Genomic DNA, 115,343 nt, shown 5'->3' with positions numbered 1-115,343 from the left:
ATTGTTGTTCGGCAAATAATAGAATAGAATTGACTGAAATGTGAGGAGGTGCCATAGAATGAACAACAATGAACTTTACGTCAGTCTAGACATCGGTACGTCCAATATAAAAGTGATCGTCGGTGAAATGTCAGATGAATCGCTTAACATTATCGGAGTCGGAAATGTTCCCTCAGAGGGGCTGAAAAAAGGATCAATCGTTGATATAGATGAAACGGTTCATTCTATAAAAAAAGCGTTTGAACAAGCTGAAAGAATGATAGGTTTTCCGCTGAGACACGCCATTGTCGGCGTTAACGGCAACTACATCCATATCCAGGATACGAACGGGGTTGTGGCGGTTTCAAGCGAAAACAAGGAGATACACGTTGAAGATGTACGCCGGGTCATGGAGGCGGCCCAAGTCGTTTCCATCCCTCCAGAACAGCTGATTGTCGATGTGATTCCGCGGCAATTTATCGTTGACGGAAGAGGCGACATAACGGATCCGAAGAAGATGCTCGGCGTCCGCCTTGAAGTTGAAGGCTCGCTGATCACCGGTTCAAAAACGATTCTACATAACCTGCTCCGCTGCGTGGAACGGGCGGGAATTGAAATTACGGATATATGCCTGCAGCCGCTGGCTGCCGGATCTGTCGCTTTATCGAAGGACGAAAAAAACCTCGGGGTGGCTTTAATCGATATCGGCGGCGGCTCGACGACGGTTGCCGTATTTGAAAACGGCCATCTGCTCGCAACCCGCGTCGTTCCGCTCGGGGGCGAAAACATTACGAAGGACATTTCGATCGGTCTCCGCACGTCTACGGATGAGGCTGAGAGGGTGAAAAAACAGTTTGGACATGCTTTCTACGAAGAGGCGTCAGACGAGGAAGCATTCGAGGTCGCCGTGATCGGGACAGACCAAAAACAGACGTTTACCCAGCGGGAAGTGGCTGACATCATCGAAGCCAGGCTCGAGGAAATCTTTTTGTTTGTGGCGGAAGAGCTTCGGAGCATGGGGATTAAAGAATTGCCCGGCGGGTTCGTCCTTACGGGCGGACAGGCGGGAATGCCGGGTGTCCTCAGCCTCGCACAGGAAGTTCTTCAAAACAACGTCAGAGTGGCTAGCCCGAATTATATCGGCGTGAGGGAGCCCCAATACATGACAGGGGTCGGGCTCATCCAATTCGCATACCGGAACGCAAAAATCCAAGGCAGAAAAGTAGGCTTTAAAATGCCGGCGGAAGCGGTTCAGGAAGTCGCGGCAACTCACCAGAAAGAAGTGCAGCAGCGTCCGAAGCCAAAATCCAAGCAGCAGGCTCAACCTGAGAAAAAGCAAAGCAAAATGAAGAAAATATTTAACTTCTTTTGGGAATAGAGATTAGTCATTCGACGGATTAGGAGGATATAGCATGTTAGAGTTTGAAACAAATATAGACGGCTTAGCATCGATTAAAGTAATTGGAGTAGGTGGCGGCGGAAACAATGCCGTCAATCGGATGATCGAAAATGACGTTCAGGGAGTCGAGTTTATCGCGGTCAACACCGATGCTCAAGCCCTTAACCTTTCAAAAGCGGAAACGAAAATGCAGATCGGCGCGAAGCTGACGCGCGGCCTCGGCGCCGGTGCCAATCCGGAAGTCGGCAAAAAAGCGGCAGAGGAAAGCAAAGAACAGATCGAAGAAGCGTTAAAAGGCGCTGACATGGTGTTCGTTACAGCCGGAATGGGCGGAGGAACAGGAACAGGAGCCGCACCGGTTATCGCTCAAATCGCCAAAGACCTCGGCGCTCTGACTGTCGGCGTCGTGACAAGACCGTTTACGTTTGAAGGAAGAAAAAGACAGCTTCAAGCTGCAGGCGGCATTTCGGCAATGAAGGAATCTGTCGACACATTGATTGTCATCCCGAATGACAGACTTCTTGAGATCGTTGATAAAAATACACCGATGCTTGAAGCGTTCCGCGAAGCGGATAACGTCCTGCGCCAAGGTGTTCAGGGCATTTCAGACCTGATTGCAACACCGGGACTGATCAACCTTGACTTCGCCGATGTCAAAACGATCATGTCAAACAAGGGATCTGCACTGATGGGTATCGGTATCGCCACAGGCGAAAACCGCGCTGCCGAAGCCGCTAAAAAAGCCGTTTCCAGCCCGCTTCTTGAAACGGCGATTGACGGCGCACAAGGCGTCCTCATGAACATCACGGGCGGAACGAACCTGAGCCTGTATGAAGTGCAGGAAGCAGCTGATATCGTCGCTGCTGCGTCAGATCAGGACGTCAACATGATCTTCGGATCTGTCATCAATGAAAACTTAAAAGACGAGATTGTCGTAACCGTTATTGCGACCGGGTTTATCGAACAGGAGCCGGATTCAGCAAAGCCGCAGAACAGACCTTTAAACCAAGGCTTTAAACAGCATCAGCCAGCTCCGAAGCGCGAACCGAAGCGCGACGAACAGGTCAGCATGCCTCACCGCAGCCAATCCCAGCCTGCTGAGGATACGCTTGACATCCCGACTTTCTTGAGAAACCGCAATAAACGCTAATGAATAAACGAGAGGCTGCTGATCCATTCAGCAGCCTTTTAATTTAAATTGAACCTCCGTTGAATTCCCCCCCGAAACAACCAGAACAAAAGGCTTGCCGCTCAACACTGCCTTTCTGCCTAAAATCACGCGACGCCGGCAAGTACGGCGGACTATACCGTAAAAATGCGGATGCGTAAAAAGTATCAATTTATCGATCAATTGCAGCACGGTGACAAAAACCGACAAAATCTACGAGCTTTTTCTTTTACATTATAGATGCCTTCTTTTTTCTAGACATAGAAATGCAAGAAGCGGCAAATCGCGACTAGATTCGCAATGTAAAAGGAGGATGCCAGTTGAAGAAAAAGCCAATATATCGCACATTGACGTGCGCGGCAATTATCGGTGCACTGCTGGTGCCCGGGGCTGTTCAAGCCGACGGCGGCACAGCGGGGAAAGACGTGAAAGGACATAATAAAATATCAGACTCTCTTTACAAGGACTTTGAATCAAACGAAAAGGTCACATTTTTAATTAAAATGAAAGATCAGGCCAATCCGCAGCATACCGCACGAGTGGCAGAGACGAATGCCAAGGCGAGCATTATGACTAAGAAAAGGGTAAAAGAGCTCAAACGTTCGGCGGTTCTCACCTCTTTAAAGACAAAAGCCGAAAACACGCAAAAAGACTTGAAAACGTATTTGCAGACACAAACGAAAAAAGGTGCCGCATCGCAGGTGGAATCATTTTATATCGTAAATGGAATGGCGGTGACGGCCACAAAAGAAGTGATGGAAAAAATAGCGGCGTTTCCAGAAGTGGAGAAGGTGCTTCCAAATCAAACGATCAAATTGAGCGAAACGGAAAAAGCCGCAATCGATACAACGTCGAAAGCTTCATCTTCCGAGGCAGCGGCAAACATCAAGCAAGTGCATGCACCTGATGTCTGGAAAAAACGGTATAAAGGCAAAGGAACTGTCGTCGCATCGATCGATACCGGCGTTGAATGGGATCATCCGGCATTAAAGAAAAAATACCGCGGATATAATCCTTCAAAGCCGAACAGCCCGAACAACGAATATAACTGGTTTGACGCCACAAGCAATAAAAAAACGCCATACGACGATCTCGGCCACGGCACACACGTGACCGGAACGATGGTCGGATCAGAATCAGGCGGAAAAAACCAGATCGGTGTTGCACCTACTGCGAAATGGATCGCTGTCAAAGCTTTTTCACAAGAGGGCGGAAGTGAAAAAGACCTTTTAGAAGCGGGCGAATGGATTTTGGCGCCGAAAGATGCAAAAGGGAAACCGCACCCTGAAAAAGCTCCGGATGTCGTCAATAATTCCTGGGCCGGCGAACGCGGGCTTAATGAATGGTATCGCGACATGGTGAAGGCTTGGCGTGCGGCGGATATTTTCCCGGTATTTGCAGCTGGGAATGTGAGCGAAACCGAGCCGGGCGGACCTGGATCTGTCGAAAATCCTTCCAACTATCCGGAATCTTTTGCAATCGGAGCGGTTGACAGTACGAATGCTTTAGCCGATTTTTCATTGCAGGGGCCATCTCCATACGATGAAGTCAAACCGGACCTTTCCGCTCCCGGCGTGAGCATCCGCTCAGCTTATCCGGGACACAGATACGCAACGATGGACGGCACATCGATGGCAACTCCGCATGTTTCAGGCGTTGTTGCATTAATGAGGCAAGCCGATCCGAACATCACCGTTGATGAAATCGAGCGCATTTTGCGGAAAACGGCGAAGCCTCTGACGGACAAAACGTTTAAAAGTTCGCCAAACAACGGGTATGGATACGGATTGGTCGATGCGCTAAAAGCGTTCAAAGAGGCCAAGAAATAAATATCTTCTCAAAAAAGACAAAACCTTTTACCGGTTTTGTCTTTTTTTAACTAATTTTAAAAAGCCATGACAAATAACGACAAAAAAATAAACCAATATTTACTATATTTAAATGAACAACCCGGTCAGACAAAACATTACAAACGAGAGGGGGATGTCTGCTTTTACGCATTTTAATTGAAAAAGGGGGATTTCATTTGAAAAGAAAGCTGAAAAAGAAGGCCTTCTGCTCCATGTTAAGCGGGCTTCTGGCCGCATCTATGCTGATGCCCGCCGCTTCTGCCGCAGAATCGGCATCACCGCTCACTTCTTACAAAGAACAAGCAAAACAAAATGCTTCCACCAAGAAAAAAATTTCGTCATCTCTTGTCAAACAATTCAAAAAAGAAGATCAAGTCACGTTTTTGATTAAAATGAAAGATCAAGTCGACACGCAAAAAGTCGCGAAACAGGCGGAAAAGAAAGCAAAATCGAAATCTTTGAGCTCGGTGAAAGCGGAATATCAAAAACGCTCAGCAATTGTTTCGTCATTAAGAATCAAAGCGGATGAGACGCAAAGCCATCTTCAAAGCTATTTAAAAAAGCAAGCGAAAAAAGGCAAAGCAAAAGATATTCGCTCATTTTACATCGTGAACGGAATGGCGGTCAGAGCGACAAAAGACGTGATGGAGCAGGTGGCTTCCTTTCCGGAAGTCGAAAAAGTGCTTCCGAATGAAACGAGGCACCTGATTAAACCGGTCAACAAGTCCGTCAGCAAAAAATCGGTCCAGGCCAGTGACGGTATCGAATGGAACATTGATCAAATCGGCGCTCCGAAAGCATGGGAGGCAGGGTATGACGGAAGTGGAACCGTCGTCGCTTCCATCGATACGGGCGTTCAGTGGGATCACCCGGCGCTTAAAGAAAAGTACCGCGGATACGATCCGGCGCATCCTGACAGTCCAGATCACGAATTCAACTGGTTTGACGCAACAGCCGGAAGATCAGAGCCTTACGACGACCTTGAGCATGGAACGCATGTAACAGGCACAATGGTCGGCTCAGAGCCCGGCGGCAAAAATCAGATCGGAGTTGCGCCTGGAGCCAAATGGATTGCGGTGAAAGCTTTTTCCGAGGATGGCGGAACAGATGAGGATCTCCTCGAGGCGGGGGAATGGATTTTGGCGCCTAAGGACAAAGACGGGAATCCGCACCCTGAAATGGCTCCGGATGTCGTCAATAATTCCTGGGCAGGCAATGCCGGTCTTGATGAATGGTACAGGGACATGGTTAAAGCGTGGAGAGCCGCCGACATTTTCCCTGAATTTTCCGCAGGCAATGTCGATTTCTTTAACCCGGGAGGCCCGGCTTCAATCGCAAACCCGGCAAACTATCCGGAGGCGTTTGCAACGGGTGCGACAGACATCAACAAGAAACTGGGCGACTTTTCTTTGCTTGGTCCGTCCCCTTATGATGAGACAAAACCCGAAATCACCGCCCCCGGCGTAAACATTCGTTCATCGGTTCCGGGAAGCGGATATCAAGACGGCTGGGACGGCACTTCAATGGCCGGGCCGCATGTCTCGGCGGTTGCAGCACTTTTAAAACAAGCAGATTCATCGCTTTCCGTCGATGAAATTGAGCAGATTTTAATGGATACGGCAACACCTTTGACTGACAGCAAATTTACCGAATCACCGAACAACGGGTACGGCCACGGGCTCGTCAATGCGTATGAAGCGGTATCAGCCGTCACGGTAGGACTCGGCAAAGCCGAAGGCAAAGTCGGAAAAGAAGGGGAAGACCAAAAGCCGCCGTCCGTAAGCCATGAAGCGCAAAAAGAGGTATTTGCAGGCGCCGATATTCCGTTTACGGCTGAAGCAGAAGATGACGTCAGCATCATCTCGGTCAAACTGAGCTATAAAACGGATTCTTCCGATTGGAAGACGGTAGATGCGAAGCGAATCAGCGGCGACCATAAAAAAGGTTCGTATGAAGCGGTCATTCCTTCTTTGGAAGGAAAAGTCCTCACCTATAAGTGGATCGTTACGGACTTCGGCGGAAATCAAACGGAATCTGACGTATATGAAGTACCGATATCCCCGGCGGTGTCAACCGGCTATAAACAAGATTTTGAAAAGCCTGCGCTCGGATGGTCAAGCTACGGCGAAAAAAACTCGTGGCAGCAGGGAGTCCCGGAGTCAGGTCCGAAATCAGCCGCCTCAGGCAAGCAGGTATACGCGACAAACTTGACAGGGCCGTATGACGATTCAGCCAATATGAATCTTTTGATGCCTCCGGTCTACGTGCCAAAAAATCAAAAGCTGTTTCTTCATTTTAAGTACTGGCATGAATTTGAAGAGGACTTTGACTACGGCTTCGTTTTCATACAGCCTGAAGGTAAAGAAGAATGGGTGCAGGTCATTCAATTCAATGGCGTGACGCCTGATTGGATGGATGAAGAAATCGATCTGTCACAATACGCGGGGCAGAAGATCAAAATCATGTTTAACCTTCAATCTGACGACAGCATTTCAAAAGACGGCCTTTACATCGATGATGTCGAACTCATCAAGGAACCGAAAGGCGTCGGCAAGAAAAGCCGCTTAGGCGTTGAAAAACGTTCAGCGGGCATGAAGGACAGAAATTCGAAAAAGCAGACGATCGATCCGAAAAAAGCGAAACCTGCTGATGCCATCGTGCGCGGGCAGCAGAACGGAAAAGCGTTACCGGCTGTGCTTCCGCTCAGGGCAAAGGTGAGCGTGCTCGAAACGGGAAAATCGACATACTCAAGCCAAGCTGACGGATCATACAGCATGGCTCATTCGCCGGGAACGTATACGATGAAAGCCGAGGCGTACGGATATGAGTCAAGCGCTCAAACCGTAACCATTGAGGCTGATAAGACGACAGCCGCCGACTTCGTGCTGAAGGAATTGAAAAAAGGCACGATCACGGGGACTGTGAAAAACAAAAAAACCGGAGAACCCGTTCGAAACGCAAAGTTGTACATCCTTGAAGATGCGGCCGTCAAACCGGTGCAAACCGATGAAAACGGCAAGTATTCAATAACGGCCTACGAAAATTCCTACACGGTAAAAGTCGGGGCGAAAGGGTATTACAGCAGCGAATTTACGGTTGACTTAAAAGGCGATGTCACAAAAGACATTGAGCTCGACCCTTATCTCGGCTATCCGGGAGAAATCGGCTATGATGACGGAACCGCAGAAAACGCTTATGCTTTTTATGACAAAGGCAATGCGTTCGCCGTCAAAATGACGCTCGACAAAGGACAGGAAAAAGCGATGCTGAAAGGCGGTAGATTTAAATTTTGGGGAGCCGATTTTCCGGATCCGGGCGGCACCGATTTTGCGGTCGAAGTCTATGATGCGTCAGGCGACAAAGGATCTCCGGGCAAAAAAATCGCCGGCCCGTTCAAGGGTGAAGCGCTGCGGAACGGCGATTGGACCGAGGTTGATCTGAGCGAAGAGGGCATTATCGTCGGGAAGGATTTTTATCTCGTATATGTCCAAACGAACGATATGGATCATTCCCCTGGCCTCGCCACTGACGAAGACGGGGAATACTCTGGACGGAGCTTTCAATTTACGGACGGCGCCTGGTCGAAAACGCCTGCAGAACAAGGCAATTTCATGATCCGTGCCCTCGTCGACTACGAGGTATCAGTCCCGGTTATCACATCGCCGAAAGACGGACTGGTCACCAATCAGAAAAAAGTCGTCATCGAAGGAACGTCTTCTCCGACAACGACCGTGCATCTGTTTAACGGCAAGGAAGAAATCGGAACTGCAGAAACAACAGGAGACGGTACATTTTCAACAGAAATCGAGCTTCAAAAAGGGGAAAACGTCATAACCGCCAAAGCTTCCGCGGCTTCGGGAACGACGGATGCCTCATCTCCGGTGCGGATCATACTTGACCAGACAAAACCGCGGCTTTCCATTGATTCGCCTGAAGACGGATCGAAGCTTAACAAAGAAACCGTAACTGTAAAAGGCACCGTCTCAGACGATAATTTGGATTCGGTGAAAGTGAACGGCAAAAAAGCAACAGTTGAAAACGGCCAATATTCGGCCCGGATTCTCCTGGACAACGGGAAAAACGAAATCAAAGTGACAGCGGCTGACACGGCGGGAAATAAAACGACCAAAAAACGGACGATCGATGTAAACTTTGAAGCGCCGAACATTGCAAATTTAAAGCCGGATGAAGATCGGCAGCTGAAAACGGGAGAAACTGTAAAAATCGAGTTTGAAAGCAGCGCCGATTTGGATGCCGTGTTTGTCATCAGGATGCCGCTGACAAACTTAAAAACAGCCGCGCAAAACGTGACTGAACTTCCGCTGAGAGAAGTGTCGAAGGGCAAGTATGAAGGCTATTGGACCGCCACCTCGGCTTCAAAAGCAAAGGGAGCGGAAATCGAAGTCATCGTCCGCGATGATTACGGGAATGAAGCAAGAAAAACGGCAAAGGGCAAGCTGTATATAAATGAAAAACCTTAAATTAAATGTGAAGCGCTGTCGGATGACGACAGCGCTTCTTCTTTTTGTCATCGACAAATTCGGTATGAATTTCTCAAAAAATGTACCATCTGCGCAACATTAATTGACAGACTTTCCCTTTGGGCTTGATTTATACTTATGAAAACAACTATGCAGGAAAGAGAATACGAACCGAAAGGGGACGGACGTGAAAGTTTATTTGGATGCGATTTGGCTGTTGAACTTTTGTTTTGACTTGCTGCTTTTACTGTTGACCGCATTTATGCTGAAGCGAAGGGTTAAAAAGCGGCGGCTGATCTTAGGGGCGCTTATCGCATCAAGCATCGTTCTGTTCATGTTTACCCCTTTTTCGCCGTATGTCCTTCATCCAGCCGGCAAGCTGTCTTTTTCCATCGTGATCGTTCTTGCGACTTTCGGATTTAAACGGTTTCGCTTTTTTTTGCAGCATTTGTTTTCTTTTTATTTTGTCACTTTTTTAATGGGAGGGGGAATCATCGGGGTTCATTCTTTGCTGGAGACGGATTCGATCTTAGAAAACGGCGTTTTTATGACCAATTGGTCCGGGTTTGGCGACCCTGTCAGCTGGCTGTTTGTCGCTGGGGGATTTCCGGCTGTCTGGCTGTTTTCCAAAAAGCGTTTTGAGGACGTCGAGGCGAAAAAGATCCAATACGACGAACGCGTTTTGCTGGAGGTGGATGTCGAGGGGCATACGCTTCACTTTCATGGACTGATCGATTCCGGCAACCAGCTCTACGACCCGATTACAAAAACACCTGTCATGATTGTCAATATCGGAAAGCTGAAAAGCATGCTGGGCGAAGACGCAAGCGCGGTCATCATGGAAAACAGCCCGCTTGACGCCGTAGGCCTGCTCGATGACCGGTTTCCGCACTTCGGCCGAATCCGCTTGATCCCATACAGAGGCGTCGGCCATCAGCATCAGTTTTTGCTGTGTGTAAAGCCGGATCATGTGCTCATTTATACGAAAAAGGAGGTTCTTGAAGCGCCCAAATGCCTGATCGGCATCAATACGTCGCCGCTTTCGGCCGACGATGAATTCGATGCGATCGTCCACCCGAAAATGATGTCCGGCCATCCTGTCAAACGCGTTTCGTAAAACCTCGGGCCCCGTTACACTATCATACTCCCGGGGACGCTTATTTAGAAGGGGGAGGAAAATGAAAAAACTAAAATTAAGGCTGACCTATTTATGGTATAAACTTTTAATGAAGCTCGGTTTAAAAAGCGATGAAATTTACTATATCGGAGGAAGCGAAGCACTGCCGCCTCCATTATCGAAAGACGAGGAACAGGTGCTTCTCCATAAGCTGCCTGACGGCGATCAGGCGGCGCGGGCAATTTTGATCGAACGCAATTTGCGGCTTGTCGTATATATCGCCAGAAAATTTGAAAATACGGGCATCAACATCGAGGATTTAATTTCGATCGGCACGATCGGCCTCATCAAGGCGGTGAACACGTTTAACCCCGAGAAGAAAATCAAGCTGGCTACATATGCTTCAAGGTGCATAGAAAACGAAATATTAATGTACTTGCGGCGGAACAATAAAATCCGTTCGGAAGTATCATTTGATGAACCGCTGAACATCGACTGGGACGGAAACGAACTTTTGCTTTCGGATGTACTCGGCACGGAAAACGACATCATCACCAAAGATATCGAAGCAAACGTCGACAAAAAGCTGCTGAAAAAAGCGCTCGAGCAGCTGAACGACAGGGAAAAGCAAATCATGGAGCTGCGATTTGGCCTTGTCGGAGGAGAAGAAAAAACGCAAAAAGATGTGGCGGATATGCTCGGTATTTCGCAATCGTATATTTCCCGGCTTGAAAAAAGGATCATCAAAAGATTGAGGAAAGAATTCAACAAAATGGTGTAATTTTTTTAAAAAAATTGAAGCTTTGGCAGCAAAGGGTTTGTCTGATCGCCTGCTTATTTTTGGGAATTCGCGATGCATATTTTTCCCACCCGAGGAGATACTGAACTTTGTACAGCAGCTCCTGTAGGGAGGGAAAAAAGTGTCGAGAAATAAAGTTGAAATCTGCGGGGTTGATACATCAAAACTGCCCGTGCTCAAGAATGAAGAGATGAGAAAGTTATTCAAGCAAATGCAGGAAGAAGGAGACCGCTCAGCAAGAGAAAAGCTTGTTAACGGCAATTTGCGCCTTGTCTTAAGCGTCATTCAAAGGTTTAACAACAGAGGAGAATATGTTGATGACTTATTTCAAGTCGGCTGTATCGGACTAATGAAATCAATTGATAATTTTGATCTGAGCCACAATGTTAAGTTTTCAACATACGCTGTACCGATGATCATTGGAGAAATCCGCAGATATTTGCGCGACAACAATCCGATCCGCGTATCGCGGTCACTCAGGGATATCGCGTACAAAGCGCTTCAGGTCAGGGAGCGTCTCATCAGTGAGACAAGCAGGGAGCCGACAGCCGAAGAAATCGCCAAAGTACTGGAAGTCCCTCACGAAGAAATCGTCTTTGCCCTTGATGCCATTCAGGATCCCGTATCGCTGTTTGAGCCGATCTATAATGATGGAGGAGATCCGATCTATGTAATGGATCAAATCAGCGATGAGCGGAACAAAGATTCGCAATGGATTGAAGAGCTTGCTTTAAAAGAGGGCATGAGACGGCTCAATGAGCGCGAAAAAATGATCCTCAGAAAGCGCTTCTTTCAAGGGAAGACGCAAATGGAAGTCGCCGAGGAGATCGGAATTTCCCAGGCCCAGGTATCACGGCTCGAAAAAGCAGCAATTAAACAAATGAATAAGAATATCCATTAAAGCCGCAGACACCCTGCGGCTTTTACACGTTCACAAGAGGAAAATGATCATTCACATTGCCGTCTTTATAAGCTATAATAAAAGAATTATATTTTCATTTATCAGAATATTTACATAATTAGAGAGGGGCATAACCATGGTTTTACAGCTTGAACAAGCGTCATTAAAGCGAAACGGAAAATGGATACTAAAGGGGGTGGACTGGACCGTAAAGGGTGGAGAGCACTGGGCGCTGTACGGTTTAAACGGCGCCGGCAAAACGGCTTTGCTCAATATGCTGTGCGCATACTATTTTCCTACAGCAGGGAGGGTGAACGTACTCGGGCATGAGTTCGGCAAATCGGAGCTCGGCGAAAAGCTCCGCCGCAAGATCGGGCTTGTCTCAGCAGTATTGCAGCAAAAGCTCTACCCTGAGGACTCAGCCTTTGAAATCGTCCTCAGCGGCGCATTTGCTTCGATCGGACTGTACCAGACACCGACACAGGACATCAGGGAAAAAGCCATTTCCTTTTTGGAAGAATTCGGGTCGATCGATTATGCGGACAGAAGGTATGAAACGCTTTCCCAGGGAGAAAAGCAAAAAGTGCTGATCTCACGGGCGCTAATGTCCGACCCCGAGCTCCTGATTCTTGATGAGCCTGTCACAGGCCTTGATTTCATCGCAAGGGAACAGGTGCTGGAAACGATCGAAAGCATAGCGAAAAAAGAAGGCGCGCCATCGATGCTGTATGTCACTCACCACGCCGAAGAAATTCTTCCGGTTTTCGGCAAAACGCTGCTGCTAAAAAAAGGGGAAGTATTTGCTAAAGGGAAAACGGGAGAAATGATGTGTGACGATGTTTTATCAGCCTTCTTTGAAACGCCTGTAAAAGCCGTCTGGACGGATGGCAGGCCGTATTTATCAAAGAAAAAGCCCGCCAATGTGAACGGATAGATTCAAGGAACGGCGGCTGATGAAAGCGGAAGCCGCCTTCTCTGAGTCTGTATCAAACAAATGCCGCTTTCCAGATCGGCAATGACCTGTTAAGATATAGAAGAACGTCATTAATAAAGGAGTTCACCATCATGATCATCCAATTCATTCGTTACAGATAATGAAAGGTATAGACAAGAGAACGGCACCCACACTGTCGGTTTTTTAACAATCCGATGGAGCGGGTTTATTTGTCTATGTCTTTTTCATTTATCTAACAAACGAATGAATGAGGTGCAGCATGATGAATAAGAAGTTGAAAAGCGCAGCGCTTATGAAGAGGCATGAGATGATGTTTCAATGCCCGCTTTGCGCCGCAGATATGACCGTTATCGATTTAAAAAGTTTAATTTGCAGAAACAGGCATACATTTGACATTGCAAAAGCGGGGTATTTGAATGTCGTGCAGCATTCTTCCGCTGTCAAATATGACAAAGATTTGTTTGAAGCAAGGAGAGCAATAGCCGCCGGCGGCTTTTTTGAACCGCTCGAAAGAATGGTCACAGACCGGATGAAACAAGCAGGCCTGCCGTCCGGCAAAACCGTTACAATCCTTGATGCAGGCTGCGGAGAAGGCTCTCATTTGGCGAGAATTACCGAAAAACTTCAATCGCGCTCAGGGCTGTCCCTTCTTGGCGTCGGAATGGATTTGTCGAAAACGGGGATTTTGGCGGCGGCCAAGCATGAAAGAGAGGCGATTTGGTGTGTCGCCGATCTGGCAAACGCCCCGTTTCGGAACCGTTCAATCGATGTGATCCTCAATATTTTGTCGCCTTCCAATTATGCGGAATTTAAGAGGCTGTTATCAGACGACGGCATCGTCATCAAAGCGATTCCAAAGGGCGGCCATCTGAAGGAATTAAGGGAAGCCTTCTACGATGCCCCGGAAAAGCCGTCCCGGTCCGACCCGGCAGACCGATTCCGCGCGCACTTTGACCTGAAAGACAGGACGGAGCTTATTTACCGCACTGTTTTAGACCGGCAGCAGCTCCTGCCGCTCATCAAAATGACGCCTTTATCCTGGAACGCAGAGAAGGAACGAATCGCATCCTTTGCAAAAAAAGAATCGGCTTCCATTACCGTTCACCTTGATATTTTAATCGGCGGAAAAAAAGCTGAATAAAGTAACCGAAAAGGCAGTCTAAATAAGAGACTGCCTTTCATATAAATAGAAAAGGACAGCTGATGATAAGGGAGGCGCGCTTAAAAAAGATGATGAACATTTCCGAATTCCAGGTGAAGGATGTTGTCAATGTATCAAACGGAAAAAAGCTCGGCAGCATCGGCGACATTGACATCAATGTTACAACAGGGAAAATCCAGGCGATCGTGATCGGGGGAACGGGGAAAGTATTCGGATTTTTCGGAAAAGAAGAGGAGATTGTCATTCCGTGGCGAAATATAGTTAAAATTGGGGAAGACGTCATTTTAGTTCGTTTAAGCTAATCATATTTCAAAAAATACATTTCGTTTAGTTTTTTGAAACGAAACTAAACGAAAGCGGAAAGTTGTGTTAAAATAGGAGCGATATGATGTAAGAATAAGACGTTTGTCGAAAGGCTGATCAGCATGAGTACATATAAACCCTTTCGTCTTGATGCTCCGTCATTGCTTTTGATCGAGGATTGGGATCAGCCGGCGGAAGCCGGCGGAGCGATTACAGCGGGATTTACGACAAAAAACGGCGGGGAAAGTAAGCCGCCTTTTCAATCATTAAATACAGGGCTGCACGTTCAGGATGATGAACGGCATGTCGAAAAGAACCGAAAAAAGATTGCCGGCTTTCTGCAAACAGATCTGCGTAACTGGGTGTTTGCGGACCAGACGCACGAAGACCGCATTCAAAAAGTGACGCGCGAACATGAAGGCAGAGGCGCTTTCCAATATGACACGGCTTTAGAGGCAACAGACGGGCTTTATACAAATGAGAAAAATCTATTTTTAGCGCTCTGTTTTGCAGATTGCGTTCCTGTTTATTTTTACGACCCTGTGCGCTCGCTTGCCGGTGTCGCCCACGCGGGATGGAAAGGAACCGTCAAGGGAATTGCCGGGAAAATGGTTGAAACCTGGGTCACCCGTGAAGGGTCTAATCCAGGGGATATCCAAGCCGTGATCGGCCCTTCGATCGGCGCTTGCTGTTATACGGTGGACGACCGTGTCATCAACAAAGTGAAACAGCTTCCGCTTCAAGAGGTAGACAAAGCTTTTTTGCCGGCTGAAGAAGGGGAGTACAGCCTGGAACTGAAAGAAGTGAACAGGCAGCTTCTTATACATGCGGGAATTCCCGACGCGCAAATTAAAGTCAGTTCGCTGTGCACAAGCTGCGAGCGTTCCCTGTTTTTCTCCCACCGCAGAGACCGGGGAAAGACGGGACGGATGATGTCCTTCATCGGGTTAAAGGAGGTATAGCTAACAGGTGGATGTAAAAAGCAATCTACGACATATACAGGATAGAATAGACGAAGCGTGTAAAAGGGCGGGAAGATCGCCCGGCGAGGTATCCATCATCGCTGTTACCAAATACGTCTCGCCCGAGAGAGCGCGGGAGGCGCTTGATGCAGGGATCAAGCATTTGGGTGAAAACCGGGATTCCGGGCTGCTTCATAAGCATGAGATGCTGAAGGACGACGGTCCGGTATGGCATTTTATCGGAACGCTGCAAACGAGAAAAGTAAAAGCGGTTATCGATCACGTTTCATATATTCATTCTTTGGACAGGCTTTCGCTTGCGGATGAAATCCAAAAAAGGGCGGGAAAACCGGTTGACTGTTTCGTGCAGGTCAATACGTCCCTTGAGCCTTCAAAACACGGCATGGCGAAAGAAGAGGTTCTTCCTTTTGTGAAAAAACTGTCCGCGTATGAAAACATCAGAATCGTCGGGCTGATGACGATGGCGCCGTATACGGACGACGAGGCGGAAATCAGAAACTGTTTTCGCCAGCTGAGAGAGCTGCGCGACGAGGTTCGGAAGCTGGATCAATGGAACGCGCCTTGCAGCGAGCTGTCGATGGGAATGTCGAATGATTTTACAATCGCTGCCGAGGAAGGCGCGACATTCGTCAGAATCGGATCTTCCTTAGTCGGAAATGAAACTGGAGGTGGACAATCATGAGTCTTAAAAACAAGTTCAAAAACTTTTTTTCCTTGGATGATGAGGAATATGAATACGAATATATTGAAACAGACAGGGAGGAAATCCCTGAAGAAGAGGAATCAAAAGACAGAACCGCCTACCAGTCAAAAGCGGCTGGGAAGCAGAATGTCGTAAGTTTGCAAAGCGTGCAAAAATCTTCTAAAGTAGTGTTAAGTGAGCCTCGGGTGTACGCGGAAGCCCAGGAAATAGCAGACCACGTGAAAAACCGCCGCTCCGTCGTCGTCAACTTGCAGCGCATTCAGCACGACCAGGCCAAAAGAATCGTCGATTTCTTAAGCGGAACGGTCTACGCCCTCGGCGGCGATATTCAGCGGATCGGATCTGACATCTTTTTATGCACGCCTGAAAACGTCGATGTATCCGGCACGATTTCCGAGCTCATAGAAGAAGAACATCAGAGGTGGTAAATCGCAGATGATCCTACTTTATAACATTTTAAGCTCGCTTTTGACCGTTTATTCCTTTGCGCTGATCATTTACATCTTTATGTCCTGGGTGCCGAACGCCCGGGAAACATCGATCGGCAGGGTGCTGGCATCTTTATGCGAACCGTATCTTGAGCCGTTCAGAAAAATCATTCCGCCGATCGGCATGATTGACATTTCTCCGATCGTGGCGATTTTCGTCCTGAATTTTGCAAAAACTGGGCTTGCTGCGGTTTTCAGGATGCTTTCTTCGATTTAAGCGCTTGTCCAGTAAGGACTGCGGAATTAAGACTTGCAGCATCTTGAGCGCCGCCATCGGGATGAGCGGGCAAGCTTTGGGCTTGGCCTTTAAAAGCCGGGCCTCTTTACATAGAAAGGGAAGACGATGAGCGATATTTACCAGCATTTCAGAAAAGACGAAGAGCCATTCATCGACCAGGTGCTCGAATGGAAAAGAATCGTGACAGAACAATACCGGATGAAGCTGACCGATTTTCTCGATCCGCGGGAACAGGTGATTGTAACATCCGTCATCGGCCGGTCAGACGAAGTGAAGCTGGCGTTTTGCGGCGGCTATCCCGAAGCAGAGCGGAAACGGGCCGTGCTTTATCCGGAATATATAGAGCCTGACGCGGAAGACTTTCAGCTTCAAGCCTGGGAAGTGGCGTATCCGGAAAAGTTTGCTTCGATCGAACATCGCGAGCTTCTCGGGTCGCTGATGGGGATCGGGCTGAAAAGGCAAAAATTCGGCGACCTCATCTTTTCGGGAGAAACGCGGCAGTTTATTTGTTCAGAGGAAGTTGCCGATTTCGTTTTTTCCCAGCTGACTCATGTCGGGAGGGTGAAGGTGTCTCTTGAAAAAATTCCGCTTTCAAAGATTAAAGTCCCTGAACAAGATGTCGAAATAAGAGATGACACAGTTTCATCCTTGAGGCTTGATGCACTTTGCTCGTCGGTGAGCAGACAATCCCGGCAAAAAGCGCAGACGCTTGTCAAAAACGGTCTTGTGAAAGTGAACTGGAAGGTGGTCGATGATCCTTCTTATTCGCTCGCGGAAGGGGACATGCTGTCTGTCCGCGGATTCGGCCGTTTCACGCTGAAAAGCATTGACGGGAAAACGAAAAAGGGCAAGTGGAGAGTAACGTTTGCAAAACAAAAATAAGCCGTTTTACAGTTTTTTTCTCCGTCCGGTCGAATTTTGCTTTATAATGTTGAATAGGACGTTTGTACATACAGAAAAATAATGGAGGTGGGCAGAATGCCTTTGACGCCAAATGATATTCATAATAAGACATTTACCAAAGCGTTCCGCGGCTATGATGAAGACGAAGTGAACGAATTTCTGAACCAGGTGAGAAAAGACTACGAAATCGTTCTCCGCAAAAAAACTGAGCTTGAAGCAAAGGTAAATGAGCTTGATGAGCGTCTCGGACACTTTTCAACGATTGAAGAGACGTTGAATAAATCGATTCTTGTCGCACAGGAAGCAGCAGAGGACGTAAAGCGCAGCTCTGAAAAAGAAGCGAAGCTCATCGTCCGCGAAGCTGAGAAGAACGCAGACCGGATCATCAATGAAGCATTGTCCAAATCGAGAAAGATCGCCATGGAAATCGAAGAGCTGAAAAAACAGTCAAAAGTATTCAGAACCCGCTTCCAAATGCTGATCGAAGCACAGCTTGACCTTCTGAAAAACGATGATTGGGATCATTTGCTCGAATACGAAGTGGACGCTGTCATGGATGAAAGGGAATAGATTTTCCGTTCAATCTTGACATGTTTGTGCCAATTCGCATATAATACGTTCATAAAATCGAGATGAAAAACGTTTGAGAGGGATCGGCATCAATTCCAATAAAGCAATCGAAGCGACCCGGGGGCGGTGTGAGCCCGGGATTGCCGGAGTTTTTGCGAATCAGCCCTCAAGTTTCCTTTCTGAACCTTGCAGTAGGAAAGGACGTCCCATCACGTTACGATGTTTGAGCGGATAAGCCGAAATCAGGCTTATCTAAAAGGGTGGTACCGCGAGATCAAAGCCTTCTCGTCCCTTATGGGATGAAAAGGCTTTTTTTGTTTTAGAAAAATGGTTTGGAGGAATGGGAATGGATTACAAAGATACGCTCTTGATGCCGAAGACGGATTTTCCAATGAGGGGAAACCTGCCGAAGCGGGAGCCTGAGATTCAGGAAAAATGGGAGGACATGGACATCTACCGCCTCGTTCAGCAACGGACGGAAGGCAGACCGCTGTTTGTCCTGCATGACGGACCTCCGTATGCGAACGGCGACATCCATATGGGGCATGCCCTCAATAAAATCATGAAGGATATCATCGTCCGTTCCAAATCGATGAACGGCTATCATGCGCCATATGTGCCCGGCTGGGACACTCACGGGCTGCCGATTGAAACAGCCCTTACGAAAAACAAAAAAGTAAAGCGCAAAGAAATGTCTGTAGCCGAATTCCGCAAGCTTTGCGAAGAGTATGCGTGGCAGCAGATCGAAGGCCAAAAAGCGCAATTTAAGCGCCTCGGCGTCAGAGGGGATTGGAAAAATCCGTATGTGACGCTAAAACCTGAGTTTGAAGCGCAGCAAATTAAAGTGTTCGGCGAAATGGCGAAAAAAGGCTATATTTACAAAGGCTTAAAGCCTGTTTACTGGTCCCCTTCAAGCGAATCCGCTTTGGCTGAAGCGGAAATCGAATATTACGACAAACGCTCACCGTCGATCTATGTTGCGTTTGACGTAAAAGACGGAAAAGGCGTTTTGACAAACGGCGAAAAATTCATCATCTGGACGACAACGCCTTGGACGATCCCGGCAAACCTTGGAATCGCCGTGCATCCGGATTTGGAATACAGCGTCGTCGCTTCAGGCGGCTCACGCTATGTCATCGCAAGCGCATTGGTCGACAGCACGGCACAAACGCTCGGCTTTGAAAATCCGGAAGTCGTCAAGACGGTAAAAGGAAAAGATTTGGAACACATCACAGCCATCCATCCGTTATACGGCAGAGACTCGCTCGTCATGCTCGGCGAGCACGTGACGACAGACGCCGGTACAGGGTGCGTTCATACCGCTCCCGGACACGGGGAAGACGACTTTATCATCGGCCAGAAATACGGCCTTGACGTTTTGTGCCCTGTCGATGAGAAAGGAAACATGACAAGCGAGGCGCCGGGATTTGAAGGACTGTTTTACGATCAGGCCAACAAGGCGATTACGGAAAAGCTTGAAGAAAACGGCGCTTTGATGAAGCTTGATTTCATCACCCACTCTTATCCGCACGACTGGAGAACGAAAAAACCGACGATTTTCCGCGCGACTGCGCAATGGTTTGCGTCAATCAAAGACTTCAGGGACGAGCTGCTCGAAGCCGTTAAGGAAACAAAATGGATGCCTGAATGGGGCGAAACGCGCCTTTACAATATGATTCGCGATCGCGGCGACTGGTGTATTTCAAGACAGCGCGCATGGGGCGTGCCGATTCCGGTATTCTACGCCGAAAACGGTGAACCGATCATTACCGATGAAACGATCGAACACGTTTCTGAATTGTTCAGGGAGCACGGATCAAACATTTGGTTTGAAAAAGAGGCGAATGAGCTGCTTCCTGAAGGCTTTACACACCCTGGAAGCCCGAATGGCAAGTTCACGAAAGAGCAGGATATCATGGATGTCTGGTTTGATTCCGGTTCATCCCACCAGGCCGTGTTAGTAGAACGGGAAGAACTGGTAAGGCCTGCCGACTTATATCTTGAAGGCTCTGACCAATACCGCGGCTGGTTCAACTCATCGATTTCAACAGCGGTCGCCGTAACCGGAAAAGCGCCGTATAAAGGCGTCCTGTCTCACGGATTTGCGCTCGACGGAGAAGGTCGCAAAATGAGCAAGTCGCTCGGCAATGTCGTCGTTCCGGCTAAAATCATGAACCAGTTCGGCGCCGATATTTTGAGGCTGTGGGTGGCATCTGTAGACTATCAAGCAGACGTCCGCGTATCTGACGCGATTTTGAAGCAAGTCGCTGAAGTGTACCGGAAAATCCGCAACACGTTCCGCTTCCTTCACGGGAACATTGCCGATTTTGATCCGGCAAAAGATGCGGTTCCTGTAAAGGATCTCCGTGAAGTGGATCAGTACATGCTGATCAAGCTGAACAACGTCATCGAAAAAGTCAAAAAAGCGTACGAAGAATACGAATTTGCCGTGATCTACCATACGATCCACAACTTCTGCGCGATCGAGCTCAGCTCGTTCTATATGGATTTCGCTAAAGATGTCGTCTATATTGAGCATGCTGATCAAAAAGACCGCCGCTCAATGCAGACCGTGTTCTACGAAACATTGGTCGCACTCGTTAAGCTCGTTACGCCGATCCTGCCGCATACGGCAGAAGAAATGTGGAGCCACTTCACATTTGTAACGGAAAAAAGCGTGCAGCTTACAGATATGCCGGAAACAAAAGAAATTCCGAATGCGAAAGAGACGGAAGAAAAATTCGACCGTTTCATGAACCTTCGCGACGATGTGTTAAAGGCGCTTGAAACAGCGCGGAACGAAAAGGTGATCGGAAAATCTTCCGTTGCCAGCCTGATCCTGTATCCAACGGAACAGTCAAGGGCGCTGCTTTCTTCGATCAAGGAAGATTTGAAACAGCTCTTTATCGTTTCCGAATTGACCATCGCCGAAACGGAAGTTCCGGAAGATGCGCAAACGTTTGAGACGGGTAAAATCGTCGTTAAACAGGCGGAAGGCGAGACTTGCGAACGGTGCCGCATGGTTTCTAAAGAAATCGGCCATGATCCTGACCATCCTGAGCTTTGCCCTCGCTGTGCAGAGATCGTCAAAACGTATTATTAACATTACCCAAAGCGGTTCGGACATCCGGGCCGCTTTTTTTTGCCGGCAAAACAGCGGCGCTTTCCCAAACCTGACACTGTTTTGAACGTCAGGAAAAATCTTATGGGCTTTGAGATCTGCATTGTCGGTAACACTAAAAGCACAACGATAAAAGCAGGAGTTGATGCAGGAGTGAACGATCAGCTGGCAAACATACAAGACGAACTTCTTCAAATGAAGCAGGAACTTGAATCACGGTTGTTTGAGTATTCATTTTTTCAGCAAGGTTCTCAGGTAAACCGGTCCTATCAGCAGGCGACTCTTATATACCATGTGAAAGAAGAACTCCAGGATGTGCTTTTAGCCCTTTCAAAAATAGAAAACGGAACGTATGGGATTTGCGAAGAAACAGGAAAGGTGATCCCGTATTCAAAGATGGCCGTTTTGCCGACGGCAAGGACGGCGGATGACTTTTTGTACCATATCCAGTTTGAGAAAAAGACGCTTCCTATTTGGGCTGAAACAGATGAAACGTACGATGAGGCGCTTTATTCGTAATGTTGGAAAGAGGGCAGGCGGTCCGCCCTCTTTTAAGGATGTCAATGATTATTCCTTTACTCCTTTTCTTTTTCTTGATAAAATGCTTAAATGAAGAGAAACAGAAACTGGAGGAACGGTTTGTGCCTTATTACATACTTGCATTGTTTATTATCGGCATCGATCAATTAACGAAATGGCTTGTCGTGAGCAACATGGTATACGGGGAAAGCATTCCGGTCATCGGCAGCTTCCTGCAGATCACGTCACATCGGAATACCGGCGCGGCATGGGGAATTCTCGCCGGTCAGATGTGGTTTTTTTACATCATTACAACGGTTGTGATAATCGGCATCATCTACTACATCCAAAAGCATGCAAAAGGGCAAAAACTGCTCGGCATCTCGCTCGGTTTGATGCTCGGCGGTGCAATCGGCAATTTTATCGACCGCGTGTTCAGACAAGAGGTTGTCGATTTTATACATGTAACGATCGTCAACTATCATTATCCGATTTTTAATGTTGCCGATTCGTCTTTATGCATCGGCGTCCTGCTTTTGTTTGTGCAAATGCTGTTAGACGGAAAGAAGAAGAAGGAGCTGTAACATGGAGCAATACGAGATGACCGTTCAAAACGGCCACAAAGGCGAACGGATTGATAAATACTTGACCGCGATGGAATCGGACTGGTCGCGGACACAAGTTCAGCAGTGGATTAAAGAAGACCGCGTTCATGTGAACGAAAAGGCTGTCAAAGCAAACTACAAAGTTCAGCCGGGCGATGTCGTGAAAGTCGATGTCCCTGACCCTGAACCGCTCGACGTTTTGGCTGAACCGATGGATCTCGATATTTATTATGAAGACCAGGATGTCCTTGTCGTCAACAAACCGCGCGGGATGGTCGTCCATCCGGCTCCCGGCCATCTGACGGGAACGCTTGTCAACGGCTTGATGGCGCATTGCGATGATCTGTCAGGCATCAACGGCGTCATGCGTCCGGGGATCGTCCACCGGATTGATAAAGATACGTCAGGGCTTTTGATGGTTGCCAAAAACGATATGGCCCATGAGTCCCTTGTATCCCAGCTTGTCAATAAGACGGTGACAAGAATCTATACGGCGCTCGTTCATGGGGTTATTCCCCATGACCACGGAACGATCGATGCGCCGATCGGAAGAGATAAAAAAGACCGGCAGAGCATGACGGTCACAAGGGAAAACGGAAAGCATGCGGTGACTCATTTTGAAGTGAAAGAGCGGTTTGACGATTTTACCGTGGTTGAATGCCGGCTGGAGACTGGAAGAACCCATCAGATTCGGGTGCATATGAAATACATCGGCTTTCCGCTTGCCGGAGACCCGAAATACGGACCGAAGAAAACGATCGATTTCAACGGACAGGCTCTGCATGCCGGTGTTTTGGGATTTGATCATCCTCGGACAGGGGAATATATCGAATTTAAGGCGCCCCTGCCAGACGATATGAAAAATCTTCTCGACAAACTTCGAAATAATCATTGACAGACGATTTCTTTTTTGAAATAATAAACGAAGTTAGAACAGATTCTTTAACACAGTCCAGAGAGGCTGAGAAGGATATCGGACAAGTGAATGGGTATATTCGCTTTAAAGACCCCTCTCTGCCTGCCAGAAGGGGTTTTTGTTTTATCCTTTTATCAAGAGATGAGGTGCATCTGTCATGGAAGGACAGGAAAAGGCTGTTGTACTTGACGAACAGGCGATCAGAAGGGCGCTGACAAGAATCGCCCACGAAATGATCGAACGAAACAAGGGAATGAACAACTGCATCCTCGTCGGAATCAAGACGAGAGGGATTTATTTGGCAAAGCGCCTTGCCGAACGAATCGAACAAATTGAAGGAAACAAAGTGACCGTCGGAGAACTCGACATTACGCTGTACAGAGACGATCTGTCCAAAAAAACGGCCAATGAGGAACCGCTGGTCAAAGGCGCGGATATTCCGGTTGACATTACCGATCAAAAGGTGATCGTCGTCGATGATGTCCTCTACACGGGACGGACGGTCAGAGCGGCGATGGACGCGCTAGTAGACGTCGGACGGCCTTCTGCAATCCAGCTCGCCGTCCTCGTTGACCGAGGTCATAGGGAGCTGCCGATCAGGGCTGACTTCATCGGAAAAAACATTCCGACTTCAAAATCCGAAAAGGTCATGGTTCAGCTTGAAGAAGTTGACGGCCGCGACCTTGCGGCGATTTATAAAAAATGAATGATTATATCCTTTTTTAAGTGCATTCCAGAGAGTTTGCAAAGAGGGATTAGACGGGACAGTCACTTCATAGCAGTGACGATTTTGGTCTGCCTCTTTGCGCATATGCAAAGAGGCTTTTTTAATGGTCGTTATCTTTACCGGATTTAAGACATCATAGAAAATGAGTCGATCATCAGGAGGAAAAATTATGAGTCAGAAAAACGTTAACTTAGATGTAAGAGAAGTGCCAAAACCGCTGAATTGGCTTTCATTCAGTCTTCAGCATTTGTTCGCCATGTTCGGATCGACCATCCTCGTGCCGAAACTGGTCGGCTTGAGCCCGGGTGTCGCGCTGATTACGAGCGGACTCGGGACACTCGCATACCTGTTGATTACAAAAGGACAGATTCCCGCTTACTTAGGATCATCGTTCGCGTTTATCGCCCCGATCCTTGCGGCTAAAGCTGCCGGCGGCCCTGGAGCAGCCATGATCGGCGCGTTTATGGCCGGGATTGTCTACGGGCTGATCGCCTTATTTATTCAGCGGCTCGGCACGGGCTGGCTGATGAAGCTTCTGCCGCCGATTGTCATCGGACCGGTCATCATCGTCATCGGGCTCGGACTGGCGAGCACGGCGGTTAATATGGCGATGTACGAAAATCCGAATGCCGAAACGCTCGTATACAGCGCAAAACACTTCGGCGTAGCCGGGTTTACGCTTGCCGTGACGATCGTATGCGCAATCTTCCTGCGCGGTTTTTTCAGCCTGATACCGGTACTTATAGGAATCATCTGCGGATACTTGTTCGCCCTCACGCAAGGAATCGTCGACTTTCAAATGGTGGCGGATGCCAAATGGTTCGCGGTTCCGGATTTCATTCTGCCGTTTGTTGATTATACGCCGGCCACCGCAGCTGCCGTCATCGGACTGGCCATGGTGCCCGTCGCGTTCGTAACCATGTCCGAGCATATCGGACACCAGATGGTTCTAAGCAAAGTCGTCGGCCGGGATTTCATTAAGAAGCCCGGGCTCCATCGCTCCATCTTAGGAGACAGCGTCGCGACGATGATCGCTTCTTGCATCGGCGGGCCGCCGACAACGACATACGGAGAAAACATCGGCGTTTTGGCGATCACGAGGGTCTTCAGCGTGTTCGTCATCGGCGGAGCCGCCGTCATTGCACTGTGCTTCGGTTTTGTCGGCAAAATTTCCGCGCTGATCAGCTCGGTTCCTTCAGCCGTCATGGGAGGCGTGTCCTTCCTGCTCTTCGGCATCATCGCATCAAGCGGGCTCCGCATGCTGATTGACAATAAAATCGATTTGGAAAACAAACGAAACTTGATCATTTCATCCGTCATTCTCGTCATCGGGGTCGGCGGCGCATTCATCAAAATCTCCGGATTTGAGCTGTCCAGCATGGCGCTTGCCGCAATCGTCGGCGTGATCTTAAACCTTGTTCTGCCGGAATCAAAAGAAGATCAGGGTGGGACAGAAGCTTAAAAAACGCATACGGAAGACCTTTTAAATGAAGTCCAGAGAGGCTTGAAAGGGTTGTTGAAAGGGAAGTGCATAAGCGCATTCTCTGATTCACTATACCCCAAGCCATACGGCTTGGGGTTTTTTTATAAAAACATTCAATGAAAGCGGAGGGGTAAACATTGAAACATTTGACCGCAATGAACGAGCTGAGTCTTGAGGAGATTTTCGGTCTGATTGAAGAGGCGGAAGCGCTGAAAAAAGGCAAATCTGATCGCGTTCTCTCCGGAAAGTTTGCTGCCAACTTGTTCTTTGAGCCGAGTACACGGACGCGCTTCAGCTTTGAAGTCGCAGAGAAGAAGCTCGGCATGAATGTTTTGAATCTGGACGGTGTATCGACAAGCGTTCAAAAAGGGGAGTCATTGTACGATACGGTACGAACGCTTGAATCCATCGGCGCAGATGTTTGCGTGATCAGGCACTCGGAGGATGATTATTACAAGGAATTGGTCGGGCGTGTCGGCATTCCGGTAATCAATGCCGGAGACGGCTGCGGCCAGCATCCGACGCAATCTCTGCTCGACTTAATGACGATTCACGAGGAATTCGGCAAATTTGACGGACTGACCGTATCGATTCACGGCGACATCAAGCACAGCAGAGTGGCACGCTCGAACGCCGAAGTGCTCTCAAGGCTCGGGGCCGCGGTTCTTTTCTCAGGACCGGACGAGTGGCGGGATGCGGATAATCCGTACGGGACTTATGTGCCGGCGGACGAAGCGGTCGCCAATTCAGACGTCGTGATGCTGCTTCGGATTCAGCACGAGCGCCATCAGACGAAAACGGCCGATCGCGGGTTTTTGCAAACATTCGGATTGTCGCTGGAGCGGGCGAAGCGTTTGAAAAAGGACGCGATCATTATGCACCCGGCCCCGGTCAATCGCGGCGTCGAAATCGACAGCGCGCTTGTGGAATCGGCGCAATCAAGGATTTTTAAACAAATGGAAAACGGGGTCTACATCAGAATGGCGGTTTTAAAAAGAGCGCTTGAGAAACGCGAAAACGAAAAAAGGGGAGATCAGGCTTATGTCTTATTTAATTAAAAACGGCTTCATGCTGGATGAAAACGGCGAAAAAATAAAGCGTGACATCAGGATAGAAGGGGAAGTCATAAGCGAGATCGGCACCCTTGAGGCCGAACCGGGCGAATCGGTCATTGATGCTGAAGGACTGTTCGTCTCTCCCGGACTCATCGACCTTCACGTCCATTTCAGAGAGCCGGGCGGAGAGAAAAAGGAGACGATTGAAACGGGTGCACAAGCAGCGGCAAGAGGCGGTTTCACGACGGTAGCTGCGATGCCGAACACACGACCTGTCCCTGATACGAAAGAACAAATGGATTGGCTGACAAATCGCATTCAGGAAACGGCATCTGTCAGGGTCCTTCCGTACGCCTCGATTACGGTCAGACAGACCGGCAAAGACATGACCGATTTCGACGAATTGTCCGAAGCAGGCGCATTCGCCTTTACAGACGACGGAGTCGGCGTCCAAACTGCCGGAATGATGTTTGAGGCGATGAAAAAGGCGGCCTCGATCAACAAAGCGATCGTCGCCCACTGTGAAGACAATTCGCTGATCTACGGGGGAAGCGTGCACGACGGGGAATTTGCAAAAAAACACGGTCTAAACGGAATTCCTTCGATCTGTGAAGCGGTTCATATTGCAAGAGACGTGCTGCTGGCGGAAGCGGCAGGCTGCCATTATCACGTCTGCCATATCAGCACGAAGGAATCGGTCAGGGCCGTCCGCGACGCTAAAAAGGCCGGAATCCGCGTCACTGCGGAAGTAACGCCGCACCATTTGCTGCTTTGCGACACAGATATACCGGGGCTTGATACGAATTACAAAATGAATCCGCCTCTCAGAAGCAAAGAAGACAGGGAAGCGCTTTTGGAAGGGCTTCTCGATGGAACGATCGATTTTATCGCAACAGACCATGCCCCGCATACGGAAGCGGAAAAACAGCAGACGATGAGCCTCGCCCCGTTTGGAATCGTCGGCTTGGAAACGGCTTTTCCGCTTCTGTACACGCACTTTGTCAAAAACGGTGCCTGGACATTAAAACAGCTTGTCGATTATATGACGGTTAAGCCTTGTGAAGCATTCGGACTGCCATACGGAAGGCTTGAAGCCGGACGACCGGCGGACATCACGCTGATCGATCTTGAAAAAGAAGACAAAATCGATAAAAACCGCTTTCTTTCCAAAGGAAAAAATACGCCGTTTGACGGCATCAACTGCTTCGGCTGGCCTGTATTGACGATGGCTGCCGGAAAAGTCGCTTACAAAGAGGGGAGACTCGTAAAATGAAAAGACGTCTAGTGCTTGAAAACGGAACGATATTTGAAGGGAAGGCCTTCGGCAGCCTGGAGAACACAATGGGGGAAGTCGTGTTCAACACGGGGATGACGGGCTATCAGGAAATTCTCTCAGACCCTTCCTACTGCGGGCAGATTGTCACATTAACCTATCCTCTGATCGGAAACTACGGCATCAACAGAGACGATTTTGAATCGATTACACCTTATGTCAAAGGGTTTATAGTAAAAGAGTTATGTCAACTTCCTTCAAACTGGCGTTCGGCATATACGCTGGATGACTATTTGAAAATGAAGAACATTCCGGGCTTGTCGGGAATCGATACGAGAAAGCTGACGAGAATGATCCGTACGGCAGGGACGCTGAAAGGGATGTTCGCCGGTCCTGATGAGGACGCGGACGCTTTGATCAGAAAAATGAAAGAAACGGAGCTTCCGCGGGATCAGGTCAGTCAAGTGTCAACGAAAACCGCCTATCCGAGCCCTGGAAGAGGCAAGCGGATCGTGCTTGTTGATTTCGGCATGAAACATGGCATCTTAAGGGAATTGAACAAGCGCAAATGCGATTGTATCGTCGTCCCCCACCATGTAACCGCTGAAGAAATCATGCAGCTCAAGCCTGACGGCGTCATGCTGTCAAACGGACCTGGGGATCCGAAGGACGTACCTGAAGCGATTGCCATGATCCAAAACATTCTCGGCAAGGTGCCGCTGTTCGGGATCTGCCTCGGACATCAGCTGTTCGCGCTCGCATGCGGAGCTGAGACCGTCAAGATGAAATTCGGCCACCGCGGCTCCAACCATCCGGTAAAATGCTTGAAAACGGGCAGAGTATCGATCACGGCGCAAAACCACGGCTACACGGTTTCATCTGTTGAAAATACGCCGCTTGAAGTGACGCACGTGGCGATCAACGACAACACGATTGAAGGCCTGAAACATAAATCAGAGCCTGCCTTTACGGTGCAATATCACCCGGAAGCTTCACCGGGACCTGAGGATGCCAACCATTTATTTGATCAATTTCTGCAGATGATTGAAACGACAGAGAAAGAAGGGGAAACGGTATGCCTAAACGCGTAGACATTCAAAAGATTTTGGTGATCGGCTCAGGTCCGATTATAATCGGCCAGGCGGCAGAGTTTGATTATGCGGGCACCCAAGCGTGCCTCGCTTTAAAAGAAGAGGGCTATGAAGTCATTCTCGTCAACTCCAATCCGGCGACGATTATGACGGATACGGAAATGGCAGACAGGGTTTATATCGAACCGCTGACGCTCGAGTTTTTAACGCGGATTATCCGTAAAGAGCGCCCTGATGCGATTTTGCCTACCTTGGGCGGCCAGACAGGCCTGAATTTGGCGGTCGAATTGTCAGAGAACGGCATTTTGGAAGAGTGCGGCGTTGAAGTGCTCGGCACGAAATTGTCCGCGATTCAAAAGGCGGAAGACCGCGATTTGTTCAGAAGCTTGATGAATGAGCTCAACGAGCCGGTGCCGGAAAGCGACATTATCCATTCGTTAGCAGAAGCCCAAGATTTTGTCGGGAAAATCGGGTTTCCGGTCATCGTCAGACCTGCATACACGCTCGGCGGAACCGGCGGAGGAATCTGTTCAAATGAAGATGAACTGAAGGAAATCGTTGAGAACGGCTTGAAAATGAGCCCTGTTCATCAATGTCTGCTCGAAAAAAGCATTGCCGGATATAAAGAGATCGAATATGAGGTGATGAGAGATTCGAACGATCACGCGATCGTCGTCTGCAATATGGAAAACATCGATCCCGTCGGCATCCATACCGGAGACAGCATCGTCGTCGCACCGAGCCAGACGCTGAGCGACCGCGAATACCAAATGCTTCGCAATGTATCGCTTAAAATCATCCGCGCGCTCGAAATCGAAGGAGGCTGCAATGTGCAGCTGGCGCTTGATCCGGACAGTTTCCAATACTACATTATCGAGGTCAACCCGCGGGTCAGCCGTTCTTCAGCGCTCGCTTCAAAGGCGACAGGGTACCCGATTGCAAAGCTCGCTGCCAAAATCGCCGTCGGCTTGTCTCTTGATGAAATGATGAACCCTGTGACAGGAAAAACGTATGCTTCGTTTGAGCCGGCGCTTGATTATGTCGTCTCAAAGATTCCGCGTTGGCCGTTCGATAAGTTTGAATCGGCAAACCGCAAACTCGGCACGCAGATGAAAGCGACGGGCGAGGTGATGGCGATCGGCAGAACGTTGGAGGAATCTCTTCTTAAAGCGGTCCGCTCGCTTGAAGCAGACGTGTACCACCTTGAATTAAAAGATGCAGAAGACATTACAAATGGCGTGCTTGAGAAGCGGATCAAAAAAGCGGGCGATGAACGGCTCTTCTATTTGGCAGAAGCGTTCAGAAGGGGCTATACTGTCCTTGATCTCCACGAATTTTCTAAGATTGACGTTTTCTTCCTGTATAAACTGGAAGGGATTATCCGCTTCGAAGAAAAACTGCAAGCGGAGCGCGGCGATCTTGCGCTGTTGAAAGAGGCGAAAGAACTCGGCTTTTCAGACCGCTTCATCAGCCGCCTGTGGGAAATGCCTGAACGAAAGGTGTATGAGCTTAGAAAAGAAGCGGGCATCACGCCGGTTTATAAAATGGTTGATACGTGCGCGGCCGAATTTGAATCGGAAACGCCTTATTTTTACAGCACGTATGAAGAAGAAAACGAGTCTTTAAGAACCGGGAAAAAGAGCGTGGTCGTGCTCGGCTCAGGCCCGATCCGGATCGGCCAGGGGGTTGAGTTTGACTATGCGACGGTGCATTCGGTCTGGGCGATCAAAGAAGCCGGCTATGAAGCGGTTATCATTAACAACAACCCTGAGACTGTGTCGACGGACTTCAGCATTTCCGACAAGCTGTACTTTGAGCCGCTGACGATTGAAGATGTCATGCATGTCATCGACTTGGAGCAGCCGGAAGGCGTCGTCGTCCAATTCGGCGGACAAACTGCGATCAATCTCGCCAATGAACTGGCAGAGAGGGGGGTAAACATTCTCGGAACGTCGCTGGAGGACTTGGATCGCGCAGAAGACCGCGACAAATTCGAGAATGCGCTTGAAACGCTGAATGTTCCTCAGCCGCTCGGCAAAACGGCAACTTCTGTGGGTGAAGCCGTCACAATCGCAGGCCGTATCGGCTACCCTGTGCTTGTGCGCCCATCCTACGTTCTCGGCGGAAGGGCGATGGAGATCGTGTACCATGAAGAAGAGCTTCTTCATTACATGGAACATGCGGTCAAAATCAACCCGCAGCATCCTGTTCTCATCGATAAATATTTAATCGGAAAAGAAATCGAAGTCGACGCGATTTCCGACGGGGAAACGATCGTCATTCCGGGGATCATGGAGCATATCGAACGGGCGGGCATCCACTCCGGAGACTCGATTGCCGTCTATCCGCCGCAATCGCTCTCTATAGAGATCAAGAAAAAGATCGAACAGTATACGGTCGAACTCGCGAAAGGCTTGAACATCATCGGATTGCTCAACATTCAGTTCGTCCTTTCAAAAGATGAGGTCTATGTCCTTGAGGTGAATCCGCGCTCAAGCCGGACGGTGCCGTTCCTCAGCAAAATCACCGGAATTCCGATGGCAAATCTCGCGACAAAGGTCATTCTCGGCCAAAAGCTTGCCGATATGGGATATACAGAAGGCCTTCAAAAAGAGCAGGAAGGCGTCTATGTAAAAGTTCCGGTCTTCTCCTTCGCAAAGCTGAGGAGAGTGGACATCACGCTCGGTCCGGAAATGAAATCGACTGGTGAAGTCATGGGGAAAGATACGACACTCGAAAAGGCGCTTTATAAAGGACTGATCGCTTCAGGCATCCAGATCCCGAATTACGGATCTGTGCTTCTGACCGTCGCTGATAAAGACAAGGAAGAAGGACTCCATATCGCCAAACGGTTCCACGCCATCGGCTATAAAATCCTGGCGACAGAAGGAACGGCAGATTGCCTGCGGGCGGCATCCGTCCCTGTGAAAACCGTCGGGAAAATCGGCGAGGAAGGCACGAATCTGCTTGACGTCATCCGCAACGGGGAAGCGCAGTTCGTCGTGAATACTTTGACAAAAGGAAAGCAGCCGGAAAGGGACGGCTTCAGAATCAGACGGGAATCGGTGGAAAACGGCGTGGCCTGCCTGACGTCATTAGACACGGCAGAAGCGATTTTGAGGGTGCTAGAAAGCATGAGCTTCCGCGCCGATCATATGCCCGCTGTCAAAGTCGGTCAAGAGGCGGCGGCCGTCAGATGAAAAAAGGATATATGACGGTTCGTTCCAACGATTGCATTGCCGATAACATTTATCAAATGGTGCTGAAAGGGGAGCTCGCTGAGTCGTGCAGCGCCCCCGGCCAGTTCCTTCATTTGAAAGTCGCCGAGTCTGTCACCCCTTTGTTAAGGCGGCCGATCAGCATCGCCCGCATTGATCGGGACAACCGGGAAATCACGGTTATTTTCCGAAAGGACGGAGAGGGGACACGGCTTCTCTCATTAAAGGAAAAGGGAGATCTCGTTGACGTACTCGGACCGCTCGGAAACGGATTTCCGCAAGATGCGCTTGCCCCCGGCCAAACGGCTCTTTTAGTCGGAGGGGGGATCGGCGTCCCGCCGCTTTACGAGCTCGCAAGGCAGCTGACAAGCCGAGGCGTCAATGTCGTTCAAGTGTTAGGATTCGCGTCAGCCAAAGACGTTTTTTACGAGCGGGAATTCTCTGAATTCGGCCCTGTCTATATTGCTACAGCAGACGGCACCCATGGGACGAAAGGGTTTGTCACAGATGTCATCGAAGCAGAAGAGCTTCAGTTTGACTGCCTTCTCGCCTGCGGGCCGACGCCGATGCTGAAGGCGTTAAAGGAGCGCTATCCGGATAAAGACGTTTACTTGTCGATGGAAGAGCGGATGGGCTGCGGAATCGGCGCTTGTTTTGCCTGTGTGTGCCATACGGACGAAAGCGAAAAGCCGTACGTGAAAGTCTGTCTGGACGGCCCTGTTTTTAAAGCGCAGGAGGTGCTTTTGTAATGCTTGAAGTAAATTTGCCCGGCCTCAGGTTGAAAAATCCGATCATTCCGGCTTCCGGATGCTTCGGTTTCGGAAAAGAGTTTGCAAACCTGTATGATCTTTCATGCCTCGGGGCGATCATGATCAAAGCAACGACGAGCGAACCGCGCTTCGGGAATCCGACGCCGAGGGTCGCCGAAACGCAAGCCGGCATGCTGAATGCGATCGGACTGCAAAATCCCGGCGTGCAGGCTGTCATGGAACACGAACTTCCCTGGCTCGAACAATTCGATACGCCGATTATCGCCAATGTAGCCGGTTCACAGCTTGAAGATTATGTCGAGGTTGCGCAAGAAATCAGCAAAGCGCCGAATGTGCATGCGCTCGAGCTGAACATTTCCTGTCCGAACGTCAAAACGGGCGGGATCGCGTTCGGCACGCGTCCGGAAATGGCGGCTGAGCTGACGAAGGCGGTTAAGGGTGTTTCCGATGTGCCCGTTTATGTGAAGCTGTCGCCGAATGTCACAGACATTGCGGAAATCGCCCAAGCGATCGAAGAAGCGGGCGCCGACGGGCTGACGATGATCAACACCCTGATCGGCATGAGGCTCGACTTGAAGACAGGCAAGCCGATTTTGGCGAACAAAACCGGAGGATTATCAGGTCCGGCCGTAAAACCGGTCGCAATCCGGATGGTTTATGAAGTCAGCCAGGCGGTCAGCATTCCGATCATCGGCATGGGCGGGGTGCAGTCGGCGGAAGATGCACTTGAATTTCTGCTGGCAGGGGCGAGCGCGGTCGCGGTCGGCACGGCCAATTTCGTCAATCCGTTCGCCTGTCCGGAAATCATTGAAGACTTGCCGCGCGTTTTAGGAAAATACGGATATCGATCTATTGATGAATGCATCGGAAGGAGCTGGAAACATGAACAATACGCCGCCCATCATCGCGCTTGATTTTCCATCCGCACAGGAAACGCTTGCGTTTTTGAAGCGGTTTGACGGAGAAACTCTTTTTGTAAAAGTCGGAATGGAGCTCTTTTATCAGGAAGGTCCTTACATCCTTGAGCAGCTTAAGAAGCAAAACTGCCGGATATTTCTCGACTTAAAGTGCCATGACATTCCGACGACCGTATATAAGGCGATGAAAAGGCTGGCTGGTTTTGGCGTCAGTCTTGTCAATGTGCACGCAGCAGGGGGAAGACGGATGATGGAGGCCGCGCTTGAAGGCCTTGAAGCCGGGACTGTCTCAGGGCAGAAACGGCCGTCATTAATCGCTGTTACACAGCTGACAAGCACGTCGCCTGACATGCTGCAGCATGAGCTTTTGATCGAAACGCCGCTTGAAGAAACCGTTCTTCGCTACAGCAAGCTCGCAGAAGAGAGCGGGCTTGACGGCGTCGTCTGTTCGGTTCACGAAGCGGACCGGATCTGCCTGGAGACGTCTCCTTCCTTTCTGACGGTGACGCCGGGAATCCGGCTTGCCGATGACAATAAGAACGATCAAGTCAGAGTGGCAACGCCAGCCATGGCGAGGGAAAAAGGCGTTTCCGCGATCGTGGTCGGCCGTTCGATCACACAAGCGGAAGATCCGGTTTCGGCTTATCGAAAAATAGTGCTTGAGTGGGAGGGAATCAAAGCATGAAAACAGAAATTGCAAAGCATCTATTAGCAATCAAGGCGGTTTTCCTGCGGCCGAATGAGCCGTTTACATGGGCGAGCGGCATGAAGTCGCCGATTTACTGCGACAACAGGTTGACGCTTTCGTATCCTGAGGTAAGGGATGACATCGCATCAGGCCTTGCCGGGTTGATCAAAGACAAATATCCGGAAGCAGAAATCATTGCGGGCACGGCAACAGCGGGAATTCCTCACGCGGCGCTTGCCGCTGACAGGCTCCGCCTGCCGATGTGCTACGTCAGAAGCAAGCCGAAAGCGCACGGAAAAGGAAATCAAATCGAAGGAGCGGTCAAAAAAGGGCAAAAAGTTGTTGTTATCGAAGATCTGATCTCGACGGGCGGCAGTGTTCTTGAAGCCGTCTCCGCTTTAAATGATGCCGGCTGCGAGGTGCTTGGCGTTGCTGCAATCTTCACGTACGGGCTTCCGAAAGCGGGTATCGCCTTCGATGAAGCGGGCGTCGAATACCATACCCTGACCGACTACGACACGCTGACAGAAGCAGCGCTTGCCGAAGGCTATATCAGCGAAGCAGATGCAGCAAAGCTGAAAGAATGGAAAGCAGATCCGCAATCAACAGCATGGATAAAAATATGAAGAAAGCAGTCGTCTCTTTATGAAGGGGACGGCTTTTTTGATGCTCCAAAAATAGTAAAATCGAACCATTTTTATTTTTTATTAATCCTATAAAAAAAGTCGGGTTGACTTTTATTCGAATTGTGCTAAAATTTAAAAATACAAAAGCAAACTTATCAAGAGCGGTGGAGGGACTGGTCCGATGAAACCCGGCAACCTGCGTGTATTCGTAAGGTGCTACTTCCAGCAAAATGCGCTCATTTTGAGAGATAAGGAATATATAAAGTTCCTCGTCTTTCTTTCACATTTGGAAGAAAGATTTTATTTTTCGGGGCAAAAGGAGGAGCTGGCAGTGAAAACGGATGAGCAGCTCGACAAAGCGATCATCACAATGAAAGACATGCTGAAAGATATGAGTTACGGATCCATCACATTCGTTGTCCAGGATGGAAAGGTGATTCAAATCGAAAAAAATGAAAAAATAAGATTGAAATAGCTGACTAGACAAACTAGAGGCGGTTTTCACAGAGTTTTTTTCTGCTGAAAGCCGTTTTTTTGTTGGCAAAAAAAGGGGGAAACGAAAATATTTACTTACAGTACATGGGAAGAACCGACGATCACGTTTCAAGAGGATGATTCTTATAAAGGCGCGCTGTCGGTCCTCAAATGGGCGTACGGCCATTACGGCGATCAGCTCGTATACGCCTGCAGCTTCGGAATCGAAGGGATCGTCCTCATTGATTTAATCTATAAGGTGAAAAAAGACGCCGTCATCGTTTTTCTTGATACAGGGCTTCATTTTAAAGAAACGTATGAAACGATCGAGGCTGTCAAAGAACGATATCCGGGCCTTCAGATTATGATGAAGAAACCGGAACTTACAGTCGAACAGCAGGCTCAGGAATACGGGGACAAACTTTGGGAAACCAACCCAAATCTTTGCTGTGAAATGAGAAAGGTCATCCCTCTCCGCGAGACCCTTTCAGCATATCCGGCATGGCTGTCAGGGCTGCGCCGCGAGCAGTCCGAGGGACGGAGCAAGACGAACTTTTTAAACAAGGACGATAAATTCAAGTCCATCAAAGTCTGCCCGCTCATCCATTGGACATGGAAGGATATTTGGAGATATGTGACAAAGCACGATCTGCCGTACAACCCGCTTCACGACCAGGGCTATCCGAGCATCGGCTGCGCCCCGTGCACGTCGCCGGCCTTTACGATGGACGATCTCCGCTCCGGCCGCTGGAATGGATTGAATAAAACAGAATGCGGATTACACGAGTAAGGAGATGAGTCATGGAACTTGCCGCCATTATATTTAGCATGTTTTTTGCGATGAATATCGGTGCGAGCGGTGCAGCGGCCTCTATGGGCATCGCCTACGGATCGGAAGCGGTGAAAAAACAGCTTCACGCGCTTCTGATCTGTTCAGCCGGCATTCTCCTCGGAGCCGTCATCGGCGGAGGAGAAGTCGTCAAAACGATCAGCTCAGGGATCATTCCCGAACGGGTGATTACGCTGGAAATCGTCTGCATCATCATCGGCTCCGCAGCTTTGTCGCTCTTTATCGCAAACGTTCTCGGCATTCCTTTATCGACAAGTGAAGTGACAGTCGGATCTGTCGTCGGTGTAGGTGTCGCGTATCAAGTATTGTATGTCAAATCGTTGATGGTGATTGTCGCCTTTTGGGTGATTGTCCCTTTTATCGCGTTTTGTTTTACGTATGTGATGGCCAAGATTATGAAAAAGACGGTCAAACCGGCCTCTGGAAAAAAACTTCGGATCTTGACGGCCGTTCTGGTCATCGCCGGTTTTATGGAGGCTTTCTCGGCGGGGATGAACAATGTCGCAAACGCTGTCGGGCCGCTGGTGGCGGCGCATGTTTTGACCGTCGGCCAAGGAACGATGTACGGCGGATTGTTTGTCGCGCTCGGCGCCCTTTTATTGGGCCGGCGCGTTCTTGAGACAAACGGCAAAAAAATCACCAGATTCTCCAAAGGAGAGGGGATCCTTCTTTCTGGAACAGGATCGGGTCTTGTCATCATCAGTTCTATTTTCGGCCTTCCGGTTCCGCTCACGCAGGTGACATCATCTTCTATTATAGGGATGGGAATGGCGAAAAACGGCGGCAATGTTTTTCATAAACAAGTGGTCAAAACGATGCTGAAAGTGTGGATCGTTTCGCCATTTCTTTCCTTGAGCCTGTCTTATATGCTGGTCAGCCTTTTCTTAAAAGGAGACTACTATTCTCTCATCGTCGTCACGAGCGTTCTTTTGGCATCAGTCGGAACGATCAGCCTGGTGAGAGCCGTGAAAAAAGAACACAGCTCCGTCCATGAACAGGGCGGGGGAATTTAAGCAACAAGTAGGGGGAAACAAAGTTATGAGTTTAGCGCCACACGGCGGTGTATTGGTTAACCGCGTCAATGAAGCATACGATGTGAAACATATCGGACTGGAAATCGAACTTGACCTGATCGCATTCGCCGATCTCGAATTGATCGGAATCGGAGCGTACAGCCCGATCGAAGGCTTTTTCACTGAAAAAGACTACCTTTCAGTCGTAGAAAATATGAGGCTTGCAAGCGGAGATGTTTGGACGCTTCCGATCAGCCTTCCAGTTGACGGGCGAAAAGCCGCCGAATTCAAAACAGGCGACACCGTCCGCCTCACATACGAAGGAGAAACATACGGGGTAATTGAAATCGAAGACATCTATAAGCCCGATAAGAAAAAGGAAGCGGTGAACGTCTATAAAACTGACGACCTCAACCATCCGGGCGTCAAAAAATTGTTCGAGCGCGGCGAAGTCTATGTCGGCGGCCCGATCACACTCATCAAACGGAGCGAAAAGCAATTCCCTGCCCATACGTTTGAACCGGCGGAAACGAGACGGAAGTTTGCCGAGCTCGGCTGGAAAACGATCGTCGGATTCCAAACGAGAAATCCTGTGCACAGAGCGCATGAATACATTCAAAAAACCGCGCTGGAAACAGTTGACGGACTTTTCCTCAACCCGTTAGTCGGGGAAACGAAGTCAGACGATATTCCGGCAGATGTCAGGATGAAAAGCTACCGGGTGCTGCTTGACGGATATTACCCGAAAGACCGCGTCTTCCTCGGCGTCTTCCCGGCGGCGATGCGCTATGCGGGTCCGAAAGAGGCGATCTTCCACGCGCTCGTCAGAAAAAATTACGGCTGCACCCATTTCATCGTCGGAAGGGACCATGCGGGTGTCGGCGATTATTACGGAACATATGAAGCCCAGGAGCTGTTCGATCAGTTCGCGCCTGAAGAAATCGGCATCACACCGATGAAATTTGAACACAGCTTTTACTGCAATGTGTGCGGATCAATGGCGACGGCGAAAACGTGCCCGCATGACAGGGAGCACCATGTCATTTTGTCCGGCACAAAGGTGAGGGGAATGCTGAGAAACGGCGAGTTCCCGCCAAGCACATTCAGCCGTCCTGAAGTCATCGAAACATTAATCAAAGGCTTAGCAGCCGGCGTTTCTTAAAGGGAGGAAAAACTGTTGGTGAATAAAGACATCGTCTGGCACGAGGCATCCATTACAAAGAAGGAATATCATGAAAAAAACGGCCATAAAAGCGGAATTATTTGGCTGACAGGTTTGAGCGGCTCGGGGAAATCAACGATTGCCAACGCAGCCGCCCGCCAGCTGTTTGAAGAAGGCTTTCAGGTGACGGTGCTTGACGGCGATAACGTCAGACACGGCCTGAACAAAGACCTCGGATTTTCGGATGAGGACCGGAAAGAGAACATCCGCCGGATCGGCGAAGTCGCAAAGCTGTTCGTCGAGCAGGGTACGATCGTGATTACGGCGTTTATTTCTCCTTTTAAAGAAGACCGCGACCTTGTCAGACAGCTCCTCGGGGAAAACGAATTCCATGAAGTGTACGTCAAATGCGATTTGGAAACGTGCGAAAAAAGGGACCCGAAAGGCTTGTACAAAAAAGCGAGAAACGGGGAAATTCGATTTTTCACGGGCATTGATTCGCCGTATGAAGAACCTGAATCGCCTGAGCTCATCCTTAATACGAGCGAGCATGACCGGAACGAGTGCAAAGACAGGCTCGTTGAATACGTAAAAAACGAAACGAAATAAAACGCTTGGCCAATAGGAAAGTGCAATGACTGCACTTTCCTATTTCATAAAGGAAACGTTTGGCGTGTTGTGACATTTTCATCACCGAACGCTTTCTTTATGATTTATAATGAAATGAAGTGAAACGATTTTGATCGATCGGGGGAAAGTGCAAGATGGGGAAAGTGTATATCGTTGGGGCAGGTCCTGGAGACCCCGATTTACTGACAATCAAAGCTTTGAAAGCGATCCAGAAAGCCGACGTCATTTTATACGACCGGCTTGTCAACAAACAGATCCTTCAGCATGCAAAAGAGGGAGCAGACCTCATATACTGCGGAAAGCTTCCCGATTATCATATGATGAAGCAGGAGACGATCAACCATTTTCTCGTCAAATATGCGAAAAAAGGAAAAATCGTCGTCAGACTAAAAGGGGGGGACCCTTTCGTTTTCGGCAGAGGAGGAGAGGAAGCCGCAAGCCTCGCAGAAAACGGAATTCCCTTTGAAATCGTTCCCGGGATCACTTCAGGGATCGCAGCGGCCGCTTATGCCGGCATCCCCGTAACTCACCGGGATGCGAGTTCAAACGTCGCTTTCGTGACGGGCCATTACAAGGCAGAAGAAGACTTTGAGGAAAAGTGGAAAGTGCTGGCGACCGGAATCGATACCCTCGTCATCTACATGGGGATCAAAAACGTGAAGCAAATCGAAAGGCTTTTAATCGAAAACGGCAGAGACCGTTCAACACCGGCTGCTTTCATCCACTGGGGAACGACGGACAAGCAGAAAACGGTGGTTTGCACGGTTGAAACGCTTGCCGAAACCGCCGAAAACGAAAAAATCGTTAACCCGAGCCTCATCGTCATCGGCGATGTGGTCAACTTCCGCTCGCGTTTGAACTGGTACGAAACCGAGCTGAAAAATACAGCACTAAGCGAGGCGCTTTGACATGAAACAAGCCATTTTGTATATCGGCCACGGCAGCCGTCTGAAAAAAGCACAACAAGAAGCAGCCGCTTTTTTGGAAGGGTGCAGAAGCGACATGTCCGCACCCATTCAGGAAATCTCTTTTTTGGAGCTTGCACCGCCTGATATTGAATCGGGATTTAAAGCGTGCGCAGAAAAGGGCGCGACGCATATCGCCGCGGTGCCGCTTCTCCTTTTGACCGCCGCACACGCCAAAAAAGACATCCCGGTAGAAATCGCCCGTGTTTCTTCCCAGTATCCTTCCATCAGCGTCACTTACGGCAAGCCGATCGGCGTTGATCAGGAGGTCGTCAAAGCCGTTTTGACGCGGATCGAAGAGACTGGCGTTCCTTATGAACATGCGAGGATCGTATTGATCGGAAGGGGGAGCTCTGATCCGGACGTCTTGCGGGATGTCACAGAGATTGCAGCCCGCCTCAAAGCGCTGGCTCCGGTTGATGAGGTCATTCCTTGTTTTATGACCGCATGTGAACCGAATTATCGCGACGTTTTTTCACAGCTTAAAGAAAGCGGCGGAAAAACGACATTCATCGTTCCGTATCTGTTGTTTACCGGGATGCTGATGAAGGAGATCGAAAGGGAGACCGAAAAGCTGAAGGAAACCAATCCAGACGTTGTGCTCTCTGAATATCTCGGCTTCCACCCGCACGTCAAAAACGCCTTTTTAAACCGCGTCAAGGAAGCCGTTATTAATCATGACCGTTCCTTCGATTTCAAAGGAGCCGCCGATGCTTCCGCTTCACATTAACATGAGCGGCAAGCCCGTCGTCATCGCAGGCGGGGGGCGGATTGCGGCAAGGCGGCTGAAAGCGGTGGCGGGCGAAGGCGCATCCGTTACCGTCATAAGCCCCGACGTATCGGCTGACATGCTCGAGCTGATCGAAAAACACGGGGTTTGCTGGAAGCGGAAAAAAGCGGAGCCTGAAGATGTGAAAGACGCCTTTCTCATCATACTTGCAACAGATGATCGCGAGGCGAATAAGCGGATTGCAAGATCAGCCGGAGAAGGCCAGCTCGTCAATGTTGCGAGCGAGGCTGAGCTCGGAAATGTGTACGTTCCGAAAATCGTCAAAAAAGGAAACATCACCATCAGTGTCTCGACAAACGGCGCAAGCCCGAGCCATACGATCGAATTGGCCGGGCGGATCGACGGACTGATCGATGACGAGCTCGTCCGGGAGATCGATGAACTTTTCCGGAAAAGAAGAGGCCCGAACCGATAACGGTTCAGGCCTTTTTTTCGTTTAGCGCGAAGTTTTCAGCTTGATGACAAGGTCTTCATCAGGCGTCACGAAAACGGTTTGCTGGCGGTCATATGTGACAAAACCGGGCTTTGCGCCGTTCGGCTTTTTGACATGGCGGATTTTCGTATAGTCGACAGGGACTGAAGCTGAGTTTTTCGCTTTGCTGAAGTATGCTGCGATCCGGGCAGCTTCAAGGATCGTTTGTTCGTCAGGATCGCTTGCGCGGATCACGACGTGCGAGCCCGGGATATCTTTCGTGTGCAGCCAAAGGTCGTCCCGGGCGGCCAGCTTCATCGTCAAATATTCGTTCTGCTTGTTGTTTTTTCCGACGAGGATCGTTTCTCCCGCCGTAGATTCATAGGTTTCCAGAGAAGGGGCTTGTTTTTTCTGCTTTTTCTGGCCCGGCTGCTGTTTGGCGCGCAAATAGTTTCCTTCTTGAAGCTCTTCGCGGATTTCTTGCAGATCCTTTGGCGATGCAGACGCGAGCTGCTGCATCAGCTGGTCGAAATAAGCGATCTCTTCCTCAGCGAGCCTGATTTGTTCTTTGACGACTTCCACTGAATTTTTCGCCTTCTGATATTTTGTAAAATAGCTTTGCGCATTTTCAGACGGCGTTTTATTCGGATTGAGGGGAATTGTGACCTCCCCGCCGTTTTCATCATAATAGTTGGCGACTTTGGCTTCTTTATCGCCTTTTTTCAGCTTGTAAAGGTTTGCCGTCAACAGCTCTCCGTACAGCTGGTATTCCTTGGCGTTTTTGGAATCCGCCAGCGTTTTTTTGAGCTTTTTGATCTTGTTTTCGTTCTTTTTCTTTTCGTTCATGACGAACCGTTCCAAGTCATGGGCCTGCTGTTTGACGCGGTCCCTTTCCGCTTTTCCGAAATAGTAGCGGTCAAGGAGTCCGCTCAGCGTCCCGAACGGCCGCCTGTCTCCTTTTACGTGCGTCAAATCAAGCAGATAGAAATATTCCTTTCCGTCTTCTGTCACAAGCTGCGGGGTAAAGCTCTGGTTTTTGACGTCGGCAAACATCCTCATAAGCGCATCTGGAAGCGTTGCCCTGTTTGCAAGCCCGGCCCGGAACACGGCTTCTTTTGCAAAGAGGGGGGAGACCCCGGAGAAGGTGTCGACGATCTGTCTGTCTAATTTCCCCTCCTGAAAATTGAGGTGGCGGAGAATGTCTTCCTTATCCGCCTCAAGCGGCGACAGCTTGTTTTGCGCGGGCGGCAGGATGTAATCATAGCCTGGAAGAACGGTCCGATAGCTGTTAATCGATGGAGAAAGGTGCTTTAAGCTGTCAATGATGATGCCTTTTTCCCCGTCGGTCAAGACGATGTTGCTGTGCCTTCCCATGATTTCCACGACGAGCTTTCTTGTGAGCATGTCGCCGACTTCATTGCGGCTTTTCATGTGAAATACGATCACCCTGTCCATGCCGACTTGTTCGATCTGTTCGACGAAACCGCCCTCCAAATGCTTGCGGAGGAGCATGCAAAACATCGGCGGAGCGCTCGGATTGCCGTACGCTTCCTCTGTAAGATGAACCCTGGCATAGCTGGGGTGGGCGGAGAGCAGCAGTTTGCGGTTTTTTCCGTTAGCCCTGATGTGAAAAATCAGCTCATGCTTAAACGGCTGATGGATTTTGGTGATTCGCCCGCCCCTAATCGTTTCATTCAATTCTCCTATCATTCCGTATGTAAAAATGCCGTCAAAAGACATATTAAAAACACCCTTTTCTTATTTATCCTCTTCATCATGTGTCTGTCCGAATAATTATAGCATGATTTAGGACGAGTCTGAATAAATTGACTTATAGAGACAAAGGAAAGCTTTAAGGGCAGAAGGAGTGGACGATTCAATGAAATGGCACGAGATGGGACAAACCGAATTGTTAAACGTAACAAAAACGTCCATTGAGAAAGGGCTGACAGAAAAAGAGGTTAAAAAGCGGCTTGAAAGACACGGGGCAAACGAACTTCTTGAAGGCGAAAAAACGTCGGCATTGGCTTTGTTTTTTTCGCAGTTTAAAGACTTCATGGTTCTTGTGCTGCTTGCGGCCACGGTGGTTTCCGGCTTTTTGGGTGAATATATCGACGCGATTGCCATCATTGCGATCATCTTCGTAAACGGCATCCTCGGTTTTTTCCAGGAACGAAAGGCGGAGAAATCGCTTCAGGCATTAAAGGAACTGTCCGCCCCGCAGGTGACGGCGCTCCGCGACGGAAGCTGGGTCAAAATTCCTTCAAGAGAGCTTGTGCCGGGAGATGTCGTGCGTTTTTCAAGCGGGGACAGAATCGGTGCTGATCTCAGGCTGATCGAGACGAAAAGTCTTGAAATAGAAGAGTCGGCACTAACCGGCGAGTCGCTTCCGGTATCAAAGCAGTCGGAACGTTTTCAGGCTTCGGATGTGTCGCTCGGCGATTTGACGAACATGGCCTTTATGGGAACGCTCGTGACAAGGGGAAGCGGGATCGGGATCGTCATTGGCACCGGGATGAACTCGGCGATGGGAAAAATCGCCGATATGCTTGAGTCGGCCGGAAATGCGGCGACTCCGCTGCAAAGAAGGCTGGAGGAGCTCGGGAAAATCCTGATCGTGGCTGCGCTCTTGTTGACGCTCCTTGTCGTGGTGGCAGGCGTTGTTCGAGGCCATGATCTGTACAGCATGTTTTTAGCCGGCGTTTCGCTCGCCGTCGCCGCCATTCCCGAAGGGCTGCCGGCGATTGTCACGGTCGCCCTGTCCCTCGGCGTTCAGCGGATGATCAGGCAAAAATCGATCGTCAGAAAGCTGCCCGCCGTTGAAACGCTGGGCTGCGCTTCGATTATTTGCTCCGATAAGACGGGAACGATGACGCAGAACAAAATGACCGTCACCCACGTATGGTCAGAGGGGAAAACGTGGAACGTGTCAGGCATCGGCTACGATCCACAAGGCTCTTTCAGCATGAACGGCCGGGAGATTCAAGTCAAAAACCACAAGTCATTGCAGCAGGTGCTCCTGTTTGGCGCATTGTGCAATTCATCCTCGATCATTGAAGAAGACGGCGAGTTCCGCCTCGATGGAGACCCGACGGAAGGCGCTCTGTTGACAGCCGCCAAAAAAGCGGGGTTTACGGACCGATATGTCAGCGGACATTTTAAGATTGTCGAAGAGTTTCCGTTTGATTCGGCCCGGAAAATGATGTCCGTCGTCGCGGAGGATGCAAGCGGCAAGCGCTTTGTCATTGCCAAGGGCGCTCCCGATGTGTTAATGAAGCGCTCCTCCGCCGTCTATAAAGAAGGCAGGCGCGAGCCGATTACAAAAGAGAGACTCGCCGAAACGAACACCGCGCTGGAAATGCTCGCATCCCAGGCGCTGAGGACGATTGCTGTCGCCTATAAACCGGTCAGGGAATCTGCGAATCTCACCCTTGAAAAAGCGGAGTCAGACTTAACGTTTATCGGGCTTTTGGGAATGATTGACCCTCCTCGGCCTGAAGTAAAACAGGCCATTAAAGAATGCCGCGATGCCGGAATCAAAACGGTCATGATCACAGGCGACCACGTGACAACGGCAAAGGCGATTGCAAAACAGCTGGGGCTTTTGCCGCGGGGCGGTAAAGTCATGGACGGGCAGACGCTCAATGAGCTTACACAGGAAGAGCTGACAGAAATCGTCGAAGACGTGTACGTGTTTGCCAGAGTATCGCCCGAGCACAAGCTGAAAATCGTCACTGCCTATCAGGAAAACGGCCATGTGGTCGCGATGACGGGTGACGGCGTCAATGATGCGCCGGCGATCAAGCAGGCTGATATCGGCATCGCGATGGGCATCACCGGAACAGATGTCGCCAAAGAAGCTTCATCCCTCATTCTTGTCGATGATAATTTCGCCACGATCAAGTCGGCGATCAAAGAAGGGCGGAACATCTACGAAAATATTAGGAAGTTTATCAGATATCTGCTCGCTTCAAATGTCGGGGAAATTCTTGTCATGCTGTTTGCGATGATGCTTGCCCTGCCGTTGCCGCTCGTTCCGATCCAGATCCTTTGGGTCAACCTTGTGACGGACGGACTGCCGGCCATGGCGCTCGGAATGGATCAGCCGGAAGGCGATGTGATGAGGCGGAAGCCGCGCCACCCGAAAGAGGGGGTCTTTGCGAGAGGCCTTGGCTGGAAAGTTGTATCGCGCGGCTTTTTAATCGGGGCGGCGACGCTTGCGGCATTCATGTTTATCTACCACCGCAACCCGGATGCGCTTGCATATGCCCAGACCGTTGCGTTTGCCACTCTGGTGCTTGCCCAGCTCATTCACGTGTTTGACTGCCGCAGCGAGCGGTCCATTTTTGAACGGAACCCGTTTGAAAACGTTTATCTGCTCGGCGCCGTGTTGTCTTCGATTGTACTGATGCTTGTCGTCATTTACTATCCGCCGCTGCAGCCGATCTTCCACACCGTGCCGATCTTAATGGCGGACTGGCTGCTGATTATCGGAATGTCGGCCATCCCAACTTTTTTGCTTGCCGGGTCACTTTTGACAAGAAAAAAGTAGGCTTGTATGATATAATCTTAAAGGTAATAGAGGTTTCTATTGCCTTTTTAAGCTTGCCGGAAATCGCTTCGGCATTTTCGTGAGAAGGCACATCGTTGCCTAAAGCATCATCAATTTTTGATGAAAGTATACAGAATTGGGTGTGTTTTATGATACGGAGTATGACCGGTTTCGGCAGCGCGAGCAAAACGGAGGATGGTCTGACGGTAGCTGTTGAGCTGAAATCTGTCAACTATCGCTTTAAAGAAGTGAACGCCCGCATGCCAAGGCCATTGCTCTATTTGGAAGACAAAATAAAGCAGACGATTTTTAAACATATACAAAGAGGACGGCTGGAGCTGTTTGTTTCGGTTGACGATGAGGCGCTCATCAGCCGGAAAATCCAGGTCGACTGGCCGCTGCTTGAAGAATACATGAAGACGGCCGGCGAAATGAAAGACCGCTATAAGCTTTCAGGCGAGATCACGCTTCATGATGCCTTACGGTTTGAACACGTCATACAAATCGAAGAGGAGCCCGTTTATCACGAACACCTTGAGCGGGTTCTCCTTGAGGCGGTTGAAGCGGCCGTCAGCGAACTGTGCAGCATGCGCGAAGCTGAGGGAGAGAGACTGAAAGACGACTGCCTTCAGCACATCGCTAAGCTTGAGAAACTGACCGGCGAAATCGAAGCGCTCGCCCCCGCGGTCGTCGACCATTACCGCGAACGCCTTGAATCAAGGCTTGAAGAATGGTCGGCCGACCGTTTTGACGAAAGCCGCCTGCTGACGGAAGTGGCCTTGTTTGCAGACCGCTCAGACATCACGGAAGAAGTAACGAGGCTGAAAAGCCATTTCCGCCAGTTCCGCGATATTTGCGAAGCGGGAGGCGCCTGCGGCCGCAAGCTCGACTTTCTCGTTCAGGAATTAAACCGCGAATCCAACACGATTGGTTCAAAGGCAAATGATCACCACATCACAAAACGCGTGGTCGAAATGAAAAGCTCTATTGAAAAAATAAAAGAACAAGTGCAAAATATAGAATAGCGATTGTGCGTATTGTTTACGGACGTTCTCATCAGGTTAAACTAGAGACGTCCAAATATACAGGGGGAACGTATAGGATGACGATTAAACTGATCAATATCGGCTTTGGAAATATCATATCCGCCAACCGGCTCATCTCGATTGTGAGTCCTGAGTCCGCGCCCATCAAACGGATGATCCAGGACGCGAGAGACCGCGGCATGCTCATAGATGCTACATATGGAAGAAGAACGCGTGCGGTTGTCATTATGGACAGTGACCATATCATCTTATCTGCCGTCCAGCCTGAGACAGTAGCACAAAGGCTTTCTGTAAAAGAAGAAATCATGGATGAAGGGCAGGGATAAAGAGCCTTATGAAAGAAAGAGGATTATTGATCGTTCTCTCCGGCCCTTCAGGCGTCGGCAAAGGAACAGTCAGACAGGCGCTGTTTGCTCAGGAGGACACAAAATTTGAATATTCGATTTCCGTCACGACGAGAAAGCCGAGACAAGGCGAACGGGACGGAGTGGACTACTTTTTTAAAACCCGCGAAGAGTTTGAAGAAATGATTGAGAACAACAAGCTGCTCGAATGGGCCGAATACGTCGGCAACTATTACGGCACGCCCATTGACTACGTTGAAAAAACGCTTCAGGAAGGAAAGGACGTTTTCCTTGAAATCGAGGTTCAGGGAGCGCTTCAAGTGAGGAAGGCCTTTCCAGAAGGGCTGTTTATCTTTTTGGCGCCGCCGAGCCTCGCCGAGCTGAAAAACCGGATCGTCACAAGAGGGACGGAAACAGAGGCCCTCATCGAAAACCGGATGAAAGCGGCGAAGGAAGAAATCGAACTGATGGACGCCTATGACTATGTTGTCGAAAATGACAGCATCGAGCTTGCCTGCGAAAAAATTAAAGCAATCGTTCTCGCCGAGCATTTGAGGCGGGATCGCGTTGCCCCAAGATATAAGAAAATGCTGGAGGTTGAATAAACTTATGCTAGATCCGTCAATTGACTCTCTCATGAATAAACTGGATTCAAAATACACGCTTGTGACCGTTGCTGCAAGACGCGCCCGCGAAATGCAGATGAACAAAGACGAACAGATCGAAAATCCGAAATCTCACAAATATGTCGGCAGAGCCCTTGAAGAAATTGATGCTGGCCTATTGACGTTTGAAAAAGAAAATCGCTAATAGCCGAAAAAATAGCAACCTATCCATTAGGTTGTTATTTTTTTCACGGCCACGAACTAAAACGTAAGGGGGAAAAACGATGCTGAAAAATCGAAACATCTTGCTGGGCGTAAGCGGAGGGATTGCGGTTTATAAAGCGGCCGCATTGACGAGCAAACTTGTTCAGGCAGGGGCAAACGTGAAGGTCATCATGACAAAATCCGCCTGTGAATTTGTTTCCCCGCTCACCTTTCAGGCGCTCTCCCGGCATGAAGTATATACAAATACATTTGAAGAGCCGAATCCGCGCGTGATCGCCCACATCGATGCCGCCGACTGGGCCGATCTCGTCATCGTCGCCCCGGCCACGGCCAATATCATCGGAAAACTCGCGTCAGGCATCGCCGATGACATGCTGACGACGACGCTTTTGGCGACGACCGCGCCGGTATGGATCGCGCCGGCGATGAACGTTCATATGTATGACCATCCGGCCGTAAAACGGAATATCGACATTCTGTATCAGGACGGCTACCGGTTTATTGAACCGAGTGAAGGGTACCTTGCGTGCGGTTATGTCGGCAAAGGCAGGCTGGAGGAGCCTGAGCGGATCGTAGAGCTTGCCGAAGAGCATTTTTCAGGCGGAAGGATGAGCCCTTTGAAAGGTAAACACGTTGTGGTCACGGCGGGTCCGACAAGGGAGCAGATCGACCCTGTCCGCTTTTTCTCAAACCGTTCAACGGGCAAGATGGGCTATGCAATCGCTGAAGAAGCCGCAAAGCTGGGCGCCCGCGTGACACTGGTTTCGGGTCCGACATCGCTTGAAGCGCCGTCCGCTGTTGACGTCGTCCGCGTCAATTCGGCTGATGACATGTATGATGCGGTCTTATCCGTATTTGAAGACGCAGACATCGTTTTTAAAACGGCAGCTGTCGCGGACTATAGGCCAAAATACGTCCATGACCAAAAAATGAAGAAAAAGGACGGGAGCCTCGTGATTGAGCTTGAGCGGACAAAAGATATTTTAAAAGAGCTCGGTCAGCGGAAAACAAAACAAATCTTAATCGGATTCGCTGCGGAAACGCAGCATGTCGAAGAGTATGCGCAAAAAAAGCTGGCATCCAAAAACCTCGACATGGTCGTCGCCAACAACATTACGGCCGAAGGCGCCGGCTTTGGAACGGAGACGAACATTGTGACGGTTTTTTATCAAAACGGGGAAAAGAAAGCGCACCCGCTGATGACGAAGCGGGAGGTCGCATCTGAAATCCTGAAGGACGCCGCTGCGCTCGCCGAACGGGGCGGGACGTCTTCATGAACTTTGCCGAAGTGATCGTCGATGTCACTACGAAAAATATTGACAGACCGTTTGATTACCGGATTCCTGACAAATGGAGGGGAATGATCAAGAAAGGGATGCGGGTTGTCGTCCCCTTCGGCCCCCGAAAAATTCAAGGGTTCGTCATCAATGTGAAAGACGCTTCAGATCTTTCCGGGCGGTCTGTCAAGGACATTGAGGAAATCCTTGACCTGACGCCTGTTTTGACCGAAGAGCTGCTCGAGCTGTCCGACTGGCTGACGGAAAAGACGCTTTCATATAAAATCACGGCTTTACAGGCGATGCTTCCGCCGGCCATGAAGGCGAAATACGCGAAAGAAATCAAAGTGATCGGGAAAAAACCGCTTCCAGAACCATTACAAAGCCTGTTTTCAGAAAGAAACGCACTTTCCTATTCAGATATCGAAGATCCCCGGACACTAAAGCTCATTCAGCGCCAGGTTCAAGAGGGAAACCTTGAAGTGGCGTACAAGGTCAACCAAAAAACGAACAAAAAGACGCAGCGCACGGTATCGGCCCTCCGTCCGAAAGCTGAACTGAAAGAGGCGCTTTCGGGGCTTTCCCCGCAGGCTGTCAAACAAAAAGCGATTCTCGAATTTTTTATTGAGGGCAGTGAAGGGATGACTGTAACCGTAAAAGAGCTTTTAGACAAAACCGGAGGGTCGTCCGCCTCCTTGAAAACGCTTTTGGAAAAAGGTTTGTTGCAGGAAGGGGAGCAGGAGGTTTACCGGGACCCCTATCAGGACAGAATGTTCAAAAAAACCGAACCGCTTCCGCTGACAGAAGAGCAGTCGCGGGCTTATGAAGCGATTTCTGAAGCGGTTGAAAACGACCGTCATGACGTCTTTCTCCTTCATGGTGTAACGGGAAGCGGCAAAACGGAAATCTATCTGCAATCGATTGAAAAAGTGCTGAACGCCGGAAAAGAAGCGATCGTCCTCGTGCCGGAAATCTCGCTGACTCCGCAGATGGTTCATCGTTTTAAAGGCCGGTTCGGCTCACAGGTGGCGGTTTTGCACAGCGGCCTTTCCACAGGAGAAAAGTATGATGAATGGCGAAAAATCCACCGCAAAGAGGTCCGCCTTGCAGTAGGGGCGCGCTCTGCGATTTTCGCCCCCTTTGAAAACCTCGGAATGATCATCATTGACGAAGAGCATGAGACATCATACAAACAGGAGGAAATGCCGAGATATCATGCGAAGGAAGCGGCGATTAAACGGGCTGAGCACCACCGGTGTCCGGTTGTTCTCGGGAGCGCGACGCCGACGCTTGAATCGTTTGCAAGGGCAAAAAAAGGCGTGTACAAGCTTCTGTCCCTCAAGCGCCGCGTCAAAAGCCAGGTCATGCCTGATGTTTCGCTCGTCGATATGAGGGAGGAGCTGAGAAACGGAAACCGCTCGATGTTTTCGAGAGCTTTAATGGAAGAACTCGAAAAAACGCTTGAAAAAGGCGAACAGGCCGTTCTGTTTTTAAACAAAAGGGGCTATTCCTCATTTGTGATGTGCAGGGACTGCGGCTATGTCATCCAGTGTCCGCATTGCGAAATTTCCCTCACATACCACAGATTCGGACAGCGCCTGAAATGCCACTACTGCGGCTTTGAAACCGGCATGCCGTCAAGATGTCCCGAATGCGCAAGCGAGCACATCCGCTACTTTGGCACGGGGACGCAGCGGGTCGAAGAAGAATTGACGAAAATTCTCCCGCAAGCCAGGGTGATCCGCATGGATGTTGATACAACGTCCCGGAAAGGAGCGCATGAAAAGCTGCTGACATCCTTCGGCAAAGGTGAAGCCGATATTTTGCTCGGGACGCAGATGATCGCCAAAGGCCTTGATTTCGAAAATGTCACGCTCGTCGGCGTGCTGAGCGCAGACACGATGCTGCACATCCCCGATTTCAGGGCCGCTGAAAAGACGTTTCAGCTTATGACGCAAGTCAGCGGGAGAGCAGGGCGCCACGAAAAACCGGGCAAGGTGATTATTCAAACCTATACGCCGTCGCACTACAGCATCCAGCTTACAAAAACGCACGACTATGAAACGTTTTTTCAGCAGGAGATGATGCACAGAAGGGTACAGGCGTATCCGCCGTATTATTACTTGGCACTCATCACCGTGTCCCATGAAGAGGTGGCAAAGACGGCTCTCGTTACCGAAAAAATCGCCCAATATTTAAAGGCGAACATTCAGGGAGATGCGAAAATCCTCGGGCCCGTCGCTTCGCCGATCGCCAGGATCAAGGATAGATATCGCTACCAATGCGTGATAAAATACAAACAGGATCATCAGCTGACACCTTTGCTGAAAAACATTATGGATCATTACAAGCGCGATATCGAACAAAAGCAATTGACGATCTCGATCGATATGAATCCGTATATGATGATGTAACAATACAATGTGATGGAGGAATTATAGATTGGCAGTAAAACCGATCGTGACGTACCCGGCAGATGTTCTCGAAACGCCTGCCGAGCCCGTTGCGGCTTTTGATAAATCGTTGAAAAAACTACTTGATAACATGTATGATACGATGCTTGAACTTGACGGAGTCGGACTGGCCGCACCGCAAATCGGCGTCTCCAAAAGGGCGGCTGTCGTTGATATCGGTGATGAAACGGGAAGAATCGAACTGATTAATCCCGAGATCATTGAAGAGCGCGGCGAACAAACAGGACCGGAAGGATGCTTAAGCTTCCCCGATCTGTACGGTGAGGTCACGCGGTCTGATTACGTGAAAGTGCGGGCGCTCGACCGCCGCGGAAAGCCGTTCACCATTGAAGCGGAAGGCTTTTTGGCGAGAGCGCTGCTTCATGAAATCGACCATTTGGACGGCATTTTATTTACATCAAAAATCACGCGCTACTATGATGCGGAAGAACTTGCGGAAATGGAAGGATGATTGGATGACAAGGATTGTTTTTATGGGAACGCCGGATTTTTCGGTTCCTGTGCTGAACACGCTGATTAAGGACGGCTATGAAGTGGTGGGCGTCGTCACCCAGCCTGACCGTCCGAAAGGCAGAAAAAAAGTGATGACACCGCCGCCGGTTAAGGAAGAAGCGCTGCGCCACGGAATTCCCGTGCTTCAGCCTGAAAAAGTGAGGGAGGAACAGGAGACTGACAAGATCCTTGAGCTCAAGCCGGATTTAATCGTAACGGCGGCATTCGGGCAAATCCTGCCGAAAAAGCTGTTGGATTATCCGAAATACGGCTGCATCAACGTCCATGCTTCCCTTCTCCCTGAGCTGCGCGGAGGAGCGCCGATCCATTACGCGATCCTTGAAGGAAAGCAAAAGACAGGCGTGACGATCATGTACATGGTCGAAAAGCTCGATGCCGGAGATATGCTGGCTAAAGTCGAAGTTGACATCGAAGAACACGATAATGTCGGCACGCTCCACGACAAATTGAGCAAAGCGGGAGCCGCGCTTCTTTCTGAAACGGTGCCGAAAGTAATAGACGGCTCCGTGACGCCGGAGGAGCAGGATGAGGAAAAAGCGACATACGCTCCAAACATTAAGCGGGAACAAGAGCGGATCGACTGGTCACAGCCCGGCGAGGTTTTGTACAACCAGGTCCGCGGCTTAAACCCATGGCCTGTCGCATATACGACCCTCGGAGGACAAATCTTGAAAGTATGGGCGGCCGAAAAAGTTCCCGCAGAAAAACAGGCTGAGCCGGGAGAGATCATTGCTATTGAAAAAGACGGCATCGTTGTCGCCGCAGGAAACGGCACCGCACTTAAACTAACGGAAGTGCAGCCTGCCGGAAAAAAAAGAATGAAAGGCGAAGATTTCGTCAGGGGAGCGGGTCTTCAAGCCGGAATGAAATTAGGGTATAACGATGAAAAAAAGTAATGTCAGGGAAGTCGCGCTCGATACATTGATTAAGCTTGACCAAAATCAAGCGTACAGCAACCTTCTGCTGCAGTCGGTCATGAAAACGAACGATTTAAACGACAAAGACAGGGGTCTTTTAACTGAGCTCGTATACGGCACCCTTCAGAACAAGCTTGCCCTCGACTATATGCTGAAGCCGTTCATTAAAAAGCCGGAAAAAGTGAAGCCGTGGGTGATCCATCTGTTAAGAATGTCTCTGTATCAAATGGAGTATCTGGAGAAAATCCCGGATCGGGCCGCATTGTTTGAAGCGGTAGAAATCGCGAAAAAACGCGGGCATAAAGGAATTTCTTCATTTGTCAACGGGGTTTTGCGTTCCATCCAGAGGGAAGGCGTTCCTTCATTTGCTGAAATCGGCGATCCGGTTAAGCGCCTGGCGACCGAAACGAGCCATCCGGAATGGCTTGTCAAAGAATGGGCGGAAGCGTACGGATTTGAGGCGGCCGAACGCATTTGCCGCATTCATATGATACCGCCAAAGCAGACGATCCGCGTCAACAGGCTAAAAAACGACAGGGACACGATGCTCAAGCACCTGAGCGAAGCGGGAATCGAGGCCGAAAAAGGCGACCTCTCGCCGGACGCACTCAAACTGTTAAAAGGAACGATTGCCTCAACCCCATTTTTCAAGGAAGGCGATGTGACGATCCAGGATGAAAGCTCGATGCTCGTCGCGAGGGCCCTCGGTCCAAAACCGGGTGAAACAGTACTTGATGCGTGCGCGGCGCCTGGAGGGAAATCGACTCATATCGGCGAGCTCCTTGAAAACACCGGAAAGGTCGTTTCCCTCGACCTGCACAAGCATAAAGTGAAGCTCATCAGGGAAACAGCCGGCCGGCTCGGGCTTTCCAACATTGAAACGGCAGCAATGGATGCCAGAAAAGCGGCCGAAGCTTTTCAGCCGGAGCAATTTGACCGGATTCTCGTCGACGCGCCGTGCTCAGGGTTCGGCGTCATCCGCAGGAAGCCTGATCTCAAATACAGCAAAACACCGGAAGACAGCGCCCGCCTTGCCGGCATTCAACTCGCGATTTTAAACGAAATCGCGCCGCTTTTGAAAAAAGGCGGCACACTGGTCTACAGTACGTGTACAATAGACCGGACAGAAAACGAACAAGTCATGCATGCGTTTTTGGAAGAACACGATGAATTTGAGCTTGATCCGACGCTGAAGGACCGGCTGCCGGAAAAAGCCGCGCCTTATGTGAAGGACGGAAGCATCCAAATTCTTCCCCATTATTTCGGCACAGACGGCTTCTTTATTTGCAGCATGAGAAAGAGGGATCACAATGATTGAATCAAAACAAAAGGTAAGAAAAGAATTGCGGACTGAAAAACCGTCGATTTATTCATTTGAAATCGATGACATCAAAAGCTGGCTTGAGGAAAACGGCGAAAAGCCTTTCCGCGCCACGCAAATCTTTGAATGGCTATACAGCAAAAGAGTTTCATCATTTGACGAGATGACAAACCTTTCAAAAGAGCTTCGCAATAAGCTCAAAGAGCATTTTGTATTGACAACGCTCAAAACGGCCGTCAAGCAGACATCCCAGGACGGAACGATGAAATTCTTATTCGAACTTCATGACGGCTATACGATCGAAACCGTTTTAATGAGGCACGATTACGGCAATTCTGTTTGTGTCACTACACAGGTCGGCTGCCGCATCGGCTGTACGTTTTGCGCATCCACGCTCGGCGGGCTGAAGCGGAACCTTGAAGCCGGGGAAATCGTCGCACAGGTTGTCAAGGTGCAGCAGGCGCTCGATGAAACAGATGAGCGCGTCAGCTCCATCGTGATTATGGGAATCGGCGAACCGTTCGATAATTTCCAGGAAATGCTCGCCTTTTTAAAAATCGTCAACCATGATAAAGGACTGAACATCGGCGCCCGCCATATTACAGTGTCAACGAGCGGAATCATTCCGAAAATCTACGAGTTTGCAGATGAAAAACTGCAAATCAACTTTGCGATTTCTCTGCATGCGCCAAACACCGAGATCAGAAGCCGGCTGATGCCGATCAACAGGGCATACAAGCTGCCAGAGCTGATGAAAGCCGTTGATTACTATATCAAGAAAACCGGCAGAAGGATCACCTTTGAGTACGGGCTTTTCGGCGGTGTCAACGATCAGGTTGAACACGCGGAAGAACTCGCAGCGCTGTTAAAAGGAATCAAGTGTCACGTCAATTTAATTCCCGTCAATTATGTACCTGAACGAGACTATGTCAGAACACCTAGAGAGCAGATTTTCGCCTTTGAAAAGACATTAAAGTCTCATGGAGTCAATGTTACGATCAGAAGAGAGCAAGGCCATGATATTGACGCTGCCTGCGGACAGCTGCGTGCAAAGGAGCGTCAAGAAGAGACGAGGTGAATCAAGGTTGAAGACAGCCTTAAAAACAGACAGGGGAAAAATACGTCAGCACAATGAAGATGATGCCGGCATTTTTACAGGAAAAAAGGAGCGGGTTTTGGCCGTTGTCTGCGACGGCATGGGAGGCCATCTTGCGGGAGACGTCGCCAGCAGGATGGCGGTCTCTGCCCTAAAGGACGCCTGGGAGCAGGCGCAAGATATTCCGGATTCACCGGCTGATACCGAAGCTTGGCTAAAAGGACAGATTACCGCCGTCAACCAAAAGGTTTACGACCATTCGAGGGCGCACGAAGAATGCCATGGAATGGGGACGACGGTCGTCTGCGCCTTATATACGGGGAAAACGCTGACGGTAGCCCATATAGGAGACAGCCGCTGCTACCTCCTCCACAAAGACAGCTTCACACAGCTGACCGAAGACCATTCGCTTGTCAATGAACTTGTGCGGACGGGAGGGATTTCGAAAGAAGACGCCGAACATCACCCGCGGAAAAATGTGCTGACAAAAGCGCTCGGCACAGATCCCGAAGTGGAGGTGGAGGCCCATTCCTTTGAAATGGAACCCGGTGACAAGGTTCTGTTATGTTCCGACGGCCTGACGAACAAGGTCGATGATATGAAGCTGAAAGAAATGCTTCAATCTGCTTCTTCCTTGGAAGAAAAAGCGGAGCGGCTTGTTCAGGCGGCAAATGACAACGGCGGTGAAGACAACATTACCGTTGCGCTGTTGGAGCTTCCTTCTCAAACTGAAGAAGGTGAAGACAAGTGCTAATCGGCAAACGGATCAGCGGACGTTATCACATCCTGCGAGCCATTGGCGGAGGGGGGATGGCTAACGTTTATTTGGCAAATGACATCATACTCGACCGGGAAGTCGCGATTAAAGTGCTGCGGTTTGACTTCGTTCATGACGCTGATTTTATCAGGCGTTTCAGAAGGGAAGCCCAGGCCGCCGCAAGTCTCGACCATCCGAATATCGTCAGCATTTATGATGTCGGAGAAGAAGATGACATCTATTATATCGTGATGGAGTACGTAGAGGGGATGACCCTGAAAGAATACATAAACCAATCCGGCCCCCTTCATCCAAAAGAAGCGGTCCAGATCATGGAGCAAATCGTGTCGGCTATCGCACACGCCCACGATAACCGGATTGTCCACAGGGATATCAAGCCGCACAATATCCTGATCGACCATTTGGGACATATTAAAGTCACCGATTTCGGCATCGCCATGGCTTTAAGCTCTACGACCATCACACACACCAACTCGGTTTTGGGCTCGGTCCATTACCTTTCGCCTGAACAGGCAAGGGGGGGCCTGTCCACGAAAAAATCCGATATTTATTCACTCGGCATCGTGCTGTTTGAGCTGTTAACCGCACGGACGCCGTTTGAAGGGGAATCAGCGGTCAGCATCGCGCTCAAGCACCTGCAATCGGAAACGCCTTCAGTGAAAAGGTGGAATCCGGCCGTGCCGCAAAGTTTGGAAAACGTCGTTCTGAAGGCGACGGCCAAAGATCCGTTTCACCGCTACGAAACGGCCGAGGACATGGAAAGCGATTTGAGGACGGCTTTTGATCCGGACAGGATGAATGAAACGAAATTCTCCATCCCGCCGGACGATGAAATGACAAAAGCGGTCCCTGTCATCAAAGACGTGCCTGATGACGGAAGCCCGGGCCCTTCAAGCGGCCCGGACGAAGAGCCGGCTGCCCCGCACAAAAAAGCAAAGAAAAAAAGGAAGAAGTGGCCGCTCGTTGTATTCACGCTGTTTTTTATTTTGGTCACGTCCGTTATCTTGGCGGTGACGGTGTTTCCGTCGCTGTTCATACCAAAAGATGTAAAGGTTCCCAATGTGGCCGGCCTTGAGTATGAAGAAGCTGTCACCCTTCTAGAAAATGACGGATTTGAAGTTGATCCGAACGCCGAAGACATTGCCGACGAAAAAATCAAAGAAGGCCTGATCGTCAAATCAGATCCGGCAGCCGGCGATGTTGTCAAGGAAGGCGCGACGGTCAAGCTTTATAAAAGTTCGGGCAAGGAGAAAAAAGAGGTTGACGATGTTGTCGGCCAGAACATCGATACGGCGAAAAAACTGCTTGAACAAAAAGGCTTTAAACACGTTACAACAGAAGAGGTGTATGATGATGAGGAAGCGGGAACCGTCATCGGCCAGCAGCCGTCAGCGGGAACCGAAATCGTCCCCGGCGATGACGACGTCAAATTGACGGTCAGCCTGGGGCCTGAAAATATTACGCTCAGGGATTTGAAAACGTACAGCAAACAGGCGGCTTCCGGCTATTTGGAAGACCACCAGCTCGTCCTTGTTGAGAAGGAGGAACATTCCGACGATGTTCCGGAAGGCCAGGTCATAAAGCAAAAACCAGCGGCCGGGACGTCTGTCAAACCGGGATCAAAAGTCGAGGTCACGTTTTCGCTCGGACCTGAAAAAAAACCGGCCAAGACGGTGACGGAAAAGATCGACATCCCTTATGAGCCGGATACGCCGGGCGAAGAGCTCGACGTCCAGATCTCAATCGATGATGCCGAGCACAGCATCTCAGATTCGTATGAAAACTTTAAAATCACCGCCCCGGCCGAGCGGACGATCAAATTTAAAATTGAACCGGGCCAAAAAGGGTATTATCAAGTGACGGTCAACAATAAAGTGGTCAGGTCAAAAACGATCAAATATCCTGACGATGAATAAAGGAGGTGCAATATGCCCGAGGGCAAAATCATTAAAGCGTTAAGCGGCTTTTATTACGTATTGGATGGAGATCGGGTCATTCAATGCAGGGGGAGAGGGGTTTTCAGGAAAAATAAAGTCACCCCCCTTGTCGGCGACGATGTCGTATATCAAGCCGACAATGATAAGGAAGGCTACCTTCTTGAGATTAAACAAAGGGTCAACGAATTGGTGAGGCCTCCGATCAGCAATGTCGATCAGGCGGTTCTTGTGTTTTCGGCAAAGGAGCCGAATTTCAGCACGTCGCTTTTGGACCGTTTTTTAGTGCTCGTTGAGGCGAATGATATCAAGCCGATTATTTGCATTACGAAAATGGACCTGGCCGAGGGAGACTGGGAAGGCGAAATCAGGCGCTATGCCGAAGACTACCGGCAGATCGGCTATCACGTCTATTTGACGTCAACGAAAAACGGAGACGGCACGGAAAAGCTCATTCCGCATTTTCAAGACAGCATTACCGTGTTTGCCGGCCAGTCCGGCGTCGGGAAATCTTCGCTGTTAAATGCAATCAGCCCCGGCCTTGAATTGAAAACCGCACGTATCTCGGCTCATCTTGGCAGGGGAAAGCATACGACGCGCCACGTCGAGCTGATTCATGCGGGCGGCGGACTCATCGCGGATACGCCGGGCTTCAGCTCGCTTGAGTTCACGGGCATTGAAGCGGAAGATTTGGGCTATACATTTTTGGAGATCGCAGAAAAGAGCGCAGCGTGCAAATTCCGCGGATGCCTGCATGTAAAAGAGCCGAACTGCGCCGTGAAAAAAGCGGTGGAAAATGGAGAAATCGCTTCATACCGGTATGATCATTACGTTGAATTTTTATCAGAGATCAAAGACAGAAAGCCGAGGTATTAAAATATGGTATATGTTGCTCCATCGATTCTTTCAGCAGATTTTGCCCGATTGGGCGAAGAGATTAAAGATGTTGAACAAGGCGGTGCCGATTACATCCATATTGACGTGATGGACGGGCATTTTGTTCCCAACCTGACGATCGGACCGCTTGTCGTAGAAGCCGTCCGTCCGATTACGAAGCTGCCGCTCGACGTCCACTTGATGATTGAAGAGCCGGACCGCTATATTCCCGCGTTTGCAAAAGCGGGGGCGGACATTATTTCCGTCCATGCCGAAGCCTGTCCGCATCTTCACCGGACGATCCAGCTGATCAAGGAGCAGGGTGTGAAAGCGGGCGTCGTGTTAAACCCGCACACCCCTGTCCAGCAGATCGAACATGTGATAAAAGCCCTTGATCTCGTGTTATTGATGACGGTGAACCCCGGCTTTGGCGGGCAGTCGTTTATTTCTTCCGTCGTTCCGAAAATCAGGCAAGTCAAAGAGCTTGCAGATCAGAACGGGCTTTCCGATCTATTGATCGAAGTCGATGGAGGCGTCAATAAAGAGACGGCTGCACAGTGTACAGAAGCAGGCGCGAACCTGCTCGTTGCAGGCTCTGCGATATACAACGAGAAAGACCGCAAAAAAGCCATTGCAGACATTAGAGGAGCGCTTAGATAACACGTTTTAGCCAAAAAGAGAGCCGGCCTTCGAGAGCTGGGCTCTTTTTTAAAACGGCGTGAGAAAGGATACATCGATCATGAACATCAATCTTGTTGCCGGAGGACCCGAAAACCTCATCCCCGATTTGTCAGAGTACCGGGAAAAGGATACGCTTTGGATCGGCGTTGACAGGGGAGCGGTGACGCTTCTCGATTCAGGGATCGTTCCGGATGAAGCGTTCGGCGATTTTGACAGCATCACAACAGAGCAAAAAAAAGCGATTGAAAAAGCCGCCCCCGGCCTCCACATCTATCAAGCCGAGAAGGACAAGACAGATTTGGACCTCGCCCTCAGCTGGGCGGTCGAGCAGCGGCCCGCCACCCTCAGGATGTTCGGCATCTCAGGAGGCAGGGCAGACCATTTTCTCGGAAATCTGCAGCTTCTTTACCAGGCGCTCCAACATAATGTGAGCGCCGTGATGATCGACCGCCAAAATGCGATCAGCATGTTCTCCCCAGGCTCCTATACCGTCCTGCGCGACCCTGTGAAGCCGTATGTGTCATTCCTGCCGTTTACAGAAACGGTGAATAACCTTTCTCTCGAAGGATTTAAGTATTCTTTAAATAAGTGTCATATTGCACTTGGTTCGACACTATGTATTAGTAACGAACTCATCCGATCACAAGGTGCTTTTTCGTTTACTGAAGGCATATTAATAATGATAAGAAGCACTGATTAAAATATCGCGGCTCTTTCCGCTAGGCGGATGTTTAGGGATCCGGTGTCAGACATGCGGTTTACAGGGGCTCTTATAGGAGGGAACGGAATGAAATTTTACACCATTAAATTACCGAAGTTTCTGGGGGGAATCGTCCGGGCAATGCTGGGTTCGTTTCGCAAAGACTAGCAAGCGCCCCTTCTTCCCCGGACGAAAAAGAACGAAAAAAACGCCTGCCCTAAAACACAGTCGCTTTGGGCAGGCGTTTATTTTTTCTTATACACGCTCAACTTTTCCAGATTTCAAAGCTCGAGCAGATACATATACTTTTTTAGGCTTGCCGTTCACAAGGATGCGCACTTTTTGAACGTTTGCGCCCCATGTGCGTTTAGAAGCGTTCATCGCGTGAGAACGAGAATTGCCAGAACGTGATTTTCTGCCTGTAATAACGCATTTACGTGCCATTCGTTTCCCTCCTAACTCTAAAAACAAACATCATTATTCATTATCATTTGATCGTTTGTGATGCTTCACATACTTTAATAATTTACCACAGCTGAAAACCGTTTGCAACTATTGATTATTCTCCTTTCAAGAATAATTCCTTGACATCTTGAAAAAATAACCCCGCTGTAGTATAAGTAGGGTTGGGTCCAGAGGGAAGCTTGCCTGTTCTTTTAAAAAGAAGATCCTTATAGTAGAATGATGATAACTCGGTCATAGAGACTCAAAAAGGAGGAACCGACGTGTCCATCGAATTTCGAACAAAATACGGACAGATTGATATATCGAACGAAGTCATCGCCATGGTTGCCGGAGGGGCGGCGATTGACTGCTACGGGATCGTAGGTATGGCATCCAAGAACCAAATTAAAGACGGGCTGACTGAAATCCTCAGAAAAGAGAATTTCAGCCGCGGCGTGATTGTCCGTCAGGAAGAAGAGCGCATTCACATTGACATGTACATCATTGTCAGCTACGGAACAAAAATTTCAGAAGTGGCACACAATGTTCAAACAAAAGTCAAATACACGCTGGATCATACAATAGGTCTTGCAGTTGATTCCGTAAACATTTACGTACAAGGAGTACGAGTGACGAACCCGTAGTTAGGAGGAAAACAAGAGTGTCTATACGAAACCTGGATGGGAAAGCCTTTGCAGAAATGATTCTGTACGGTGCGCACCATCTGTCTCAAAACGCAAACGTGGTTGATGCGTTAAACGTTTTTCCCGTGCCGGACGGTGATACAGGAACGAACATGAATTTATCGATGACATCCGGTGCAAAAGAAGTGGAGCAAATCGATACGGCGAATATCGGCAAAGTGGCGGCAAGCCTTTCAAAAGGGCTCCTCATGGGAGCCAGGGGAAACTCCGGCGTCATTTTATCGCAGCTGTTCAGGGGCTTTGGAAAGTCGATCGAACAGAAAAGCGAAATTGACGCTAAGGAATTTGCGGCCGCGTTTCAGGCCGGGGTCGACACCGCCTATAAAGCGGTCATGAAACCGGTGGAGGGCACGATATTGACGGTTGCGAAAGACGCGGCCAGAAAAGCAGTTCACACCGCGCGAACTGAAACCGATATCATTGCCGTCATGGAGGCCGTTGTCAAGGAAGCGTCTGCTTCATTGGAGCGGACCCCTGAGCTCTTGCCGGTATTAAAAGAAGTCGGCGTCGTCGACAGCGGAGGAAAAGGACTCTTGTACGTATATGAGGGATTCCTTGCTTCTTTAAAAGGAGAAAAGCTGTCGGATAAGGCCGCCGCGCTTCCGTCATTGGATGATCTCGTCAGCGCGGAGCATCATAAAAGCGCACAAAGCCATATGAACACTGAAGACATCGAATTCGGCTATTGCACGGAATTCATGGTGAAGCTTGACAAGGAGAAAGACAGCTTTCAAGAAGACGCGTTCCGCCGGGATTTAAGCCGATTCGGCGATTCGCTGCTCGTCGTCTCTGACGAGAACCTTGCAAAAGTGCACATCCATGCCGAATTTCCGGGTGAAGTCCTGACATATGCGCAAAAGTACGGCAGCTTGATCAATATGAAGATTGAAAATATGAGAGAGCAGCACAGCGCGATTGTCGGCCAAACGAAGGAGGATGCTGCCGTTAAGGCTCCAGCCGAAAAACAGCCGTACGGCGTTGTCACCGTAGCGATGGGTGAAGGGGTTGCCGAGCTCCTCAAAAGCATCGGCGCGACGGTTGTGATCGAAGGCGGCCAGACGATGAATCCGAGCACGGAAGACATCGTCCAGGCGGTAAAGGATGCCAACGCGGACACAGTCGTGATCCTGCCGAATAACTCCAACATCGTCATGGCGGCCAACCAGGCGGCAGATGTCGCTGATCAAAACGTGATCGTCGTCCCGACAAAGACCGTTCCCCAAGGAATGGCCGCGCTTCTTTCATTCAACCCTGCCGCAAGCGCAGAAGAAAACGAAGAGAACATGCTTGAAGCGATTACCCATGTCAAAAGCGGACAGATCACATATGCTGTCAGAGATACGAACATTGACGGCATCGACATTAAAAAAGGCGACTTCATGGGCATCCTCGATGGAAAAATCGTTGAAACCGCGGCAGAGCAATTGACGGCAGCCAAAAAGCTGATCGCCGAAATGATCGATGAAGACAGCGAAATCGTGACGATCATAAAAGGCGAAGACGCTTCCGAAGAAGAAGCGGAAGAGCTCGCCAAGTATGTCAGCGAAACATTCGAAGATGTTGAAGTCGAAATTCATGACGGCAAACAGCCGCTGTATTCTTACATTTTGGCTGTGGAATAAGCATTGACGGCAGAAGGGCGTTATAAAAAAGCCCTTCTCTTCTTTTGGCTTTTTTTAAAGCGTGCTCGCGAGCTCCTCGCGGCTGTCTGCTTGCCAATCGACCTTAGATCGATTAGTCTAAAAAAAACGGCTGTTTTCCGGTATTCACAGTGAAATCTGTGAACGCATGAAAGGGGGATATACATGAAATACAGAAGTGTGTTTGATATTATCGGGCCGGTCATGATCGGACCGTCAAGTTCTCATACTGCAGGCGCCGCCAGAATCGGCAGGGTCGCCAGAAGCGTGTTTGGACGGGAACCGAAACGCATCATCGTTTCTTTATACGGCTCTTTTGCCGAAACCTATAAAGGGCACGGGACGGATGTGGCGATCATCGGCGGTCTTTTAGACTTTGATACATTTGACGAAAGAATTAAAGAATCCATCCGCATCGCGGAAGAAAAGGGAATCGAAATCGAGTTCCGCGAAGAAGACGCGGTGCCGAAACACCCGAATACAGCCCGCCTTCTCATCTCTGATGAAGAAGGATCCCTTGAACTTGTGGGCATTTCGATCGGCGGAGGAAAAATCGAAATTATAGAGCTTAACGGCTTTGAACTCAGATTGTCGGGTAATCACCCCGCTATTTTAGTCGTCCATAATGACCGGTACGGAACCATTGCAGGCGTTGCAAACGTACTGGCAAAATTCGCGATTAACATCGGCCATATGGAAGTGGCCCGCAAAGACGTCGGACAGGAAGCGCTCATGACAATCGAGGTCGATCAGGCGATCGATCCGGCCGTATTTGACGAACTGCGGACGCTGCCGAATATCATCGAAGTGACGCAGATCGCCGACTAAAGGACAAAGAGAGGGAGTTTATATGTTTCGAAACGTAAAAGAATTGATTCAGCTGACGAAAGAGAAAAACGTCTCCATCTCAGAAATCATGATCACCCAGGAAATCGAGGTGTCAGGCCGGACGAGAGAAGAGATTTTCGAGCAGATGGAGGCCAATTTAGAAGTGATGGAAGCGGCCGTGGAAAAAGGCATCAGCGGCGTTCAGTCACACTCGGGATTAACCGGCGGCGACGCCGTCAAGCTGCAGGCTTATCTCAAATCGGGAAAAGGTCTGTCAGGAGACGTGATTTTGGACGCCGTCAGCAAAGCGGTTGCGACAAATGAAGTCAACGCTGCAATGGGGACGATCTGCGCGACACCAACGGCAGGATCGGCAGGCGTCGTGCCCGGCACGCTGTTTGCCGTCAAAGACAAACTCAATCCGACAAAAGAGCAGATGGTCCGCTTTTTATTCACCTCAGGCGCGTTCGGATTTGTCGTCGCCAACAATGCGAGTATCTCCGGAGCGGCCGGCGGATGTCAGGCTGAAGTCGGATCCGCCTCCGGAATGGCTGCGGCGGCCATCGTCGAAATGGCGGGTGGAACGCCTGAACAGTGCGCAGAAGCGATGGCGATCGCCTTGAAAAACGTGCTCGGTCTTGTGTGTGATCCCGTCGCAGGGCTTGTCGAAGTTCCTTGTGTGAAGCGCAATGCGATGGGAGCGGCAAATGCGATGGTTGCGGCAGATATGGCGCTCGCCGGTATTACGAGCCGGATTCCGTGCGATGAAGTCATTGATGCGATGTACAAAATCGGGCAAACGATGCCGACGGCTTTAAGAGAAACAGGCCGCGGCGGTCTTGCCGCAACCCCGACAGGCAAAGAATTGGAGAAAAAAATATTCGGAGGGGCGTCAACTGCACGTGAAGAACAATCTGCAAAATAGCGTATCTGTTGTAAAAGGAATCGGGGCGGAAACGGAAAAGACGCTGAACGAGCTCGGCATCTACGACGTTTCCGATCTTTTGAACTACTTCCCGTACCGGTATGACGATTATGAATTGCGCGATTTGGAAGAAGTGGCACACGAGGAGAGAGTGACGGTCGAAGGGAAGGTTCACAGTGAGCCTTCTCTTACCTATTACGGGAAAAAACGGAGCCGGCTCACGTTTCGGCTTTTGGTCGGAAACTACCTGATCACGGCGATTTGCTTTAACCGGCCGTATTTGAAAAAGAAGCTGGCCATCGGGTCGGTTGTCACCGTTTCAGGAAAATGGGACAAGCACAGGCAGTCGGTGATGGTCCAGGAATTGAAAAACGGACCCCATAAGGAAGATCAAACGATAGAACCCGTCTATTCGGTAAAAGAAAACATCACGGTAAAGACGATGCGGAAGCTGATTCAGGAAGCCGTTCGCACCCATCTGCAATACGCCGTGGATCCCCTTCCGGAAAAGCTGCGGCTCGCCTACAAACTTCCTTCTTACCGGGATGCGGTAAAAGCGATCCACAAACCGGAGACGAGGGACGCGTTAAAACAGGCGCGCCGCCGCTTTGTCTATGAAGAATTTTTATTGTTTCAGCTCAAAATGCAGGCGCTGCGGAAATTTGAGCGGGAAGAGTCCCGCGGGATCAGGCACGCCTTTAAACGCGAAGACGTCGACGAGTTTGTCAAAAGCCTTCCGTTTACGCTGACAAACGCCCAGGCGAAAGCCCTCGGCGACATCTTAAACGATATGGCTTCCGAATACAAAATGAACCGGCTGCTGCAGGGCGATGTCGGCTCGGGCAAAACCGCAGTCGCCGCCATCGCCTTGTACGCTTCGATTTTATCCGGCTGTCAGGGCGCGCTGATGGTTCCGACCGAAATACTGGCCGAACAGCACGCAGACTCATTGGTTTCCCTGTTTAAAAACATGGATGTCAATGTCGCGCTTTTGACAAGCTCTGTAAAAGGCAAAAGAAGGCGGGAGCTTTTGGAAAGGCTGCAAGAAGGCGAAATTGATATTTTAGTAGGAACACACGCCCTCATCCAGGACGATGTGCATTTTCGGCAGCTCGGCCTTGTCATTACCGACGAACAGCACCGGTTTGGCGTCGAGCAGAGAAAAAAATTGCGAAGCAAAGGAAAGGACCCCGACGTCCTGTTCATGACGGCGACGCCGATTCCGAGAACGCTCGCGATCACGGTATTTGGCGAAATGGATGTCTCCATCATTGACGAAATGCCGGCGGGACGCAAGCGGATTGAGACGTACTGGGTGAAGCACGACATGCTTGAACGGATTCTTGCCTTTATTGAAAAAGAACTGAAAAAAGGCAGGCAGGCTTACGTCATCTGCCCGCTGATCGAAGAGTCGGACAAGCTTGATGTGCAAAATGCGATCGATGTGCACAGCATGCTGACCCACGCTTTTCAAGGAAGATGGCGGATCGGGCTGATGCACGGAAAACTGTCCAACGATGAAAAAGAACAAGTGATGAGACAGTTCAGCAGCAATGAATGCCAGATTCTCGTCTCGACGACCGTTGTGGAAGTCGGCGTAAACGTGCCGAACGCGACCGTCATGCTGATCTATGATGCCGACCGGTTCGGACTCTCGCAGCTTCACCAGCTTCGCGGCCGCGTCGGCCGCGGCGACCATCAGTCGTACTGCATCCTGATGGCTGATCCGAAATCTGATACGGGCAAGGAACGGATGGCGATCATGTCCGAAACGACCGACGGCTTTGAACTTTCTGAAAAGGACCTCGAACTAAGGGGGCCGGGCGATTTCTTCGGCAAAAAGCAAAGCGGGATGCCGGAGTTTAAAGTCGCTGACATGGTCCATGACTACCGCGCGCTTGAGACGGCCAGGAAAGACGCGGCAGAGCTCGTCTCCTCGCAAGCGTTCTGGACGGATTCCGAATATGCCCCGTTAAGGGAGCATTTGCAAAAAAGCGGAATCATAGGCGGGGAAAAACTAAGCTGACTCAGAAATTTTAACCGTGAACAGGAGAAAGAAAGATTGCATTCCAATCTATGAAATTATATACTACTATTAGTACCTAGTCACAATTGCGCGGATGGTGTTTATAAATATGAGAAAAAGCAAAAGGGAACGCCAAGAATTGCTGCAGCAGACGATTAAAATGACCCCGTTCATTACAGACGAAGAGTTGGCGGAGAAATTTAAAGTCAGCATTCAGACGATTCGTTTAGACCGTTTGGAACTTTCGATACCCGAGCTTCGGGAAAGAATCAAAAGTGTTGCCGAAAAATCGCTCGAAGACGAAGTGAAGTCGCTGTCGCTTGATGAAGTCATCGGAGAAATCATCGACCTTGAGCTTGATGAACATGCGATTTCGATTCTTGAGATCCGAAGGGAACACGTGTTCAGCCGCAACCAAATCGCCAGGGGACACCACTTGTTCGCCCAGGCCAACTCGCTTGCCGTCGCCCTCATCGATGATGAGCTCGCGCTGACCGCCAAAGCGGACATCCGCTTTACAAGGCAGGTCAAACAAGGCGAGCGGGTTGTGGCAAAAGCGAAAGTCGTAAAGCTTGATAAAGATAAAGGCAGAACGGTTGTCGAAGTGAACAGCTTTGTTGCCGAAGAGCCTGTGTTTTCAGGCGTTTTTGTCATGTATCGTTCAAAACAATCATAGAAGGTGGCGCATTTGTCATGAGAATTGCAGTAGATGCTATGGGAGGCGACAATGCTCCTAAAGCTGTAATCGACGGAGTGATGAAGGCTGTCAAGGATTTTCAGGACCTTGAGATCACACTCATCGGAGACCGGGAAAAAATAGCCGGCCATTTAACAGAACACGGGCGGATCACCGTCAAACATGCAGAAGAAGTCATTGAAGCGACAGACGAACCTGTCCGGGCTGTCAGAAGAAAGAAAAACTCTTCGATGGTCCTCATGGCGCAGGAAGTTGCAGAAGGCAGAGCCGACGCTTGTATTTCGGCCGGAAACACGGGCGCTTTAATGACAGCCGGACTTTTTATCGTCGGCAGAATCGAAGGAATCGAAAGGCCGGCACTGGCGCCGACGCTGCCGACGGTGGCGGGGGACGGCTTTCTCCTGTTGGACGTCGGTGCGAACGTAGATGCGAAACCTGAGCATCTCGTCCAATACGCAATCATGGGTTCCGTATACGGCGAACAGGTTCTCGGCGTGAAAAACCCGAGAATCGGGCTTTTAAACGTCGGAACGGAAGACAAAAAAGGAAATGAACTTGCAAAACAGACCTTTCAAAAGCTGAAGGAGACGGACTTGAACTTCATCGGCAATGTGGAAGCGCGCGACATGCTGGACGGAGTCGCAGATGTCATCGTAACGGACGGCTTTACCGGAAACGTTGCCTTGAAGACGGTTGAGGGTGCGGCTTTGTCGATCTTTAAAATGCTGAAAAGCACGCTGACATCCAGCTTTACCGCCAAATTGGCGGCGTCCGCGCTGAAACCGAAGCTGAAAGAAATGAAAACGAAAATGGACTACTCCGAATATGGCGGAGCAGGGCTTTTCGGTTTGAAGGCGCCGGTCATCAAAGCGCACGGTTCGTCTGACGGGCGCGCCGTTTACCATGCGATCCGCCAGGCGAGAGAGATGGTCAGCCAAAATGTCGCGGCATTTATTGAAGATAAAATACAACAAAAAGCAGATGAATAGTCTGGAGGTTTTACAACATGGGTAAGATTGCATTTCTATTCCCGGGCCAGGGATCACAGCATATCGGCATGGGGCGTGAGCTGTATGAGCAGGAGCCGAAAGCAAGACGGATTTTCGAAGAAGCGGATGAAACGCTGGAAACAAAGCTGAGCGCTCTTATGTTTGAAGGCGACGCCAAAGAACTGACCCTTACATACAATGCGCAGCCGAGCCTTTTAACGGCCAGCATAGCCGCGCTTGAAAAACTAAAAGAATACGGCATTGAAGCCGATTTTGCAGCGGGCCACAGCCTCGGCGAATATACCGCGCTCGTGGCTGCCGGGGCGATGTCGTTTAAAGACGCCGTATACACCGTGAGAAAACGCGGCGAGTTCATGAATGAAGCGGTTCCTGCCGGAGAAGGCGCGATGGCCGCGGTTCTCGGCATGGATGGAGAGGCGTTAAAAAAAGTGACGGATCAGGTGTCTGAAGATGGCCACCTCGTCCAGCTCGCCAACTTGAACTGCCCGGGGCAAATCGTCATTTCGGGTACGGCCAAAGGGGTCGAACTTGCGTCAGAACTCGCCAAGGAAAACGGCGCGAAGCGCGCGATTCCTCTCGAAGTCAGCGGACCGTTTCATTCGGAGCTGATGAAGCCCGCCGCTGAAAAGCTGCGCGAAGTACTTGACGCATGCAGCATTAAAAATGCGTCAATCCCTGTTATTTCAAATGTGACCGCAGACGTGATAACGGACAAGGACGAGATCAAACAGAAGCTGATTGAACAGCTCTATTCACCGGTCCGCTTTGAAGAATCGATCAGCAGGCTGATCGACGAAGGCGTCACAACGTTCATCGAAATCGGGCCGGGCAAGGTATTGTCAGGGCTTGTCAAAAAAGTGAACCGCAGAGTCAAAACGATTGCCGTATCTGACCCTGATACGATTGAACTCGCTGTTCAGACATTGAAGGAGGAAAACGAAAATGCTTGAGAATAAAACAGCCGTTGTTACCGGTGCTTCAAGGGGAATCGGCCGTGCGATCGCGCTGGATCTTGCGAAAAACGGCGCGAACGTCGTCGTCAATTACGCGGGAAATGAAGCGAAGGCGAACGAAGTTGTCGATGAAATCAAGGCGCTCGGCCGCGATGCGTTTGCAATCAAAGCTGACGTTTCCAATGCCGACGAAGTTCAGGCAATGATGAAAGAGGCGCTTGAGCGTTTCGGTTCAATCGATATACTCGTCAACAATGCCGGCATCACGAAAGACAATTTGTTCATGAGAATGAAAGAAAATGAATGGGACGATGTCATTAACATAAACTTAAAAGGGGTATTCAACTGCTCCAAAGCTGTGACAAGACAGATGATGAAGCAGAGAAGCGGCCGGATCATCAATGTCGCCTCAGTTGTCGGCGTCGTCGGAAACGCCGGACAGGCGAACTATGTCGCGGCAAAATCTGGCGTCATCGGCCTGACGAAAACGCTGGCTAAAGAGCTTGCTTCTCGAAACATTACCGTAAATGCGATCGCTCCGGGTTTTATCTCAACGGAAATGACGGACAAGCTCACAAAAGACATCCAGGACGAAATGCTGAAACAGATTCCGCTTGCCCGCTTCGGTGAGCCTTCTGACATCAGCAGCGTCGTCGTCTTCCTTGCGTCTGACCAGTCGCGCTACATGACAGGCCAGACGCTGAATATCGACGGCGGAATGGTTATGCAGTAAAAATGTAATTATCTCTGGTTTTTTAAAAATGAATCAACTATAATACTTGAGGGGAGGTGAATAGCTATGGCAGACGCATTAGAGCGTGTAACAAAAATCATCGTAGACCGCCTTGGCGTAGATGAAGCTGACGTCACTCTCGAAGCTTCTTTTAAAGAGGATTTAGGCGCTGATTCCCTGGATGTAGTTGAACTTGTCATGGAACTTGAAGACGAGTTTGATATGGAGATTTCTGACGAAGATGCTGAAAAGATTGCAACAGTCGGTGACGCTGTGAACTACATAAATAGTAAGCAGTAAGCTAACTTAAAGTCCCGTTTAAAGACGGGGCTTTATCCCTTTATACATGCGGCTTTAGCTTAATGTTTTGCCGAACGAAAAACGAACCCTGCCTTTTTCTAACAGGAGGTCTAGGTGAACCTGATGTGCCCATATGGAGGTTGCTATGTCAAAACATTCACATTTCAGAGACAAAAAATTGTTTCAAAAGAAAGCGGAGCAGTTTAAAAAGTTTCAAGAACGGATTTCGGTTCAATTTCAGCACGAGAAGCTTTTATACCAGGCATTTACACATTCATCTTATGTGAATGAGCATCGGAAGAAGCCGTATGAAGATAATGAAAGGCTTGAATTTTTAGGAGACGCTGTTTTGGAACTGACGATTTCTCAATTTTTGTACGCCAAATACCCGGCGATGAGCGAAGGGGATTTGACGAAATTGAGAGCGGCGATCGTTTGCGAGCCTTCTTTGGTTTCTCTTGCCCATGAGCTGTCCTTCGGGGAGCTTGTCCTTCTCGGAAAAGGAGAGGAAATGACGGGCGGAAGAAAGCGGCCGGCGCTGTTGGCCGACGTGTTTGAAGCGTTTATCGGCGCGCTTTATCTTGATCAGGGGCTTGAAGCTGTCGTAGCTTTTCTGAAAGCGTACGTCTTCCCTAAAATCGACGATGGTGCTTTTTCTCATGTGATGGATTTTAAGAGCCAGCTACAGGAATTTGTACAGCGCGACGGACGCGGCACTTTGGAATACAGAATCCTTCAGGAAAAAGGTCCGGCGCACAACCGCGAATTTGAAGCAAACGTATCGCTAAAAGGAGAAGTGCTCGGGGTGGGAAGCGGCCGTTCCAAAAAAGAAGCTGAACAGCATGCCGCTCAGGAAGCACTTGCAAAGCTGCAAAAACACCATATGAAACAGTAAATCCCCCTTGCCAGCTTCCAGGGGGATTTCGATATGTTTACGCCTTTATCCAAAGGTATGATAGAATTGTAATACTTTAATACATAAGGAGGATCAGGATGTTCCTCAAACGTTTGGACGTAATAGGTTTTAAATCGTTTGCAGAACGAATTTCTGTAGATTTTGTTAAAGGTGTGACAGCCGTCGTTGGCCCGAATGGAAGCGGAAAAAGCAACATTACCGACGCGATCCGCTGGGTGCTCGGGGAACAGTCCGCCAAATCATTGCGCGGCGGCAAAATGGAAGACATCATTTTTGCCGGGAGCGACTCGCGGAAAAAGCTGAACCTCGCTGAGGTGACGCTGACGCTTGATAACGAAGACCACTTCCTTCCGATTGACTTTCACGAGGTCAGTGTAACGCGGAGGGTATACAGGTCCGGGGAAAGCGAATTTCTCATCAACAATCAGTCGTGCCGCCTGAAGGATATCATCGATCTCTTCATGGACTCCGGACTCGGAAAAGAAGCGTTTTCGATCATCAGCCAGGGGAAGGTCGAGGAAATCCTCAGCAGCAAAGCGGAAGAGCGGAGAAGCATCTTCGAAGAAGCGGCCGGCGTCTTAAAATATAAAACGAGAAAGAAAAAAGCCGAAAACAAGCTGTTTGAAACACAGGACAATTTGAACCGCGTGGAAGACATTCTCCATGAGCTTGAAAGTCAAGTCGAGCCGCTGAAGATGCAGGCATCGATTGCGAAAGACTACCTCGAAAAAAAGGACGAGCTCGAAAAGATAGAAATCGCGTTGACGGCGTATGACATTGAAGAGCTGCATCAAAAATGGGAGGCGCTCAAACAAAAGGTTGAAAAAGCGAAAGATGAAGAAATGGCCTCCTCGTCAGCCATCCAAGCAAAGGAAGCCAAAATCGAAGAGGCGAGGGATAAAATTCAGGCCCTCGACGAATCGGTCGATGAGCTTCAGCAGGTTCTCCTTTTGACAAGCGAAGAGCTTGAAAAGCTCGAAGGCAGAAAAGAAGTGCTGAAAGAGCGGAAAAAGAACGCGAGCCAAAACAGGGCGCAGCTTGAAGATACAATCGCCCAGCGCGGGGAAAAGGAAAACAGCCTGAAAGAAAAAATCGCCGCACAGAAGCTTGTGTTCGAAAAACTGCAGGCCGAAGCAAAGGGTCTCGCACAAGAGGTCAAGGAAAAAACGGCGGCGCTGTCGGTTTACAGCGAAAACGTAGAAGAAGAAATCGAACAGCTCAAAAGCGACTATTTCGAGCTCCTGAACGAACAGGCGTCTCTCCGAAACGAGCTGCAGCTTTTAGACGATCAATTGTCCCAATCGAAAGCCGCGCAAAAACGGCTGGCCGACAACAACGAAAAATATTTAAGCGAACGGCGCGATATCGCCGAGCAAAAAGCAAAAGCCGAACACGAATTCGGCCTTTTCGAGGAGCGTCTCGCACAGCAGATCAAGGCATACCGCGACGCGCAGAAAAACTATGAGCTGAAGAAAAACGAATACGAAAAGAAAGAATCGGCCCTTTACCAGGCGTATCAATATGTACAGCAGGCGCGCTCGAAAAAAGAGATGCTTGAAGCCATGCAGGAGGATTTTTCCGGATTTTATCAAGGCGTCAAAGAAGTGTTGAAAGCAAGAAGCGAGCTGCCGGGCATCCACGGTGCGATCGCTGAGCTCGTCAAGACGGATGAAAGGTATGAGACGGCGGTCGAAATCGCTTTGGGCGCTTCTGCGCAGCACGTCGTGACCGAAAACGAAGACGCGGCAAGACGGGCCATTCAATACTTGAAAAAGCATTCGTCAGGCCGGGCGACCTTTCTTCCGCTTTCCGTCATAAAAGAGCGCAGCATCCAGCCCCGCGACATCGAAGCTGCAAAAGAGCATCCGTCATTTATCGGGATCGCAAGCGAGCTCGTGTCGTTCGACCCTGGGTACAGGACGGTTGTGCAAAACCTGCTTGGCACCGTATTGATCACCGAGCACTTAAAAGGAGCCAACGAGCTTGCCAAACGGCTCGGCCACAGATACCGCATCGTCACGCTGGAAGGCGACGTCGTCAACCCGGGCGGATCGATGACCGGCGGGGCCGTCAAGAAGAAAAACAACTCTCTATTGGGCCGAAACCGGGAGCTTGAAACGGCGGCAGAGCGCCTAAAGGTAATGGAAGAAAAAACCGAAGCGCTCGAAGCCGAAGTGAAAAGCTTAAAACAAGCGATCCAAAAGCTTGAACGAGAGCTTCAATCGCTGCGCGAAGACGGCGAAGCCTTACGCGCCGAGCAGCAGGAGATCAAAGGGCGCCTCTATGAGCTTGAAATCGCCGAGAAAAACGTCAACAGCCATCTGGAGCTTTACGACGAGGAAAAATCGGCGCTCCTGAAAGAAGACGACGAAAAGAAACAAAGGAAGGCAGAGCTCGAAGAAAAGCTTTCCGCCATGTCCGAAAGCTTAAAAGCGCTCGACGGGAAAATCGAGAGCCTGACGGAAAGAAAGCAGACGCAGACTTCAACAAAGGAGGCGCTGCAAAGCGAGCTTACAGATCTGAAGGTCGTTCTCGCCAAAACCGAGCAATCATGCGCAAACGAACGGGAAAAGCTCGCAAGGCTTGAAGAGGAATTTGCCGAGAACGAAGAAGCGCTGAAGATTGCAAAAGAAGACCTGTCATTGTTGACAAATGAGATGTCGTCCAACTCAAGCGGCGAGGAAAAGCTTGAAGAAGCCGCGAAGAAGAAACTGAACGATAAAAACAAAACCGCCGAGCTCATCGCCTCAAGAAGGGAACAGCGGATGAAGCTGCAGCAGGGCCTTGAAACAGAAGAGCTCGAGCTGAAAGAAATGAAGCGCCAGTACAAACAAATGGCCGGCCTCCTGAAAGATGAAGAAGTCAAGCTTGGCCGCATGGAAGTGGAGCTTGACAACCTGCTGTCATTCCTGAGGGAGGAATACGGCCTCTCCTTTGAATGGGCGAAGGAAAAATATCCGCTTGAGCTCAGTCCCGAGGAAGCGAGAAAGCGCGTCAAGCTGATCAAGCTGGCGATCGAAGAGCTGGGGACCGTGAACCTCGGAAGCATTGAAGAATATGAAAGGGTCAATGAGCGCTACGTTTTCCTGACAGAGCAGAGAGACGATCTGCTTGAAGCGAAAAATACGCTCTTTCAGGTGATCGAGGAAATGGACGAGGAAATGACGAAGCGTTTTTCAGACACGTTTCAGCAAATCCGCTCCCATTTCGAGGACGTCTTCCGCGCGCTGTTCGGCGGCGGCAGAGCCGAACTGAAGCTGACCGATCCGAACGATCTGCTCCGGTCGGGCGTCGACATCATCGCTCAGCCTCCGGGGAAAAAACTGCAAAACTTAAGCCTTCTCTCCGGCGGAGAACGGGCCCTGACGGCGATCGCGCTCTTGTTTTCGATCCTAAAAGTGAGACCCGTCCCGTTCTGCGTGCTTGATGAGGTCGAGGCTGCGCTTGACGAAGCGAACGTGTTCCGCTTTGCGCAATATTTGAAAAAATACAGCCACGAAACACAGTTTATCGTCATTACGCACAGAAAGGGAACGATGGAAGAAGCCGACGTTCTCTACGGCGTAACAATGCAGGAATCAGGCGTTTCCAAGCTTGTCTCCGTCAAGCTTGAAGACACGAAAGAATTAGTTCAATAAAGCGAGGTTACCAGTCATGAGCTTTTTTAAAAAACTGAAAGAAAAAATCACGAAGCAAACAGACTCAGTCTCAGGAAAGTTTAAAGAAGGGCTCGCCAAAACGAGAAACTCATTTCAGGAGCGGGTCAACGAGCTTGTCTCACGCTACCGGAAAGTCGATGAAGACTTTTTCGAAGAGCTTGAAGAAGTGCTGATCGGAGCAGACGTCGGCGTGTCAACGGTGATGGAGCTGATCGATGAGCTCAAGACCGAGGTCAAACGAAGAAATATCCAGGATCCGAAAGAGGTGCGGTCCGTTATTTCCGAAAAGCTAGTCGACATTTATGAAGGCGGGGAGCAGGAAGCTTCAGAGCTCCGCGTAGAAGACGGCCGCTTGAACATCATCCTGTTTGTCGGGGTCAACGGCGTCGGCAAAACGACGACGATCGGCAAGCTCGCCCACAAGTTTGTCAAAGAAGGCAAAAACGTTGTTCTCGCAGCAGGAGACACGTTCCGCGCCGGTGCGATCGACCAGCTTGAAGTATGGGGAGAGCGGGTCGGCGCCCACGTCGTCAAGCAGGCCGAAGGCTCAGATCCGGCAGCCGTCATCTATGATGCCGTTCAAGCCGCCAAAGCGCGCGGCGCCGATGTTCTGCTGTGCGACACGGCAGGACGTCTGCAAAACAAGGTGAACTTGATGAAGGAGCTTGAAAAAGTAAAGCGGGTCATCCAGCGCGAGGTTCCTGACGCGCCTCATGAAGTGCTGCTCGTTCTGGACGCCACGACAGGCCAAAACGCGATGACGCAGGCGAAGGAATTTTCCAAGGCAACCGATGTATCGGGCATTGTTCTGACAAAGCTCGACGGAACGGCAAAAGGAGGAATCGTCCTCGCCATCCGCCACGAGCTGAAGATTCCCGTCAAGCTTGTCGGCCTCGGCGAAAAAATGGACGATCTGCAGCCGTTTGAAGCCGAATCCTACGTATACGGCCTGTTTTCCGATCTGATTGAAAAAGAAGAAGAATAGCCCGCGAAAACCCCTGTACGAAAGGGGTTTTCTTTTTAACAAACGCTGCAGGACATCATGACAAGATAAAATCTTGACAGATGAAAAAAATCAGCGTAAACTAATGTATCGTAAAGGGATTTGACTTAACAAGGGGGAGAGTCTCATGACGCTTGAAAAAACAACGCGAATGAATTACCTGTTTGATTTCTATCAGTCGTTGTTGACATCAAAACAAAAAAGCTACATGTCGCTTTACTATTTAGACGATTTCTCCCTCGGCGAAATAGCTGAAGAATATCATGTCTCAAGACAGGCGGTCTATGACAACATCAAGCGGACCGAGGCCATGCTTGAGCAATATGAAGAAAAGCTACTTTTGTTTAAAAAATTTCAAGAGCGCAAAAAGATTTTTGAGAAGCTGAGAGAGCTGACTGCCGGTCAGCCAGAAGCGTCCTCGCTCATCGACGCGCTTGAGAAATTAGATTAGGAGGCGGCACTGAAAAATGGCATTCGAAGGATTAGCCGACCGACTGCAGCAAACGATTTCTAAAATCCGCGGAAAAGGAAAAGTAACCGAACAAGACGTCAAAGAAATGATGCGCGAAGTCCGTTTGGCGCTCCTTGAAGCGGACGTCAACTTTAAAGTCGTCAAAGATTTTGTGAAAAAGGTAAGCGAACGGGCCGTCGGACAAGATGTCATGAAAAGCCTGACGCCCGGACAGCAGGTCATTAAAGTCGTCAAAGAGGAGCTGACGGAGCTGATGGGCGGCGAAGAAAGCAAGATCGCCGCGGCAAAGCGCCCGCCAACTGTCATCATGATGGTCGGTCTGCAAGGGGCCGGTAAAACGACGACGACAGGAAAGCTTGCCAACCTGCTTCGCAAAAAACATAACCGCAACCCGCTGCTCGTGGCAGCGGATATATACCGCCCGGCTGCGATCAAGCAGCTGGAAACGCTCGGCAAACAGCTCGATATGCCGGTGTTCTCGCTCGGAGACCAGGTCAGCCCTGTTGACATTGCCAAACAGGCAATCGAAAAGGCGAAAGAAGACCACCACGACTATGTGATCATCGATACGGCGGGACGCCTTCACATTGATGAAGAGCTGATGGATGAGCTGGAAAAGGTAAAAGAAACGGCTCAGCCGGAAGAAATCTTCCTTGTCGTCGATTCCATGACGGGTCAAGATGCGGTAAACGTCGCCAAAAGCTTTAATGAACAGCTTGGCGTGACAGGCGTCATCCTTACAAAGCTTGACGGCGATACGAGGGGCGGAGCGGCATTGTCGATCCGCGCCGTGACGAACACGCCGATCAAATTTGCCGGAATGGGCGAAAAGCTTGATGCCCTTGAACCGTTCCATCCCGAGCGGATGGCTTCGCGGATTCTCGGAATGGGCGATGTGCTCACCCTGATCGAAAAAGCCCAGGCCAACGTCGATCAAGAAAAGGCGAAAGAGCTCGAGCAGAAAATGAAAAATATGAGCTTCACCCTTGACGACTTTTTGGAACAGCTCGGGCAAGTCCGCAACATGGGACCGCTTGAAGAGCTGATTCAAATGATGCCTGGCGCAGGCAAAATGAAAGGCTTAAAAAACGTAAAGGTTGACGAAAAACAGCTCAGCCACGTCGAAGCGATCATCAAGTCCATGACGGGGAAAGAAAAAGAGCAGCCGGAGATCATCAATGCCAGCAGACGCAAGCGGATTGCCAAAGGAAGCGGGACATCCGTCCAGGAAGTCAACCGTCTGCTAAAGCAATTTGATGAAATGAAAAAAATGATGAAGCAGATGACAAACATGACAAAAGGGAAGAAAAAAGGATTTAAGTTGCCCTTCATGTAATCTTGTTTTCAGATGATAAAACCGTTGTTAAGAAAAAACACTTTACAAACACTTTTATCATTGTTAATATACTATCTTGTTGAAATATTTTCGGAGGTGCTAGTAAAATGGCAGTAAAAATTCGTTTAAAACGCATGGGAGCTAAAAAATCTCCTTTCTATCGTATCGTTGTAGCAGATTCTCGTTCGCCGCGTGACGGCCGTTTCATCGAAACAGTCGGAACTTACAACCCGGTGGCAAAACCTGCGGAAGTGAAAATCGATGAAGAGCTTGCGCTGAAATGGCTTCAAACGGGAGCTAAACCGTCTGACACGGTTCGCAACCTTTTCTCAAAAGAAGGCATTATGGAAAAATTCCACAACGCTAAACAAAGCAAGTAATGAGTGATCTGCACTTGGAAGAACTGATTGTATCTTTGGTCAAACCGCTTGTGGATCACCCGGATGACATACAGGTATCCAAAGAGGAAAGCGAACGGCGGATCGTCTTTCGCCTTTCCGTCAACAAAGAGGATACCGGCAAAATCATCGGCAAAAAAGGGCGGACTGCAAGAGCGATACGTTCTGTCGTATTTGCGGCCGGCGCACAGTCTTCTAAGAAAGTTCAACTAGAGATCGCAGACTAAGGGGAGAGGGTGAAAACCTCCCCCTTTTTTATCATGTGGGAAACATCAAAACAGATGACAAATTCCGCGTCAGTCGGCCATGCCACGCCGCCGGATAACAGGGAAGAAAAATCACGGGGACAGTAGGTGATGATGCCATGCAAATTATCCAACGTGTTACCGTTATGCAGGTTTTAACCGAAAACAGCAAAAAAAAGCTGCTGGCTTCTTTTGAAGAAAGAAAAGAAACCCTTGAGCGCGAATGCAACCAGCTTTATTTTCAGCTGAGAAAGCACGAAAAAGAACACCACAATCCGGCGGCAACCGAATCGTTCAAAAAAGAAATCGAAAAACGCCAGGATAAAATCAAAATCATCGATTTTCAAATCAATCAGATCCACACGCTCCCGCTGGGCAGCGAAGTGAAAGAAAAAGAGATTGATGCTTTAATGGAGATCGAAGTCGGTGACAATTGGCATGATATGACAGAGGGTAAAACAATCGTGATTAAAGACGGAATTGTCATTGAAATTCGTCCGAGGTGAAGAAATGCAGAAACAATGGTTTAATGTAGGGAAAATTGTCAATACTCATGGGGTAAAAGGTGAAGTCCGCGTAATTTCGAAAACCGACTTTCCCGAAGAACGGTACAAGCCGGGAAATACGCTCTATTTGTTCATGGAGGGAAAAGAGCCTGTTCAGGTGACCGTCGGCTCTTACAGGCTTCACAAACAGTTTCATCTCTTGCAGTTCGAAGAGATCTCCACTTTGACTGAAGCCGAAACGTTAAAAAACGCCTTGATTAAAGTTCCCGAAGACCAATTAAGCCCATTGGCAGAAGACGAATATTATTTTCACGAAATCATCGGCTGTGACGTTTTCTCGGAAGAAGGAGATCTGATCGGCAAAGTAAAAGAAATTTTGACTCCCGGTGCTAACGATGTCTGGGTTGTCGGGCGCCAGGGGAAAAAAGACGCGCTCATCCCTTATATCGATGCCGTTGTCAAAGACATCAACGTCAAAGACAAAACGATCAAGATTCATATCATGGAAGGATTACTTGACGAATGAGAATTGATTTTTTAACGCTTTTTCCGGAGATGTTTGAAGGCGTGCTGGGCTCTTCCATTCTGCAAAAAGCCCAGGAAAAAAATGCCGTCGACTTTCACGTAGTGAACTTTCGCGCTTATTCCGACAATAAGCATCAAACCGTTGATGATTATCCGTACGGCGGTGGGGCGGGAATGGTGTTAAAACCGCAGCCCGTTTTTGATGCGGTCGAAAAGCTGACAGAAGAAGCAGGCAGATCTCCAAGAATCATCCTCGTGTGCCCCCAAGGCGAGCGCTATACACAGAAGAAGGCGGAAGAGCTGGCAAAAGAGGAGCATCTGCTGTTCATTTGCGGCCATTATGAAGGATATGATGAACGGATCAGAGAGCATCTCGCCACTGATGAGATTTCGATCGGGGACTTCGTCCTGACGGGCGGGGAGCTTCCTGCCATGATGATCGCCGACAGCGTTGTGAGACTTCTGCCGGGCGTGCTAGGCAAGGAAGAGTCGCACCTTGAAGACTCTTTCAGCACCGGGCTGCTCGAGCACCCTCACTACACGCGGCCGGCGGATTATAAAGGCATGAAGGTGCCGGAGGTTCTCACATCAGGAAACCATGCGAAGATTAAAGAGTGGAGGCGGAAAGAGTCTCTCAAACGGACGTTTCTAAGACGGCCCGATCTTCTCGAAGACTATCCTTTGTCAGACGAAGAAAGAAAATGGATTTCAGAGTGGGAAAACCGATAGATTCTATTGCATGGCGTGAAAAGGTATGATATGATACTACTTGTGACTCAAACGGGGGTTTCGTTTGAGTTTGAAAACGATGTTCCGCTGTGTGAGGTTATTCGCTCATGAGCATCTGTTGGAAGGAGTTGAAGACGATGCAAAAATTGATTGAAGAAATCACAAAAGAACAATTGCGCACTGACTTGCCTGCGTTCCGTCCTGGTGACACTCTTCGCGTACACGTGAAAGTCGTCGAGGGTAACCGCGAGCGTATTCAGGTATTCGAAGGTGTTGTGATTAAGCGTCGTGGTGGCGGAATCAGCGAAACTTTCACAGTTCGTAAGGTTTCTTACGGTGTCGGAGTTGAGCGTACATTCCCATTGCACACACCGAAAATCGCGAAAATCGAAGTTGTCCGCCATGGTAAAGTACGCCGTGCGAAACTTTATTACTTGCGCGAACTTCGTGGAAAAGCGGCTCGTATTAAAGAAATCAGACGATAATGATAGCGAACGAAAAGAGCTTGTTAACCATAACAAGCTCTTTTTTTGTAAAAGAAGTATAAAATCATTCTGCCTTTTAAAAGATAGCAGTAACAGAAGGAAGGTGTCCGTCATATGGTAATTCAATGGTTTCCCGGGCATATGGCCAAAGCGAGGCGGGAAGTAACGGAAAAGCTGAAACTAATCGACATCGTATATGAGCTGGTAGACGCCAGAATTCCGATGTCTTCGCGAAACCCGATGATCGAAGAGATCCTCAAGAATAAACCGCGAATCATGCTGCTCAATAAAGCGGATAAAGCCGATTCCGCGGTGACGAACCAATGGAAAAAGCACTTTGAAGCAGACGGGATTCCCTCGCTTGCGATTAACTCCGTTAACGGTCAAGGGTTAAATCAAATCCTGCCGGCTTCAAAAGAGCTGCTCAAAGAAAAATTTGATAAAATGAAAGCAAAAGGCGTAAAGCCGAGGGCGATTCGGGCATTGATCGTCGGCATTCCGAACGTCGGCAAGTCGACCTTGATCAACCGGCTCGCCAAAAAGAACATTGCGAAAACCGGCGACAGACCGGGGGTTACGACCGCACAGCAATGGGTGAAAGTCGGAAAAGAGCTTGAGCTTCTCGATACGCCGGGCATTTTATGGCCGAAGTTTGAGGACGAGCTCGTCGGATTAAAGCTGGCGGCAACTGGCGCCATAAAAGATTCGATCATCAATTTGCAGGATGTCGCGGTTTTCGCTTTGCGCTTTTTGGAAGAGCATTATCCCGACCGCTTAAAAAAGCGCTACGATTTAGCGGACATTCCGGAAGAGATCGCACGTTTGTTTGATGAGATCGGCAAAAAGCGCGGCTGTCTGATGGCAGGCGGAGAGATTAATTATGACAAAACGACAGAAGTGATCATCCGGGATATCCGCACCGAAAAATTCGGCCCGCTCTCTTTTGAGAAGCCTATAGACGATTAAGGCGCGCTTTTAAAGAGGCGGGTCTTTATTTTTGCCGGAGAAGCGCCGATAAGAAAAATAGGGGAGAAGAGAAAGTGAAACCACTAACCGTAAAAGAAATCAAAGAACATCTTCAATCGGTGAAAGAAGAGCACGACCCTTTTATCGAGCAGTGTAAAAAAGATGAGCGAAAAAGCGTTCAAGCCCTCGTCAGCGCATGGCTGAAGAAAAACGAAAAGCTCGCGGCCCTGCGGGAAGAGTGGTGGGTGATGACGTCTATGGAGCGGCGTTTAAGATCGGAGGGCTACCGTTATATCGCCGGAATAGATGAAGCCGGAAGAGGCCCTTTGGCAGGCCCTGTCGTGGCCGCTGCCGTCATCTTAAAAGACGACTGTGAAATACTCGGTTTGACGGATTCCAAAAAGCTGTCAAAACAAAAAAGGGAAGATTACTATTCTTACATTATGGAAGAAGCGGTTGCTGTCGGCGTCGGAATTTGCGATTCAGCCGTGATCGATGACGTGAATATTTACGAAGCGTCGAAGCTTGCGATGGTCAAAGCCGTTCAAGCGCTGCCCGCGGCTCCAGACTACCTTTTGCTGGACGCGATGTCGATTCCTTTGGAAACGAAGCAGTCCTCGATTATAAAAGGGGACGCCAAGAGCGCGTCGATCGCCGCCGGCGCCTGCATCGCCAAGGTGACGAGAGACAGGCTGATGGACGAATACGCAGAAAGCTATCCGATGTACGGTTTTGAAAAGCATAAAGGCTACGGGACGAAGGAACACCTCGAAGCCCTTGCCAAATACGGACCGTCACCGATTCACCGAAGATCGTTCGCCCCTGTTCAAGCCTATTTATAAATCATAAAAGGGAGCAGGATGCCGGTGATGCTGAACGACATACATAACAGCATGATAAAACAATTTGAAAAGTCGGATTCTATAAAGCAGATCATGGGGACGGAGACCGATCAGAAAAGGCTGATGCTCGGAAAGGTTCTCCGTTTCATCAGCGGACAGCTGGCCGAAATTCAGATCGGCAATTCGGTGCTGCAGGGAAAACTGGAAACGCCGCTTGCCGCAAATACATACTACTGGTTTTCTTATGAGAAGAAACCGGATGAACCGGCGGGCCGGCTTCAGGTCGTCGAGGCGTTTGACAAAAATCCGAAGACGATGCGGGATGCCGCTGTAAAGCTGTTAAACGGGCTCTCATTGAAACGTACGAATGAAGCCTTATTTCTGGTCGGAGCGATGCTGAAAGAACAGCAGCCCATCAAGGAAAACGACTTAAAAGCGGCCGTCAAATGGCTTGAAAATCTGCCGAAGCCAGAGGCCCGGAAAGGTGCGGATGCCGTCATGTTCGCGCTGAAGCGCGAGCTGCCGGTTCACCCCGGCGTGCTGGATTCGATTCTGGCCGTGAAAGATCCGGTTCCCCTGCACAAACAGATCGCAGAAACTTTTGAGATGATCAATAGGGAGCAGCAGCAGACGGCAAGTTTGGAAAAGCTGAAACAAGCGCTGCTGCCGATTTTGCAGGCGGAAACTGAGGTTCATGCCGAAAAGCTGATTCAGGTGCTGAAAGAACTCACCGCATCGGCCGGAAAGGACGCGAAGCAAACCGCCCAGCTCCTTCTGCAGGCGGATGCACCCGAACGAGGAACCCCCCAGCAGGTGCAGGCGGGACAGGAAAGAATGACGGTACAGCAGAGACCGCAGAGCTTTGAATCCGCAGCCGCGGAACGCCTGCTCGCAAAATTGGCCGCACAGGCCGAGCATAACGGGACAACCCTGGTCAAAGAAGCGGTAAACTGGGTGAAAGCGATCGAAGCCAAACAGCCTGTGATGCTTCGCGCCGGTCTGGGTGCACTGCCGGAAAACGAGATGGACGTACTGCGGAATATCATCAGGGAAACAGCGCCTTCATTGACGAATAAAGCGGATGCGCTCGCCTTCCTTTTCAAAGCGAAAGACCTTTTTGGCGTCAAAGATGAGCTGTCATTCATTAAAGCGCTCGACAGCGGAGCAACCTTGAAAGATGGGGGACTTCACTCATTAAAGCTGCTTTTGAACGAGATGAGGAATTCCCAGGACCTCCCGGCGCCTGTAAGACATGAAGCGGAGCAGATCTTTCACCGTTTAAACGGCCAGCTGTTTCTGCAGCAGGACAATGCCGCGCAAAGCCAGCTGTTTCTTTCGTATCCTTTGTTTTCAAAGAACGGGGTTCAGGATTTGACGGTTTTCTTAAAGGGGAAAAAGAAGGAGGACGGAAAAATCGATCCGTCCCAATGCCGCCTCATGTTTTATCTTCAGCTGGAGGGGTTGAAGGAGACGGTGGTCGATTGCTTTATCCAGCAAAACGTCATGACGGTTACGATCGAGACCGGCTTTGATTTGGAGCCGCTCATCGAGCCCCTGATTCCCGTCCTGAAAGAAAATGTGAAAGAGCTGGGCTACAGCCTGTCAAGCGTCACGGCGAAACAGCGCGAGAACATTGAAATCGCGCCGTTTTTGGAACGTCAGTTTGAACAGGTCACAGAAAGCGCCCTGGATGTGAAAGTATGAAGGAATCTTTATTAAGAAGGGCTGTCGCTCTTCACTATGATGAAATGAAAGACAAGGCGCCGAAAGTCGTTGCCAAAGGATCGGGTCTGACGGCCGAAAAGATCATTGAAGAAGCGAAAAAAGCGGGCGTTCCGATTCAGGAGGACCCGACGCTTGTCGAATTGATGCGCCATCTGGAGCTTGACGATCATATTCCTGAAGCGCTGTATGAAATCGTCGCCGAGATCTTTTCGTTCATCTATACGCTGGATGAAAAAGTGAAAATGAGGGAATGACCTTTGCGAAAAAGGCATTCCCTTTATTAATTTTTATATTTTCAATAAAATAAAAGTTTGAATGTTTAGAAGGATTTTGCGATTTCTTATTGAAACCTAGACAATCGATCTATGATTATATAAAATGAAAGCGCAGTCTATTTTTATTTTTGCTACATAAGTTAGGAGGATGGGAAATGAATATCCATGAGTACCAAGGGAAAGAGGTCCTCAGAAAATACGGGGTGACCGTTCCGGAAGGTAAAGTGGCATTTACAGCAGAAGAAGCGGTCAAAGCGGCAGAATCACTGTCGGGCCCGGTTTATGTCGTGAAAGCTCAAATTCACGCAGGCGGCCGCGGCAAAGCAGGAGGGGTAAAAATTGCAAAATCAACAGACGAAGTGAAAACCTATGCGGAAGAACTGCTGGGGAAAACGCTCGTCACTCATCAGACGGGTCCTGACGGCCGCGAAATAAAACGCTTACTTATTGAAGAAGGCTGCGATATTAAAAAGGAATATTACGTCGGGCTTGTTCTTGACAGGGCGACATCGCGCATCGTCCTGATGGCTTCTGAAGAAGGCGGAACGGAGATCGAGGAAGTCGCCGAAAAAACGCCGGAAAAAATCGTCAAAGAAGTCATTGATCCGGCTGTCGGACTGCAAAGCTATCAAGCGAAGAAAATCGCTTTTGCGATCAACATTCCCAAAGAGCTCGTCAACCAGGCCGTGAAATTCATGATGGGCCTGTACACTGCTTTTGTTGAAAAGGACTGCTCCATCGCCGAAATCAACCCGCTCGTCGTCACTGGAGACGGGAAGGTCATGGCGCTTGACGCAAAGCTCAATTTCGACAGCAATGCTTTATACAGGCAAAAAGACATATTGGAATACAGGGATCTTGATGAAGAAGATCCGAAGGAAATTGAAGCATCAAAATACGATTTAAGCTATATTTCGCTCGACGGAAACATCGGATGCATGGTCAACGGAGCGGGGCTTGCGATGTCGACCATGGACATCATCAAACACTATGGAGGGGAACCGGCCAACTTTCTTGACGTAGGAGGCGGCGCAACAGCCGAAAAGGTAACGGAAGCTTTCAAAATCATCTTGTCTGACCAAAATGTCAAAGGGATCTTCGTCAACATTTTCGGCGGCATCATGAAGTGCGACGTCATTGCCGAAGGCGTTGTAGAAGCGACAAAACAAGTCGGCTTGACATTGCCGCTTGTCGTTCGATTGGAAGGAACAAACGTGGATCTCGGCAAGAAGATCCTCGATGAGTCTGGACTCAATATCACGTCTGCGGAATCGATGGCTGACGGCGCGCAGAAAATCGTATCCTTAGTGAAGTAAGAAAGGCAGGGGGACCAAAATGAGTGTATTTATTAATAAAGACACAAAAGTCATTGTTCAAGGGATAACAGGTTCAACCGCTTTGTTTCATACAAAGCAGATGCTCGAATACGGAACAAAAATCGTCGGCGGTGTGACGCCGGGCAAAGGCGGAACAGAGGTTGAAGGGGTGCCTGTGTTCAATACGGTGGAAGACGCGGTAAACGAAACGGGAGCGACCGCATCTGTCATTTATGTCCCGGCGCCATTTGCCGCAGACGCGATTATGGAAGCGGTTGACGCTGAGCTTGAGCTCGTCATCTGCATCACCGAGCATATTCCGGTGCTTGACATGGTAAAAGTGAAACGATTTATGGAAGGCAAGAAAACAAGGCTGATCGGGCCGAACTGTCCGGGAGTCATCACGCCTGAGGAATGCAAAATCGGCATCATGCCGGGATACATTCATAAAAAAGGCCATGTCGGAGTCGTGTCGCGGTCTGGAACGCTTACATATGAAGCGGTTCATCAGCTGTCAGAAGCCGGAATCGGCCAGTCGACGGCAGTCGGAATCGGCGGAGACCCTGTGAACGGCACGAACTTCATCGATGTGCTGAAAGCATTTAATGAAGATCCTGAGACACATGCGGTGATCATGATCGGGGAAATCGGCGGAACAGCCGAAGAAGAAGCGGCAGAATGGGTCAAAGCAAACATGACTAAACCTGTCGTCGGCTTTATCGGCGGAAAAACGGCGCCTCCCGGAAAGCGGATGGGCCATGCCGGCGCCATCATTTCTGGAGGAAAAGGCACGGCTGACGAAAAGATTAAAACGATGAATGCTTGCGGAATCGAAGTCGCGGAAACACCTTCAGTCATGGGTGAAACGCTGATTAAGGTCCTGAAGGAAAAAGGACTTTACGAAACCTGCAAGACACACTGATTTATCGTCCCTTAGCGGGAATAGTCCGAACGGTCTATTCCTGCTTTTTTATCATGGAGATTTCGTACGATACTTTATAATGGAGGTTTTCGAATGAATGACAAGTGCGGGCTTTTAATATTGCTTCGCCTGTACAGCAACCTTTCCCCTTCCCTCTTGTTTAAATGGTGGAAGGAAGACCCGTCCTTATCGCTTGCGGAAGATAAGAACCACTCTCTAAAAAAGCTGTCATCGAAAAGCATAAACGTCGGCGCCATCCGAAAGCTGGCCGAAAAAGAGCTTCCGAATGTTAAGCAGATCATCGCAAGCTACCGCGAAAACGGAATAAGCGTAATTGCGATTTCGTCCCCTGAATATCCACCTCTGCTGAAAACGATCCACGACCCGCCTCCCGTTCTTTTTCTCAAAGGAAACAAAACCCTTCTTTATGAAAAAAGGCTCATCGGCATTGTGGGAACCCGAAATCCTTCACAGTACGGCGAAAATGCGGCTTCCTACTTTGCCAGAGCGCTCAGCAAAAAGGAATGGACAATCGTCAGCGGGCTTGCCAAAGGGATCGACGGTCACGCCCATCGGGAGACAATCCGTTCAAAAGGAAGAACGATCGGCATCATCGCCGGCGGATTCAACTGCATATATCCTCGTGAAAACCGTCTGCTTGCCCAACAGATGGCCGAAAGCCATCTTCTGGTGTCAGAGCACCTACCCGATACAAAACCCCAAAAATGGCACTTTCCGCAGCGAAATCGGCTGATCAGCGGCTTAACAGAAGGAATCGTCGTCATTCAGGGCAAGGAAAAAAGCGGCTCGCTCATCACCGCCTACCAGGCGCTCGAACAAGGCAGGGAAGTATTTGCGGTGCCTGGTTCAATATTTGACGAAAATTCAAAAGGACCGGCCGGGCTGATCCAGGAAGGAGCAAAACTCGTCTCAAGCGTAGACGATATTCTCGGTGAGCTTCCGGCATTTCAGGCCCGTTATACGGAATCCGTTTAGAATTATCGTTTGACAAACCGTATATGAATATTTAATAATAGTGAGGATTTCAAGTTTAAACGCTTTAATCAGCGTTCATCATATAAAAGGAAATAAATCAGACGTTTTTAATCAACATCATCACTATATAAACGGCGATTATGATGAATACAATAAAAAGGCTAAATTGATAAGAGAGAGAACACCTCTTGAGGGGGATAATGTGATGTCCGAATACTTAGTCATCGTGGAATCGCCTGCAAAGGCGAAAACGATTGAACGATACTTAGGAAAAAAATACAAAGTAAAAGCATCGATGGGGCATGTCAGAGATCTGCCGAAAAGCCAAATGGGAGTTGACATCGAGCGGAACTTTGAACCAAAATACATTACGATCCGCGGGAAAGGACCGGTTCTGAAGGATTTAAAAACGGCGGCGAAAAAAGCGAAAAAAGTATATCTCGCAGCCGACCCCGACAGGGAAGGGGAAGCCATCGCATGGCACCTTGCCCACAGTCTGGATTTAGATTTAAATTCAGACTGCCGCGTCGTATTTAACGAAATTACAAAAGACGCGATCAAAGATTCGTTTAAGCATCCGCGCATGATCAACATGGATCTCGTAGATGCCCAGCAGGCGCGAAGGGTGCTTGACCGCCTCGTCGGTTATAAAATCAGTCCGATTTTATGGAAAAAAGTCAAAAAAGGGTTAAGCGCGGGACGCGTGCAATCTGTTGCGCTCCGCCTGATCATTGACCGCGAAAAAGAAATCAACGAGTTCAAACCCGAGGAATACTGGACGATTGAAGGCACGTTCCTGAAAGGAAAAGAAGCCTTTGAAGCCAGCTTCTTCGGCATCCGCGGCGAGAAGCATCCATTAAAAAGCGAAGACGATGTCAAACAGATCCTTTCACAGATCAAAGGAAACAAATTTGATGTCAAAAAGGTAACGAAAAAAGAGCGCAAACGAAATCCGGCTCTGCCGTTTACAACGTCAACATTGCAGCAGGAAGCCGCGCGCAAATTAAATTTCCGGGCGAAGAAAACGATGATGATCGCCCAGCAGTTATATGAGGGAATCGATCTTGGAAAAGAAGGAACGGTCGGGCTCATTACGTATATGAGAACGGATTCAACCCGCATCTCAAACACGGCCCAGGAAGAAGCCGCCGCTTTTATCGGCGAAAACTACGGAAAAGAATTTTTGGGCAGCAAACGAAAGCCCGCCAAAAAGAATGAAAACGCCCAGGATGCCCACGAAGCGATCAGGCCGACTTCAGTGTTCAGGAAGCCCTCAGAGCTGAAAGCCGTGCTGGGCAGAGACCAGCTTAGACTTTACAAGCTGATTTGGGAACGCTTCGTTGCGAGCCAAATGGCGCCGGCCACATTGGATACGATGAGCGTCGACCTTGAAAACAACGGATTGACGTTCCGGGCGAACGGAAGTAAAGTCAAATTTTCCGGTTTTATGAAAGTGTATGTTGAAGGAAAAGACGACCAGATGGAGGAAAAGAACAAGATGCTCCCTGACCTGGCAGAAGGGGATACGGTTCTTTCCAAGGACATCGAACCTGAACAGCACTTCACCCAGCCGCCTCCGCGCTATACGGAAGCAAGGCTCGTCAAAACGCTTGAAGAGCTGGGCATCGGGCGCCCGTCCACGTACGCTCCTACGCTTGACACGATTCAAAAGCGGGGATATGTCGCGCTTGATAATAAACGCTTTGTGCCGACGGAACTCGGCGGTATCGTCCTTGATCTCATTATGGAGTTTTTCCCTGAAATCATTAACGTCGAGTTTACGGCGAAGATGGAAAAAGAACTTGATGACGTTGAAGACGGAAACATCGAGTGGGTGCAGATCATCGATTCTTTTTATAAGGATTTTGAAAAGCGCGTGAAAAAAGCGGAAGCCGAGATGCAGGAAGTCGAAATCGAACCCGAGTATGCCGGCGTCGACTGCGAAGAATGCGGCCATCCGATGGTATACAAAATGGGCCGTTACGGAAAATTTATGGCTTGCTCCAATTTTCCCGACTGCCGCAATACGAAGCCGATCGTCAAAGAAATCGGCGTCAAATGCCCGTCCTGCAAAATCGGCAACATCGTCGAACGCAAATCGAAAAAGCGCCGCATCTTTTACGGCTGCGACCGTTACCCTGAATGCGAATTCGTATCATGGGATAAACCCCTTGAGCGCAAATGTCCGAAATGCGGGGACATGCTCGTCGAGAAAAAGCTCAAAAAAGGCGTTCAGGTGCAATGCGTGGGCTGCGATTATAAGGAAGAACAACAAAAGTAGCGGTGAGCAGGGCTTTGCTCACCTTCTTTGTTGTGTTAAAAGAACAATTCAATTCATAAATTAGGAGATGTAAAACATGAATCAAACAGTTAACGTCATCGGGGCCGGACTTGCCGGAAGCGAAGCAGCATGGCAGCTTGCAAAACGGGGGATCAGCGTCCGCCTGTACGAAATGAGGCCCGTCAAACAGACGCCGGCGCATCACACTGACAAATTCGCAGAACTTGTCTGCAGCAATTCGCTTCGCGCCAATTCTTTAACGAATGCCGTCGGCGTATTAAAGGAAGAAATGCGGATTCTTGATTCGGCGATTATCGCCGCCGCCGATGAATGCTCAGTACCGGCCGGCGGAGCGCTTGCCGTGGACAGACACGAATTTGCCGCAAACGTAACGGATAAAGTGAAGAATCATCCGAATGTGACCGTTATTAATGAAGAGGTGACGTCGATTCCGGAAGGACCGACGATCATCGCGACAGGCCCGCTGACTTCCGAGGCGCTGTCAGAGCAGCTCCGGGAGCTCACCGGCGAAGACTACCTGTATTTTTATGACGCCGCAGCGCCGATTGTCGAAAAGGACAGCCTTGATATGGATAAAGTATATTTAAAATCGCGCTATGATAAAGGCGAAGCCGCCTACCTGAACTGTCCGATGACAGAAGAGGAATTCGACCGGTTCTATGATGCGCTCGTGTCCGCGGAAACCGTTCCGTTGAAAGAGTTTGAAAAAGAGATCTTTTTCGAGGGCTGCATGCCGATTGAAGTGATGGCCAAGCGGGGCAAAAAAACGATGCTTTTCGGACCGATGAAGCCGGTTGGCCTGGAAGATCCGAAAACGGGAAAACGTCCGTACGCTGTCGTTCAGCTCAGACAGGACGATGCCGCAGGCACGCTCTATAACATCGTCGGCTTTCAAACGCACTTGAAATGGGGCGATCAAAAAGAGGTTCTCCGTCTGATTCCGGGGCTGGAACAGGCTGAAATCGTCCGGTACGGCGTCATGCACAGAAATACGTTCATCAACTCGCCGAGCCTTTTAAAACCGACGTATCAGTTTAAAAAGCGGGACGATCTGTTCTTTGCCGGACAAATGACCGGGGTTGAAGGCTATGTCGAGTCAGCGGCATCGGGGCTTGTCGCCGGTATCAATGCGGCGCACCTTGTCATGGGCAAAGAGCCTGTCACGTTTTCAGGTGAGACGGCAATCGGCAGCATGGCCCACTACATTACGGAAACGAACAAGAAGAATTTTCAGCCGATGAATGCGAATTTCGGGCTTTTTAAGGATCTGGGGGTTAAAATTAAAAATAAACAGGAACGAAATGAACAGTACGCTTTGCGCGCCTTGGAAACGATTCGAAATATTGCGAAAACACTATAGTTATTCATTGCATGATCAACTTGTTATGTGATACCATTTAAAAGCCCTTTTCGGCGAGGTGGAGTCATGGCAAATGTTAAGAATTTTTTAACTTTATTCATTGAATATTTACAAATAGAAAAGAATTATTCAAAATATACAATTGTGGGTTATATTTCTTCCATAGAGGAATTTGAATCCTTTTTAAAAGTTCAGGGAATAAAGGGCTTTGAAGACGTCACCTATCCAGATGTAAGGATTTTTTTGACGGAGGCTCATGAAAAAGGGCTTACACGCAGAACGATCAGCAAGAAAATTTCCGCTCTGCGAAGCTTCTATAAATTTTTATTAAGGGAAAAATTGGTTAAAGAAAACCCGTTTCTGCTCGTCAGTCTTCCGAAACAGGACAAAAGAATTCCGAAGTTTTTGTATGAAAAGGAGCTTGAAGGACTGTTTCGTATATCTGATTTGGACACGCCGCTTGGCCAAAGAAACCAAGCGCTGCTGGAACTTCTTTATGCCACAGGCATGCGGGTGAGCGAACTTTGCAGCTTAAAGGAATCCGAAGTCGATCTGTTTTTGGAGACGGTATTGGTTCACGGGAAAGGAAAAAAGCAAAGGTATATTCCATTCGGTTCCTATGCCCGCGAGGCTTTGGATCTATATTTTCAAAATGGAAGGCGCGTCCTCCTTGCAAAAGCAAAGGAGCCCGGCCCTTTTGTCTTTTTAAATCAGAGGGGGGGCCCCTTAACTTCAAGGGGGGTCCGCTATATTTTGGATGAGCTGGTCAAGAAGACTTCGGGTACGTTACATATACATCCTCATATGCTTCGCCACACGTTTGCCACCCATTTATTAAATGAGGGGGCCGATTTGCGGAGCGTACAGGAGCTTTTGGGACATTCAAATCTTTCTTCCACCCAGGTGTATACACATGTATCGAAAGACATGCTCAGAAAGACGTATATGTCTCACCACCCCCGTGCTCAAAAAGGGAAATAAAGGAGGTTCTTTTATGTCATCTTTCCATGCAACAACGATATTTGCCATCCGGCATAACGGAAAATGCGCCATGGCGGGTGACGGCCAGGTCACGTTCGGTCAGGCTGTCGTCATGAAGCATACGGCAAGAAAGGTAAGGAAGCTGTTTAACGGAAAAGTGCTCGCGGGTTTTGCGGGTTCTGTTGCAGACGCTTTCACTCTTTTTGAAATGTTTGAGGCGAAGCTTGAGGAATACAACGGCAATCTCCAGCGGGCGGCTGTGGAGCTTGCGAAGGAGTGGCGAAGCGATAAAATTCTCAGAAAGCTTGAAGCGATGCTGATCGTGATGAATGCCGACAGCCTTCTGCTCGTTTCCGGAACGGGGGAAGTAATCGAACCGGATGACGGCATCCTTGCGATCGGCTCAGGCGGGAACTATGCCCTTGCCGCAGGCCGGGCTCTGAAACGCCATGCCTCGGGCCTGACCGCAAAAGAGATTGCAAAGGCATCACTCGAAACTGCGGGCGAAATCTGTGTGTATACGAACGATCAGATCATTGTAGAAGAACTTGAATAGAAAGGATATGAGGCATATGGAAAAAAAGCCGCTGACGCCGAGACAGATTGTTGAACGGCTTGACCAGTACATCATCGGCCAGCTCGACGCGAAAAAAGCGGTCGCCGTCGCTTTGAGAAACCGCTACAGAAGAAGTCTTCTTGATGAAAAGCTGCGCGAAGAAATCGTTCCGAAGAACATTTTGATGATGGGCCCGACAGGAGTAGGAAAAACCGAAATTGCAAGGCGGATTGCCAAGCTCGTAGGCGCGCCGTTCGTTAAAGTCGAAGCGACGAAATTCACGGAGGTCGGCTATGTCGGCCGTGATGTTGAGTCAATGGTCAGGGATCTTGTCGAAACATCCGTACGCCTAGTCAAAGAGGAAAAAATGAATGAAGTCAAAGGCATCGCCGAGGAAAACGCGAATAAACGGCTCGTGCGCCTGCTTGTTCCCGGAAGAAAAAAACAGGCAGGAGCCAAAAATCCTTTTGAAATGCTGTTTGGCGGAAATCAGGATCAGCAAAACGACGAAGCGGAAAAGCAGGAAGAATCAGATATCGAAAACAAACGGAAGCGTATTGCGCATCAGCTCGCTCTCGGCGAACTTGAGGACCATTACGTCACAGTCGAGGTTGAAGAGCAGCAGCCTTCGATGTTTGATATGCTCCAAGGCTCAGGCATGGAACAGATGGGCATGAACATGCAGGATGCCCTCAGCAGTCTGATGCCGAAAAGGAAAAAGCGCCGCAAGCTCACCGTCAGGGAAGCCAGAAAGGTGCTGACGAACGAAGAGGCCGCCAAGCTTATCGATATGGACGAAGCGGCTCAGGAAGCGGTGGCAAGAGCCGAACAATCAGGGATCATCTTCATTGATGAAATCGACAAAATCGCCAAAAAAAGCGGAGCTTCCTCTTCGGCGGATGTGTCAAGGGAAGGCGTACAGCGCGATATTTTGCCGATCGTTGAAGGCTCGACCGTCATGACGAAGTACGGAGCGGTCAAAACAGACCACGTGCTGTTCATTGCGGCGGGTGCATTCCATATGGCAAAGCCGTCTGATTTGATCCCTGAGCTTCAGGGACGTTTTCCGATCCGCGTCGAGCTGAAAAAGCTGAGCATCGATGATTTTGTCAAAATTTTGACCGAACCTGATAACGCGCTTCTGAAACAGTATAAAGCTTTATTAAAGACTGAAGGTATATCTCTTGAATTTTCTGACGATGCTATTCGTAAGATTGCAGAAGTGGCTTATCACGTGAACCAGGACACAGATAATATCGGAGCGCGGAGACTCCATACGATTTTGGAACGGCTATTGGAGGAACTGTCATTTGAGGCTCCGGACGTGATGATGGAACAAGTGGTTATCACGCCGCAGTATGTCGAAGAAAAGCTAGGTTCGATCGCCAAGAATAAGGATTTAAGCCAGTTTATTTTATAAACAATTAAATACGAGTAATTTAGGAGGATCATTTATTATGGCTTTATTACAAAAAACAAGAAAGATTAATGCAATGCTGCAAAATGCGGCAGGGAAGCCGGTTAATTTCAAAGAAATGGCCGAAACGCTTCGCGATGTAATTGATTCGAACATTTTCGTCGTCAGCCGCAGAGGAAAACTTCTCGGCTTCTCTATCAACCAGCAGATCGAAAACGACCGGATGAAAAAAATGCTTGAAGAACGCCAGTTCCCTGAGGATTACACAAAAAGCCTGTTCAACATTCCGGAAACATCATCAAACCTCGACATTAACAGCGAATACACGGCGTTCCCTGTCGAAAACCGCGATCTTTTCCAAGCAGGGTTGACAACGATCGTACCGATCATCGGCGGAGGTGAAAGACTCGGAACATTGATTCTTTCCCGTCTTCAGGAAAAATTTGAAGATGATGATCTGATCCTTGCCGAATATGGCGCAACTGTCGTCGGAATGGAGATTCTCAGAGAGAAAGCCGAAGAAATCGAAGAGGAAGCCCGCAGCAAGGCTGTCGTTCAAATGGCGATCAGTTCATTATCTTACAGCGAGCTTGAAGCGATTGAACATATCTTCGAGGAGCTCGATGGGAACGAAGGCCTGCTCGTTGCAAGTAAAATTGCAGACCGCGTCGGCATTACGCGCTCGGTTATCGTAAATGCGCTGAGAAAACTCGAAAGCGCAGGCGTTATTGAGTCCCGCTCATTAGGGATGAAAGGCACATACATTAAAGTGCTGAACAACAAGTTCCTGATGGAGCTTGAAAAACTAAAGTCTCATTAATCAAAAAGGCTGCAGAACAAAATGTTCTGCAGCCTTTTTTTTGTCAACCTTTATAAATTATATTATTGTAATTTTTTGAAACGATAAACTCAATATTATCAGACTTGTGAGCTCACTAAAAAATATTCTGATATATTTTTTAGTGAGCTCCATTTCATTTGAAAAACATAGTTCTTACAATCTAGGTCAAAAGACCTACCGGTAAAATAGATATATATTACGATTTTTTTTTGCTGTCAGATCATAGACTTTAAGCCTATTATTTCTTACAATAGGCTTATGGTTTTTACAATTCTCGACAAGATTTTAAGACAGATGGAAAAAGATTGGAGGTATTTGGCGGTGGATATATTTTCAGGAACGATTCAAACACTTGAAGGAGCCTTGCAACGAGCGAATGTTAAGCAAAAAGTCATATCCAACAATATCGCCAATGTAGATACACCGAACTACAAGGCGAAAAAAGTATCCTTTAAAAATATGCTGAATGAGGAGTCCTCCCGGATAGATGCAACAAAAACAGACTATAGACATATTGACTTTAAAGGCTGTGAGTCGAATTATTCAATCGCGTCGAGCAAACAAACATCATACCAGCAGAATAGAAACAACGTGGACATTGATCAGGAAATGAGCGAAATGGCTGAAAACCAAATTCAGTACCAAGCACTAGTTGAAAGAATCAGCGGAAAATTCAACTCGCTGAAAACAGCGATTACGGGAGGTAAATGATGGGGGTATTTGGTAGCATCAACATCTCGGCTTCTGCCTTAACTGCTCAGCGTGTCCGAATGGACACCGTTTCTTCCAACCTTGCGAACATGGATACAACAAGAGCCAAGAAGGTGAATGGAGAATGGCAGCCCTACAGGCGGAAGCTTGTATCAACTGCTCCGAAAGGCGAGTCCTTCTCATCCGTTCTGGAGTCATCGATGAATGCATCAAGCAGAATCGGTGAAGGGGTCAAAGTAACAAAAATCAGTGAAGATGAAACGCCTTTTAAGCTTGTTTATGATCCGACACACCCTGACGCAAATGAAGACGGCTATGTACAAATGCCGAATGTCGATCCCCTGAAGGAAATGGTCGACTTGATGAGCAGCACGAGATCTTATGAAGCAAATGTCACAGCAATGAATGCAACAAAAGGAATGCTCATGAAAGCATTAGAAATTGGAAAGTAGGGTGATGAACTTATGATCAACGGAATCTCTCCGTTCCAGGTCCAAGCCGCGCAGGCGGGAACAGACGCAACAAATCAGATCAACAACAGTCAGGCAGGTTCCGCAAACCAAACCAGCTTTTCAAATGTGCTGAAAGATTCTATCAATGCTCTGAATCAATCTCAAAATGAATCTGATAAACTGACAAACGCGCTGGCACTCGGTCAGGATGTCAATCTTGACGAAGTCATGATCGCGGCACAAAAAGCAAACGTGACCTTAACAGCAGCGACAGAATTCCGCAACAAAGCGGTGGAGGCTTATCAGGAAATCATGAGAATGCAAATGTAGGAAAGGAGTCTGAAAGCGAAGAGAATTAGTGTAACTACCGGGGGAGTAAGATGAATCGTACTTTAACGCAAATCAAAACAAAAATAACTGATTTTTGGAATAAAAGATCGAAGCTGCAAAAAATATTAATGATCGGCGGCTTTGCAGCAGCCGTCATCCTTACCATCATCATCGCCATTTTTGCTTCATCAGAGAAGATGGTTCCTCTCTACAAAGACCTGTCTGCTGAAGAGGCAGGACAGATTAAACAAGTGCTTGATGAAAAGGGCGTCTCTTCCGAACTGGCGGATAACGGTACCGTCATCAAGGTTCCTGAAGAGCAGGTCGATTCGCTGAAAGTCGAACTGGCCGCCCAGGGGCTGCCGAAAAGCGGAAGCATTGATTATTCATTCTTCAGCCAAAACGCCAGCTTCGGAATGACGGACAATGAGTTTGACGTATTAAAAGCCGAGGCGACGCAGACGGAACTTTCAAACTTAATCAAAGGCATGGATGGGATCAAGGATGCAAAAGTAATGATCAACATGCCGAAGGATTCCGTTTTTATCGGAGAAGAAAAACCGGAAGCTTCCGCGTCGATCGTTCTGCAGATCAAGCCGGGCTATACGCTGGACAAAGGCCAGATCAACGGCCTTTATCATCTGGTTTCTAAAAGCGTGCCGAATCTTGATCCGAAAAACATCGTCATCATGGATCAAAATTCGAATTACTATGATCAAAACAGCGAGGGCGCCGGAGGCACGGCTGGAGATACATATGCATCGCAGCGTGAGATCAAGACGCAGATCGAAAAAGATCTTCAAAGACAGGTTCAAAGCTTGCTCGGCACGATGATGGGCCAGGATAAAGTCGCGGTATCTGTTACGACAGACATCGACTTTACGCAGGAAAAAAGAAAAGAAGACCTTGTTGAGCCTGTAGACAAGGAAAACATGGCAGGCATTGTCGTAAGCTCGGAAAAAATCAGCGAAACGTACTCTGGTGACGGGGCTAAGGCGGGCGGAGTCAACGGCACAGGTGACAAAGACGTCACCAACTATGCCGAAACTGAAGACGGCAATAATAACGGAAATTACGAAAAAAGCGAAGACCGTCTCAATTACGAAGTTAACAAGATTCATAAAGAAATCGCAGAAAGCCCTTATAAAGTCAGAGATTTAGGCATTCAAGTTTTAGTTGAACCGCCTGATCCTAAAAATCCGGCTTCTCTGACGCAGGAACGGCAGGACGATATTAAAAACATTCTTTCTACAATCGTCCGGACATCGATTGACAAATCTGAGAATAATAACCTGTCAGACGAAGACCTTCAAAATAAAATCGTCGTATCCGTCGAACAGTTCGATGGAAAAACAACGGTTGATACGGCAAAGGATACCGGCGGCATTCCGCTTTGGGTTTATATTGCAGGCGGAGCGGTCTTGATCGCGCTGATCGGTTTGATTTTCTGGCTTGTAAGAAGACGCAAAAATGACGACGAGGAATATGAAGAGGAATGGTATGAAACGCCTCAGGAACCGATAAGAGTTGCGGATGTTAACAACGAAAAAGAGACTGAAGAAACCGTCAGACGAAAACAGCTTGAAAAAATGGCGAAAGACAAACCGGAAGAATTCGCAAAATTACTACGCAGCTGGCTGACCGAGGATTAGGAGGAGTTTTGAAATGGCAAAAATGAAACAAGACAAGCTTACAGGCAAGCAAAAAGCGGCCATCCTCATGATATCCTTAGGGCTTGATGTGTCAGCGTCCGTTTACAAACATTTAACCGACGAAGAAATTGAAAGGCTGACGCTTGAAATATCAAATGTCAGATCTGTTTCGCCACAGAAAAAAGACGAAATTATTCAGGAATTTCATGAAACGGCCATCGCCCAGGAGTACATTTCCCAAGGCGGTATCCATTACGCGAAACAAGTCCTGGATAAGGCGCTTGGCGAAGAAAAGGCGTCAAGCATTATCAACAGGCTCACATCATCCTTGCAGGTCAGGCCGTTTGATTTTGCCAGAAAAGCTGATCCTGAACAAATTCTGAACTTTATTCAGCACGAGCATCCGCAGACGATCGCTTTGATCTTATCCTACCTTGATCCTGTGCAGTCCGGACAGATCCTGTCGGAACTGAATCAGGACGTGCAGGCTGAGGTCGCAAGGCGGATCGCCGTCATGGACCGGACATCACCGGAAATCATCAACGAAGTGGAGCAGATTTTGGAGCAGAAGCTTTCATCGACCTTCACTCAGGATTACACGCAGACCGGCGGCATAGAAGCGGTTGTGGAAGTATTAAACGGAGTTGACAGGGGAACGGAAAAAACGATTCTTGATTCCCTGGAAATTCAGGATCCTGAGCTTGCTGACGAAATTAAGAAGAGGATGTTCGTCTTCGAAGATATCGTTACGCTTGACAACCGGGCCATTCAAAGGGTTATCCGCGATGTCGAAAACGACGATCTGCTTCTGTCCTTGAAGGTCGCGAGCGAAGAGGTCAAAGACATCGTCTTCAGCAATATGTCACAGCGTATGGCTGAAACGTTCAAAGAGGAAATGGAATTCATGGGACCTGTCCGTCTGCGCGATGTTGAAGAGGCTCAATCCAGAATCGTAAGCGTCATCCGGAGACTGGAAGAAGCGGGTGAAATCGTAATCGCCAGAGGCGGAGGGGATGATATCATTGTCTAATATCATTAAACAGCGATTATCATCCGTTCCCGATCAAAAAAAGCGAAAGATTTCTTTAAAAGAAATTAAGCTTCCTGAAACGACGGCCGATCTGGCTGCCGAAGAAAGCCCCGAGCTTCTTATTGACAAGGCGCAGCAACAAGCAAAGGAAATTCACGAAAAGGCGAATGTCGAACTCGAACAGATCCGCCGGCAAATCGAACAGGAAAGAAAAGACTGGGAAGCAGAACGCGAAGCCCTGATCGAACAGGCGAAAAAAGAAGGTTATGAGGCAGGCTTTGAACTGGGGAAGGCTGAGGCGGAAAAATCTTATCAATCCTATTTGGAAGGTGCAAACGCCATCGTCAGGGCAGCAAGACAGGATTATGAGCAAAAAATCGAGCAATCTGCCGAAGACATCATTACGCTTGCCGTTTCCCTGGCGAAAAAAGTATGGAATCAAAAGCCTGATGACAAAGAAGCTTTCATCGTCCTTGTCAAACAGGTGCTGTCTGAGATGAAGGAGTTTGACGAGATTTCCATTTATGTGGACCCGGAATATTACATAGAGGTTCAGAGTCATAAAAATGAGCTTGAAGAGATGCTTCAATACGGTGCACACATCGCGATCTACGCAGATGAAAAAGCGGCAAAAGGCACCTGCTATATCGAAACGGCGTTTGGAAGAATCGACGCCGGCATCGACACCCAATTGCAGCAGCTCAAACAAAAGCTGCTCGATGCACTTGAAACGGCGGGTGAAAGCCGGTGATGATGGATCAGCTTCTGGAGTGTATCGAAACAGCCGATTCTTATAAACGCTATGGAAAAGTAAAACAGGCCGTCGGATTAATGATTGAATCGAAAGGGCCGGAAAGCTCGATCGGTGATGTCTGCAAAATTTATACAAAAGGAGACAGCCGGAAGGTTATTAAAGCGGAAGTCGTCGGCTTCAAAGACCAAAATATCCTTCTGATGCCGTACCTTGAGGCGTCAAATATCGCCCCGGGCAGCATCGTCGAAGCGACGGGCGAATCATTGAGGATCAAGGTGGGCGCCGGCTTGATCGGCCAGGTTGTCGATGCGTTTGGAAATCCGCTCGACGGCAGCATGCTGCCGAAAGGCTTGACTCCGGTTTCGACGGAGCAGGCCCCGCCAAATCCGATGAAACGGCCGCCAATCAGAGAAAAAATGGAAGTTGGAGTCAGATCGATTGACAGCCTTTTAACTGTCGGAAAAGGGCAGCGTGTCGGTATCTTCGCGGGAAGCGGCGTCGGGAAAAGCACGCTGATGGGAATGATCGCAAGGCAAACTGCAGCAGATCTGAACATCATCGCCCTTGTCGGCGAGCGCGGGCGCGAAGTGCGCGAATTCATCGAAAAAGACCTTGGAAAAGAAGGATTAAAGCGTTCGATCGTCGTTGTCGCAACATCTGACCAGCCGGCTTTGATGAGGCTGAAAGCGGCCTATACGGCGACGGCAATTGCCGAGTACTTTCGGGACAAGGGACAAAACGTCATGTTTATGATGGATTCGGTGACAAGGGTCGCCATGGCCCAGAGGGAAATCGGGCTGGCGGCGGGAGAACCGCCGACGACGAAAGGTTATACACCTTCAGTGTTCGCTATTTTACCCCGGCTCTTAGAACGAACAGGAACAAATGAAAGCGGCTCGATCACCGCGTTCTATACGGTTCTTGTAGACGGTGACGATATGAACGAACCGATCGCCGATACGGTAAGGGGGATTTTGGACGGGCATATCGTCCTTGACAGACATCTGGCGAATAAAGGCCAGTTTCCGGCGGTCAATATTTTAAAAAGCATCAGCAGGGTTATGGGAAACATTTCTGAAAAAGACCATATCAAGGCGGCAAACCGCTTCAGGGAACTGTTATCAACCTATCAAAACTCAGAGGATTTAATCAACATAGGCGCATATAAAAAAGGATCTTCGAGAGAAATCGATGAGGCGATACAGTTTCATCCAAAGCTGATCAGCTTCCTCAAACAGGAAGTAGATGAGACCGCATCAATGGAAGACAGCATTTCCTTCTTAAAGAGTCTTACAGGAAGAGAGGAATAAGAATGGCCTATTCATTTAAATTTCAAAAGCTTTTGGAGCTTAAGGAAAATGAAAAAGACCAATCATTCGCTGAATATCAGCACTCGGTTTCCGAATTTGAAAAGGTTGCAGAAAAGCTGTATGAAAGCATGAACAAAAAAGAAACGCTCGAAAAAAACAAGGAAATCAAGCTGCAGTCGGGCATGAGCGTTCAGGAAATGAGACATTATCAGCAGTTCGTCACCAACCTTGAAAACACGATTCACCACTATCAAAAACTGGTTATCATGAAAAGAAACGAAATGAACGAAAAACAGCATGACTTGACGGAAAAAAATATCGAGCTCAAAAAGTTTGAAAAAATGAAGGAAAAACAGCTTGAAATGTTCTTAATACGAAACAAAGCAAACGAAATGAAAGAGATGGATGATATATCCATCACCCAATTTATGACTCATGGAAATTAGGAGCAGAACACGATGAGTGAAGAAAAAAAAACCGGTAAATTTCAGACGTTTTTGTTTTTGATTGTCATTCCGTTCATCTTCTTAGCCATTATTGTCTGTGTCGGATTGTGGCTTTCCGGTGTAGGCATTAAAGATGTTGCCTCACATATTCCATTCGTCAAAGAGCTCGTACCGGACGATAAAGAAAAGGCGGCTACAGCGAGCAAGAGTGATAACAGCCAAACCGAAGAGCTTCAAAAAACGATCAAAGAACAAAAAACGAAAATCGAAAACTTGACAAGCGATCTTAAGACAAGCGATGAAGAGATTCAAAGGCTGAATCAAAAAGTCCGCTCGTTCGAAAAACTCGAAAAAGACGCCAAAAAAGACAGCAAGGACAAAGCAGGCAGCAAAGGGGACAGCGACGAGCAGGCGCAAAAAGTCGTGAAAATTTACCAAAGCATGGACAGCGGCAAAGCCGCCAAAATTTTGAGCCAGCTCAATGAAAAAGAAGCTGTCAAGATTCTGAATGAATTAAACAAGCAGAAGATCAGCGAAATCCTTGCGAAAATGGCGCCTGACAAAGCCGCTGCAATAACGGAACAGCTGTCAAAACTAAAAAAATAAATAAGAGGGGGGAAAAAGTTGAAGCTCCTGGATATGATCTCTTTTGACGGAGCGCCGCCGGCGCAAACGTCGGGGAAAAATGGGAAAACGTCAGCGGGAACGCTGTTTCAGAGCGTGCTGCAAAAAGAAAACCTCTCGTTCAGCGGAAACGCTCAGGGCATGCCGCAACATGCTGACAACCTGAATGAGCTTTTGCAAAAAATCAAGGATTTGCTGTCGGGAACGTCAGCAGGCGAGTTGGATGATAAGCTGCTCAAAGCTCTTGAGGCGCTCATCGGCCAGGGGGCGAAAGATCAGGAGACGGTGTCATTAGCCGAAGAACTCCTGAAGAAAATCGCAGCGCTGCTGCAGCAGAGCGCTGCGCCGGCCGCCGGTCTTGAAGACGTGAATTCATCTGAACCTGCTGATGAGTCAGACGGGGATGAGGCGAAAAGCAACCCGCCTGACAGAGATGCCCTTGCAACGATTCAGCACCTTTTATACACGCTCGTTTATGAACAGCAGCCGCTCGAAAAATCGGCACAAATCTCGTCCATTTTGGAAAAAGGGCCCGAATTTCTCGAGATGCTGAAGAATAAGGGAGCCGCGCCCGAGCTCATTGATGAGCTGAAGCGTCAAATATTTACAAAAGATCCTGACCAGTCAAAACTGTTATCGATGTCAAAGGCTGAGCTGAAAAGCTTTAAGAGCGTCATCGACCAGATGATGAAAAACACCGCGGACACGGGACAAAAGGAATGGAAGATGGCTGAAAGCGAACTGAAGGCCTTTCTTCTTGGCAAAAAAACGGATGTACAGGTTACAGGCAAACCTTTTTTCGTACTCCCGAAAGACGATCAGCCGAAAGCGGATGAAAAACCGGCGCCTTTCCACCAGCAAAGCTTAGGCGTTCAGCAGAAATCAGAATCATTTCTGCTCAAGGTGAGCCAGGCTGCACCAGCCGGTGATCCGGCACCCTCGCAGTCAAAGGGATTTACGGATCAGATTCTCGGCTCATGGAAGCAGATGAAGTATACGCCGTTCGGGAAATCGACAGGCAGCTTTACGATTCGGCTCAATCCTGAAAATCTGGGATTTATCACCGTGAAACTGATCAAACAGCACGGCATGTTCTCGAGCAAAATCATCGCTTCGACACAGTCGGCGAAAGAGCTTTTGGAACACAATCTCGCTCAGCTCAAACAGGCGCTTCCGAGCATGTCGGTGCAGATCGACCGCTTCAGCGTTCCGCTGCAAACCGGAGATCAGCAGCAGTTCGGCCAGCCGGCCGATGATCAAGGAAGGCACCAGCAGCCGAAGCAGGACAGCCGAAGCGAACAGGAAGGCGAAGACTTCCATGAATTTTTAGAAGAGCTTATCGAAAGCCGAGCCCACGATTACGAGGAGGAGATCTAATGTCTGGAACAACAGCTGCCGCAAGAACCGAAACGACGGCTTTGAATGCAACTTCGGCAAAGACGGCGAAATCAAGCGGATCCGACTTAGGAAAGGATGACTTTTTGAAGCTGCTGGTAACACAGCTGCAACACCAGGATCCTTTAAATCCGATGGAAGACCGCGAATTCATCGCACAGATGGCAACTTTTTCGAGCCTTGAGCAAATGACGAATTTAAATTCGACGATGTCAACGTTCGTCGGCCTCCAAGATCCGATGTCAATGTACGTCAGCTGGATTGGTAAAGAAGTCACATACGAAGGCGACAATCATGAAGAAAAAACGGCGCTCGTCAAATCAGTGAAAAGCTCAGACGGCCAATATAAGCTCGTTCTCGACAACGGTAATGAAGTGAGCCCATGGAATGTGACCGCGGTCGGCGAAGCTAGCAAATAAAAACAAAGAATACAGGGAGGAATAGTATATGTTACGTTCACTTTATTCAGGAATCAGCGGAATGAAAAACTTTCAGACGAAGCTTGATGTCGTCGCAAACAACATCTCAAACGTCAATACTGCCGGATTTAAGAAAAGCAGGGTCACCTTTAAAGACATCGTCAGCCAGCAGATTTCAGGGGCGTCTGCCTCAACTGCCAACAAGGGATCAGTAAACGGCAAGCAAGTCGGGCTCGGTTCAACGATCGCCTCCATTGATACCGTTCATTCACCTGCTTCGACTGGGACAACAGGAAGAGACTTAGACATCGCGATCACCGGCGACGGCTACTTCCGGGTCGGCACGGGGAACGAAGTCAGCTATACAAGATACGGAAACTTCCAGTTGTCTGATCAAGGCTATTTAACAACAGCAGACGGACTGTTTGTCTTACAGGCTGACGATCAGAAAATTCAAATTCCGATGGATAATGCGAAAAGCTACTCAATTGGACCTGACGGAACGGTGTCATACGTAGATAAGAATACGAACAACAGCGTAAAAGTCGGACAGATCTCACTTGCGACGTTCAGCAATGCGGCGGGTTTAACCAAAACTGGTGACAACCTTTACCGCGAATCATTAAGCTCAGGGACTCCGCAGATCGTCGCACCTGGCGAAGGATCAGCAGGAGCATTGCAAACAGGTGCTCTTGAAATGTCAAACGTCGACCTTTCGGAAGAATTCTCCGAAATGATCATTGCGCAGCGCGGCTTCCAGTCCAATGCGAAAATCATTACAACCTCTGACGAAATCCTTCAGGAGCTCGTCAATCTGAAGCGATAAGGAGGAAGGCGGGCGCCTTTAGATAAGGCGCCTTCTGTGAAACGATGATCAAGGTTACGCGATTAAACGGACAACCCTTTGTTCTGAACGCATTATTAATCGAACAAATCGAATGTTTCCCAGACACGACGATCACGCTGTCAAACGGAAAAAAATTTGTTGTCAAAGAAGACGAGGATACAGTTGTAGAAAGCATCGTGTCATTCTATCAAAAAATCAACATACTTTCTTGTGACCAAAGAATTGAGGAATCAGAATGAATAAAAAACTTCTAGCAATCATGATGATCATTTTGTTGGCGATCGCCGCACTGGGGACGGCTGCTTTCTTTGTCATTAAAGGAAATGCAAGCGAAAAGGTTGCAAAAAAGGAACCGACGATTGACGAGGTTGTCGAGTCTTCAGTCGCAATCGATGAGATCACGACAAACCTGAAATCAGACAACTACGTCCGCCTTTCGATCAAGCTTGAAACCGATTCGAAAAAAGCGAAGGAAGAGCTTGAAAAACGCGATTTCCAAATCAAAGATACGGTCATTTCCCTGCTCGGAAATATGACGGCTGAACAAATGGATGGAGAAAAGGGAAGAGAAGCCTTTAAAAAGCAGCTCAAAGATAAGCTGAACTCAGAGTATATGAAAGAGGGCAAAGTCAAAAAAGTATACATTACCTCCTTTAATCTGCAGTAGGAAACATATTTGACAGGACCACGGAGGTGAAAAAGAAGATGGCAGGAGAAGTTCTCTCCCAAAATGAAATTGATGCATTGCTTTCAGCGATATCGACCGGAGAAATGGATGCCGATGAGCTGAAAAAAGAGGAGACCGTAAAAAAAGTAAAAGTTTACGATTTTAAACGGGCGCTCCGCTTTTCAAAAGACCAGATCCGCAGTTTAACAAGGATTCACGATAATTTTGCGAGGCTGTTAACAACCTATTTTTCAGCACAACTGAGAACGTATATCCAAATTTCGGTGAGCTCGGTTGACCAGGTTCCGTATGAGGAATTCATCAGATCCATTCCGAATATGACGATCCTCAATCTGTTTGAGGTTCATCCTCTTGAAGGGAGGATCATGATGGAGATCAATCCGACCATCGCCTATGCGATGATGGACAGAGTCATGGGCGGGATCGGAACGAGTCATAACAAAATTGACAGCATGACGGAAATTGAGACGAAAATCATGTCCAATCTATTTGAAAGCAGTCTTGCGAACTATAAAGACGCTTGGGAATCCATCGCGGAAATCGAGCCGGAAATGTCCGATTTTGAAGTGAATCCGCAGTTTGTGCAAATGGTTTCTCCTAATGAGACGGTCGTCGTCATTTCATTGAACACGCAAATAGGGGATATCAGCGGGGTCATCAATCTGTGCATCCCGCACGTCGTTCTCGAACCGATTATTCCTAAGCTTTCCGTCCATTATTGGATGCAATCTGACAGAATTGAGCCAAAACCGGAGGAAACAAAGTCAATCGAAAAGCGGATTATGACGGCCCGAATTCCGATTGTCGCAGAACTCGGAAAATCGGAACTCACAATTGAAGAGTTTTTACAATTAGAAATTGGCGATTGTATCACCTTGGACAAATCAGTAGCAGAACCTCTTACTGTTTTGGTCGGAGATAAACCGAAATTTCTAGGACAAGCCGGCCGCATGAATCGAAAAACTGCGATTCAAATTCTAGATCACGACATAAGAGGTGAAGAATATGGAGAATAACAATAGGTTATCACAGGATGAAATTGATGCGCTGCTGACGGGCGGCGATGACAATAACGGGGAGCAGCCGGAATCAGGACTGTCCCCGATGGAACAGGATACGATCGGGGAAATCGGAAACATTTCCTTTGGGAGCTCTGCAACAGCTTTGTCCACATTGTTAAACCAGAAAGTAGATATTACAACACCGACCGTTTCGGTTATTGAAAAGAGCCATTTAAACGAGGAATTCCCTCATCCTTATGTATCGATCGGCGTGAGCTATACGGAAGGCTTATCAGGCAACAACCTTCTGGTCATCAAGCAGGAAGACGCGGCGATCATCGCCGACCTGATGATGGGGGGAGACGGAACAAATGCAGATCCATCGCTCAGCGAAATTCATTTGAGCGCAGTTCAGGAAGCCATGAACCAAATGATGGGATCAGCAGCGACTTCCATGTCGACCGTCTTCAGCAAGAAGATCGACATCTCACCGCCTGAGGTAGATCTTCTTGACGTGAATGAAGGGGAAGGGACAGACCAGATCCCGAAGGAAGACCCGCTCGTTAAAGTATCTTTCAGATTGAAAGTCGGAGAGCTGATAGATTCCCATATCATGCAGCTTTACCCGCTTACGTTTGCGAAAGAATTGATAGATGAATTAACAAAGCCGCAGGTTGCAGATGAACCGGTACAGGCTGATGAACAACCTTCTGCTCCGGTACAGCCGGCGCCTGCCGCCGCTCCGCAAAGCGCGGCTCCTAAACAAGAGCCTGCCCCTAAAAGGCAAGGAACGGCAAAGGTTTCCGAGCCCGTACAAGTCACGCCGGCCGAGTTTGCGTCGTTTGATCCGCAGCCTGAAGGCCGCACCTCTATGAACAATCTCGACATGCTCATGGACATTCCTTTATCCGTGACGGTTGAGCTCGGCAGGACAAGCCGCAGCGTCAAAGAGGTGCTGGAGCTGTCGACAGGCAGTATCGTCGAGCTTGACAAATTGGCCGGTGAACCCGTCGACATCCTCGTCAACCAGCGGGTTGTCGCAAAGGGCGAGGTCGTCGTCATCGACGAAAACTTCGGCGTCAGGGTAACAGACATTTTAAGCCAGGCTGAACGAATCAGCAAATTACGATAACAACAGATTGATGAAGGAGAGATAAACAATGGCTTACAAGATTTTAGTAGTTGATGATGCAGCATTTATGAGAATGATGATCAAGGATATTTTGGTGAAAAACGGATTTGAAGTGGTCGCCGAAGCTCAAGACGGAGCGCAGGCAGTTGAAAAATATAAAGAGCATTCACCGGATTTGGTGACAATGGACATCACCATGCCGGAAAAAGACGGAATTACCGCTCTGAAAGAAATCAAAGAAATCGACCCGCAGGCGAAAATCATTATGTGTTCTGCAATGGGACAGCAATCCATGGTTATTGACGCGATCCAGGCCGGAGCAAAAGATTTTATCGTCAAGCCGTTCCAGGCTGACCGCGTAATGGAAGCGATCAATAAAACGCTGAGCTAAAGGGTGTACAAGTTGTTGAAAAAATCTCTTATTTTCATAGCCGGCATTTGTCTCACTCTTTTACTCGCTTTGCACACCGCCCCCGCCCATGCTGAGGAATCCGGCGACAAGACGGTTGATCAGCTGTTCGATAAAGGGGCCGGCAAAGACAGTCAGAAAAATGAAAAAGACAAGACGGAGAAAACAAGCAGCAGCAAATCTCTTAAGGAAGGGACGGAGACACCGTCTCCTTCCGTTTCCATATTTGATTTTGTCAAAATGATCGGCGCCTTGCTGTTTGTGATTTTTCTCATCTACGCGTTGGTCAAATTCATGAATAAACGAAACCGGCTGTTAAAACCGTTTCAGTACGTTGAAAACATCGGCGGTGCGCCGCTCGGCCAAAACAGGTCCGTACAGCTGGTGAAAGTGGGGAACAGGGTGCTTGTCGTCGGTGTCGGCGAAAACATTCAGCTCCTGAAGGAGATCGATGACGAACAGGATGTAAAAGAAATTCTCGCTCAGCATGAGGCTGCAATGAACAGCAAGATCGAATGGCAAAAATGGGTGGATCAAGTCAAAGGTCCGGGCGCGCAAAAACGAGGCGGGCTGCCTTCGTTTTCTGAATCGTTAAAAGCGCAGCTTGCAGAACTTAAACAAAACCATGCAAAAGGCAGAAAGAAAGGCCAAAATCAACATGAATGAATTTATCAATTTATTTAATTCAAGCGATGCGGCAAATGTCAGCGCCAGCGTCAAACTCCTGCTGCTGTTAACCGTGTTTTCGATCGCTCCGGGGATTTTGATCATGATGACGTGCTTTACAAGGATCGTCATTGTTTTGTCTTTTGTCCGGACATCTCTGGCAACGCAGTCGATGCCGCCAAACCAGGTGCTGATCGGACTCGCATTATTTTTAACCTTTTTCATTATGGGACCGACATTTTCAGAGGTTAACAAAGATGCCCTGACCCCGTTAATGGATAACAAAATCAGCTTGGACGAGGCCTACACAAAAGCCGAGGCTCCGATCAAGAAATTCATGAGCAAGCACACGAGACAGAAGGATCTGGCGCTGTTTATGAATTACGCGAAGATGAAAACGCCCGACTCCATTGATGACATTCCGCTTTCAACAATGGTGCCCGCGTTCATCATCTCGGAATTAAAAACCGCATTTCAAATGGGATTTATGATTTTTATTCCGTTTTTAATTATCGATATGGTAGTGGCGAGTGTTTTGATGTCGATGGGGATGATGATGCTTCCTCCGGTCATGATCTCACTGCCGTTTAAAATTTTGCTTTTTGTCCTTGTAGACGGCTGGTATTTAATCGTTAAATCTTTGCTGGAAAGCTTTTAGAGTAGGTGCTGAAAATGAGTTCGGAATTTGTTATATCGATTGCCGAAAGAGCGGTGTACGTAACGTTGCTCGTCAGCGGGCCGCTGCTTGCGCTCGCTCTTCTGGTGGGGCTGATCGTCAGCGTTTTTCAGGCAACGACCCAAATACAGGAACAGACTCTTGCATTCATACCGAAAATTGTCGCCGTTTTGGTGGGACTCGTCATCTTCGGGCCGTGGATGCTGTCGACGATTTTGTCTTTTGCAACCGAGCTGTTCTCGAATTTAAATCGTTTTGCAGGGTAGCTTGAACATGTCAATGATTGAATTAATTCCAGCCTTTTTACTTGTGTTTGTCAGGATCACGGCATTTTATGTAACGGTCCCTCTATTTTCTTATCGGACAGTTCCAGCTATTCATAAAATAGGTTTTGCATTTTTTCTTGCGCTTGTCAGTTTCAGCACGATCGAAAAGCCTCCCCACCTTGATGTTGACGGCTTTTACATGCTGCTTGTCATGAAGGAGGCGCTTGTCGGGCTTCTTCTGGGGCTCATCGCCTACATGATGCTGTCAGCGGTTCAGATTGCCGGATCGTTTATCGACTTTCAGATGGGATTCGCGGTGGCAAACATCATCGATCCCCAAACGGGGGCGCAAAGCCCGCTAGTCGGTCAATTTTTATACACGATGGCGCTGCTTTTGATGCTGAGCCTGAATGCGCACCATTTATTGCTCGATGGCATCTACTACAGCTATCAGTACATTCCGGTTGACCATCTCGGGCTGTCGTTTGGAAACGCGCAGTTTGCCGAGTTCATCGCGAAAAGCTTCAATACGATGTTCATTACGGCTTTTCAATTATCTGCACCCGTTGTTGCGAGCTTGTTTTTGGTTGATTTGGCGCTCGGCATCGTGGCGAGGACGGTGCCTCAGCTGAACGTCTTTGTCGTCGGTCTTCCGCTGAAAATCGCGGTCACCTTTATCATGCTTATCATCTGTATGGCGGTTATGTTCAGCATGATGCAAAACGTGTTCGAATTCGCCGTCAGGACGATGAGAGATCTACTAACTTTGCTTGGGGTGGCACGATGAAGCTGACGTTGGATTTGCAATTTTTTTCAGGTGAAAAAACGGAAAAAGCAACGCCGAAAAAACGGCGGGAGACAAGAAAAAAAGGACAGGTTGCCAAAAGCGCGGACGTCAATACCGCAGTTACGCTGTTTATCGTCTTTTTGTCCCTGCTGTTTTTCGGATCGTATATGAGGGATCATCTGCTCGGTCTCATCGAAAGGTTTTACCACGATCTGCTCATGATGAAGGTGACGGAGACCAATATCCCTGTACTCTTTCGGGATCTGTCGCTGGAAGCCGGCATGATTTTGGCGCCGATCATGCTTGCGGCTCTCATTTCAGGGGTTTTGAGCAACTACATGCAAGTGGGATTTTTATTCGCGCCTGAGGTGGTCAAGCCCGATCTTGCTAAACTGGATCCGCTGAAAGGGTTCAAGCGGATTTACAGCATCAGGGCGATCGTTGAGCTATTAAAATCCATTTTAAAGATCGTTGTCGTCGGAAGCGTGACCTTCACAGTCCTGTGGCAAAACTTCGGCGGAATTCTCAGGACCCCATTGCTGACCCCCGGAAAAGCTCTGTCATATGTCGGCTGGCTCTCCTTTTTGATGGGGGTGTCGGCAGCGGTTGCCTTGCTTTTTCTTGCGGCGCTCGATTACCTCTATCAGAAATTTGATTATGAAAAAAATATTCGGATGTCAAAGCAGGACATCAAAGACGAATACAAAAAGACCGAGGGCGACCCGTTGATCAAATCCAAGATCAAGCAAAAGCAAAAAGAAATGGCGATGCGCCGCATGATGCAGGAGGTTCCGAAGGCAGACGTCATCATTACGAACCCGACCCATTATGCGGTCGCCTTGAAATACGACGAAAACAAAATGGATGCTCCGTTTATCGTGGCCAAAGGGGTCGATCTGGTGGCCCTGAAAATCAGACAGATTGCAAAAGAGCATGACGTCATGACGGTTGAGAACAGACCGCTTGCAAGAGCGCTCTATGATCAGGTTGAGATTGAACAGGCCGTACCGGAAGAATTTTTCAAAGCCATAGCCGAAATCCTGGCTTATGTGTATAAAGCAAAGCAAAAAATATGAATTTTTCAGTTTTAAAAGGAGAGAAACAGCATGTCAGCAAGAGATTTATCAGTTTTATCAGGCGTTGTCCTCATTGTGGCAATGCTTATCATACCCTTTCCACCATGGTTGTTGAGCGTTTTAATTATCGTGAATATTTCTCTTGCGTTAATCGTGCTTCTCACCACAATGAACATGCAAGAACCGCTGCAGTTTTCGATTTTTCCTTCATTATTGCTGCTGCTGACGCTGTTCCGATTAGGGCTTAACGTTTCAACGACGCGCTCGATCCTTTCAAACGGAGACGCGGGCAAAGTCGTTGAGACGTTCGGATCATTCGTCGTCGGCGGCAATGTGTTAGTCGGTCTTGTCGTCTTTATTATTCTGATCATCATCCAGTTTATCGTCATTACAAAAGGGGCGGAGCGGGTTTCCGAAGTCGCTGCGAGATTTACGCTTGACGCCATGCCGGGAAAACAGATGAGCATTGATGCTGATCTGAACGCCGGAATGATTACTGAGCATGAAGCGAGGACGCGCCGGGAAAAAGTCGCGCGCGAAGCGGATTTCTACGGGGCGATGGACGGTGCCAGCAAATTTGTCAAAGGCGACGCCATCGCAGGGATCATCATCGTGCTGATCAACGTGCTTTGCGGCATCGTCATCGGCATGCTGCAAAAACAGATGACCATTCAGGAAGCCGCATCCCACTTCACGCTGCTGTCCGTGGGGGACGGTATTGTATCACAGCTGCCCGCGCTTTTGATTTCGACGGCAACGGGTATCGTCGTCACGAGAGCCGCCTCGGACGGCAACCTCGGACAGGATATTACAGGCCAGCTGTTTGCCTATCCGAAGCTTTTATACGTGACAGCCGGTACGATTTTTGCTCTCGGGATTTTCACGCCGATCGGACTCCTTTTGACAGGGCCGCTCGCCCTTCTCCTCGCTTTTGGCGCCTACATGCTTTCTAAGGCCGGTCAAGAGAAGGAGAAAGTGGAAGATATTTTAGAGGAAGAAGCCGAAGTCGATGAGCTGAAAAGCCCGGAAAGCGTCATACACCTGCTTGATATCGATCCGATCGAATTTGAATTCGGCTACGGGCTGATTCCCCTGGCTGATGCGAATCAAGGCGGAGACCTTTTGGACAGGATCGTCATGATCAGGCGCCAGCTTGCGATCGAACTCGGACTCGTCATTCCGGTCGTCAGAATCAGGGATAACATTGCCCTGCAGCCGAACGAGTACAGGTTGAAAATCAAAGGAAATGAAGTGGCGAAAGGCGAGCTTCTCCTTGACCACTATTTGGCGATGTCCCCGACGGGTGAGGACGATGACATCGAGGGGATTGACACGGTCGAACCGTCCTTTGGCCTTCCGGCTAAATGGATACCAGAGTCTCAAAAGGATCAGGCTGAAATGCTCGGATATACGGTCGTCGATCCTGCTTCAGTCGTCTCAACCCATATTACGGAACAGGTGAAAAAGCATGCCCACGAACTGCTCGGCAGACAGGAAACAAAGCAGCTCATCGACCATTTGAAAGAATCGTATCCGGTTCTCGTCGAAGAGGTGACGCCGAATCCTCTGTCTGTCGGCGACATTCAAAAAGTGCTTGCTAAGCTTCTGAAAGAAAAAGTATCCATCCGGAATCTGGTGACGATTTTTGAAACATTGGCTGACTACGGAAAACTGACGACGGATTCTGACATGCTGACCGAATATGCACGGCAGTCTCTCGCCAAGCAGATTACCGCACAGTATGCAAAAGAAAACGAGATGCTGAAGGTCGTGACCTGCTCAGGACGCGTTGAGAAGGCGGTAGCTGAAGGCATCCAGCAGACCGAACACGGCAACTATTTATCTCTTGAACCGTCAATCTCGGACAATATCATTCAATCTGTAGCAAGGGAAATCGAGCAGCTTTCCTTAAGGCAGGAAGTGCCGATTCTCCTCTGTTCACCGCCGGTCAGGATGTACGTCAAACAGCTTTTGGAGCGGTATTTCCCTGATCTTCCGGTTCTGTCATATAACGAACTGGAGGCCAACGTAGAAGTTCAAAGTATCGGAGTGGTGGATATCCAATGAGAATCAAAAAATTTGTAGCCGGTTCGATGCAGGAAGCCACAAAGCAAATTAGACACGAGCTTGGAAATGACGCCGTTATCTTAAACTCCAAAAAGATTCAGATGAGGCGCTTCCTCGGACTCGTCAAAAAACAGGGCGTTGAAGTGATCGCCGTTGTCGATCAGGACTTTTCCGATACGAGAAAAACGAAGCAGCAGCAGGTGCAGCCTGCTTTTCGCGAGCCCGCTTTCCTCCCGGAAAACCCGGTGCAGCTTGAGCTTGCAAGCCAGGTGAAAGAGCTGAAGGCGCTTTTAGAAACGCGGCACGAACAGCCTGCCGATGTGCTGCCGGAGCCTTTAAAACAAACAGACAGGCTCCTGGCGAAACAAGGGGTATCGCAAGCGATCCGGACGAAAGCGTTGAGCAGGCTGCTCAGCACGTCCTTCCAGGCGGGGGAACAATGGACGGATGACAAAGCGCTTCGCCGTGTAACCGAGATTTTAGCAGAGCTTCTTCCGGAAAATCCGGAAGAAAATGCGGCGATCCGTTCGAAATATATCGTCCTTTTTGGATCGACCGGCGTCGGCAAAACGACGACGCTTGCCAAACTTGCCGCCTCATCGGTGCTTGAGAAGCAAAAGAAGATCGCCTTCATTACAACGGACACGTACCGGATCGCCGCGGTTGAGCAATTGAAAACGTATGCCGAACTGTTAAATGCACCGCTTGAAGTGTGCTATACGAAAGAAGAATTTAAAACGGCCCAGCAAAAATTCGCCGATTTCGATCATGTGTTTATCGATACGGCGGGCCGCAATTTTAAAGACGGGCAATATGTCAGGGAACTGAAGGAAATCATTCCGTTTGAGCGGGGGATTCAGGCGTTTCTCGTTTTGTCCGCCACAAGCAAATACGAAGATATGAAAGAGCTCGTCAAGCAGTTTTCAAGC

At 49.0% G+C, this 115,343-nt stretch carries 114 protein-coding genes, 1 pseudogene, 1 riboswitch and 1 other annotated feature (1 of these 117 cut by a window edge); of the genes and pseudogenes, 113 read left to right on the top strand and 2 right to left on the bottom strand.

The window, feature by feature from the left end; genetic code table 11:
- Positions 1-58 precede the first annotated feature (58 nt).
- The 38 genes and pseudogenes from ftsA (at position 59) to NSQ39_RS11145 (ending at position 41,307) form a co-directional block, all read left to right on the top strand.
- Entirely contained in the window at positions 59-1,357 is a 1,299-nt protein-coding gene (gene ftsA / locus NSQ39_RS11330; RefSeq protein WP_046130722.1) for a cell division protein FtsA, read from the top strand.
- A 34-nt stretch (positions 1,358-1,391) separates the two neighbouring features.
- Positions 1,392-2,528, top strand: a complete 1,137-nt coding sequence (gene ftsZ, locus NSQ39_RS11325) for a cell division protein FtsZ (RefSeq protein WP_046130721.1) — start codon at positions 1,392-1,394, stop codon at positions 2,526-2,528.
- A gap of 338 nt (positions 2,529-2,866) precedes the next feature.
- Positions 2,867-4,354 (top strand): annotated as a pseudogene (locus tag NSQ39_RS11320) (S8 family serine peptidase); the annotation flags it as partial.
- A 218-nt stretch (positions 4,355-4,572) separates the two neighbouring features.
- Complete coding sequence (locus NSQ39_RS11315; RefSeq protein ID WP_341014937.1) at positions 4,573-8,877, top strand: S8 family serine peptidase; 4,305 nt, start codon at positions 4,573-4,575, stop codon at positions 8,875-8,877.
- Positions 8,878-9,064: 187 nt separating this feature from the next.
- The gene (spoIIGA, locus tag NSQ39_RS11310; protein WP_341014933.1) at positions 9,065-9,994 is read left to right on the top strand and encodes a sigma-E processing peptidase SpoIIGA; all 930 of its coding nucleotides are present in this window, start codon (positions 9,065-9,067) and stop codon (positions 9,992-9,994) included.
- A 61-nt stretch (positions 9,995-10,055) separates the two neighbouring features.
- Complete coding sequence (gene sigE / locus NSQ39_RS11305) at positions 10,056-10,775, top strand: RNA polymerase sporulation sigma factor SigE (protein WP_003181573.1); 720 nt, start codon at positions 10,056-10,058, stop codon at positions 10,773-10,775.
- Positions 10,776-10,914: 139 nt separating this feature from the next.
- Entirely contained in the window at positions 10,915-11,694 is a 780-nt protein-coding gene (sigG, locus tag NSQ39_RS11300; RefSeq protein ID WP_046130718.1) for an RNA polymerase sporulation sigma factor SigG, read from the top strand.
- A gap of 136 nt (positions 11,695-11,830) precedes the next feature.
- A complete protein-coding gene (locus tag NSQ39_RS11295; protein ID WP_175076836.1) occupies positions 11,831-12,628 on the top strand; it encodes an ABC transporter ATP-binding protein in 798 nt (265 codons plus the stop codon).
- 283 nt (positions 12,629-12,911) lie between these two features.
- Complete coding sequence (locus tag NSQ39_RS11290; RefSeq protein ID WP_236809824.1) at positions 12,912-13,790, top strand: putative RNA methyltransferase; 879 nt, start codon at positions 12,912-12,914, stop codon at positions 13,788-13,790.
- Between the two features lie 89 nt (positions 13,791-13,879).
- Positions 13,880-14,113 (top strand): YlmC/YmxH family sporulation protein, encoded by a 234-nt coding sequence (locus NSQ39_RS11285; protein WP_046130773.1) that lies wholly within the window; start codon positions 13,880-13,882, stop codon positions 14,111-14,113.
- Positions 14,114-14,236: 123 nt separating this feature from the next.
- Complete coding sequence (pgeF, locus tag NSQ39_RS11280; RefSeq protein WP_175076834.1) at positions 14,237-15,076, top strand: peptidoglycan editing factor PgeF; 840 nt, start codon at positions 14,237-14,239, stop codon at positions 15,074-15,076.
- 7 nt (positions 15,077-15,083) lie between these two features.
- On the top strand, positions 15,084-15,779 hold the full coding sequence (locus NSQ39_RS11275; RefSeq protein WP_175076833.1) for a YggS family pyridoxal phosphate-dependent enzyme: 696 nt from the start codon (positions 15,084-15,086) through the stop codon (positions 15,777-15,779).
- Positions 15,776-16,228 carry a cell division protein SepF gene (gene sepF, locus NSQ39_RS11270; protein WP_046130714.1) on the top strand — a complete coding sequence of 151 codons (453 nt, stop codon included), beginning with the start codon at positions 15,776-15,778 and terminating at the stop codon, positions 16,226-16,228. Before NSQ39_RS11275 ends, sepF begins: the two co-directional genes overlap by 4 nt.
- 7 nt (positions 16,229-16,235) lie before the next feature.
- On the top strand, positions 16,236-16,505 hold the full coding sequence (locus NSQ39_RS11265) for a YggT family protein (RefSeq protein WP_046130713.1): 270 nt from the start codon (positions 16,236-16,238) through the stop codon (positions 16,503-16,505).
- A 126-nt stretch (positions 16,506-16,631) separates the two neighbouring features.
- Positions 16,632-17,408 carry a YlmH family RNA-binding protein gene (locus NSQ39_RS11260; protein ID WP_175076832.1) on the top strand — a complete coding sequence of 259 codons (777 nt, stop codon included), beginning with the start codon at positions 16,632-16,634 and terminating at the stop codon, positions 17,406-17,408.
- 96 nt (positions 17,409-17,504) lie between these two features.
- Positions 17,505-17,999, top strand: a complete 495-nt coding sequence (locus NSQ39_RS11255; protein ID WP_046130711.1) for a DivIVA domain-containing protein — start codon at positions 17,505-17,507, stop codon at positions 17,997-17,999.
- A gap of 63 nt (positions 18,000-18,062) precedes the next feature.
- Positions 18,063-18,295 (top strand) — a binding site (T-box leader).
- 50 nt (positions 18,296-18,345) lie between these two features.
- Positions 18,346-21,102 (top strand): isoleucine--tRNA ligase, encoded by a 2,757-nt coding sequence (gene ileS / locus NSQ39_RS11250; RefSeq protein WP_175076831.1) that lies wholly within the window; start codon positions 18,346-18,348, stop codon positions 21,100-21,102.
- 171 nt (positions 21,103-21,273) lie between these two features.
- Positions 21,274-21,639, top strand: a complete 366-nt coding sequence (locus NSQ39_RS11245; RefSeq protein WP_175076830.1) for a TraR/DksA family transcriptional regulator — start codon at positions 21,274-21,276, stop codon at positions 21,637-21,639.
- A gap of 44 nt (positions 21,640-21,683) precedes the next feature.
- Positions 21,684-22,223 (top strand): signal peptidase II, encoded by a 540-nt coding sequence (lspA, locus tag NSQ39_RS11240; protein ID WP_236809822.1) that lies wholly within the window; start codon positions 21,684-21,686, stop codon positions 22,221-22,223.
- Between the two features lies 1 nt (position 22,224).
- The gene (locus NSQ39_RS11235; protein ID WP_175076829.1) at positions 22,225-23,139 is read left to right on the top strand and encodes an RluA family pseudouridine synthase; all 915 of its coding nucleotides are present in this window, start codon (positions 22,225-22,227) and stop codon (positions 23,137-23,139) included.
- 178 nt (positions 23,140-23,317) lie between these two features.
- Positions 23,318-23,866 carry a bifunctional pyr operon transcriptional regulator/uracil phosphoribosyltransferase PyrR gene (gene pyrR, locus NSQ39_RS11230; protein ID WP_046130708.1) on the top strand — a complete coding sequence of 183 codons (549 nt, stop codon included), beginning with the start codon at positions 23,318-23,320 and terminating at the stop codon, positions 23,864-23,866.
- A gap of 190 nt (positions 23,867-24,056) precedes the next feature.
- Positions 24,057-25,349 (top strand): uracil permease PyrP, encoded by a 1,293-nt coding sequence (pyrP, locus tag NSQ39_RS11225; RefSeq protein ID WP_175076828.1) that lies wholly within the window; start codon positions 24,057-24,059, stop codon positions 25,347-25,349.
- A gap of 158 nt (positions 25,350-25,507) precedes the next feature.
- Positions 25,508-26,428, top strand: a complete 921-nt coding sequence (locus NSQ39_RS11220; protein ID WP_046130706.1) for an aspartate carbamoyltransferase catalytic subunit — start codon at positions 25,508-25,510, stop codon at positions 26,426-26,428.
- Positions 26,412-27,698 (top strand): dihydroorotase, encoded by a 1,287-nt coding sequence (locus NSQ39_RS11215; protein WP_175076827.1) that lies wholly within the window; start codon positions 26,412-26,414, stop codon positions 27,696-27,698. Before NSQ39_RS11220 ends, NSQ39_RS11215 begins: the two co-directional genes overlap by 17 nt.
- The gene (locus tag NSQ39_RS11210; RefSeq protein ID WP_046130704.1) at positions 27,695-28,789 is read left to right on the top strand and encodes a carbamoyl phosphate synthase small subunit; all 1,095 of its coding nucleotides are present in this window, start codon (positions 27,695-27,697) and stop codon (positions 28,787-28,789) included. The genes NSQ39_RS11215 and NSQ39_RS11210 overlap by 4 nt, the downstream gene beginning before the upstream one ends.
- Positions 28,774-31,989, top strand: a complete 3,216-nt coding sequence (gene carB, locus NSQ39_RS11205; RefSeq protein ID WP_175076826.1) for a carbamoyl-phosphate synthase (glutamine-hydrolyzing) large subunit — start codon at positions 28,774-28,776, stop codon at positions 31,987-31,989. The genes NSQ39_RS11210 and carB overlap by 16 nt, the downstream gene beginning before the upstream one ends.
- Positions 31,986-32,756, top strand: a complete 771-nt coding sequence (locus NSQ39_RS11200) for a dihydroorotate dehydrogenase electron transfer subunit (protein WP_046130702.1) — start codon at positions 31,986-31,988, stop codon at positions 32,754-32,756. Before carB ends, NSQ39_RS11200 begins: the two co-directional genes overlap by 4 nt.
- Positions 32,756-33,691 carry a dihydroorotate dehydrogenase gene (locus tag NSQ39_RS11195; RefSeq protein WP_046130701.1) on the top strand — a complete coding sequence of 312 codons (936 nt, stop codon included), beginning with the start codon at positions 32,756-32,758 and terminating at the stop codon, positions 33,689-33,691. Before NSQ39_RS11200 ends, NSQ39_RS11195 begins: the two co-directional genes overlap by 1 nt.
- A complete protein-coding gene (pyrF, locus tag NSQ39_RS11190; protein WP_046130700.1) occupies positions 33,660-34,379 on the top strand; it encodes an orotidine-5'-phosphate decarboxylase in 720 nt (239 codons plus the stop codon). The genes NSQ39_RS11195 and pyrF overlap by 32 nt, the downstream gene beginning before the upstream one ends.
- Complete coding sequence (gene pyrE / locus NSQ39_RS11185; RefSeq protein WP_175076825.1) at positions 34,376-35,008, top strand: orotate phosphoribosyltransferase; 633 nt, start codon at positions 34,376-34,378, stop codon at positions 35,006-35,008. The genes pyrF and pyrE overlap by 4 nt, the downstream gene beginning before the upstream one ends.
- 149 nt (positions 35,009-35,157) lie before the next feature.
- Positions 35,158-35,263, top strand: a riboswitch (SAM riboswitch).
- 115 nt (positions 35,264-35,378) lie between these two features.
- Complete coding sequence (locus NSQ39_RS11180; protein WP_438823812.1) at positions 35,379-35,483, top strand: YezD family protein; 105 nt, start codon at positions 35,379-35,381, stop codon at positions 35,481-35,483.
- Between the two features lie 87 nt (positions 35,484-35,570).
- Positions 35,571-36,272, top strand: a complete 702-nt coding sequence (locus tag NSQ39_RS11175) for a phosphoadenylyl-sulfate reductase (protein ID WP_046130697.1) — start codon at positions 35,571-35,573, stop codon at positions 36,270-36,272.
- Between the two features lie 11 nt (positions 36,273-36,283).
- Positions 36,284-37,345 carry an inorganic phosphate transporter gene (locus NSQ39_RS11170; RefSeq protein ID WP_335498641.1) on the top strand — a complete coding sequence of 354 codons (1,062 nt, stop codon included), beginning with the start codon at positions 36,284-36,286 and terminating at the stop codon, positions 37,343-37,345.
- Positions 37,346-37,370: 25 nt separating this feature from the next.
- Entirely contained in the window at positions 37,371-38,507 is a 1,137-nt protein-coding gene (sat, locus tag NSQ39_RS11165) for a sulfate adenylyltransferase (RefSeq protein WP_341014898.1), read from the top strand.
- Positions 38,508-38,522: 15 nt separating this feature from the next.
- A complete protein-coding gene (gene cysC, locus NSQ39_RS11160; protein WP_046130694.1) occupies positions 38,523-39,116 on the top strand; it encodes an adenylyl-sulfate kinase in 594 nt (197 codons plus the stop codon).
- Positions 39,117-39,271: 155 nt separating this feature from the next.
- Positions 39,272-40,045: a uroporphyrinogen-III C-methyltransferase gene (cobA, locus tag NSQ39_RS11155; RefSeq protein WP_175076823.1), complete on the top strand. Its 774-nt coding sequence runs from the start codon at positions 39,272-39,274 to the stop codon at positions 40,043-40,045.
- Position 40,046: 1 nt separating this feature from the next.
- Positions 40,047-40,832, top strand: a complete 786-nt coding sequence (locus NSQ39_RS11150) for a sirohydrochlorin chelatase (protein ID WP_175076822.1) — start codon at positions 40,047-40,049, stop codon at positions 40,830-40,832.
- Complete coding sequence (locus tag NSQ39_RS11145; protein WP_046130691.1) at positions 40,813-41,307, top strand: precorrin-2 dehydrogenase/sirohydrochlorin ferrochelatase family protein; 495 nt, start codon at positions 40,813-40,815, stop codon at positions 41,305-41,307. The genes NSQ39_RS11150 and NSQ39_RS11145 overlap by 20 nt, the downstream gene beginning before the upstream one ends.
- A 21-nt stretch (positions 41,308-41,328) precedes the next feature.
- Here the strand turns inward: NSQ39_RS11145 and NSQ39_RS11140 are convergent, their stop codons facing one another.
- Positions 41,329-43,044: an Rqc2 family fibronectin-binding protein gene (locus NSQ39_RS11140; RefSeq protein ID WP_046129014.1), complete on the bottom strand. Its 1,716-nt coding sequence runs from the start codon at positions 43,042-43,044 to the stop codon at positions 41,329-41,331.
- A 139-nt stretch (positions 43,045-43,183) separates the two neighbouring features.
- On the opposite strand from NSQ39_RS11140, the gene NSQ39_RS11135 reads away from it, so the two are divergent.
- The 17 genes from NSQ39_RS11135 to spoVM all read left to right on the top strand — a co-directional run bounded on the left by NSQ39_RS11135 (position 43,184) and on the right by spoVM (position 60,811).
- Positions 43,184-45,856, top strand: coding sequence for a calcium-translocating P-type ATPase, SERCA-type (locus tag NSQ39_RS11135; RefSeq protein ID WP_046129013.1), 2,673 nt, complete (start codon positions 43,184-43,186; stop codon positions 45,854-45,856).
- Between the two features lie 149 nt (positions 45,857-46,005).
- On the top strand, positions 46,006-46,881 hold the full coding sequence (locus tag NSQ39_RS11130; protein ID WP_046129012.1) for a YicC/YloC family endoribonuclease: 876 nt from the start codon (positions 46,006-46,008) through the stop codon (positions 46,879-46,881).
- Positions 46,882-46,958: 77 nt separating this feature from the next.
- Positions 46,959-47,228 carry an extracellular matrix/biofilm regulator RemA gene (gene remA / locus NSQ39_RS11125; protein WP_003181657.1) on the top strand — a complete coding sequence of 90 codons (270 nt, stop codon included), beginning with the start codon at positions 46,959-46,961 and terminating at the stop codon, positions 47,226-47,228.
- A gap of 8 nt (positions 47,229-47,236) precedes the next feature.
- A complete protein-coding gene (gmk, locus tag NSQ39_RS11120) occupies positions 47,237-47,851 on the top strand; it encodes a guanylate kinase (RefSeq protein WP_046129011.1) in 615 nt (204 codons plus the stop codon).
- Positions 47,852-47,855: 4 nt separating this feature from the next.
- Positions 47,856-48,056, top strand: a complete 201-nt coding sequence (rpoZ, locus tag NSQ39_RS11115) for a DNA-directed RNA polymerase subunit omega (protein WP_046129010.1) — start codon at positions 47,856-47,858, stop codon at positions 48,054-48,056.
- A 79-nt stretch (positions 48,057-48,135) separates the two neighbouring features.
- Positions 48,136-49,353, top strand: a complete 1,218-nt coding sequence (coaBC, locus tag NSQ39_RS11110) for a bifunctional phosphopantothenoylcysteine decarboxylase/phosphopantothenate--cysteine ligase CoaBC (protein ID WP_046129009.1) — start codon at positions 48,136-48,138, stop codon at positions 49,351-49,353.
- On the top strand, positions 49,350-51,767 hold the full coding sequence (gene priA, locus NSQ39_RS11105) for a primosomal protein N' (protein ID WP_341014886.1): 2,418 nt from the start codon (positions 49,350-49,352) through the stop codon (positions 51,765-51,767). Before coaBC ends, priA begins: the two co-directional genes overlap by 4 nt.
- A gap of 28 nt (positions 51,768-51,795) precedes the next feature.
- The gene (def, locus tag NSQ39_RS11100) at positions 51,796-52,278 is read left to right on the top strand and encodes a peptide deformylase (RefSeq protein ID WP_046129007.1); all 483 of its coding nucleotides are present in this window, start codon (positions 51,796-51,798) and stop codon (positions 52,276-52,278) included.
- A 4-nt stretch (positions 52,279-52,282) separates the two neighbouring features.
- Positions 52,283-53,236 (top strand): methionyl-tRNA formyltransferase, encoded by a 954-nt coding sequence (fmt, locus tag NSQ39_RS11095; protein WP_046129006.1) that lies wholly within the window; start codon positions 52,283-52,285, stop codon positions 53,234-53,236.
- Positions 53,223-54,575 (top strand): 16S rRNA (cytosine(967)-C(5))-methyltransferase RsmB, encoded by a 1,353-nt coding sequence (gene rsmB / locus NSQ39_RS11090; protein WP_216898987.1) that lies wholly within the window; start codon positions 53,223-53,225, stop codon positions 54,573-54,575. Before fmt ends, rsmB begins: the two co-directional genes overlap by 14 nt.
- Entirely contained in the window at positions 54,568-55,656 is a 1,089-nt protein-coding gene (rlmN, locus tag NSQ39_RS11085; RefSeq protein ID WP_046129004.1) for a 23S rRNA (adenine(2503)-C(2))-methyltransferase RlmN, read from the top strand. The genes rsmB and rlmN overlap by 8 nt, the downstream gene beginning before the upstream one ends.
- A 7-nt stretch (positions 55,657-55,663) precedes the next feature.
- Positions 55,664-56,428 (top strand): Stp1/IreP family PP2C-type Ser/Thr phosphatase, encoded by a 765-nt coding sequence (locus NSQ39_RS11080; protein WP_341014881.1) that lies wholly within the window; start codon positions 55,664-55,666, stop codon positions 56,426-56,428.
- Complete coding sequence (pknB, locus tag NSQ39_RS11075; RefSeq protein WP_216898989.1) at positions 56,422-58,368, top strand: Stk1 family PASTA domain-containing Ser/Thr kinase; 1,947 nt, start codon at positions 56,422-56,424, stop codon at positions 58,366-58,368. Before NSQ39_RS11080 ends, pknB begins: the two co-directional genes overlap by 7 nt.
- A gap of 12 nt (positions 58,369-58,380) precedes the next feature.
- Complete coding sequence (rsgA, locus tag NSQ39_RS11070) at positions 58,381-59,262, top strand: ribosome small subunit-dependent GTPase A (RefSeq protein ID WP_046129001.1); 882 nt, start codon at positions 58,381-58,383, stop codon at positions 59,260-59,262.
- Between the two features lie 3 nt (positions 59,263-59,265).
- Complete coding sequence (gene rpe / locus NSQ39_RS11065; RefSeq protein ID WP_335498666.1) at positions 59,266-59,922, top strand: ribulose-phosphate 3-epimerase; 657 nt, start codon at positions 59,266-59,268, stop codon at positions 59,920-59,922.
- A 76-nt stretch (positions 59,923-59,998) separates the two neighbouring features.
- Positions 59,999-60,643 (top strand): thiamine diphosphokinase, encoded by a 645-nt coding sequence (locus tag NSQ39_RS11060; protein ID WP_335498685.1) that lies wholly within the window; start codon positions 59,999-60,001, stop codon positions 60,641-60,643.
- An 87-nt stretch (positions 60,644-60,730) separates the two neighbouring features.
- A complete protein-coding gene (gene spoVM / locus NSQ39_RS11055; protein ID WP_003221545.1) occupies positions 60,731-60,811 on the top strand; it encodes a stage V sporulation protein SpoVM in 81 nt (26 codons plus the stop codon).
- 87 nt (positions 60,812-60,898) lie between these two features.
- Here spoVM and rpmB read toward each other — a convergent pair whose 3' ends face one another.
- A complete protein-coding gene (rpmB, locus tag NSQ39_RS11050) occupies positions 60,899-61,087 on the bottom strand; it encodes a 50S ribosomal protein L28 (RefSeq protein ID WP_003181685.1) in 189 nt (62 codons plus the stop codon).
- Between the two features lie 281 nt (positions 61,088-61,368).
- Here rpmB and NSQ39_RS11045 point away from each other — a divergent pair, with 281 nt between their 5' ends.
- From NSQ39_RS11045 to flhF, 58 genes are all read left to right on the top strand, one after another.
- Positions 61,369-61,731 (top strand): Asp23/Gls24 family envelope stress response protein, encoded by a 363-nt coding sequence (locus NSQ39_RS11045; RefSeq protein ID WP_335498670.1) that lies wholly within the window; start codon positions 61,369-61,371, stop codon positions 61,729-61,731.
- Between the two features lie 17 nt (positions 61,732-61,748).
- The gene (locus tag NSQ39_RS11040) at positions 61,749-63,413 is read left to right on the top strand and encodes a DAK2 domain-containing protein (RefSeq protein ID WP_175076203.1); all 1,665 of its coding nucleotides are present in this window, start codon (positions 61,749-61,751) and stop codon (positions 63,411-63,413) included.
- Between the two features lie 183 nt (positions 63,414-63,596).
- On the top strand, positions 63,597-64,259 hold the full coding sequence (gene sdaAB / locus NSQ39_RS11035) for an L-serine ammonia-lyase, iron-sulfur-dependent subunit beta (RefSeq protein ID WP_046128996.1): 663 nt from the start codon (positions 63,597-63,599) through the stop codon (positions 64,257-64,259).
- A gap of 22 nt (positions 64,260-64,281) precedes the next feature.
- On the top strand, positions 64,282-65,184 hold the full coding sequence (sdaAA, locus tag NSQ39_RS11030) for an L-serine ammonia-lyase, iron-sulfur-dependent, subunit alpha (RefSeq protein WP_046128995.1): 903 nt from the start codon (positions 64,282-64,284) through the stop codon (positions 65,182-65,184).
- The gene (gene recG, locus NSQ39_RS11025) at positions 65,162-67,210 is read left to right on the top strand and encodes an ATP-dependent DNA helicase RecG (RefSeq protein WP_335498675.1); all 2,049 of its coding nucleotides are present in this window, start codon (positions 65,162-65,164) and stop codon (positions 67,208-67,210) included. The genes sdaAA and recG overlap by 23 nt, the downstream gene beginning before the upstream one ends.
- A gap of 109 nt (positions 67,211-67,319) precedes the next feature.
- Entirely contained in the window at positions 67,320-67,886 is a 567-nt protein-coding gene (gene fapR, locus NSQ39_RS11020) for a transcription factor FapR (RefSeq protein ID WP_046128993.1), read from the top strand.
- Between the two features lie 17 nt (positions 67,887-67,903).
- On the top strand, positions 67,904-68,896 hold the full coding sequence (gene plsX / locus NSQ39_RS11015) for a phosphate acyltransferase PlsX (protein ID WP_175076204.1): 993 nt from the start codon (positions 67,904-67,906) through the stop codon (positions 68,894-68,896).
- A gap of 17 nt (positions 68,897-68,913) precedes the next feature.
- Positions 68,914-69,867, top strand: coding sequence for an ACP S-malonyltransferase (gene fabD, locus NSQ39_RS11010; protein ID WP_175076205.1), 954 nt, complete (start codon positions 68,914-68,916; stop codon positions 69,865-69,867).
- Positions 69,860-70,603: a 3-oxoacyl-[acyl-carrier-protein] reductase gene (fabG, locus tag NSQ39_RS11005; protein WP_175076206.1), complete on the top strand. Its 744-nt coding sequence runs from the start codon at positions 69,860-69,862 to the stop codon at positions 70,601-70,603. The genes fabD and fabG overlap by 8 nt, the downstream gene beginning before the upstream one ends.
- Positions 70,604-70,669: 66 nt before the next feature.
- Positions 70,670-70,903, top strand: a complete 234-nt coding sequence (acpP, locus tag NSQ39_RS11000; RefSeq protein WP_003181706.1) for an acyl carrier protein — start codon at positions 70,670-70,672, stop codon at positions 70,901-70,903.
- Positions 70,904-71,048: 145 nt separating this feature from the next.
- Positions 71,049-71,798, top strand: a complete 750-nt coding sequence (rnc, locus tag NSQ39_RS10995) for a ribonuclease III (protein WP_046128989.1) — start codon at positions 71,049-71,051, stop codon at positions 71,796-71,798.
- Positions 71,799-71,896: 98 nt separating this feature from the next.
- Positions 71,897-75,457, top strand: coding sequence for a chromosome segregation protein SMC (smc, locus tag NSQ39_RS10990; protein ID WP_341014857.1), 3,561 nt, complete (start codon positions 71,897-71,899; stop codon positions 75,455-75,457).
- A 16-nt stretch (positions 75,458-75,473) separates the two neighbouring features.
- Entirely contained in the window at positions 75,474-76,463 is a 990-nt protein-coding gene (gene ftsY / locus NSQ39_RS10985) for a signal recognition particle-docking protein FtsY (RefSeq protein WP_341014853.1), read from the top strand.
- A 145-nt stretch (positions 76,464-76,608) separates the two neighbouring features.
- Complete coding sequence (locus tag NSQ39_RS10980) at positions 76,609-76,932, top strand: putative DNA-binding protein (protein WP_341014850.1); 324 nt, start codon at positions 76,609-76,611, stop codon at positions 76,930-76,932.
- Positions 76,933-76,948: 16 nt separating this feature from the next.
- Positions 76,949-78,289 (top strand): signal recognition particle protein, encoded by a 1,341-nt coding sequence (ffh, locus tag NSQ39_RS10975; RefSeq protein WP_046128985.1) that lies wholly within the window; start codon positions 76,949-76,951, stop codon positions 78,287-78,289.
- A gap of 107 nt (positions 78,290-78,396) precedes the next feature.
- On the top strand, positions 78,397-78,669 hold the full coding sequence (rpsP, locus tag NSQ39_RS10970; protein WP_006638197.1) for a 30S ribosomal protein S16: 273 nt from the start codon (positions 78,397-78,399) through the stop codon (positions 78,667-78,669).
- Positions 78,669-78,914: a KH domain-containing protein gene (locus NSQ39_RS10965; RefSeq protein ID WP_046128984.1), complete on the top strand. Its 246-nt coding sequence runs from the start codon at positions 78,669-78,671 to the stop codon at positions 78,912-78,914. Before rpsP ends, NSQ39_RS10965 begins: the two co-directional genes overlap by 1 nt.
- 137 nt (positions 78,915-79,051) lie before the next feature.
- Positions 79,052-79,438, top strand: a complete 387-nt coding sequence (locus NSQ39_RS10960; RefSeq protein WP_046128983.1) for a YlqD family protein — start codon at positions 79,052-79,054, stop codon at positions 79,436-79,438.
- Positions 79,439-79,442: 4 nt separating this feature from the next.
- Entirely contained in the window at positions 79,443-79,964 is a 522-nt protein-coding gene (rimM, locus tag NSQ39_RS10955; protein ID WP_175076208.1) for a ribosome maturation factor RimM, read from the top strand.
- Positions 79,961-80,692: a tRNA (guanosine(37)-N1)-methyltransferase TrmD gene (trmD, locus tag NSQ39_RS10950; RefSeq protein WP_046128981.1), complete on the top strand. Its 732-nt coding sequence runs from the start codon at positions 79,961-79,963 to the stop codon at positions 80,690-80,692. Before rimM ends, trmD begins: the two co-directional genes overlap by 4 nt.
- Positions 80,693-80,829: 137 nt before the next feature.
- Positions 80,830-81,177 carry a 50S ribosomal protein L19 gene (gene rplS, locus NSQ39_RS10945; protein WP_046128980.1) on the top strand — a complete coding sequence of 116 codons (348 nt, stop codon included), beginning with the start codon at positions 80,830-80,832 and terminating at the stop codon, positions 81,175-81,177.
- Between the two features lie 114 nt (positions 81,178-81,291).
- Positions 81,292-82,143: a ribosome biogenesis GTPase YlqF gene (ylqF, locus tag NSQ39_RS10940; protein ID WP_046128979.1), complete on the top strand. Its 852-nt coding sequence runs from the start codon at positions 81,292-81,294 to the stop codon at positions 82,141-82,143.
- Positions 82,144-82,217: 74 nt separating this feature from the next.
- Positions 82,218-82,985 (top strand): ribonuclease HII, encoded by a 768-nt coding sequence (locus NSQ39_RS10935; RefSeq protein ID WP_175076209.1) that lies wholly within the window; start codon positions 82,218-82,220, stop codon positions 82,983-82,985.
- 51 nt (positions 82,986-83,036) lie between these two features.
- Positions 83,037-84,689: a hypothetical protein gene (locus tag NSQ39_RS10930; protein ID WP_445662412.1), complete on the top strand. Its 1,653-nt coding sequence runs from the start codon at positions 83,037-83,039 to the stop codon at positions 84,687-84,689.
- Positions 84,686-84,964, top strand: a complete 279-nt coding sequence (locus NSQ39_RS10925) for a FlhB-like flagellar biosynthesis protein (protein ID WP_046128976.1) — start codon at positions 84,686-84,688, stop codon at positions 84,962-84,964. The genes NSQ39_RS10930 and NSQ39_RS10925 overlap by 4 nt, the downstream gene beginning before the upstream one ends.
- 176 nt (positions 84,965-85,140) lie before the next feature.
- Positions 85,141-86,301, top strand: a complete 1,161-nt coding sequence (gene sucC / locus NSQ39_RS10920; protein ID WP_175076211.1) for an ADP-forming succinate--CoA ligase subunit beta — start codon at positions 85,141-85,143, stop codon at positions 86,299-86,301.
- A gap of 19 nt (positions 86,302-86,320) precedes the next feature.
- The gene (sucD, locus tag NSQ39_RS10915; protein WP_175076212.1) at positions 86,321-87,223 is read left to right on the top strand and encodes a succinate--CoA ligase subunit alpha; all 903 of its coding nucleotides are present in this window, start codon (positions 86,321-86,323) and stop codon (positions 87,221-87,223) included.
- A gap of 93 nt (positions 87,224-87,316) precedes the next feature.
- Complete coding sequence (gene dprA, locus NSQ39_RS10910; RefSeq protein WP_046128973.1) at positions 87,317-88,219, top strand: DNA-processing protein DprA; 903 nt, start codon at positions 87,317-87,319, stop codon at positions 88,217-88,219.
- Positions 88,220-88,424: 205 nt separating this feature from the next.
- A complete protein-coding gene (gene topA / locus NSQ39_RS10905; RefSeq protein ID WP_175076213.1) occupies positions 88,425-90,500 on the top strand; it encodes a type I DNA topoisomerase in 2,076 nt (691 codons plus the stop codon).
- Between the two features lie 76 nt (positions 90,501-90,576).
- Complete coding sequence (gene trmFO, locus NSQ39_RS10900) at positions 90,577-91,881, top strand: FADH(2)-oxidizing methylenetetrahydrofolate--tRNA-(uracil(54)-C(5))-methyltransferase TrmFO (RefSeq protein ID WP_046128971.1); 1,305 nt, start codon at positions 90,577-90,579, stop codon at positions 91,879-91,881.
- A gap of 66 nt (positions 91,882-91,947) precedes the next feature.
- A complete protein-coding gene (gene xerC / locus NSQ39_RS10895; RefSeq protein WP_216898996.1) occupies positions 91,948-92,862 on the top strand; it encodes a tyrosine recombinase XerC in 915 nt (304 codons plus the stop codon).
- A 13-nt stretch (positions 92,863-92,875) separates the two neighbouring features.
- Positions 92,876-93,418 (top strand): ATP-dependent protease subunit HslV, encoded by a 543-nt coding sequence (hslV, locus tag NSQ39_RS10890; RefSeq protein WP_048354622.1) that lies wholly within the window; start codon positions 92,876-92,878, stop codon positions 93,416-93,418.
- Between the two features lie 16 nt (positions 93,419-93,434).
- A complete protein-coding gene (hslU, locus tag NSQ39_RS10885) occupies positions 93,435-94,838 on the top strand; it encodes an HslU--HslV peptidase ATPase subunit (protein ID WP_216898998.1) in 1,404 nt (467 codons plus the stop codon).
- Positions 94,839-94,875: 37 nt separating this feature from the next.
- Positions 94,876-95,655 (top strand): GTP-sensing pleiotropic transcriptional regulator CodY, encoded by a 780-nt coding sequence (gene codY / locus NSQ39_RS10880; RefSeq protein ID WP_006638180.1) that lies wholly within the window; start codon positions 94,876-94,878, stop codon positions 95,653-95,655.
- 342 nt (positions 95,656-95,997) lie between these two features.
- Positions 95,998-96,387, top strand: a complete 390-nt coding sequence (gene flgB, locus NSQ39_RS10875) for a flagellar basal body rod protein FlgB (RefSeq protein WP_175076216.1) — start codon at positions 95,998-96,000, stop codon at positions 96,385-96,387.
- A complete protein-coding gene (gene flgC / locus NSQ39_RS10870) occupies positions 96,387-96,839 on the top strand; it encodes a flagellar basal body rod protein FlgC (protein ID WP_046128966.1) in 453 nt (150 codons plus the stop codon). The genes flgB and flgC overlap by 1 nt, the downstream gene beginning before the upstream one ends.
- Before the next feature lie 12 nt (positions 96,840-96,851).
- Entirely contained in the window at positions 96,852-97,169 is a 318-nt protein-coding gene (gene fliE / locus NSQ39_RS10865; RefSeq protein WP_175076217.1) for a flagellar hook-basal body complex protein FliE, read from the top strand.
- Positions 97,170-97,219: 50 nt separating this feature from the next.
- Complete coding sequence (gene fliF, locus NSQ39_RS10860; protein WP_175076218.1) at positions 97,220-98,821, top strand: flagellar basal-body MS-ring/collar protein FliF; 1,602 nt, start codon at positions 97,220-97,222, stop codon at positions 98,819-98,821.
- A gap of 13 nt (positions 98,822-98,834) precedes the next feature.
- Complete coding sequence (gene fliG, locus NSQ39_RS10855) at positions 98,835-99,851, top strand: flagellar motor switch protein FliG (protein WP_046128963.1); 1,017 nt, start codon at positions 98,835-98,837, stop codon at positions 99,849-99,851.
- Positions 99,835-100,602, top strand: a complete 768-nt coding sequence (gene fliH / locus NSQ39_RS10850) for a flagellar assembly protein FliH (protein WP_175076219.1) — start codon at positions 99,835-99,837, stop codon at positions 100,600-100,602. The genes fliG and fliH overlap by 17 nt, the downstream gene beginning before the upstream one ends.
- Positions 100,602-101,915 carry a flagellar protein export ATPase FliI gene (gene fliI, locus NSQ39_RS10845; protein ID WP_175076220.1) on the top strand — a complete coding sequence of 438 codons (1,314 nt, stop codon included), beginning with the start codon at positions 100,602-100,604 and terminating at the stop codon, positions 101,913-101,915. The genes fliH and fliI overlap by 1 nt, the downstream gene beginning before the upstream one ends.
- Before the next feature lie 2 nt (positions 101,916-101,917).
- Positions 101,918-102,361, top strand: coding sequence for a flagellar export protein FliJ (gene fliJ / locus NSQ39_RS10840; protein WP_175076221.1), 444 nt, complete (start codon positions 101,918-101,920; stop codon positions 102,359-102,361).
- Positions 102,362-102,373: 12 nt separating this feature from the next.
- Positions 102,374-102,967 carry a MotE family protein gene (locus NSQ39_RS10835; RefSeq protein WP_175076222.1) on the top strand — a complete coding sequence of 198 codons (594 nt, stop codon included), beginning with the start codon at positions 102,374-102,376 and terminating at the stop codon, positions 102,965-102,967.
- A gap of 18 nt (positions 102,968-102,985) precedes the next feature.
- Positions 102,986-104,362, top strand: a complete 1,377-nt coding sequence (locus NSQ39_RS10830) for a flagellar hook-length control protein FliK (protein ID WP_175076223.1) — start codon at positions 102,986-102,988, stop codon at positions 104,360-104,362.
- Positions 104,362-104,799: a flagellar hook assembly protein FlgD gene (gene flgD / locus NSQ39_RS10825; protein WP_175076224.1), complete on the top strand. Its 438-nt coding sequence runs from the start codon at positions 104,362-104,364 to the stop codon at positions 104,797-104,799. Before NSQ39_RS10830 ends, flgD begins: the two co-directional genes overlap by 1 nt.
- A gap of 28 nt (positions 104,800-104,827) precedes the next feature.
- A complete protein-coding gene (gene flgG / locus NSQ39_RS10820) occupies positions 104,828-105,625 on the top strand; it encodes a flagellar basal body rod protein FlgG (protein ID WP_175076225.1) in 798 nt (265 codons plus the stop codon).
- Positions 105,626-105,669: 44 nt separating this feature from the next.
- A complete protein-coding gene (locus NSQ39_RS10815) occupies positions 105,670-105,885 on the top strand; it encodes a flagellar FlbD family protein (protein WP_046128955.1) in 216 nt (71 codons plus the stop codon).
- Positions 105,882-106,313, top strand: coding sequence for a flagellar basal body-associated protein FliL (gene fliL / locus NSQ39_RS10810; RefSeq protein ID WP_046128954.1), 432 nt, complete (start codon positions 105,882-105,884; stop codon positions 106,311-106,313). The genes NSQ39_RS10815 and fliL overlap by 4 nt, the downstream gene beginning before the upstream one ends.
- Before the next feature lie 38 nt (positions 106,314-106,351).
- Positions 106,352-107,350 carry a flagellar motor switch protein FliM gene (fliM, locus tag NSQ39_RS10805; protein ID WP_046128953.1) on the top strand — a complete coding sequence of 333 codons (999 nt, stop codon included), beginning with the start codon at positions 106,352-106,354 and terminating at the stop codon, positions 107,348-107,350.
- The gene (fliY, locus tag NSQ39_RS10800) at positions 107,340-108,467 is read left to right on the top strand and encodes a flagellar motor switch phosphatase FliY (RefSeq protein ID WP_046128952.1); all 1,128 of its coding nucleotides are present in this window, start codon (positions 107,340-107,342) and stop codon (positions 108,465-108,467) included. The genes fliM and fliY overlap by 11 nt, the downstream gene beginning before the upstream one ends.
- Before the next feature lie 28 nt (positions 108,468-108,495).
- Positions 108,496-108,858 (top strand): response regulator, encoded by a 363-nt coding sequence (locus tag NSQ39_RS10795; RefSeq protein ID WP_003181796.1) that lies wholly within the window; start codon positions 108,496-108,498, stop codon positions 108,856-108,858.
- Between the two features lie 15 nt (positions 108,859-108,873).
- Entirely contained in the window at positions 108,874-109,542 is a 669-nt protein-coding gene (gene fliZ, locus NSQ39_RS10790; RefSeq protein ID WP_046129017.1) for a flagella biosynthesis regulatory protein FliZ, read from the top strand.
- Positions 109,535-110,200 carry a flagellar type III secretion system pore protein FliP gene (gene fliP, locus NSQ39_RS10785; protein ID WP_046128951.1) on the top strand — a complete coding sequence of 222 codons (666 nt, stop codon included), beginning with the start codon at positions 109,535-109,537 and terminating at the stop codon, positions 110,198-110,200. Before fliZ ends, fliP begins: the two co-directional genes overlap by 8 nt.
- Before the next feature lie 14 nt (positions 110,201-110,214).
- Positions 110,215-110,484 carry a flagellar biosynthesis protein FliQ gene (fliQ, locus tag NSQ39_RS10780; protein ID WP_046128950.1) on the top strand — a complete coding sequence of 90 codons (270 nt, stop codon included), beginning with the start codon at positions 110,215-110,217 and terminating at the stop codon, positions 110,482-110,484.
- 7 nt (positions 110,485-110,491) lie between these two features.
- The gene (fliR, locus tag NSQ39_RS10775; protein ID WP_046128949.1) at positions 110,492-111,271 is read left to right on the top strand and encodes a flagellar biosynthetic protein FliR; all 780 of its coding nucleotides are present in this window, start codon (positions 110,492-110,494) and stop codon (positions 111,269-111,271) included.
- Positions 111,268-112,347: a flagellar biosynthesis protein FlhB gene (flhB, locus tag NSQ39_RS10770; protein WP_046128948.1), complete on the top strand. Its 1,080-nt coding sequence runs from the start codon at positions 111,268-111,270 to the stop codon at positions 112,345-112,347. Before fliR ends, flhB begins: the two co-directional genes overlap by 4 nt.
- Positions 112,348-112,377: 30 nt before the next feature.
- Positions 112,378-114,414: a flagellar biosynthesis protein FlhA gene (gene flhA, locus NSQ39_RS10765; protein WP_046128947.1), complete on the top strand. Its 2,037-nt coding sequence runs from the start codon at positions 112,378-112,380 to the stop codon at positions 114,412-114,414.
- Positions 114,411-115,343: the 5' portion of a flagellar biosynthesis protein FlhF gene (flhF, locus tag NSQ39_RS10760; protein WP_046128946.1), read on the top strand. 180 nt of this gene lie beyond the right edge of the window; the window shows 933 of its 1,113 coding nt (coding positions 1-933); it begins with the start codon at positions 114,411-114,413; the stop codon falls past the right edge of the window. The genes flhA and flhF overlap by 4 nt, the downstream gene beginning before the upstream one ends.

Source organism: Bacillus sp. FSL W8-0848 (genome assembly GCF_038007805.1).
Taxonomy (GTDB): domain Bacteria; phylum Bacillota; class Bacilli; order Bacillales; family Bacillaceae; genus Bacillus; species Bacillus glycinifermentans.
Note: the sequence above shows the minus strand (reverse complement) of the source record. Positions and strands in the feature narration are given on the sequence as shown.

Excerpts from the sequence above, each read along its gene's own strand:
- ftsA (WP_046130722.1), top strand. The coding sequence starts at position 59 with ATGAACAACAATGAACTTTACGTCAGTCTAGACATCGGTACGTCCAAT.
- ftsZ (WP_046130721.1), top strand. The coding sequence starts at position 1,392 with ATGTTAGAGTTTGAAACAAATATAGACGGCTTAGCATCGATTAAAGTA.
- sigE (WP_003181573.1), top strand. The coding sequence starts at position 10,056 with ATGAAAAAACTAAAATTAAGGCTGACCTATTTATGGTATAAACTTTTA.
- NSQ39_RS11295 (WP_175076836.1), top strand. The coding sequence starts at position 11,831 with ATGGTTTTACAGCTTGAACAAGCGTCATTAAAGCGAAACGGAAAATGG.
- NSQ39_RS11290 (WP_236809824.1), top strand. The coding sequence starts at position 12,912 with ATGAATAAGAAGTTGAAAAGCGCAGCGCTTATGAAGAGGCATGAGATG.
- NSQ39_RS11285 (WP_046130773.1), top strand. The coding sequence starts at position 13,880 with ATGATGAACATTTCCGAATTCCAGGTGAAGGATGTTGTCAATGTATCA.
- pgeF (WP_175076834.1), top strand. The coding sequence starts at position 14,237 with ATGAGTACATATAAACCCTTTCGTCTTGATGCTCCGTCATTGCTTTTG.
- sepF (WP_046130714.1), top strand. The coding sequence starts at position 15,776 with ATGAGTCTTAAAAACAAGTTCAAAAACTTTTTTTCCTTGGATGATGAG.
- NSQ39_RS11265 (WP_046130713.1), top strand. The coding sequence starts at position 16,236 with ATGATCCTACTTTATAACATTTTAAGCTCGCTTTTGACCGTTTATTCC.
- NSQ39_RS11260 (WP_175076832.1), top strand. The coding sequence starts at position 16,632 with ATGAGCGATATTTACCAGCATTTCAGAAAAGACGAAGAGCCATTCATC.
- NSQ39_RS11255 (WP_046130711.1), top strand. The coding sequence starts at position 17,505 with ATGCCTTTGACGCCAAATGATATTCATAATAAGACATTTACCAAAGCG.
- ileS (WP_175076831.1), top strand. The coding sequence starts at position 18,346 with ATGGATTACAAAGATACGCTCTTGATGCCGAAGACGGATTTTCCAATG.
- lspA (WP_236809822.1), top strand. The coding sequence starts at position 21,684 with ATGATTATTCCTTTACTCCTTTTCTTTTTCTTGATAAAATGCTTAAAT.
- NSQ39_RS11235 (WP_175076829.1), top strand. The coding sequence starts at position 22,225 with ATGGAGCAATACGAGATGACCGTTCAAAACGGCCACAAAGGCGAACGG.
- pyrR (WP_046130708.1), top strand. The coding sequence starts at position 23,318 with ATGGAAGGACAGGAAAAGGCTGTTGTACTTGACGAACAGGCGATCAGA.
- pyrP (WP_175076828.1), top strand. The coding sequence starts at position 24,057 with ATGAGTCAGAAAAACGTTAACTTAGATGTAAGAGAAGTGCCAAAACCG.
- NSQ39_RS11215 (WP_175076827.1), top strand. The coding sequence starts at position 26,412 with ATGTCTTATTTAATTAAAAACGGCTTCATGCTGGATGAAAACGGCGAA.
- NSQ39_RS11210 (WP_046130704.1), top strand. The coding sequence starts at position 27,695 with ATGAAAAGACGTCTAGTGCTTGAAAACGGAACGATATTTGAAGGGAAG.
- carB (WP_175076826.1), top strand. The coding sequence starts at position 28,774 with ATGCCTAAACGCGTAGACATTCAAAAGATTTTGGTGATCGGCTCAGGT.
- NSQ39_RS11200 (WP_046130702.1), top strand. The coding sequence starts at position 31,986 with ATGAAAAAAGGATATATGACGGTTCGTTCCAACGATTGCATTGCCGAT.
- NSQ39_RS11195 (WP_046130701.1), top strand. The coding sequence starts at position 32,756 with ATGCTTGAAGTAAATTTGCCCGGCCTCAGGTTGAAAAATCCGATCATT.
- pyrF (WP_046130700.1), top strand. The coding sequence starts at position 33,660 with ATGAACAATACGCCGCCCATCATCGCGCTTGATTTTCCATCCGCACAG.
- pyrE (WP_175076825.1), top strand. The coding sequence starts at position 34,376 with ATGAAAACAGAAATTGCAAAGCATCTATTAGCAATCAAGGCGGTTTTC.
- NSQ39_RS11180 (WP_438823812.1), top strand. The coding sequence starts at position 35,379 with ATGAAAGACATGCTGAAAGATATGAGTTACGGATCCATCACATTCGTT.
- NSQ39_RS11170 (WP_335498641.1), top strand. The coding sequence starts at position 36,284 with ATGGAACTTGCCGCCATTATATTTAGCATGTTTTTTGCGATGAATATC.
- sat (WP_341014898.1), top strand. The coding sequence starts at position 37,371 with ATGAGTTTAGCGCCACACGGCGGTGTATTGGTTAACCGCGTCAATGAA.
- cobA (WP_175076823.1), top strand. The coding sequence starts at position 39,272 with ATGGGGAAAGTGTATATCGTTGGGGCAGGTCCTGGAGACCCCGATTTA.
- NSQ39_RS11150 (WP_175076822.1), top strand. The coding sequence starts at position 40,047 with ATGAAACAAGCCATTTTGTATATCGGCCACGGCAGCCGTCTGAAAAAA.
- NSQ39_RS11145 (WP_046130691.1), top strand. The coding sequence starts at position 40,813 with ATGCTTCCGCTTCACATTAACATGAGCGGCAAGCCCGTCGTCATCGCA.
- NSQ39_RS11140 (WP_046129014.1), bottom strand. The coding sequence starts at position 43,044 with ATGTCTTTTGACGGCATTTTTACATACGGAATGATAGGAGAATTGAAT.
- NSQ39_RS11135 (WP_046129013.1), top strand. The coding sequence starts at position 43,184 with ATGAAATGGCACGAGATGGGACAAACCGAATTGTTAAACGTAACAAAA.
- NSQ39_RS11130 (WP_046129012.1), top strand. The coding sequence starts at position 46,006 with ATGATACGGAGTATGACCGGTTTCGGCAGCGCGAGCAAAACGGAGGAT.
- remA (WP_003181657.1), top strand. The coding sequence starts at position 46,959 with ATGACGATTAAACTGATCAATATCGGCTTTGGAAATATCATATCCGCC.
- gmk (WP_046129011.1), top strand. The coding sequence starts at position 47,237 with ATGAAAGAAAGAGGATTATTGATCGTTCTCTCCGGCCCTTCAGGCGTC.
- rpoZ (WP_046129010.1), top strand. The coding sequence starts at position 47,856 with ATGCTAGATCCGTCAATTGACTCTCTCATGAATAAACTGGATTCAAAA.
- coaBC (WP_046129009.1), top strand. The coding sequence starts at position 48,136 with ATGCTGAAAAATCGAAACATCTTGCTGGGCGTAAGCGGAGGGATTGCG.
- priA (WP_341014886.1), top strand. The coding sequence starts at position 49,350 with ATGAACTTTGCCGAAGTGATCGTCGATGTCACTACGAAAAATATTGAC.
- fmt (WP_046129006.1), top strand. The coding sequence starts at position 52,283 with ATGACAAGGATTGTTTTTATGGGAACGCCGGATTTTTCGGTTCCTGTG.
- rsmB (WP_216898987.1), top strand. The coding sequence starts at position 53,223 with ATGAAAAAAAGTAATGTCAGGGAAGTCGCGCTCGATACATTGATTAAG.
- rlmN (WP_046129004.1), top strand. The coding sequence starts at position 54,568 with ATGATTGAATCAAAACAAAAGGTAAGAAAAGAATTGCGGACTGAAAAA.
- rsgA (WP_046129001.1), top strand. The coding sequence starts at position 58,381 with ATGCCCGAGGGCAAAATCATTAAAGCGTTAAGCGGCTTTTATTACGTA.
- rpe (WP_335498666.1), top strand. The coding sequence starts at position 59,266 with ATGGTATATGTTGCTCCATCGATTCTTTCAGCAGATTTTGCCCGATTG.
- spoVM (WP_003221545.1), top strand. The coding sequence starts at position 60,731 with ATGAAATTTTACACCATTAAATTACCGAAGTTTCTGGGGGGAATCGTC.
- rpmB (WP_003181685.1), bottom strand. The coding sequence starts at position 61,087 with ATGGCACGTAAATGCGTTATTACAGGCAGAAAATCACGTTCTGGCAAT.
- sdaAB (WP_046128996.1), top strand. The coding sequence starts at position 63,597 with ATGAAATACAGAAGTGTGTTTGATATTATCGGGCCGGTCATGATCGGA.
- sdaAA (WP_046128995.1), top strand. The coding sequence starts at position 64,282 with ATGTTTCGAAACGTAAAAGAATTGATTCAGCTGACGAAAGAGAAAAAC.
- fapR (WP_046128993.1), top strand. The coding sequence starts at position 67,320 with ATGAGAAAAAGCAAAAGGGAACGCCAAGAATTGCTGCAGCAGACGATT.
- plsX (WP_175076204.1), top strand. The coding sequence starts at position 67,904 with ATGAGAATTGCAGTAGATGCTATGGGAGGCGACAATGCTCCTAAAGCT.
- fabD (WP_175076205.1), top strand. The coding sequence starts at position 68,914 with ATGGGTAAGATTGCATTTCTATTCCCGGGCCAGGGATCACAGCATATC.
- fabG (WP_175076206.1), top strand. The coding sequence starts at position 69,860 with ATGCTTGAGAATAAAACAGCCGTTGTTACCGGTGCTTCAAGGGGAATC.
- acpP (WP_003181706.1), top strand. The coding sequence starts at position 70,670 with ATGGCAGACGCATTAGAGCGTGTAACAAAAATCATCGTAGACCGCCTT.
- rnc (WP_046128989.1), top strand. The coding sequence starts at position 71,049 with ATGTCAAAACATTCACATTTCAGAGACAAAAAATTGTTTCAAAAGAAA.
- smc (WP_341014857.1), top strand. The coding sequence starts at position 71,897 with ATGTTCCTCAAACGTTTGGACGTAATAGGTTTTAAATCGTTTGCAGAA.
- ftsY (WP_341014853.1), top strand. The coding sequence starts at position 75,474 with ATGAGCTTTTTTAAAAAACTGAAAGAAAAAATCACGAAGCAAACAGAC.
- NSQ39_RS10980 (WP_341014850.1), top strand. The coding sequence starts at position 76,609 with ATGACGCTTGAAAAAACAACGCGAATGAATTACCTGTTTGATTTCTAT.
- ffh (WP_046128985.1), top strand. The coding sequence starts at position 76,949 with ATGGCATTCGAAGGATTAGCCGACCGACTGCAGCAAACGATTTCTAAA.
- rpsP (WP_006638197.1), top strand. The coding sequence starts at position 78,397 with ATGGCAGTAAAAATTCGTTTAAAACGCATGGGAGCTAAAAAATCTCCT.
- NSQ39_RS10965 (WP_046128984.1), top strand. The coding sequence starts at position 78,669 with ATGAGTGATCTGCACTTGGAAGAACTGATTGTATCTTTGGTCAAACCG.
- NSQ39_RS10960 (WP_046128983.1), top strand. The coding sequence starts at position 79,052 with ATGCAAATTATCCAACGTGTTACCGTTATGCAGGTTTTAACCGAAAAC.
- rimM (WP_175076208.1), top strand. The coding sequence starts at position 79,443 with ATGCAGAAACAATGGTTTAATGTAGGGAAAATTGTCAATACTCATGGG.
- trmD (WP_046128981.1), top strand. The coding sequence starts at position 79,961 with ATGAGAATTGATTTTTTAACGCTTTTTCCGGAGATGTTTGAAGGCGTG.
- rplS (WP_046128980.1), top strand. The coding sequence starts at position 80,830 with ATGCAAAAATTGATTGAAGAAATCACAAAAGAACAATTGCGCACTGAC.
- ylqF (WP_046128979.1), top strand. The coding sequence starts at position 81,292 with ATGGTAATTCAATGGTTTCCCGGGCATATGGCCAAAGCGAGGCGGGAA.
- NSQ39_RS10930 (WP_445662412.1), top strand. The coding sequence starts at position 83,037 with ATGATAAAACAATTTGAAAAGTCGGATTCTATAAAGCAGATCATGGGG.
- NSQ39_RS10925 (WP_046128976.1), top strand. The coding sequence starts at position 84,686 with ATGAAGGAATCTTTATTAAGAAGGGCTGTCGCTCTTCACTATGATGAA.
- sucC (WP_175076211.1), top strand. The coding sequence starts at position 85,141 with ATGAATATCCATGAGTACCAAGGGAAAGAGGTCCTCAGAAAATACGGG.
- sucD (WP_175076212.1), top strand. The coding sequence starts at position 86,321 with ATGAGTGTATTTATTAATAAAGACACAAAAGTCATTGTTCAAGGGATA.
- dprA (WP_046128973.1), top strand. The coding sequence starts at position 87,317 with ATGAATGACAAGTGCGGGCTTTTAATATTGCTTCGCCTGTACAGCAAC.
- topA (WP_175076213.1), top strand. The coding sequence starts at position 88,425 with ATGTCCGAATACTTAGTCATCGTGGAATCGCCTGCAAAGGCGAAAACG.
- trmFO (WP_046128971.1), top strand. The coding sequence starts at position 90,577 with ATGAATCAAACAGTTAACGTCATCGGGGCCGGACTTGCCGGAAGCGAA.
- xerC (WP_216898996.1), top strand. The coding sequence starts at position 91,948 with ATGGCAAATGTTAAGAATTTTTTAACTTTATTCATTGAATATTTACAA.
- hslV (WP_048354622.1), top strand. The coding sequence starts at position 92,876 with ATGTCATCTTTCCATGCAACAACGATATTTGCCATCCGGCATAACGGA.
- hslU (WP_216898998.1), top strand. The coding sequence starts at position 93,435 with ATGGAAAAAAAGCCGCTGACGCCGAGACAGATTGTTGAACGGCTTGAC.
- codY (WP_006638180.1), top strand. The coding sequence starts at position 94,876 with ATGGCTTTATTACAAAAAACAAGAAAGATTAATGCAATGCTGCAAAAT.
- flgC (WP_046128966.1), top strand. The coding sequence starts at position 96,387 with ATGGGGGTATTTGGTAGCATCAACATCTCGGCTTCTGCCTTAACTGCT.
- fliE (WP_175076217.1), top strand. The coding sequence starts at position 96,852 with ATGATCAACGGAATCTCTCCGTTCCAGGTCCAAGCCGCGCAGGCGGGA.
- fliF (WP_175076218.1), top strand. The coding sequence starts at position 97,220 with ATGAATCGTACTTTAACGCAAATCAAAACAAAAATAACTGATTTTTGG.
- fliG (WP_046128963.1), top strand. The coding sequence starts at position 98,835 with ATGGCAAAAATGAAACAAGACAAGCTTACAGGCAAGCAAAAAGCGGCC.
- fliH (WP_175076219.1), top strand. The coding sequence starts at position 99,835 with ATGATATCATTGTCTAATATCATTAAACAGCGATTATCATCCGTTCCC.
- fliI (WP_175076220.1), top strand. The coding sequence starts at position 100,602 with ATGATGGATCAGCTTCTGGAGTGTATCGAAACAGCCGATTCTTATAAA.
- fliJ (WP_175076221.1), top strand. The coding sequence starts at position 101,918 with ATGGCCTATTCATTTAAATTTCAAAAGCTTTTGGAGCTTAAGGAAAAT.
- NSQ39_RS10835 (WP_175076222.1), top strand. The coding sequence starts at position 102,374 with ATGAGTGAAGAAAAAAAAACCGGTAAATTTCAGACGTTTTTGTTTTTG.
- flgD (WP_175076224.1), top strand. The coding sequence starts at position 104,362 with ATGTCTGGAACAACAGCTGCCGCAAGAACCGAAACGACGGCTTTGAAT.
- flgG (WP_175076225.1), top strand. The coding sequence starts at position 104,828 with ATGTTACGTTCACTTTATTCAGGAATCAGCGGAATGAAAAACTTTCAG.
- NSQ39_RS10815 (WP_046128955.1), top strand. The coding sequence starts at position 105,670 with ATGATCAAGGTTACGCGATTAAACGGACAACCCTTTGTTCTGAACGCA.
- fliL (WP_046128954.1), top strand. The coding sequence starts at position 105,882 with ATGAATAAAAAACTTCTAGCAATCATGATGATCATTTTGTTGGCGATC.
- fliM (WP_046128953.1), top strand. The coding sequence starts at position 106,352 with ATGGCAGGAGAAGTTCTCTCCCAAAATGAAATTGATGCATTGCTTTCA.
- fliY (WP_046128952.1), top strand. The coding sequence starts at position 107,340 with ATGGAGAATAACAATAGGTTATCACAGGATGAAATTGATGCGCTGCTG.
- NSQ39_RS10795 (WP_003181796.1), top strand. The coding sequence starts at position 108,496 with ATGGCTTACAAGATTTTAGTAGTTGATGATGCAGCATTTATGAGAATG.
- fliP (WP_046128951.1), top strand. The coding sequence starts at position 109,535 with ATGAATGAATTTATCAATTTATTTAATTCAAGCGATGCGGCAAATGTC.
- fliQ (WP_046128950.1), top strand. The coding sequence starts at position 110,215 with ATGAGTTCGGAATTTGTTATATCGATTGCCGAAAGAGCGGTGTACGTA.
- fliR (WP_046128949.1), top strand. The coding sequence starts at position 110,492 with ATGTCAATGATTGAATTAATTCCAGCCTTTTTACTTGTGTTTGTCAGG.
- flhB (WP_046128948.1), top strand. The coding sequence starts at position 111,268 with ATGAAGCTGACGTTGGATTTGCAATTTTTTTCAGGTGAAAAAACGGAA.
- flhA (WP_046128947.1), top strand. The coding sequence starts at position 112,378 with ATGTCAGCAAGAGATTTATCAGTTTTATCAGGCGTTGTCCTCATTGTG.